This is a genomic window from Vibrio sp. M260112 (genome assembly GCF_036533775.1).
Classification (GTDB): Bacteria; Pseudomonadota; Gammaproteobacteria; order Enterobacterales; family Vibrionaceae; genus Vibrio.
Genome location: NZ_JATABH010000009.1, coordinates 1 through 94301, shown reverse-complemented (window position 1 = coordinate 94301; position 94301 = coordinate 1). Strand labels below are relative to the sequence as shown.

Annotated in this window: 99 protein-coding genes and 9 pseudogenes; 57 read left to right on the top strand and 51 right to left on the bottom strand. The window is 45.9% G+C overall.

Annotated elements, in window-relative coordinates:
* Positions 1 to 61 precede the first annotated feature (61 nt).
* The 6 genes and pseudogenes from tnpA to QTN95_RS06655 all read right to left on the bottom strand — a co-directional run.
* Positions 62 to 334 (bottom strand): annotated as a pseudogene (gene tnpA, locus QTN95_RS06680) (IS200/IS605 family transposase); the annotation flags it as partial.
* A 186-nt stretch (positions 335 to 520) separates the two neighbouring features.
* Positions 521 to 1576 (bottom strand): 3-deoxy-7-phosphoheptulonate synthase AroG, encoded by a 1056-nt coding sequence (aroG, locus tag QTN95_RS06675; RefSeq protein ID WP_331416847.1) that lies wholly within the window; start codon positions 1574 to 1576, stop codon positions 521 to 523.
* A gap of 295 nt (positions 1577 to 1871) precedes the next feature.
* Positions 1872 to 2771 (bottom strand): heme o synthase, encoded by a 900-nt coding sequence (gene cyoE, locus QTN95_RS06670; RefSeq protein WP_331416846.1) that lies wholly within the window; start codon positions 2769 to 2771, stop codon positions 1872 to 1874.
* Positions 2764 to 3804 (bottom strand): COX15/CtaA family protein, encoded by a 1041-nt coding sequence (locus QTN95_RS06665; protein ID WP_331416845.1) that lies wholly within the window; start codon positions 3802 to 3804, stop codon positions 2764 to 2766. The genes cyoE and QTN95_RS06665 overlap by 8 nt, the downstream gene beginning before the upstream one ends.
* A 17-nt stretch (positions 3805 to 3821) precedes the next feature.
* On the bottom strand, positions 3822 to 4370 hold the full coding sequence (locus tag QTN95_RS06660; protein ID WP_006878460.1) for a hypothetical protein: 549 nt from the start codon (positions 4368 to 4370) through the stop codon (positions 3822 to 3824).
* Positions 4363 to 5088, bottom strand: a complete 726-nt coding sequence (locus tag QTN95_RS06655; RefSeq protein ID WP_331416844.1) for an SURF1 family protein — start codon at positions 5086 to 5088, stop codon at positions 4363 to 4365. Before QTN95_RS06655 ends, QTN95_RS06660 begins: the two co-directional genes overlap by 8 nt.
* Positions 5089 to 5101: 13 nt before the next feature.
* On the opposite strand from QTN95_RS06655, the gene QTN95_RS06650 reads away from it, so the two are divergent.
* Positions 5102 to 5347: a DUF2909 family protein gene (locus tag QTN95_RS06650; RefSeq protein ID WP_331416842.1), complete on the top strand. Its 246-nt coding sequence runs from the start codon at positions 5102 to 5104 to the stop codon at positions 5345 to 5347.
* Between the two features lie 18 nt (positions 5348 to 5365).
* On the opposite strand, the gene QTN95_RS06645 is transcribed toward QTN95_RS06650, so the two are convergent.
* From QTN95_RS06645 to coxB, 4 genes are read right to left on the bottom strand one after another with little or no spacing between them, the layout of a single operon-like run.
* Positions 5366 to 6250 (bottom strand): cytochrome c oxidase subunit 3, encoded by an 885-nt coding sequence (locus tag QTN95_RS06645; protein WP_331416841.1) that lies wholly within the window; start codon positions 6248 to 6250, stop codon positions 5366 to 5368.
* The gene (locus QTN95_RS06640) at positions 6247 to 6849 is read right to left on the bottom strand and encodes a cytochrome c oxidase assembly protein (RefSeq protein WP_331416840.1); all 603 of its coding nucleotides are present in this window, start codon (positions 6847 to 6849) and stop codon (positions 6247 to 6249) included. The genes QTN95_RS06645 and QTN95_RS06640 overlap by 4 nt, the downstream gene beginning before the upstream one ends.
* Before the next feature lie 9 nt (positions 6850 to 6858).
* Positions 6859 to 8517, bottom strand: a complete 1659-nt coding sequence (gene ctaD / locus QTN95_RS06635; RefSeq protein ID WP_331416839.1) for a cytochrome c oxidase subunit I — start codon at positions 8515 to 8517, stop codon at positions 6859 to 6861.
* Positions 8514 to 9668: a cytochrome c oxidase subunit II gene (gene coxB / locus QTN95_RS06630; protein WP_331416837.1), complete on the bottom strand. Its 1155-nt coding sequence runs from the start codon at positions 9666 to 9668 to the stop codon at positions 8514 to 8516. Before coxB ends, ctaD begins: the two co-directional genes overlap by 4 nt.
* A gap of 343 nt (positions 9669 to 10011) precedes the next feature.
* Between coxB and QTN95_RS06625 the strand changes: the two genes are divergently transcribed.
* Positions 10012 to 11718, top strand: coding sequence for a phospho-sugar mutase (locus QTN95_RS06625; protein WP_331416835.1), 1707 nt, complete (start codon positions 10012 to 10014; stop codon positions 11716 to 11718).
* 83 nt (positions 11719 to 11801) lie between these two features.
* On the opposite strand, the gene QTN95_RS06620 is transcribed toward QTN95_RS06625, so the two are convergent.
* The 3 genes and pseudogenes from QTN95_RS06620 to QTN95_RS06610 all read right to left on the bottom strand — a co-directional run.
* The gene (locus QTN95_RS06620) at positions 11802 to 12098 is read right to left on the bottom strand and encodes a hypothetical protein (RefSeq protein WP_331416834.1); all 297 of its coding nucleotides are present in this window, start codon (positions 12096 to 12098) and stop codon (positions 11802 to 11804) included.
* Between the two features lie 47 nt (positions 12099 to 12145).
* A complete protein-coding gene (locus QTN95_RS06615; protein ID WP_331416833.1) occupies positions 12146 to 12565 on the bottom strand; it encodes a GNAT family N-acetyltransferase in 420 nt (139 codons plus the stop codon).
* A 69-nt stretch (positions 12566 to 12634) separates the two neighbouring features.
* A pseudogene (locus QTN95_RS06610) lies at positions 12635 to 13015 on the bottom strand (LysE family transporter); the annotation flags it as partial.
* 201 nt (positions 13016 to 13216) lie between these two features.
* Between QTN95_RS06610 and QTN95_RS06605 the strand changes: the two are divergent.
* The gene (locus tag QTN95_RS06605) at positions 13217 to 13936 is read left to right on the top strand and encodes an AzlC family ABC transporter permease (RefSeq protein ID WP_331416832.1); all 720 of its coding nucleotides are present in this window, start codon (positions 13217 to 13219) and stop codon (positions 13934 to 13936) included.
* Positions 13933 to 14241, top strand: coding sequence for an AzlD domain-containing protein (locus tag QTN95_RS06600; protein WP_331416831.1), 309 nt, complete (start codon positions 13933 to 13935; stop codon positions 14239 to 14241). Before QTN95_RS06605 ends, QTN95_RS06600 begins: the two co-directional genes overlap by 4 nt.
* Before the next feature lie 105 nt (positions 14242 to 14346).
* Here QTN95_RS06600 and QTN95_RS06595 read toward each other — a convergent pair whose 3' ends face one another.
* The 4 genes from QTN95_RS06595 to lamB all read right to left on the bottom strand — a co-directional run bounded on the left by QTN95_RS06595 (position 14347) and on the right by lamB (position 18321).
* Complete coding sequence (locus QTN95_RS06595; RefSeq protein ID WP_269375786.1) at positions 14347 to 14961, bottom strand: fumarylacetoacetate hydrolase family protein; 615 nt, start codon at positions 14959 to 14961, stop codon at positions 14347 to 14349.
* A gap of 300 nt (positions 14962 to 15261) precedes the next feature.
* On the bottom strand, positions 15262 to 15642 hold the full coding sequence (locus QTN95_RS06590) for a hypothetical protein (RefSeq protein ID WP_331416830.1): 381 nt from the start codon (positions 15640 to 15642) through the stop codon (positions 15262 to 15264).
* 373 nt (positions 15643 to 16015) lie between these two features.
* Positions 16016 to 16912 carry a MalM family protein gene (locus QTN95_RS06585; protein ID WP_331416829.1) on the bottom strand — a complete coding sequence of 299 codons (897 nt, stop codon included), beginning with the start codon at positions 16910 to 16912 and terminating at the stop codon, positions 16016 to 16018.
* Positions 16913 to 16992: 80 nt separating this feature from the next.
* The gene (gene lamB / locus QTN95_RS06580) at positions 16993 to 18321 is read right to left on the bottom strand and encodes a maltoporin LamB (protein ID WP_331416828.1); all 1329 of its coding nucleotides are present in this window, start codon (positions 18319 to 18321) and stop codon (positions 16993 to 16995) included.
* Positions 18322 to 18764: 443 nt separating this feature from the next.
* Here lamB and glgX point away from each other — a divergent pair, with 443 nt between their 5' ends.
* Together glgX and QTN95_RS06570 are read left to right on the top strand one after the other, a co-directional pair.
* Positions 18765 to 20714 carry a glycogen debranching protein GlgX gene (gene glgX, locus QTN95_RS06575; protein WP_331416851.1) on the top strand — a complete coding sequence of 650 codons (1950 nt, stop codon included), beginning with the start codon at positions 18765 to 18767 and terminating at the stop codon, positions 20712 to 20714.
* A 146-nt stretch (positions 20715 to 20860) separates the two neighbouring features.
* Complete coding sequence (locus QTN95_RS06570; RefSeq protein ID WP_331416827.1) at positions 20861 to 22621, top strand: sensor domain-containing diguanylate cyclase; 1761 nt, start codon at positions 20861 to 20863, stop codon at positions 22619 to 22621.
* A 33-nt stretch (positions 22622 to 22654) separates the two neighbouring features.
* Here the strand turns inward: QTN95_RS06570 and QTN95_RS06565 are convergent, their stop codons facing one another.
* A complete protein-coding gene (locus QTN95_RS06565) occupies positions 22655 to 23047 on the bottom strand; it encodes a winged helix-turn-helix transcriptional regulator (protein ID WP_443088856.1) in 393 nt (130 codons plus the stop codon).
* A gap of 24 nt (positions 23048 to 23071) precedes the next feature.
* On the opposite strand from QTN95_RS06565, the pseudogene QTN95_RS06560 reads away from it, so the two are divergent.
* Positions 23072 to 23272 (top strand): annotated as a pseudogene (locus QTN95_RS06560) (nuclear transport factor 2 family protein); the annotation flags it as partial.
* Between the two features lie 61 nt (positions 23273 to 23333).
* Here the strand turns inward: QTN95_RS06560 and QTN95_RS06555 are convergent.
* Positions 23334 to 23480 (bottom strand): annotated as a pseudogene (locus QTN95_RS06555) (XRE family transcriptional regulator); the annotation flags it as partial.
* A 183-nt stretch (positions 23481 to 23663) separates the two neighbouring features.
* On the opposite strand from QTN95_RS06555, the gene QTN95_RS06550 reads away from it, so the two are divergent.
* The gene (locus tag QTN95_RS06550; protein ID WP_331416825.1) at positions 23664 to 24980 is read left to right on the top strand and encodes a hypothetical protein; all 1317 of its coding nucleotides are present in this window, start codon (positions 23664 to 23666) and stop codon (positions 24978 to 24980) included.
* Positions 24981 to 25027: 47 nt separating this feature from the next.
* Here the strand turns inward: QTN95_RS06550 and QTN95_RS06545 are convergent.
* Positions 25028 to 25566: pseudogene (locus QTN95_RS06545) on the bottom strand (helix-turn-helix domain-containing protein).
* Positions 25567 to 25611: 45 nt separating this feature from the next.
* On the opposite strand from QTN95_RS06545, the pseudogene QTN95_RS06540 reads away from it, so the two are divergent.
* Positions 25612 to 26467, top strand: a pseudogene (locus tag QTN95_RS06540) (benzoate/H(+) symporter BenE family transporter); the annotation flags it as partial.
* A gap of 340 nt (positions 26468 to 26807) precedes the next feature.
* Here the strand turns inward: QTN95_RS06540 and QTN95_RS06535 are convergent.
* From QTN95_RS06535 to QTN95_RS06505, 7 genes and pseudogenes are all read right to left on the bottom strand, one after another.
* A pseudogene (locus tag QTN95_RS06535) lies at positions 26808 to 27161 on the bottom strand (N-acetylneuraminate epimerase); the annotation flags it as partial.
* Between the two features lie 214 nt (positions 27162 to 27375).
* On the bottom strand, positions 27376 to 28212 hold the full coding sequence (locus tag QTN95_RS06530) for a MurR/RpiR family transcriptional regulator (RefSeq protein ID WP_331416824.1): 837 nt from the start codon (positions 28210 to 28212) through the stop codon (positions 27376 to 27378).
* Positions 28213 to 28300: 88 nt separating this feature from the next.
* Positions 28301 to 29170, bottom strand: coding sequence for an N-acetylneuraminate lyase (locus tag QTN95_RS06525; RefSeq protein ID WP_331416823.1), 870 nt, complete (start codon positions 29168 to 29170; stop codon positions 28301 to 28303).
* Positions 29171 to 29225: 55 nt separating this feature from the next.
* Positions 29226 to 30116, bottom strand: a complete 891-nt coding sequence (locus QTN95_RS06520; RefSeq protein WP_331416822.1) for a dihydrodipicolinate synthase family protein — start codon at positions 30114 to 30116, stop codon at positions 29226 to 29228.
* A gap of 27 nt (positions 30117 to 30143) precedes the next feature.
* Entirely contained in the window at positions 30144 to 31427 is a 1284-nt protein-coding gene (gene siaM / locus QTN95_RS06515; protein WP_331416820.1) for a sialic acid TRAP transporter large permease SiaM, read from the bottom strand.
* Positions 31428 to 31436: 9 nt separating this feature from the next.
* Positions 31437 to 31946: a TRAP transporter small permease gene (locus tag QTN95_RS06510; protein WP_443088800.1), complete on the bottom strand. Its 510-nt coding sequence runs from the start codon at positions 31944 to 31946 to the stop codon at positions 31437 to 31439.
* Positions 31947 to 32010: 64 nt separating this feature from the next.
* Positions 32011 to 32976: a sialic acid TRAP transporter substrate-binding protein SiaP gene (locus QTN95_RS06505; protein ID WP_331416818.1), complete on the bottom strand. Its 966-nt coding sequence runs from the start codon at positions 32974 to 32976 to the stop codon at positions 32011 to 32013.
* Between the two features lie 248 nt (positions 32977 to 33224).
* On the opposite strand from QTN95_RS06505, the gene QTN95_RS06500 reads away from it, so the two are divergent.
* The 4 genes from QTN95_RS06500 (at position 33225) to QTN95_RS06485 (ending at position 36959) form a co-directional block, all read left to right on the top strand.
* Entirely contained in the window at positions 33225 to 33935 is a 711-nt protein-coding gene (locus tag QTN95_RS06500; protein WP_443088799.1) for a putative N-acetylmannosamine-6-phosphate 2-epimerase, read from the top strand.
* Complete coding sequence (locus QTN95_RS06495) at positions 33923 to 34786, top strand: N-acetylmannosamine kinase (protein ID WP_331416817.1); 864 nt, start codon at positions 33923 to 33925, stop codon at positions 34784 to 34786. The genes QTN95_RS06500 and QTN95_RS06495 overlap by 13 nt, the downstream gene beginning before the upstream one ends.
* Before the next feature lie 3 nt (positions 34787 to 34789).
* The gene (nagA, locus tag QTN95_RS06490; protein ID WP_331416816.1) at positions 34790 to 35926 is read left to right on the top strand and encodes an N-acetylglucosamine-6-phosphate deacetylase; all 1137 of its coding nucleotides are present in this window, start codon (positions 34790 to 34792) and stop codon (positions 35924 to 35926) included.
* A 166-nt stretch (positions 35927 to 36092) separates the two neighbouring features.
* On the top strand, positions 36093 to 36959 hold the full coding sequence (locus QTN95_RS06485; protein WP_331416815.1) for a glycerol kinase: 867 nt from the start codon (positions 36093 to 36095) through the stop codon (positions 36957 to 36959).
* A 258-nt stretch (positions 36960 to 37217) separates the two neighbouring features.
* Here the strand turns inward: QTN95_RS06485 and QTN95_RS06480 are convergent, their stop codons facing one another.
* The 5 genes from QTN95_RS06480 to QTN95_RS06460 all read right to left on the bottom strand — a co-directional run bounded on the left by QTN95_RS06480 (position 37218) and on the right by QTN95_RS06460 (position 40510).
* Positions 37218 to 37646 carry a YccF domain-containing protein gene (locus QTN95_RS06480; protein ID WP_138972674.1) on the bottom strand — a complete coding sequence of 143 codons (429 nt, stop codon included), beginning with the start codon at positions 37644 to 37646 and terminating at the stop codon, positions 37218 to 37220.
* Between the two features lie 142 nt (positions 37647 to 37788).
* Positions 37789 to 38517 carry a sulfite exporter TauE/SafE family protein gene (locus tag QTN95_RS06475; protein WP_269375809.1) on the bottom strand — a complete coding sequence of 243 codons (729 nt, stop codon included), beginning with the start codon at positions 38515 to 38517 and terminating at the stop codon, positions 37789 to 37791.
* Between the two features lie 78 nt (positions 38518 to 38595).
* A complete protein-coding gene (locus QTN95_RS06470) occupies positions 38596 to 39804 on the bottom strand; it encodes an MFS transporter (protein ID WP_331416814.1) in 1209 nt (402 codons plus the stop codon).
* A 9-nt stretch (positions 39805 to 39813) separates the two neighbouring features.
* The gene (locus tag QTN95_RS06465; protein ID WP_138972671.1) at positions 39814 to 39993 is read right to left on the bottom strand and encodes a hypothetical protein; all 180 of its coding nucleotides are present in this window, start codon (positions 39991 to 39993) and stop codon (positions 39814 to 39816) included.
* Positions 39994 to 40099: 106 nt separating this feature from the next.
* Positions 40100 to 40510, bottom strand: coding sequence for a rhodanese-like domain-containing protein (locus QTN95_RS06460; protein ID WP_331416813.1), 411 nt, complete (start codon positions 40508 to 40510; stop codon positions 40100 to 40102).
* 123 nt (positions 40511 to 40633) lie between these two features.
* On the opposite strand from QTN95_RS06460, the gene QTN95_RS06455 reads away from it, so the two are divergent.
* Positions 40634 to 41572 carry a helix-turn-helix domain-containing protein gene (locus QTN95_RS06455; protein WP_331416811.1) on the top strand — a complete coding sequence of 313 codons (939 nt, stop codon included), beginning with the start codon at positions 40634 to 40636 and terminating at the stop codon, positions 41570 to 41572.
* A 196-nt stretch (positions 41573 to 41768) separates the two neighbouring features.
* Here the strand turns inward: QTN95_RS06455 and QTN95_RS06450 are convergent, their stop codons facing one another.
* The 5 genes from QTN95_RS06450 to QTN95_RS06430 form a co-directional block, all read right to left on the bottom strand.
* Positions 41769 to 42866 (bottom strand): ElyC/SanA/YdcF family protein, encoded by a 1098-nt coding sequence (locus QTN95_RS06450; RefSeq protein ID WP_331416810.1) that lies wholly within the window; start codon positions 42864 to 42866, stop codon positions 41769 to 41771.
* A gap of 211 nt (positions 42867 to 43077) precedes the next feature.
* A complete protein-coding gene (locus tag QTN95_RS06445) occupies positions 43078 to 44076 on the bottom strand; it encodes a succinylglutamate desuccinylase/aspartoacylase family protein (protein WP_138972667.1) in 999 nt (332 codons plus the stop codon).
* Positions 44077 to 44206: 130 nt separating this feature from the next.
* Positions 44207 to 45112: a DMT family transporter gene (locus QTN95_RS06440; RefSeq protein ID WP_331416809.1), complete on the bottom strand. Its 906-nt coding sequence runs from the start codon at positions 45110 to 45112 to the stop codon at positions 44207 to 44209.
* Positions 45057 to 45863, bottom strand: coding sequence for a 2OG-Fe dioxygenase family protein (locus QTN95_RS06435; RefSeq protein WP_331416808.1), 807 nt, complete (start codon positions 45861 to 45863; stop codon positions 45057 to 45059). Before QTN95_RS06435 ends, QTN95_RS06440 begins: the two co-directional genes overlap by 56 nt.
* The gene (locus QTN95_RS06430; RefSeq protein WP_331416807.1) at positions 45853 to 45975 is read right to left on the bottom strand and encodes a hypothetical protein; all 123 of its coding nucleotides are present in this window, start codon (positions 45973 to 45975) and stop codon (positions 45853 to 45855) included. The genes QTN95_RS06435 and QTN95_RS06430 overlap by 11 nt, the downstream gene beginning before the upstream one ends.
* A gap of 99 nt (positions 45976 to 46074) precedes the next feature.
* Here QTN95_RS06430 and QTN95_RS06425 point away from each other — a divergent pair, with 99 nt between their 5' ends.
* Entirely contained in the window at positions 46075 to 46998 is a 924-nt protein-coding gene (locus QTN95_RS06425) for a LysR family transcriptional regulator (RefSeq protein WP_331416806.1), read from the top strand.
* Positions 46999 to 47015: 17 nt separating this feature from the next.
* On the opposite strand, the gene QTN95_RS06420 is transcribed toward QTN95_RS06425, so the two are convergent.
* Positions 47016 to 48194: an MFS transporter gene (locus QTN95_RS06420; RefSeq protein WP_331416805.1), complete on the bottom strand. Its 1179-nt coding sequence runs from the start codon at positions 48192 to 48194 to the stop codon at positions 47016 to 47018.
* Positions 48195 to 48695: 501 nt separating this feature from the next.
* Between QTN95_RS06420 and QTN95_RS06415 the strand changes: the two genes are divergently transcribed.
* Positions 48696 to 49430 carry a flagellar brake protein gene (locus QTN95_RS06415; protein ID WP_331416804.1) on the top strand — a complete coding sequence of 245 codons (735 nt, stop codon included), beginning with the start codon at positions 48696 to 48698 and terminating at the stop codon, positions 49428 to 49430.
* 59 nt (positions 49431 to 49489) lie between these two features.
* Here QTN95_RS06415 and gltS read toward each other — a convergent pair whose 3' ends face one another.
* Positions 49490 to 50716 carry a sodium/glutamate symporter gene (gltS, locus tag QTN95_RS06410; protein WP_331416803.1) on the bottom strand — a complete coding sequence of 409 codons (1227 nt, stop codon included), beginning with the start codon at positions 50714 to 50716 and terminating at the stop codon, positions 49490 to 49492.
* A 645-nt stretch (positions 50717 to 51361) separates the two neighbouring features.
* On the opposite strand from gltS, the gene QTN95_RS06405 reads away from it, so the two are divergent.
* The 3 genes and pseudogenes from QTN95_RS06405 to QTN95_RS06395 all read left to right on the top strand — a co-directional run.
* Complete coding sequence (locus QTN95_RS06405; protein WP_331416801.1) at positions 51362 to 52282, top strand: DUF368 domain-containing protein; 921 nt, start codon at positions 51362 to 51364, stop codon at positions 52280 to 52282.
* Between the two features lie 42 nt (positions 52283 to 52324).
* A pseudogene (locus QTN95_RS06400) lies at positions 52325 to 52429 on the top strand ((2Fe-2S)-binding protein); the annotation flags it as partial.
* 114 nt (positions 52430 to 52543) lie between these two features.
* Positions 52544 to 53092, top strand: a pseudogene (locus QTN95_RS06395) (TonB-dependent receptor domain-containing protein); the annotation flags it as partial.
* Positions 53093 to 53167: 75 nt separating this feature from the next.
* On the opposite strand, the gene add reads toward QTN95_RS06395, so the two are convergent.
* Positions 53168 to 54160 carry an adenosine deaminase gene (gene add / locus QTN95_RS06390; protein ID WP_331416800.1) on the bottom strand — a complete coding sequence of 331 codons (993 nt, stop codon included), beginning with the start codon at positions 54158 to 54160 and terminating at the stop codon, positions 53168 to 53170.
* Positions 54161 to 54372: 212 nt separating this feature from the next.
* On the opposite strand from add, the gene QTN95_RS06385 reads away from it, so the two are divergent.
* A complete protein-coding gene (locus QTN95_RS06385; protein ID WP_331416799.1) occupies positions 54373 to 55038 on the top strand; it encodes a Crp/Fnr family transcriptional regulator in 666 nt (221 codons plus the stop codon).
* A gap of 99 nt (positions 55039 to 55137) precedes the next feature.
* On the opposite strand, the gene QTN95_RS06380 is transcribed toward QTN95_RS06385, so the two are convergent.
* On the bottom strand, positions 55138 to 56115 hold the full coding sequence (locus QTN95_RS06380) for an arginine deiminase-related protein (RefSeq protein ID WP_331416798.1): 978 nt from the start codon (positions 56113 to 56115) through the stop codon (positions 55138 to 55140).
* 314 nt (positions 56116 to 56429) lie between these two features.
* Between QTN95_RS06380 and QTN95_RS06375 the strand changes: the two genes are divergently transcribed.
* Positions 56430 to 58274, top strand: coding sequence for an ABC transporter ATP-binding protein (locus QTN95_RS06375; protein WP_331416797.1), 1845 nt, complete (start codon positions 56430 to 56432; stop codon positions 58272 to 58274).
* Between the two features lie 115 nt (positions 58275 to 58389).
* Here QTN95_RS06375 and QTN95_RS06370 read toward each other — a convergent pair whose 3' ends face one another.
* The 3 genes from QTN95_RS06370 to QTN95_RS06360 form a co-directional block, all read right to left on the bottom strand.
* Positions 58390 to 59418 (bottom strand): phage integrase, encoded by a 1029-nt coding sequence (locus QTN95_RS06370; protein ID WP_331416796.1) that lies wholly within the window; start codon positions 59416 to 59418, stop codon positions 58390 to 58392.
* A gap of 232 nt (positions 59419 to 59650) precedes the next feature.
* Positions 59651 to 62977, bottom strand: coding sequence for a COR domain-containing protein (locus QTN95_RS06365; RefSeq protein WP_331416795.1), 3327 nt, complete (start codon positions 62975 to 62977; stop codon positions 59651 to 59653).
* A gap of 229 nt (positions 62978 to 63206) precedes the next feature.
* Positions 63207 to 63887, bottom strand: a complete 681-nt coding sequence (locus tag QTN95_RS06360) for a S24 family peptidase (protein ID WP_443088855.1) — start codon at positions 63885 to 63887, stop codon at positions 63207 to 63209.
* Between the two features lie 184 nt (positions 63888 to 64071).
* On the opposite strand from QTN95_RS06360, the gene QTN95_RS06355 reads away from it, so the two are divergent.
* From QTN95_RS06355 to QTN95_RS06245, 23 genes are all read left to right on the top strand, one after another.
* Positions 64072 to 64530 (top strand): helix-turn-helix domain-containing protein, encoded by a 459-nt coding sequence (locus tag QTN95_RS06355; RefSeq protein ID WP_331416793.1) that lies wholly within the window; start codon positions 64072 to 64074, stop codon positions 64528 to 64530.
* A gap of 19 nt (positions 64531 to 64549) precedes the next feature.
* A complete protein-coding gene (locus QTN95_RS06350; RefSeq protein WP_239926528.1) occupies positions 64550 to 64765 on the top strand; it encodes a hypothetical protein in 216 nt (71 codons plus the stop codon).
* A 33-nt stretch (positions 64766 to 64798) separates the two neighbouring features.
* The gene (locus tag QTN95_RS06345; protein ID WP_331416792.1) at positions 64799 to 65344 is read left to right on the top strand and encodes a phage regulatory CII family protein; all 546 of its coding nucleotides are present in this window, start codon (positions 64799 to 64801) and stop codon (positions 65342 to 65344) included.
* A 19-nt stretch (positions 65345 to 65363) separates the two neighbouring features.
* A complete protein-coding gene (locus QTN95_RS06340; protein ID WP_331416791.1) occupies positions 65364 to 65777 on the top strand; it encodes a hypothetical protein in 414 nt (137 codons plus the stop codon).
* Positions 65774 to 65989 carry a hypothetical protein gene (locus tag QTN95_RS06335; RefSeq protein WP_331416790.1) on the top strand — a complete coding sequence of 72 codons (216 nt, stop codon included), beginning with the start codon at positions 65774 to 65776 and terminating at the stop codon, positions 65987 to 65989. Before QTN95_RS06340 ends, QTN95_RS06335 begins: the two co-directional genes overlap by 4 nt.
* Complete coding sequence (locus tag QTN95_RS06330; RefSeq protein ID WP_331416789.1) at positions 65986 to 66213, top strand: hypothetical protein; 228 nt, start codon at positions 65986 to 65988, stop codon at positions 66211 to 66213. Before QTN95_RS06335 ends, QTN95_RS06330 begins: the two co-directional genes overlap by 4 nt.
* 4 nt (positions 66214 to 66217) lie before the next feature.
* Entirely contained in the window at positions 66218 to 66445 is a 228-nt protein-coding gene (locus QTN95_RS06325; protein WP_331416788.1) for a hypothetical protein, read from the top strand.
* On the top strand, positions 66442 to 66735 hold the full coding sequence (locus tag QTN95_RS06320) for a hypothetical protein (protein WP_331416787.1): 294 nt from the start codon (positions 66442 to 66444) through the stop codon (positions 66733 to 66735). Before QTN95_RS06325 ends, QTN95_RS06320 begins: the two co-directional genes overlap by 4 nt.
* A gap of 7 nt (positions 66736 to 66742) precedes the next feature.
* Positions 66743 to 67027 (top strand): hypothetical protein, encoded by a 285-nt coding sequence (locus QTN95_RS06315; RefSeq protein ID WP_331416786.1) that lies wholly within the window; start codon positions 66743 to 66745, stop codon positions 67025 to 67027.
* Positions 67028 to 67035: 8 nt separating this feature from the next.
* Complete coding sequence (locus QTN95_RS06310; RefSeq protein WP_331416784.1) at positions 67036 to 68865, top strand: replication endonuclease; 1830 nt, start codon at positions 67036 to 67038, stop codon at positions 68863 to 68865.
* A 33-nt stretch (positions 68866 to 68898) separates the two neighbouring features.
* A complete protein-coding gene (locus QTN95_RS06305; protein ID WP_443088854.1) occupies positions 68899 to 69171 on the top strand; it encodes an ogr/Delta-like zinc finger family protein in 273 nt (90 codons plus the stop codon).
* 152 nt (positions 69172 to 69323) lie between these two features.
* The gene (locus tag QTN95_RS06300) at positions 69324 to 70202 is read left to right on the top strand and encodes a restriction endonuclease (protein WP_331416783.1); all 879 of its coding nucleotides are present in this window, start codon (positions 69324 to 69326) and stop codon (positions 70200 to 70202) included.
* Positions 70203 to 70471: 269 nt separating this feature from the next.
* Complete coding sequence (locus QTN95_RS06295) at positions 70472 to 71662, top strand: DNA circularization N-terminal domain-containing protein (protein WP_331416782.1); 1191 nt, start codon at positions 70472 to 70474, stop codon at positions 71660 to 71662.
* Complete coding sequence (locus QTN95_RS06290) at positions 71659 to 72597, top strand: phage tail protein (protein WP_331416781.1); 939 nt, start codon at positions 71659 to 71661, stop codon at positions 72595 to 72597. The genes QTN95_RS06295 and QTN95_RS06290 overlap by 4 nt, the downstream gene beginning before the upstream one ends.
* Entirely contained in the window at positions 72590 to 73192 is a 603-nt protein-coding gene (locus QTN95_RS06285; RefSeq protein WP_331416780.1) for a phage baseplate assembly protein domain-containing protein, read from the top strand. Before QTN95_RS06290 ends, QTN95_RS06285 begins: the two co-directional genes overlap by 8 nt.
* Entirely contained in the window at positions 73189 to 73590 is a 402-nt protein-coding gene (locus QTN95_RS06280) for a phage GP46 family protein (protein WP_331416779.1), read from the top strand. Before QTN95_RS06285 ends, QTN95_RS06280 begins: the two co-directional genes overlap by 4 nt.
* Positions 73587 to 74630: a baseplate J/gp47 family protein gene (locus QTN95_RS06275; protein WP_331416778.1), complete on the top strand. Its 1044-nt coding sequence runs from the start codon at positions 73587 to 73589 to the stop codon at positions 74628 to 74630. The genes QTN95_RS06280 and QTN95_RS06275 overlap by 4 nt, the downstream gene beginning before the upstream one ends.
* A complete protein-coding gene (locus tag QTN95_RS06270) occupies positions 74612 to 75091 on the top strand; it encodes a hypothetical protein (RefSeq protein WP_331416777.1) in 480 nt (159 codons plus the stop codon). The genes QTN95_RS06275 and QTN95_RS06270 overlap by 19 nt, the downstream gene beginning before the upstream one ends.
* On the top strand, positions 75088 to 76167 hold the full coding sequence (locus QTN95_RS06265) for a phage tail-collar fiber domain-containing protein (RefSeq protein WP_331416776.1): 1080 nt from the start codon (positions 75088 to 75090) through the stop codon (positions 76165 to 76167). The genes QTN95_RS06270 and QTN95_RS06265 overlap by 4 nt, the downstream gene beginning before the upstream one ends.
* On the top strand, positions 76167 to 77099 hold the full coding sequence (locus tag QTN95_RS06260; protein WP_331416774.1) for a hypothetical protein: 933 nt from the start codon (positions 76167 to 76169) through the stop codon (positions 77097 to 77099). Before QTN95_RS06265 ends, QTN95_RS06260 begins: the two co-directional genes overlap by 1 nt.
* 139 nt (positions 77100 to 77238) lie before the next feature.
* The gene (locus tag QTN95_RS06255; RefSeq protein ID WP_331416773.1) at positions 77239 to 77481 is read left to right on the top strand and encodes a hypothetical protein; all 243 of its coding nucleotides are present in this window, start codon (positions 77239 to 77241) and stop codon (positions 77479 to 77481) included.
* Positions 77478 to 78020, top strand: coding sequence for a lysozyme (locus QTN95_RS06250; protein ID WP_331416772.1), 543 nt, complete (start codon positions 77478 to 77480; stop codon positions 78018 to 78020). Before QTN95_RS06255 ends, QTN95_RS06250 begins: the two co-directional genes overlap by 4 nt.
* 2 nt (positions 78021 to 78022) lie before the next feature.
* On the top strand, positions 78023 to 78544 hold the full coding sequence (locus QTN95_RS06245) for a hypothetical protein (RefSeq protein ID WP_331416771.1): 522 nt from the start codon (positions 78023 to 78025) through the stop codon (positions 78542 to 78544).
* Between the two features lie 4 nt (positions 78545 to 78548).
* Here QTN95_RS06245 and QTN95_RS06240 read toward each other — a convergent pair whose 3' ends face one another.
* From QTN95_RS06240 to QTN95_RS06230, 3 genes are all read right to left on the bottom strand, one after another.
* Positions 78549 to 79691, bottom strand: coding sequence for a PDDEXK-like family protein (locus QTN95_RS06240; protein ID WP_331416770.1), 1143 nt, complete (start codon positions 79689 to 79691; stop codon positions 78549 to 78551).
* 106 nt (positions 79692 to 79797) lie between these two features.
* The gene (locus QTN95_RS06235; RefSeq protein ID WP_331416769.1) at positions 79798 to 80766 is read right to left on the bottom strand and encodes a phage portal protein; all 969 of its coding nucleotides are present in this window, start codon (positions 80764 to 80766) and stop codon (positions 79798 to 79800) included.
* A 21-nt stretch (positions 80767 to 80787) separates the two neighbouring features.
* The gene (locus QTN95_RS06230) at positions 80788 to 82539 is read right to left on the bottom strand and encodes a terminase large subunit domain-containing protein (RefSeq protein WP_331416768.1); all 1752 of its coding nucleotides are present in this window, start codon (positions 82537 to 82539) and stop codon (positions 80788 to 80790) included.
* A gap of 132 nt (positions 82540 to 82671) precedes the next feature.
* Between QTN95_RS06230 and QTN95_RS06225 the strand changes: the two genes are divergently transcribed.
* The 12 genes from QTN95_RS06225 to QTN95_RS06170 all read left to right on the top strand — a co-directional run bounded on the left by QTN95_RS06225 (position 82672) and on the right by QTN95_RS06170 (position 90905).
* Entirely contained in the window at positions 82672 to 83532 is an 861-nt protein-coding gene (locus QTN95_RS06225) for an MbeD/MobD family mobilization/exclusion protein (protein WP_331416767.1), read from the top strand.
* Positions 83533 to 83572: 40 nt separating this feature from the next.
* Complete coding sequence (locus QTN95_RS06220) at positions 83573 to 84610, top strand: phage major capsid protein, P2 family (protein ID WP_331416766.1); 1038 nt, start codon at positions 83573 to 83575, stop codon at positions 84608 to 84610.
* A gap of 112 nt (positions 84611 to 84722) precedes the next feature.
* A complete protein-coding gene (locus QTN95_RS06215; protein WP_331416765.1) occupies positions 84723 to 85175 on the top strand; it encodes a head completion/stabilization protein in 453 nt (150 codons plus the stop codon).
* Positions 85175 to 85654 carry a phage tail protein gene (locus QTN95_RS06210; RefSeq protein ID WP_331416764.1) on the top strand — a complete coding sequence of 160 codons (480 nt, stop codon included), beginning with the start codon at positions 85175 to 85177 and terminating at the stop codon, positions 85652 to 85654. The genes QTN95_RS06215 and QTN95_RS06210 overlap by 1 nt, the downstream gene beginning before the upstream one ends.
* On the top strand, positions 85636 to 86175 hold the full coding sequence (locus QTN95_RS06205) for a phage virion morphogenesis protein (protein WP_331416763.1): 540 nt from the start codon (positions 85636 to 85638) through the stop codon (positions 86173 to 86175). The genes QTN95_RS06210 and QTN95_RS06205 overlap by 19 nt, the downstream gene beginning before the upstream one ends.
* Positions 86175 to 86366 (top strand): DUF2635 domain-containing protein, encoded by a 192-nt coding sequence (locus QTN95_RS06200; RefSeq protein ID WP_331416762.1) that lies wholly within the window; start codon positions 86175 to 86177, stop codon positions 86364 to 86366. The genes QTN95_RS06205 and QTN95_RS06200 overlap by 1 nt, the downstream gene beginning before the upstream one ends.
* Entirely contained in the window at positions 86363 to 87508 is a 1146-nt protein-coding gene (locus QTN95_RS06195; protein WP_331416761.1) for a phage tail sheath subtilisin-like domain-containing protein, read from the top strand. The genes QTN95_RS06200 and QTN95_RS06195 overlap by 4 nt, the downstream gene beginning before the upstream one ends.
* Before the next feature lie 3 nt (positions 87509 to 87511).
* Positions 87512 to 87877 (top strand): phage tail tube protein, encoded by a 366-nt coding sequence (locus QTN95_RS06190; protein WP_331416760.1) that lies wholly within the window; start codon positions 87512 to 87514, stop codon positions 87875 to 87877.
* A gap of 9 nt (positions 87878 to 87886) precedes the next feature.
* Positions 87887 to 88573 (top strand): phage terminase small subunit, encoded by a 687-nt coding sequence (gpM, locus tag QTN95_RS06185; RefSeq protein WP_331416759.1) that lies wholly within the window; start codon positions 87887 to 87889, stop codon positions 88571 to 88573.
* A complete protein-coding gene (locus QTN95_RS06180; protein ID WP_331416758.1) occupies positions 88557 to 88844 on the top strand; it encodes a phage tail assembly protein in 288 nt (95 codons plus the stop codon). The genes gpM and QTN95_RS06180 overlap by 17 nt, the downstream gene beginning before the upstream one ends.
* Positions 88841 to 88987: a GpE family phage tail protein gene (locus QTN95_RS06175; RefSeq protein WP_239926469.1), complete on the top strand. Its 147-nt coding sequence runs from the start codon at positions 88841 to 88843 to the stop codon at positions 88985 to 88987. The genes QTN95_RS06180 and QTN95_RS06175 overlap by 4 nt, the downstream gene beginning before the upstream one ends.
* 34 nt (positions 88988 to 89021) lie before the next feature.
* A complete protein-coding gene (locus tag QTN95_RS06170) occupies positions 89022 to 90905 on the top strand; it encodes a hypothetical protein (protein WP_331416757.1) in 1884 nt (627 codons plus the stop codon).
* Between the two features lie 24 nt (positions 90906 to 90929).
* Here the strand turns inward: QTN95_RS06170 and QTN95_RS06165 are convergent, their stop codons facing one another.
* The 3 genes from QTN95_RS06165 to QTN95_RS06155 all read right to left on the bottom strand — a co-directional run bounded on the left by QTN95_RS06165 (position 90930) and on the right by QTN95_RS06155 (position 92892).
* The gene (locus QTN95_RS06165; protein ID WP_331416756.1) at positions 90930 to 92045 is read right to left on the bottom strand and encodes a hypothetical protein; all 1116 of its coding nucleotides are present in this window, start codon (positions 92043 to 92045) and stop codon (positions 90930 to 90932) included.
* 122 nt (positions 92046 to 92167) lie between these two features.
* Positions 92168 to 92716 (bottom strand): GNAT family N-acetyltransferase, encoded by a 549-nt coding sequence (locus QTN95_RS06160; RefSeq protein ID WP_331416755.1) that lies wholly within the window; start codon positions 92714 to 92716, stop codon positions 92168 to 92170.
* Positions 92717 to 92730: 14 nt separating this feature from the next.
* Positions 92731 to 92892, bottom strand: a complete 162-nt coding sequence (locus QTN95_RS06155; protein WP_167489421.1) for a hypothetical protein — start codon at positions 92890 to 92892, stop codon at positions 92731 to 92733.
* A gap of 482 nt (positions 92893 to 93374) precedes the next feature.
* Here QTN95_RS06155 and QTN95_RS06150 point away from each other — a divergent pair, with 482 nt between their 5' ends.
* The gene (locus tag QTN95_RS06150; RefSeq protein ID WP_331416754.1) at positions 93375 to 93977 is read left to right on the top strand and encodes a KilA-N domain-containing protein; all 603 of its coding nucleotides are present in this window, start codon (positions 93375 to 93377) and stop codon (positions 93975 to 93977) included.
* A gap of 34 nt (positions 93978 to 94011) precedes the next feature.
* On the opposite strand, the gene QTN95_RS06145 is transcribed toward QTN95_RS06150, so the two are convergent.
* Positions 94012 to 94301: hypothetical protein (locus tag QTN95_RS06145; protein ID WP_331416753.1), on the bottom strand; the 290-nt coding region annotated here is incomplete at its 5' end.

The window sequence follows — 94301 nt, the reverse complement described above, 5'->3', positions numbered from 1 at the left end:
GTAAATTACCACCTTCTAAAGAAGGTGGCTTTGTGTGAGCCCCCTAAAAGGGGGCCTTTGTTTAATCCAACGCCAACTGGTGCTGCTCTACTCGCTCTTGCTTCTCTTGATGTCTTACATATCGGCGTATGATTTCTTCATTGATTCCAACACTATCGACAAAATAGCCTCTTTGCCAAAAGTGATTACCCCAAAGCCTGTTCTTCCTAAGATGAGGAAACTTACTAAATAGCTTTAAGGCTATTTTGCCTTTCAATACCCCCATCAACTTGGATATCGATAGCTTTGGTGGAATCTTTACTACTAAATGCACGTGGTCAACTTGTATGTTTAGAAGCTTGATTGTATCTACTCATGTTATTTGTCCTCTTTGACTTCTGGAAAAATCAAAGACGCATTTAGCATGAGTAGTTTTACAGGCAAAGCCGAAACGGATGATAACCACCTACTGAAGTAGGTGGTTTAGGGCTGAAAACAAAAAAAGCTCCCACGGGAGCTTTTTCTCACTATACAGTAATGGCTACTTGCTGTTACGGCGCTCTGCGACCGCATCCGCCAATTGACGAAGCACTTTTTCAGTATCTTCCCAACCAATACAAGCATCGGTAATAGACTGGCCGTAGGTTAACTCTTCACCTTCCACCAAATCTTGACGACCTTCAACCAGATGCGACTCGATCATGACGCCAAAGATCGCTTCTTCACCACCAGCAATCTGGTTAGCGACATCTTCTGCCACGACCATCTGACGCTGGTACTGCTTAGAGCTGTTTGCGTGACTGAAATCAATCATCACTTTTTGAGGCAGGCCAGACTGCGCTAGCTCTTGCTTAATTGCACTCACGTGTTCAGCACTGTAGTTCGGTTCTTTACCACCACGAAGGATGATATGACAATCAGGGTTGCCTGCTGTTTCAATGATCGCTGAATGACCATACTTAGTTACAGATAGGAAGTGGTGTGATGCACTTGCTGAACGAATCGCATCAGAAGCGATCTTAATGTTACCGTCTGTACCATTTTTAAAGCCTACCGGACATGAGATACCCGAAGCCAACTCACGGTGAACTTGAGACTCAGTAGTACGTGCCCCAATCGCACCCCAACTGATTAAGTCAGCAACGTATTGCGGTGAAATCATATCAAGGAACTCACTCGCCGTCGGCATGCCCATATCCGTAAGATCAAGCAGTAGCTTACGACCCATACGCAGACCATCATTGATTTTAAAGGTATCATTTAGGTACGGATCGTTAATCAAGCCTTTCCAGCCAACGGTTGTACGTGGCTTTTCAAAGTAAACACGCATCACGACTTCTAGACGATCTCCCAGTTCATCACGAAGAACTTTGAGTCGTTTGCCATATTCGATTGCTGCGTCAGGATCGTGAATTGAACATGGACCGATAATAACCAGCAGGCGATCATCTTCGCCTTTTAGAATATTCGAGATGGCTTCACGCGAGCGAAACGTGGTCGAAGAAGCTGATTCAGTCGCTGGAAACTTCTCTAAAACCGCAACTGGCGGTAATAACTCTTTTACTTTATTAATTCGTACATCATCTGTCTGAAACATTGCTTACTTCTTCCTATTTCTCTTGGTTGAACGCTACACCAAAATTGGCGGTGAAAAAACGTTCAGCTTTTCTTGTTCCTGTTCCCTGTAACTTATCTATCAAAAACCAAGGTTGCAACCACTATTTTAAATAAAAGGCAATATTTTTTGCTTTTTTACATTTTACACAGAGTGTAAATTAATTTTTACGACAATAATAAAGGTTGAGGTAGAGGGTGCGAGAGCAGATGAACAATAGGAGTTAGAAGCGAAACACTGAACTCACCAAGTGAGTCCAGCGTTCCAATGACACACGTTAGCCAACCCAGTAATGATCGAGCAGAAGCACCAAAAACAGGAGCATTAAATGATAAATGGAAAACTTAAATGTCTCGATTGCCGATTTTTCGTGTGGATTGAATTTCAACTTCCATGCATGACCGATGAAGCCGAGACTCAGTATGGTTGAACCTATCCAATACAGACTGCCGCTCATTCCCACCAAAGCGGGTAATAAACAGACTATCGCTAGCAATATCGTATAGAGAAGAATCGAGGTTTTGGTATATTCCACGCCATGCGTCACCGGCAACATTGGAATATCTGCTTTGGCATAGTCCTCTTTACGGTGAATCGCCAGAGCCCAGAAATGTGGTGGCGTCCAGATAAAGATGATCATCACTAGTAACCAACCATTGGCATGCATTTCTCCTGTGACCGCTGCCCATCCCAGCAACGGAGGCATTGCACCAGCAATGCCAGCGATGACAATATTTTGCGGCGTCGCTCGCTTGAGATACATGGTGTACACCACTGCATAACCCAAAAGGCTAGCAAACGTTAGCCCGGCCGTTAAACCATTGACGCCCCAGTATAGGATAACGAAACCAACCAGCCCAATCACCATAGCAAAACTGAATACGTGATGTGATTTCATCTGACCCGATGGTAATGGTCTTTTGTAGGTACGGGCCATAACCGCATCAATTCGCTGATCAATAAGATGATTGAATGCTGCCGCCGAACCTGCCATCAAACCAATACCCAATAGGCCAAGTATACTTTCTTTAATCGGTAACGCTCCCGGGACGGCAAGACACATACCAACTAGAGCAGTTAGCAGCATCAACGCGACCACTTTCGGTTTAGTTAAAGTGAGGTAGTTTCGCCATTGTGCTCTGCTCGCAATATAACTAGCAGAAATAGATTTACTCATGAGCATTCTCCTTACGGTACAGGCGTGCACTAGGTGAAGTGAGCGATTCAGATTGCCAAAGCAGATAGTTAGTCCGTAATACAATGATCAGCAACATTGCCGCACCAAGGTTGTGTGCGACGGCAACCACGAGAGGTAAGCTCAGCACAACGTTGCCAATTCCTAGTGCAATTTGCACCACTAACATAATCAATAATGAGATGGAGACCTTACGAAAATCGGTTACTTGGGTTGCCCATAAGCGATAGGCCAGAGCCGTAACCATTAAGGTAACCAACAGAGCGCCAAAGCGATGGGTGACATGAATCGTCATTCGAGCACCATAATCCAGCGTTCCGAATTCATAACTTTCTTGTTTAGGCTGAATCAACTCAAATGCTCGCGGGACGTCGAGATAAGCGACCCAATCTCCCTGACAAATCGGCAATGTGGTACACATCAACGCAGCATAGTTAGACGATGTCCAGCCACCCAGAGCAATCTGACCGATGACCACCAGCAAGGTCGCACCAGCTAAGAGTCTCAGGCCGTTGTCGTTACTCGCCTGCGAGGGTAAGCGATTCCGATCGTTAGCCTGAAGCTTCCAGTGAGTAATGGCCAATAAGCTAAACAGAGTAAACCCTCCGAGCAGATGGCCCATCACCACAATCGGCATCAGTTTCATAGTGACAGTCCACATACCCAGTAGGGCCTGAAATATCACCACGACGGATATCGAGGAAGCGAGCAGATACGATAGCTGACGACTCTTTATCGCGATAACGCTAATGGCAAATACAACTAGCCCTAGTGTGCCCGCGAAGTAGCGATGGATCATCTCAAGCCAGGCTTTATCCGCTTCAACAGTCAGTGAGGGGTAGAGTGACTGTGCAAGGGCGATTTCATGTTGTTCGTTGGGCACGGTCAGATGTCCATAACAACCGGGCCAATCGGGGCAGCCCAGTCCCGCGTCAGCAAGACGTGTATATGCACCTAACATGACGACAATAAAGGTCAGGATTAAGCTGAATCTAACTAAGTGTATTAACTTCATATCCGCACTCCTTGCGGTTAGCCTACACGAGATAACTTAAGCAATTTGCGTAAATCGGCGAGCAGCCCCTTACTCTGGGACACCAATTCAGATTGTGATTCCACACGTGGATAACGCATCACCAGTTGCCCGAGAGGATCAACAATCACGTATTCAAATGGGTGAACGATCTGCTCGAAGTCCTGATTGACCATAAGTTGCGCGTACTTGCCCTTTTCCACCTCAATAGCGGCACTCTGCCCAGTCACCAACAATACAGGCTGAACACGCTGCTGATACTTACCTAGTGCTAAATGGCTCTGCCCCAGCAGATACACCTGCTGCTGACAAAACTCATCACACTCAGGGGGAATAACATAACCTAGTTGCCATTGACTCTGTTGGTAAGGATTGGCAATACCTAGCGACTCCAGTGTTGCGACAGGCTCAATCAACTCACCTTTGTTTGTCACTCCAGATTGATACCAATGCTGTGAGAGTACAGTCTTAGCGATAATCGCAGGTAAAGCGAACATCACAACTAAACCAATGAAAATAATTCTTCCCCGATAAACTGGATTAATCATGTGTTGCTCCTTTTCTGATGGTACGCAGCAGTAGCAGACCGCTGAGAACAGCTAACGCCGCTGCCATCGCAAACCACTGTACCGCGTAACCTCGATGTTTCTCTGAGTTCATCGACACAGGTTGCCAAGGTTGCGGATACGGCCAACTTTCACTCATCGGCTGAACCACATAAGGCTCTATCTTCACTTTCCAAAACGTTTCCAACTCAGCGAAGTTGAGGTTTTGAATGCGGCTAATTGGGCCAGATTCAATGAGTAATTGATGACTTAGCGGGTTAACTGATTTCCGATATAAACGCCCTTCGATCTTTAGGGGCAACTCCAACCAATCAACCTCAGGCAATTGATCCCGAAAACGAGGCGCGGGAACAAATCCACGCTCAACAATCACCCGCTTTCCTTGTGCACTTTCGACCAGTTGCAATGCTAGATACCCAACCTTGCCTTGATGATGTTGATTGTCCAGCAACAACAACTTGTCCTTCATCGGTTGAGCTTGGAAATGCACTTTCAGCCCTATGGGATCGTTTTGCATCTCATCACTGAGTTGATCCAAGGAAATGGCCGCTAAGTGTTGTCTTTGAGTAACCTGTTGCTCTATTTCCGTTTTTTCGGCAGCTCGAGATAATTGCCAAAAGCCCAAGTTGACCAATATTGAAAAGACAACCACAGTTAATACAAAACCAACGACAAAACGCCCAATTCTGATGTGAGACACAAAGGACCGCCTCATGGTATTTATCTTCAAACTAGTATTGGTATTGCTGCTACTTTTCATCTTAATCAACCTTGGTCGAGCCATGCTTGAGATGGTCAAAGGGCCAGACTCAAATGAAGAGAGCGATAAATCTCCACAAGATGACAAGCCCATGAGTTTCTACCTTGGCCGGCGCGTCTTCCTATCCGCACTTGCAGTTGTCTTACTCATTGCCGCCCTCTTAAGCGGTTTTATCGAACCCAATGTGCGCCCCTACTAACGGGCGCACTATCAAGTGTTAAAGAACGTAAACAAACACAAATAGACACAGCCATACCACATCGACGAAATGCCAGTACCAACTGCCAGCCTGAAAGGCAAAATGTTCCTTTGGCGTAAAGTGATCCTTCGCCACCCTTGCCAGCAATACAATTAAGAATAGGGTGCCGAGCAATACGTGCATGCCATGGAAGCCGGTCAGTAGGAAAAAGGTGTTACCATAAACACCGGACTGCAAAGTCAACCCGAGATCCTGATAGGCGTGAGCATACTCAACGCCTTGGTAGTAGAGGAAGAAGCCAGCCAGAACAATGGTAATTTCCAGCCACACAATCAGCGCCATACGTTTGTTCTGCTCCAGACTGATATGTGCCATGTGCAAAGTCACTGACGATGTGAGCAGCAATATGGTATTGATTAATGGGATACCCTGCCACGACATTGCCGTTGTCGTTGTCCCGTCTGGAGTCGTGGTCAACGGCCATAAGGCTTCAAAGGCAGGCCAAATCACTTCGTGAGTCATGGCATTATTGCCCGCTCCCCCCAGCCAAGGGACTGAAATCATTCGCGCATAAAAGAGCGCGCCAAAAAACGCACCAAAGAACATGATTTCAGAGAAGATAAACCAACTCATCCCCTGTCTGAATGAACGTGATAGCTGAGCAGAATACTGACCACTCATTGATTCCGTGATAACGTTGCTAAACCAGCCAGCAAACATGTAAAGTAAGAACAGAAAACCCGCTAACAGGATTAGCTTGCCAAATACACTGCCATCTCCCCCCTCCGCCATGTTTTGTACCGTCAAACCGGCACCGACGGCAATAAGAAAGAGAGAGACTGCGCCAACAATAGGCCAACTGCTTTGCGCTGGAACATAGTAGGGTTGATGTTTAGAACTCATTGTGTCGCTCCTTGCACTGTCTCATCCACCGCATTTGATGAGACCTTGGCTAACTCTGTTGTCGCTACTTTTTCACTAATGTCATAAAGGGTATAGGACAAAGTCAGGGTATGGATGGTGTCGGGAATATCCGGTTCAATATAAAAAATCAGTGGCATCTCAGCTTGGGCATTTGCCTGTAACGGCTGCTGGTTAAAACAGAAACACTCAATTTTATTGAAATAGGTTGCCCCTAATCCAGGCGATACCGATGGGACCGCCTGGCCAACTATATCTTTTGGCGAAAGATTCTTTGCATGATAGGCAGTCTGAATAACTTGCCCCGGATGCACTTCCATAAACGCCTGCTCGGGAACAAACGACCAGGGAATACCCTGATTATTGTGGGCCATAAATTCGACCCGAATGAGACGTGATGTGTCAGGAACCATACCTTGTGGTTGTAGCGCAGACTCACTGTTGGTTTTTCCATTGATTCCTAACACATCACACATCACGTCATAAAGGGGGACCAGCGCAAAACCAAAACCAAACATTGCAACAACGGCTGCACAAAGCTTGATCACTAATCTTCGGTTTGATTTGGCTTGTCCGTCCATGAGCTTTCCTCAGTCGATTTTTGGTGGCTCAGAAAAGGTGTGATGTGGCGCAGGACTTGGCACCGTCCACTCTAGCCCTTCAGCACGTTCCCATGGTTTCTCAGAAACTTTCTCGCCGCCTTTGATGCACTTAATCACCAGCCAGAGGAAGATCAGTTGCGACAGGCCAAAGGCAAATCCACCAAAGGAAACGATCTGATTCACATCGGCAAACTGAATCGCATAGTCGGGTATTCGTCGTGGCATGCCCGCCAAACCAAGAAAGTGCATAGGGAAGAACAACACATTGACTGAAATTACCGAACACCAGAAGTGCCACAAGCTCAGTTTTTGGTCATACATATGCCCTGTCCATTTCGGTAACCAGTAGTAGGCTGCTGCCATAATGGAGAACACCGCGCCTGAGACCAAAACATAATGGAAGTGCGCCACTACAAAGTAGGTATCGTGATACTGGAAGTCTGCGGGAACAATCGCCAACATCAATCCAGAGAAACCACCAATAGTAAAGAGAATGATAAAGGCGATCGCAAACAACATCGGCGTCTCAAAGGTCATTGCGCCGCGCCACATTGTCGCCACCCAGTTAAACACCTTAACGCCAGTTGGCACCGCTATCAGCATGGTGCAATACATAAAAAACAACTCGGCGAAAACGGGCATACCCGTCGTAAACATATGGTGTGCCCACACAAGGAACGACAGCAATGCAATACTGCACGTCGCGTAAACCATCGAGTGGTAGCCAAACAGTTTCTTTCCACTAAAGGCAGGAATAATCGCTGAGATGATACCGAAGGACGGCAGGATCATGATGTACACTTCAGGGTGGCCGAAGAACCAGAAAATATGCTGGAACATGACCGGGTCACCACCACCCGCGGCATCAAAGAATGAGGTGCCGAAATATTTATCGGTTAACACCATGGTCACGGCTCCAGCCAGCACCGGCATCACAGCGATAAGCAGGAATGCGGTGATTAACCAGGTCCAAACGAACATTGGCATTTTAAACCAGGTCATACCCGGAGCGCGCATATTCACTATGGTTACGATGACGTTAATCGCCCCCATGATCGAACTGATGCCCATGATATGGACCGAGAACACAAACAACGCAGTACTGTCTGGGCCATAAGTGGTCGACAGCGGCGCATAGAAGGTCCAGCCGAAGTCCGGACCGCCTCCTTCGGTGAACAGTGACGCGAGTAGGATCAGGAAGGCAAAAGGTAAGATCCAAAAACTAAGATTGTTCATTCGTGGCAGTGCCATATCCGGAGCGCCAATCATCATTGGGATCATCCAGTTTGCCAGTCCGGTAAATGCTGGCATTACTGCACCAAATACCATCACCAGACCATGAACCGTAGTCATCTGGTTAAAAAACTGTGGCTCAACCAATTGCAAGCCAGGCTGGAATAGCTCGGCGCGAATGATCATCGCCATCGCCCCACCAGTCAGGAACATAATAAAGCTGAACCAGAGATAAAGTGTACCTATATCCTTATGATTGGTTGAGTAGAGCCAACGAGTAATCCCTTTCGGAGCCTCATGATGCTCATGTTCATCAATCGCAATCGTGCTGTTAGCTCGACTGATATCGGCGTCTGCAACAGGCGCTGATTTGGATTTATCTTCTACGATAGAATCAGGTTTGGACGTTTTCATTGTCCCTCCTTAGACGCCTTAAATTGGTTGACATCCGCTGCCTGAACCAAGTCTCCGACACTGTTGCCTAAGCTATTACGTTGATAAGTAACCACGGCGGCAATTTCCTTGTCAGTCAATTGATTGGCAAAAGCCTGCATCGCGGTACCCGCACGGCCATTAGTCACAATATCTATGTGTCCAGTCACATCCCCTGTTGCCACTTTACTTGCAGTAATGGCAGGAAATGCGCCAGGGATCCCCGCACCATTTGCTTGGTGACACACAGCGCATCGATCTAAGTAGATTTTCTCGCCTAGGGTCATTAACTCTTCAAGAGACAGGGAAGCCGTCAGAGAAGCCGCCGCTTCTTGCTTGGCCTGAGCGATTTCCGCTTTCTTGGCAATCAGCCATGCGTTGTACTCTTGTTCCTCCATCGCATGAACGACGATTGGCATAAATCCGTGCGCCCGACCACACAGTTCGGCACACTGACCTCGATAAACCCCTGGCTTATCAATCCGTGTCCATGCTTCATTAATAAAACCAGGAATCGTATCTTTTTTAACGGCAAAGTCCGGTACCCACCACGAGTGAATCACATCATCGGATGTCATCAGGAAACGAACTTTACGATTGATCGGCAAAACAAGCGGATTGTCCACTTCAAGAAGATAGTTCGCGCCTTTCTCCTCGATACCATCTATTGCCTTCTGACTGGTCGCGAGCAGACTAAAGAACTCAACATCCTGATCAAAATAGCTGTAGTGCCACTTCCATTGGGAGCCGGTTATCTTGATGGTGAGATCGGACTGAGACGTATCTTCCATAGCAACCAAGGTTTTGGTCGCGGGTATCGCCATAAGCACAAGGATAACGATAGGAATCACCGTCCAGATAACTTCAACTTTGGTGCTTTCGTGAAAATGGGCGGCAACGGCACCCTTAGACTTGCGGTGGTGATACATGGAGTAAAACATCACACCAAACACGACAATGGCAATCGCACAGCAGATGTAGAATATCAGCATATGCAGGTCATAGACCTGACCACTAATATCCGTGACACCTTGTGTCATGTTATAAGTGCTTTGCTCTGCGTGCGCAGTCGCCGTTAATCCAACCAACGACACATTACTCAGTCGCCACAGTGAAACCTGTAAACTTTTCAAAAGACCTCTCCTTTGCCAGAGTCATCAACCGTGATGCTGGTCACCTTTCGTGCTGAAGTATCTTCATACACAAGAAAGTACCAATCAGCCTTTGGACTTGGAAAATTCCTTATAACCAGTAATTTTTCAGCAAGTTGTTATATTTATGTTAATAAAAGTTAGTTGGCGTTTTTGAAATGTGCAAGAAAGTCCTATCAGATTTGAGTAAGGAAAAAATCTCGTTCTGTTTAGCGATTGCGATCTCGCAAATGATAATCAATATCAACTAAAGTTAAGCGTAATTTGGAACATAACATAGACTTAAGTTATCAATAGGTCTGAGCTAGTAAGAAGGTAAAGCAAGATGATGGAACAAGTAACTCGTTGGTTAGAAAAAGATCCTGATCCACGAACTCGTGAAGAGCTGCAACAATTAATCGACCAGCAGGCTTTAACTGATCTAGAAGATCGCTTTCGCCAACGACTTGAATTTGGTACCGCAGGTTTGCGTGGCAAAGTTGGCTGTGGCCCAAACCGAATGAACCGACTGGTGATTCAAGAGACCGCGAGTGGACTTGGTCAGTACCTTATCCAACAAGTCGAGAGTGCCAAGACTCGTGGTGTCGTGATTGGCTATGATGGTCGAACCGACTCCAAACAATTCGCCCATGATACCGCCAGTGCTTTAACCGCTCTTGGTATCAAAGTGTTGTTAACGCATGACGTCGCCGCGACTCCTATCGTCGCATTTGGCGTGAAACACTTTAATGCAGCTGCCGCCGTCGTGGTTACTGCTAGCCACAACCCACCGGAATACAATGGTTTTAAAGTCTATTGGCAAAACGGTGCTCAAATAATTCCGCCTCATGATTCGGGCATTGCTGCTCAAATCGACCTCGCGGCAACACGTGCAATTCCAATGATGACATTGAGTGACGCCGAGCAAAACGGTTTGTTGGAGTGGCTACAAGATGACTATTACCAAACCTACCGCAAGACGATGAATGCCAATCCTCTGCTAGGCAATCATACCCAACCCGAGAGTATCTCTATTGCCTATACAGCCATGCATGGTGTAGGGGCGGATATGGCAGAAACCCTACTCGCAGATGCCGGCTTCACTAAGGTTTATAGCGTTGCTGCACAGCGAGATCCAGACGGCACTTTCCCTACCGTCAATTTCCCTAACCCAGAAGAAACGGGGGCAATGGATATGGTGGTTGCGCTGGCCAAAGAGCACGGTGCTGAACTCGCTTGCGCCAATGACCCAGACGCTGACCGATTTGCTGTTGCGGTACGTAAACCGGATGGTGACTACCAGATGCTGACAGGCGATCAGGTCGGAACGCTGTTTGGTCATTATCTACTGTCACAATCAGACAGCGCGACACCTCTGGTCGGTAATACTATCGTATCGTCTACCCTGTTGGATAAAGTTGCTCAGGCTCATGGCGCACAGTACTACCAGACTCTGACAGGCTTTAAATGGCTAACCAATGTCGCTATGCAAAAGCAAACCAATGAGCAACCATTTTTGTTCGCCTATGAAGAGGCTCTGGGCTACACCGTGGGCAATAAAGTGTGGGATAAAGATGGTCTGTCGGCACTGGTCGCTTTTGCTCAGCTAACCGCAGAGCTAAAAAGTCAGGGCAAGACAATCTGGGATCAGTTGGAAGCACTTTATCGTCAACATGGTATGTATCTCAATGCTCAACGTAGTATTGCTCTTGATCCAAAATCTCCGCCAGTGGGTGACAAGCTAAGAGCGAATCCACCAACCATGATCGCAGGTAGCAAGGTGGAAGTTACACAAGATCTCAAAACTCAGACCAAACGATTTGCTGATGGAACTGAGCAGCGAATCGACCTACCAGCCAGTGACGTGTTGATCTACCACCTCTCATGCGGCGCTCGTGTGATTGTTCGCCCTTCTGGTACAGAACCTAAACTCAAATGTTACTATGAAGTCATCGAAGCCTTCGCTGAATCGGACACGTTTGAGCAAGTCTTCGATAAAGCATCAGAATCGATGGGAATGTTGATCTCAGAGCATCAGCACAGTCTGCTTTGATATCCATTACCTGAGTGAGCAAAAAGCCCCACACTCAACAGTGTGGGGCTTTATTATTAATAAACCTTAGTCAGCGTTGACGTTTACAGCTGCTCTTTAAGCACTTGCTCAAGCTGCTGATAAGGCACATAACCCGGAATCACCTGCTCAGCTGGCGTCCCTCTCAGACCTAAGCCAGTAAACATTGTGTAGTTATTCTCTAACTGTTTCTCCACTGCATCACTGACATTAAGTTGCTTTGTCGTACCGGTTTTCTGCGCAATCTTCATCAGTGAAGCAGCATTATGAGTACCCGGTTTAGCAATCAGTAATTGATTCACCTGCTCGAACTTATCACGCTGATTATTCCAAACGTTCAGTGCATAAGCGGCAGAGTTCAACTAACAAACCAAACGGCGAACCATGCTAGTGTAATGTTAGAATCGTATTATTGGATTTTCTTCTGTAAGAAAATCTTATCCACTCCAACCGTTGGAAAACCTTTATAGCGTCCCATCTCTTTGAAGCCTAATTTGGTATAGAAGTTTGGAGCCTGAAAACTGTATGTATCTAAGTACATGTCGGTAACACCAAACGCTTTGGCTTCTGACTCAACACGTACCATTAACATTGAACCAATTCCTGAATCTCGGTGCTGGTCATCAACCCAAAGAAACTCGACAAAAATCGTATTGGTGTAGATTTCTCCTGTTAATCCTCCAGCAAAATGGCCTTGGTCATCTTCGACATAACAGGCCAACGTTTGGATATCTTCATCTGGTAAATGGCGCATATTAAAAGATTTCAGACCACTATAGATCACGTCTTTAATGTTTTTAGGCGGATTGAGAACAAACTGCACATTCATATGACTTCCTCATCTCGACAACATTTCTGGCACAAAAAAGGCCAGCTAACTGCTGACCTGTCTGACTACTTAGCTTGCAAATGAGCTTAGCATCCAAATAGCAAGCACGACAAATATCAACCCCATAAACTTGTGCTGATAAGTGCGAAACTTTTCATTTTCTAACAATGGCTTGCCCAGAGTTCCCACGAGTCCAACCAATAATAAATTGAACAGTAAGCCAAGCACATTCAACAGTAATCCAAGTGCCAACATCTGTTCACCAGAGGTTGCGCTGATATTACTAGACACAAATTGAGGCAAAAACATCACAAAGAAGACGAGTGCTTTAGGGTTGAGTAAATTACTCACCAAAGCTCGTTGATAGAAGGTTGTCGCAACTGTACTGCTACCTTCGAGCTGAGGGGCATCGGTGGCGTTAGCACGCAAACAATCCCAGCCCATTTTCAGCTTTGTACAAAAATAACTAACCGCTATAAGCTAGACTGAATCAACGATCTGTTAACAACGTATTTTGCAAGGAAAGCGAATGGCAATGGGCGTGACACCTAAGCAGTTTATTGGCAGTAAATAGAAAGCAATTACGTACAAGCCGCCGATAACTTAACTGTGACTAAATGAATGTCACTATCACCACACGTAGAAAGAAACATGAGTAGCATGACCATAGATATAGACACACAAATCAGTCGCTCCCAATTGTTCTGGCAAGGTACGCTCGCCATGGTGCCACTCAGTATTGCCGTTATCCCCTGGGGCGTGCTAGCTGGCTCCTTTGCATTGGAGTCCGGGCTGACTGTCGTTGAAAGCCAAGCGCTATCCGCCATCTTGTTTGCAGGTTCTGCACAGCTAGTCGCGACAGGCATGTTTAAGGCAGGTGCAACCTTGACCACCATGCTTTTAGCGATCTTTTTTATTACTTCAAGGCACTTTCTCTACAGTGTATCGATGAGAAGCAAAATCAGCCCGCTACCACTCAAGTGGCGACTTGGACTCGGATTCCTGCTCACCGATGAACTGTTTGCTATTTGCGGTCAACAGTCTGAAAAGCAGTTCAATCGCTGGTATGCGCTTGGTGCCGGTCTTAGCTTTTATCTTTGTTGGAACCTCGCCACCTTGGTCGGCATTGTCGCTGGCAGTTACATTCCGGCGATGAATGAACTTGGATTGGAGTTTGCCGTCGCAGCAACCTTTATCGCTTTGGTGGTGCCCAACATTAAATCCTCCCCCGTCTTAGTCGCGGTGGTCGTCTCTTTAACGACCTCCGTTATGTGCAGTTTGTCGGGTATCGAATCGGGGCTAATGATAGCCAGTATTGCAGGTATGCTCGCAGGTTATATTGCCGAGTCAATTAAAGGACGTATCGTATGATTATGTTATCTATTTTGGCAATGACGTCACTGGTATTTTTAAGCCGCTACCTGTTCTTGGAGCCTCGTTTACCACTGAGACTCAACCCACAAGCTCAGCGACTACTGGCCTACTCCAGCCCTACTGTGCTAACCGCGATTTGTGCGCCTATCGTATTTATGCCTGAGCAGGAGCTATGGGTATCGGCAGACAACCCTTACCTGATTGGTGCTCTCGTTGCGGCGGTACTGGCTTGGAAAACCAAAAACGTACTGCTGACGACCATTGTCAGTATGGTGCTGTTTCTATGTCTTAAACTCTTTTAACCGAACAGAGCCGCGAACAGAAACAATACAACGGCCATAAAAAACCTCCAATTGAGTCGTCAATTGGAGGTTGGTCCGTGTCCTAGGGGTAAAGTAACGTGCTTTTTAGTGCGCAACCCACTCTATTTCAATCAAGGTTTTGTCTGCTTCTTTTAATCTTGCCAAAAATACATCGGATGGATGTACCTCACCAACCCCTTGTGGCGTACCGGTCATAATAATGTCGCCATCGCACAACGTGGTAAAAGTAGAGAGCTCATCGACTATCGTTTGTGGAGAGTACATCATCTGCGTCACTGAACCTTTTTGCACTCTTACGCAGTTTATAAATAGCTCAATTTCTAACTGTTCAATTTTTAGTCCTTCAAGAGGAATAAAACGGCTAAACAACGCGGAGCCATCAAACGCTTTCGCCCGTTCCCACGGTAATCCCTTCGACTTGAGTCTCGATTGCAACTCTCGCTTTGTTAGATCAAGACCTACACCAACAGCCGATAATCTGCCCTCTGAAACAAGAAAGCAGATTTCACCTTCGTAATGGAGCGGTTCTTGGTGAAAGGATTGTAGTTGGGTCGTTATCGAGCTTGGCGGCTTGGAAAACACCACCATTTGATCTGGAATGGCGTTATTCAACTCTTGGATATGTTCTAGATAGTTTCGACCAACACACAATATTTTGGTCGGTTGGACCAAAGATTCTCCAAGCTTTACTGAACTCATGTCACCATCCCTGACTGATATTTTTGAGAGAAAGGCTATTCTAGTCTAAGTGGCTAATAAAAAAACGATTTAGGTAAAAATATCAGAACCACTGCCCATTATTAATGACGCTTAGGTCAACAAAAGAGTTTTTACCTAAGCACTTAGTCAACACGCTGCTGGTGAAAGCTTACTTCACACCTACTGTTTTTATGTTCAGAGGTATCGCACTGCGTACTTAAATCCAAGAAAAAATAGATACCTTGACACTGGATTATTATTTGAAGCACAAGAAAGACCGAGGATTATTTAATAACAAAACTATCTTGATATCTGTCGGCTATTTACGAAACTTCCATCAGAAAGCGTAAATATACCGTCATTAAAAAAAATGATATCACTCACAGTTAATATGCTATGTTTTGACTCTGAAAGCAATAGTTCATAGCGTCCTTGAAAATTACCGCTTTCTGAAAAGACATTAACAATAACTGCGTTTTGTGCTGGCACTTGCTCAACAAACCACCCAAAAGCTTTGCCACCCACAAATATTGCAGATGGATAGTCTTCCAATCTAGTTATTCCTAATTCATCAACATATACGGCAGACTGAGTCTGCATATGGTAATTAATTATCGCTACTATAAATAATATAATAGATCCAAGAGTAAGCCCCACCATAATTCTGATAAATTTAGTCATCTTCTACTTCCAAAGTTATACTACCGAGTATATACCCAGGGTAACCGCATGAGTAGATAATTTGTAAACGAAAACCACTCTCTTTGTTAACTTGCTAAGAGTTGAGCAGCGTAAGTCGAGATTTATGCGGTCAAGAAACAAACAGGGATAAAAGAAAAGCACCTTCACACAACCATCTCACGGTTAATGATTTGTGAACTTTAACATTAATTCAACTCATGCGCTCGCCCTGGGGACATATATCAATGAACAACCGAAAGAAAATACTAAGCCATTAATATTACGAACATTAAATATCATATTCATTGAAATCCCAAAAAGCCCCTCAAACATAGTGCTTGAGGGGCTGATTGGCAATTAAGTTAAGCAGTATCTATTTATCGTTAACGGCTTTAATAAAGACTTGCTGAGCACCTTCAACATTGAGAGCCTTTGCTTCTTCGAGTAGCGCAAGTGCTTTGTCTAACATGCCAACTTTCACCGCGTTTTCGATACTAGTCAGATAAAACTGCTGCTGTTCAACCGAAAGCGACAATGAGGCATCACTTGAAGCAACAACCGAGCGAGTCGCCGTGCTCTGTTTCTCTTGAGCAGCTAACTCGCCTTTGAACTTCTGTTGGGCAGTATCCGTGCTGGAAACAGTCAATGGTTCTTCAACAACAACTGCACTGTCAACTTTCGCGACAATACTCAATAGCCCATGCTGAGCATGAGGAGTGATAGGGTTTGGAACGTCTGGTGGGTAGTTGCCACGTGCAATCGCATCAAGCTTAACGGGATGAAGGATTTCCGACTTTCCTTTGGTCAACTCAGGAGTAGTGTAAATTAGTAACTTAACGCGTTGCTGCCCTACTGGCTGGATAGTGATCTCTGTGGTCAGTCTATCGCCTTCTAAACCGTAGGCATGTTTATACTCGAAATCTTCTGTGCTGAATGCTTTTAATACTTGGTTATTTTCATTCAAAAGCAGAGCATTTGGATAGAAAACACTCTTTTTGAAATGGCTAATAATTTCGAGTTCAAGTTCTTTTCCTTGAGTATTAATATCGAAAGCCGCTATTGGACTCATACCCGTAGGAAATTGATAATTCTGGTTCTTTTCATCAATTGAGAAGTTAATTCGCTTGGTTGGCTCAACTTTAACCCATTCTATCTCTGAATAAGATTCAGCGACTTGAGATACATTTTGAGTATCAAATACAACCGTTTCTGTTGCCGTACAGCCTAACAGAGCCATACTAATTGCGCAGCCTAGAACTAAATGCTTCATCTAAACCTCTCCACTGAACGAAAAAAGCCGACTTAAGTAAGCCGGCTATTACTTAGGACTTATAGGACTCGGAAACTATCTTACCACCAAGCTTCCATTTGAATACCAACGCTGAACTCAGAATCGTCAGTCCCTTTTGCAAAGCTGTCTGCTTCATGATCCATGAAGTAAGAACCGTAAACACGGATTTCAGGACGAGCCCAGAAGCTAGAGCCTGCAGACCATGCTTGAGCAACAGTCAACTTAGAACCTGATGCGTCTGTGGTTGTTCCGCTTTTCTTAGTTTCATCAGCGAAGTAACCTGCTTCAAATACAGTTTTCATGTTTTCATCCCATTTGTACACTGGACGAACAACCGCATTGTAAGCTGTGATATCACCATCGTTAGTATCAGATGCTTGAGCGTACATTACTACGTGACCTAGTTCCCATGACTCACCTAGACCTGTTACACCCCAGTTGATGATACGGAAACCATCAGCATCGTTGTTTCCACCTTTGCGGTCATACCAACCACCGCCACCGTACGTAGCCATTTGCTTACCGTATGATGCAGTACCGTACTGAAGAACAGTCTGGTTGAAGCCGTTAGATAAACCTTGACCAATCACCGCAGTTAAAAGAACGCCATCATCAGCTTGAACATTTTGGTTCTTCGCTTCAGAAGCAAAATCGTAAGCAACCGCTAGCTCTAGGTTAGCATTTTCCCACAAGTTGATACCTGCGTAACGAAGGTCCAATGTGTAGCCAGAAACGGTTTCATCTTTCGTCTTAGCAACTGTTTTGTAGTTGTTAGCATCACCCTCAATTGCAAGCTCACAAGCTTTGTCACCTTTACAGTTTGCAAATGCTTTTGAGCCAGCATCAGTAAGTACGCTTTCAAAACCATCATCAACCTTTTGGCTACCATCATCATGCATTACAGCTACAGATAGTTTACCGCCGCCAACTGACAGATTTTCGATACCGCCACCAGCACCACCAGACGTGTCTAGGAAGTAGAAGTCTGTGATATGGATATCTTTACGTTGGTAGTAACGTTGACCAGCCCAAAGTACAGCTTCTTTATCTGATTCGAAAAGGCCTTTAGCTTGAACATTCATAACACGCAGAGCGTTAGAATTGCCTTCCCAGTTATTGTTACCAGCCTGACCGTATGCAACCAATGTTTCTAGGTTGAACGTTACGTCGTCTTTGTTGTACAACTCAGCGTTAAGACCAATTTCTGCATATAGGTCGTCTTCATTGCCTAGACGGCCTACTTTATTCTTTTCATAAGTGACATGAGAACCTTCACCGCTCAGACCTACACCACCACGCGCATAACCATGGAAGTCCACGTCGGCTGCGAATGCGCCAGCAGATAAAGTCGTCGCCACTGCAGCAGCAATTAAACTTACTTTTTTCATTCTTAACTCCATTTAGGGATTATTATTCTTTGGCTCTCTTCTTGGCTCACTCTGTAAAGGCAGAAACAGATTGTTAATAAAAGAGAGGTAAAATGGGAGTCAGGCTAGAGGCCTTGTCCCCGTTTGTTTCAACTGCTGCAAGATTAACGGGGGAGTAGAAATGGCAACTCATCCAGATGAAAAATAGTTAGGGGGGATGAGAAAGGATGAGAAATCATACCGGACAATGTTTTTTAGGCTTCAATCACAAAAATTAGGGTGAGAAATAACTTTCTGACAAAAATATCTCGCGCCAAATGTTAGATAGCTCACTTAACCACGCCAGAGCGTCATAATTATGAAATAAAATTACAATTATTATTTTTGTCAGAGGCGCTTGACCAATTCATTGCAAAACTATTTACTAAAGATCAAACAATAAAATATTTTAATAAGTCATGATGATGCAGTGCTCCCGTCCCTATCCTCTAGGTGCCACCCTTAGCACCGAAGGATGTAATTTCTCTATCTTTGCTCCTGATGCGAAATCTATTCAGCTTGCGCTGTTTGATGAAAAGGATCAGATCACCACCTATCCTTTGGACGGAGAGTACGCGGGCATACGCTTCACCTTTGTTCCGCACATTCGCAAAGGCCAAAAGTATGCGTATGTGGTGCAGCGCAACGGTAAGCCACATCTGATTTCAGATCCGTATGCCAAAGGCTTAGAAAAACCACTGTTTTATCAAGTGCCATTCAACAGCGAACAGAGCTTTGCTCTGGCAAAATGTGTGGTTGTCGATGACAGTTTTGACTGGCAGGGAGTGGAGAGCCCACGCAGACCTCGTGACGAAATGGTCCTGTTTGAAACGCACGTAAAAGGCGTATCAAAGCTGCATCCACAAGTCGAAGAGCGTCACAAAGGGCGCTATCTGGGCTTAGTCAGTGATGCGATGCTCGATTTCTATAAACAACAGAACATCAATACACTCCAGCTACTCCCTGTCGCCGCCTGCATGCACGAGCCACACCTGTTGAACATGGATAAGGTCAATTACTGGGGATATAACCCTTACCTATTCATGGTGCCAGACCCTAGATATGCGGCTCACGATGCTGTCACGGAACTAAAAACGGCTATCCGTGAATTGCATCGAAACGGTATCGAAGTGATTCTTGATGTGGTCTATAACCACACCGCCGAAGGTGGCGCTGATGGCCCAATCTTTAACTTAAAAGCTTTAGACAAGCGATATTACTTCAAACAGGGCGATCACTACGCTAACTATACAGGCTGTGGTAATACACTCGATTTATCCTATCAGGCAAGTTTGAATCTGGTCATGGATACCCTGCGCTATTGGGTTAGCGAATATAAAATCGACGGATTCCGCTTTGATCTAGCCGCCACACTCGGTCGCAACGGTGAACACTTTAGCCCTGAAGCTGCGTTCTTTAAAGCCGTCGCTCAAGACCCGATCCTGAAAGAAGTAAAACTGATCGCAGAGCCTTGGGATATTGGTCCTAACGGTTATCAGGTAGGAAACTTTCCGTTTGGTTGGAATGAATGTAATGACCGTTTGCGCGATATCACGCGCAGCTTTTGGCGCGGTGATCAAGGATTTCTAAAGGAGTTTGCCACTCGAATTATGGGGTCGCGAGATCTCTACAGTGCGGCTAACTGGCCATACAAATTGACGGTTAATTACATTACTTATCACGACGGCTTCTGTATGCAAGATCTTGTCTCATACAAGCACAAGCACAATGAGGCCAATGGGGAGCAGAACCGTGATGGACACGGTGACAACCGTTCGGATAACTATGGTGTTGAAGGTAAGAGCGACAATCCGGTGATCATAGAGAAGCGTGAAAAGCAGAAGCGTAACTTTATGGCCAGCCTACTGTTTGCTTTTGGTATTCCACATATTCTGACCGCCGACGTTCTTTCCCATACTCAAAATGGCAACAACAACGCGTATTGTCAGGATAACGAGTTAAGCTGGATTAACTGGCATACAACCCCAGACAAAGAGAGTTTCAAGTCGTGGTTAGCCGATATGGTAAAAGCTCGCCAGCAATATATGGTGCCATTTATTCGTGCTTTCAGTGGTGCAAAACGCAATAACAACCGTATTTTCTGGCGCAGAATTGATGGCAGTTTCATGGAACACGATGATTGGAATCGCCTCAGTTCAGTCGCCTTGCATCTGGGCATTGGCAAACATGGTGATGAGTTGTTCTACTGTATCAACCAAACCAATGCGCCCGCTCGATTTACGCTTCCAGAGACTAATGGCAAAGAGTGGGTAATGGTGTGCAATACCGACTCACACGAGCTCCATCAAACCATAGATCATAAACAAGCTTTGGTAGCCCCTGCATCTTTAGCCATCTTCCACTTAAAAGCCTGATGATCAATCTAGCGATATAGTGATATGTCGCTAATTTTTAACACTTTTCCTACAAAAAATCTGGACTTGTGTTGATTGATGTGAATATTAAATCAGTTTAAACTATCGGCCATCATCCGTTCCCCTAAAACATCAGTTGGCAATCCATGGCATTACCCAAGTTGGTAATTCGAACCTTAAGACCGTACATCATTCTATTAGTTATAGGTATGGTCTATGCTGCTTTTCAGCAACTTAAACAGTCGGAATACAATGCTTACCAGCAATCATTTGTGAATATAAAAACCGCTTCCGACTTAGTATCTTCACAACTCGAAGCAGCCTCCAGTAAACTGTTTCTCTTAGCGGATTCGTCTAACGAGGAGGATTTTGTCTCTACAGCTCAACGTATTCTCAAATATACCCCAGCTTACAGTGATATCATTTACAGAAATAAGCAGCACACCAAATATCAATCAATACAGCACAAAGCGACTTATTCAGAGCAACACTCGGATATCGTTTGGCAACCGCTGGATGAAATCTCTACAAAATTCACCGTGTCCTCTATCTACCCTAAAGCGTCCAATCAATGGGTATTTGCCGTCAGGTATATACCGGATGAGTACCGCGAAATTTGGATAGAATTTGACCTCAAATCTGCCACACAAAGTTTGCGTGCTCTGCGGACATTAGACAGTGGATATGTGTTTGTCGTTGACGCCGTTAGCGGAAGGCTGGTTTTCCACCCAGATCCAAAGCGACTAGGTACACCATCAATCAGTTACCTTGCTGGCATTAGCGAGTTGATCAGTAGTGGGCTCTATTTCGGCAAGCATGAATATTATTACCAAGGTCAGTATAAGATGTCCGTCTTTAGTGCTGATAATCAACATAACTGGGTATTTATCGCAGGTACCGATCGAGCCAATATCTTAGCCACTTCTTATCAGTTTGCGCTGTCTGCTATTGTTATTGCCTCACTAATGCTGTTAGCAGTCGCGATTAACTATCTCACGTATCAACTTAACAAAAGTCTTGCACAATTGAATAACCGAGAAAATTTGGCGGACTTTAAACGCTATTTAAAAGCCGTGCTGGATCGTTTCTGTCACCACAAAGGAATGCAACTATGTTTTTATGATTCGGACTACGGACACTTCACCACGATAGACTATCATGGCAATACAAAAGTCGTGCTGACTGACTCTACTCTGGCTAAGCGCTTTTCTCCGAGTTCGATGAGTTACACGACAAGGCAATATGTCGATCCACTTGCAAAGAAACTGCACATCACGTCTCGACACTATACGATCCCGTTGTTTGACAAAGACAACTTAATCGCAGTGATGTACATCAATGCCAATATACCAACCTACCGCACGATACTGACCATGATCAGAGATTACTCTGAAATCGCCTTGTCTAACCTAATACTTCACCAACAGCTACGAAATAGTGATGTGATGACACACCTAGACAACAAGTTGGCGCTGACGGAGCACATTGAACAAAACATTGAGCGTCATGGTTTGTACCTTGCGATGATTGATATCGACCATTTTAAAACCATCAATGACAACATCGGTCACTTAGGCGGTGACAAGGTCATTTATCATACCGCCGATTTAATGAGGCGTTGTTTTCCAAAGCCAGGTTCACTCAGCCTGTCTCGATATGGTGGCGAGGAATTCTGTATTTTGTTTCATGCCAATGATGAAAACCACGCCTATGAGCAATGTGAACTGCTACGTCAGATGGTGGAACAGTCACGCGTAGAACTGGATGAGTCTGATATCAGCTATACCATTAGCATTGGTATCACCGACAGCCAAATTAGTTCACACAGTACAATAAGCCGAGCCGATAAAGCCTTGTATCAAGCCAAAGGCTTTGGCCGCAATCAAGTGGTGCTGAATACGTTTTAGTGTTTGTTGACCACCAAACATAAAGCCCAAGGGTTACCCTTGGGAAAATGACTCGTTTTGTTGATCATAAGCTTTGCGTGCCTGATTGATCTCATCTCTATGTTGGTCTGCCCAACAAACTAGCTGGTATAGTGGCTTAACCAGATCTCTCCCTAGCTCGGTTAGCTGATACTCAACTCGAACTGGTACTTCTGGATACACGGTTCGATTGACGTAACCTTCTCGCTCTAAGTCACGTAACGTTTGAGTGAGCATTCGTTGTGAGATCCCTTCTATTCTCGACTTAAGCGCATTAAATCGCTCAGGACCATCGACAAGGGCAAACAGAATTAACATCGACCATTTGTCACCAATCTGCGCAACCACATTGCGTACAGCGCAATCGCTATTGTTGTGAAGCACACGTCTTTTTTGCTTCGTTGTCACTTTCAATACCTCATAAATGTGTCTGTCATCTTCCATTCTCATGCCACATTAGATAAAGAGGATCGAGGGAACGACCAGAAATGGATGAACATCATCGACACGTGGCGTATTCAAGATGGTCGAATCGTCGAGCATTGGGACTCGATTCAAGCGCTTGATTTTTCGATGAGAGTGTACTCGCTCATTAGTGGTGGAGAGATTGCTAACTCAAATGGTGTTTTTTAAGACCAAGACTAATAACTGGATACAGGTTATCCAGTTGCTTCTCATTTTGAGCGCCAATCAACTACTTCGGATAGCAGACAATATTGTGGAATACCATGGATTCCGTTACCGCTTGATACCCGTGGGGTTGATCACTGTAGAAACGGTAACTTTCCCCAGCTTTAAGCGCGTGCCACTGTTGGTCAAAGAAGAACTTGCCATCTCCTTCCGCTTATTGTGTCTGTCCCGCTTATTTCATTTCACATTTCACAAGAAAATCTCAACACAAACCTTGCATAAATAATTGAAATTATCTCAAAGTTTGACCTATTGCATAGATTCTCATTACTAAGACAAATAACATCAAACACCTACAATAAAGGAGAATTATATGTTGTATAGAAAAACGTCGTTGGCATTGTTTTCGTTGATAGTAATGTTATTTATCTCAGGCTGTTCATCTAGCCCGAAAGTAAAACAATTTAACGTACCTCAAGGCGCGCAGTTTGAGGTAAAGGAATTCAATTTAGATTTGGTCCAGCGACTAAATTTCCCTAGATTTCTTGATGATGAGCAAACGACAGAGCTCATGTCGCTGGTGTTCAAATCTGCATTAGAAGCACAAGGTATGTTAGCTACGGAAGGCGATCCTAACGCTATACCACTATACGTCTTCGTCGACTACCGGAGAATATTCGTAGGTGAAGATACCCCCTTCCCAATTGATGAGGTAGCTTCACCAAGAGCCTTTTATCGTATCTATACAAAACAAAATGATGAATTGGTTTCAATATTGTTCACAAGAGAAAGAACAATTAATGGATTCTACTACATCAAACAGTTTTTCAATCAAGACACATATAAAAGAGACGCAGGCTTTTCAGTTAGCATGGCTATCGACGTGGCTAAACAGCTTAAAGAGCGAATCCCACCGTATTCAGGCTATAAGAAACTCGACAAGGAGATCGAATCTTCCTCTCAGCTAATAATTGAAAAAATCAACAAGCTGAGTGAAAGGCCACAAGCAGAGATGGATCGCTCATATATCCCTGACTCAGTCACTGAACCTTTGTTAGCTAAAATAACCAGCCCTAACTTCGATGAAAGAATGGACGGGTACGAAGAAATCCAAGAACAATGGTTAAACCAAGCAGAGCTGTTTGACACTATTAGAAACTCAATTTTAAGTCGCTATAAAAACAATCTATCAGGCGATGATTATAAAGAAATTAAGGAGCAGATTAAGACTATTGCTCTATCAGGACTAATTTCTTACGAAAATACTCTTAAGGAAGTTGCCAAAAATGGTTTTTCTCAAAACCTACGTGATTACGCGCAAGACAACATAAAAGAGTTAAATGTTCGCTACCTCCAAGCATATCAAATTCACCTACCACTTCCCTCTGAGATTAATTTGGACTGGCAGCGTCACCAACTTTACAACATGACTATTGCTAAAGATCTTTGGTTAAACACAAGATCCGTGAAGCGCATTTATCGAGATTATCCACAAGATGAAATCCTGTTAGATGCGTTAAGTAAGCAGCTAGATACTGCTGTTGGTTACGGTTTCCGTCCTAGTCTCTATTCAGATTACCATGCATGGATTTGCCGTGTACTTGGGCTGTCTGGGAATGTTAAATACAAACAACAGCTAGTGATGCTTTCTGTTGAAGCATGGAGTAAGAAAGTTCGTGCATTCGCCGAAGAATACGCGGATGAGCTTTAATTGATCCAACTGACCAATATAGGGACATCATTGATGTCCCTTTTTTATTACTTCGGATAACAGACAATATTGTGGAATACCATGGATTCCGTTACCGCTTGATACCCGTGAGGTTGATCGCTGTAAAAGCGTAAGCTTTCGCCTTCCTTGAGCGAATGCCATTCTTGATCGAAGTAAATCCTCGCTTCACCTTTGATTACATGTACATGCTCAACGACTCCAGCACTGTGTGCATCAGACATCTGTTGATGATGTTGGGACAAAGTAATCTCGAATACTTCAAGACCGGTATCTTCTTTGTATGGGAACAACGTTTTTACCTTCATACGCGGATCTTCAGGAAACACCCTATCCGGTGACTGCAAATTAGGATCGTTGGCAAAAAAGCCGAAAAAGAGGTCTCCAAACCACTCGCAATTTTCCAAAGAGTGGCAATCGTAGGGCTTGATTCTTCCCTTTCTATTTGACCTAGCATTGCCTTAGATACATCAGTCAGCTTGGCCGTTGCATCTAAGCTCAGCTTTTTCTTTTTTCTTTCCGACTTTAAATGATTGGCAATTTGCGACTTAAAAATCGTCTCTTTCATTAATACAACTCCTATTGTGCGTTATGACGCACGGCATAGCTTACCTTAGAGAGTGGAATCACAATGGGAGTAACATCCATCGGTTACTCTTGGTATTACAAAATGCCAATCTTAATGGCTTGGTCGATACCTGAAGCGGCGATATTGGTCAGTTCCGCGTCGCAATATTCGTTACCAGCGCTAGTCGCGACCTTTGCTGTAACCGGACTACTGATATTTGTAACTGGTTTAATTTCGCCCCTTTCCAAAGCACTGCAACGTATTCCTTCTCCACTCGCAACCGCAATGTTGGCGGCAATCTTACTGCCTTTCTGTGTGAAAGCATTTGAGCCTGTCATGACCATGCCTATCATCTTTGGAGCAATGTTTTCGGCTTATATTGTCAGCAAACGTTTTGTGCCTAAGTACACCATGCTCTCACAAAATTTGCCGGGTATCGCCATGATGAGAAGTTGCGCCGGTCAAACCCATACTGCTCGGTACTGGGATAACCAATCTCCTATCGGCTCCATTTGGTGGATTCAGTCTCAATCTCGCGGCTATTTCAGCCGCACTCTGTATGACTGAAGACGTCGATAGAGATAAAAATGTGCGCTATAAAACAGTGTTGTGGGCTGGAGGTTTCTATTTGGTCGCTGGGATACTCGCCTCCTCCGTTGTCGCACTATTCGTCTCACTGCCTTTACAGATTACACATATGCTGGCGGGCTTCGCCCTACTCGGTACATTACTGATGTGTTTGCAAACTGCGTTTCAGAGTGACGATCTACGTGAACCAGCCCTATTAACCTTCTTGGTTACTCTTTCAGGAATGAGTCTACTTGGTATTAGCTCGACACTTTGGGGGCTGTTAGTCGGTGGGTTATATGTGTTTATTATGCGGAAGCGAAAGTCTGACTGACGCTCTGAGCAACATAGTGAGCCATTAACTAACTGATTAATATCAACAAAGCGTGTTGGTATTGAAGAAGGGCAGCCGTACTTTACACCTGCCCTCAATTTTCAATAAAGTCTCACTACTGACAGCTCAACGCATAGCAACGAGTTTGCGCCTCTCCCAACTTACTTTCACCACCTAGGAGATAGAACGTATCACCCGTGGAGACAGAGACACCATAAGCAACACCTTGGGACAAGGCTCTCTCGCTGTGCCAATTGATACCGTCAAAACGCTAGATACTATTGCTGTAGTGCTTCGTTTACCCTTTATGCGTATACCATTGGTGGTTGTTGAAGTTATTCTGGCTACCTACAAAATACGCCCCGTAGGCGATACCTTGAGGAAGACCATTAACTTCTTGCCATAGGCCATCCTTATGGACATACATCTCTGGGTTAAATGCTTTGCCAAAACCGTTATGAGCAAACATATTGCCATTTTCAAACGCTGCTTTTGCCCCGTGGAAGTTGGCTCCGCCAGCCACAATAATCACACCATTACTTCGTCCCGAAAACGCTCCGGCAACCCCCTCCTGAACCTTCCCTGACCTAGGCGCAGGAAGCTCGTGCATACTTTGCCATGGTTGCATTTGGGTAAACTGATACTGCTTCACTTCAGCGGTTCTTAGCCCAGGTTTTATTTCCCCGCTAATCAAAAGAGATGATTTCTAATATTCATTATTGTTATTTCCTTATCGATGGTCGCCGAACTGGCTGCGTCAGCGAGTGACAAATTAGCCAAGCCTCTGGCCAACATTGGTTATATATCGAACACATTATTGATTAATGAAAAATATTTTCACCAAATGAAAAAATAAAAGCCCACAAAATAGTGAGCTTTAAAATTAGTTGTTTAATATCAGAAAGATACTAACTGTTCATCAACGGAAGAACAACTTCAGCCGTTTCCAATACCGACTCAGTATATTCGGGATAGCTATCAATCAAAGTATTAATCAGCGCATCAACCAACAGCAAAGCGCCAACTTTTGAAGCAAACGCCCCTCCAGTGAGTGGGCCTTCTGGTCGTGCTGCTACAAGCAACTCATCAGATATTGCCGACAACGGGCTATGGCTGATATTTGTTAAAGAGACAACAGGAACATTACGACGATGTGCCTGACTGGCGGCATGGATCACTTCTTTGGTTGAACCAGAGCTTGATACCGAGAACCACAAATCGCCCGCACTGCTGCGACCTGCACTCATCGCCGCTAAATGCGTATCTTCATACATGATGGCTTTCTTACCAATACGTACCAATCGATACGCTAGGTAGCGCCCCACTATGCTCGATGCACCCACACCAACACAGCCAATAAACTGAGCCTTATGGACCAGTTCGCAGATACGACTCAATGATTTACGATCAATCAGCTTGGCAGTATCTTGCAAACTATCAACGGCACTTTGAGCCGAAATATCACAGATATCCCCCTCCATTTGAGGCTGATTTTGGCTTGCGGTCTGACTGAGGTCGACAGCAAGCGCCATTCTGAAATCAGAATAGCCCTTATATCCCAAATCACGACACAGACGTACAACCGTCGCTTCGCTTGTTTGGGTATTACGAGCAAGCTCAGTAATGGTCTGAAACTGTACATCATGTGCATTTTCAAGTACGTAATCCGCAACCAGTGTCAATTTTTTACTCAAAGGTTCGATGTTTGAACGTAATCGAACCAGTAGATTTTTAGGCGAATTCACTACGGCCTCTTCAGATTTATTTGGCTAGGATAAAAGTATCAAACTCAGTGCCTCTTGAACACCAAGAATCGTGTTATCTCGCGATAAGCTAATTGAAATCAAACCTTTCAATTGCATCGGTTATTTTTTGTTTGCTGGCCCCATCAAGGGGTAGAAATGGTTCACGGCATACTCCGTAATCAACACCCAGTTCACCCATCGCATATTTTATGCCCTGATAAACACCGACCTCGAGTAAAACTTCCGTCATACGATTGACTCGTCTCTGTACCGCCATCGCCTGTGTGACTTGGCCTGCACACATCGCTTGATAGATCTCGACATACTGTTTCGACATTACGTTGTAGGTGCTACCAATGCCGCCACTGGCTCCCATTTGCAAACCATTCACCAGCATAGTGTCTTCGCCATGAAAGATACAGCTATCTGGTAAGCAATGGCGCAAGCGTTCAATAAAAAACATATCGTTGGTGGTATGTTTAATACCGATAACATTATCAAGCTTCGACAAATCAATCAGTTCTTGGTGGCTGAAGTTAACGCCTGTTGTACCCGGAATATTGTAGAGCAACAAAGGCAGACGGGAATATCCAGCAATGGTGCGATAATAGTGTTCAACCTCTGCCTTACCAAAGCCGTAGTAGAACGGTGGTGTCGCAGAGATCGCATCATATTCACAAGCCACAGCGCGATCAATCAAGGCTTTAACTTCATACAATGCAATCGCCCCAACATGAGCAATCAAAGCCACACGCCCTTGGTTTGCATTGGCAACCGCTTCCAGTACTTGTTGCCGCTCTTGCACGCTCATCATAAAGCACTCAGCCGAACTTCCTCCTATATAGAATCCGTTCACTCCTTGGCGGATATGATGTTCGACCATCGCTGGTATTTTCTCAAGTTGAAGCTCGCCTTGACTAGAAAACGGCGTCATCAAAGGAAGATAGATCCCCTGCATAATAATCTCCAGATGATTAAGACAAAGTAGGGAGGCGAACCTCCCTATTATTTTTTTAGATGAAGTCAGCGTCGCGTAACTTAGAGCTTACGTCTGCTTTTTGGTTGGCAGTTAAAGAGCGGATCGGCTGGCGAGGATCTCCGGCATCGATGCCATGCAGCTGCATCGCGACTTTACCTGCAGCAACGCCGCCGTATTCAACCAAAACACGAATGATGGCGATAACTTTATCCATCAATGCCGCCACTTCGTCATGCTTACCTTGGTTAAATGCTTCAATAATCTTGAGGTAAAGCGGCGCAGCGTAGTTATAGGTGCTGCCCACGGCACCGACTGCACCAACCGCCAAACCCGCAGGCAAGAACTCATCGACACCGAATGGGATGTCAAATTTTCCACCAGAAACACGGACACAACGTTGATACTCGTAAAGGTCGACATTATTAAACTTGGCACCAGATAAATTTGGGATCCTTTGTTCACCTTTAATCAGGAACTGCTCAAGATCCAGATTTACCCCTGACATACCCGAGTGGTAGTAATAAAAGCCCTTTGAAGGTGCCGCCGCCGCTATCTGAGCGCAATAGTCGACCAAATCATCGACGCTACTAGGTTTAAAGAAACAAGGCCCAATCGCCGAGGTCGCCAAAATATCCAGTGTTTCAGCATGCTCTGTTAAGTTAATGGAATCAACGATACTTAAAGCGCCGGTGTGCAGAATCAGGTCAAGTTTGCCATCTGCCGCTTTAACCCAACGTTCTGCGATCGCTTTTCGTTCTTCAACTGAACAGTGTATGCCTTCGCCGGTAGTACCACAAACGTAAGCGCCCTTTACCCCTTGCTCAATTAACAGTTGAGCAATTTGATCAATTGCAGCAAAGTTCACCTTGTTGTCCACGGTAAAAGGAGTGTGTGGAGCAGCAATCAGGCCAGTTAGTTTTTTCATCTTAATTACCTTAACTTCAAATTGTCATCACTGTCCGTAACCAAGCATTAGCTCAGGCAACAGCAGAGTAAATTGTGGGAATACAGCAACAAGCGCCAATACGATAAAGAGAGGAACCAGCAACGGTAGAACACCGCGAGTCAGAACGTGGAATGGGATATCTCCCACGCGGGATACCACGTAAAGTGCCATGCCCATCGGTGGAGTAAGAATGCCGATCATCAGGTTCAGGATTGCCATTACACCAAAGTGAACTGGGTCAATACCAACCGCCGCAGCAACCGGAACAAGGAATGGAACCAAGAGTAGCAACAGCGCCAATGACTCGATAAAGGTACCAAGGAATAGTAGTAGCAAGTTGATCAGTAGCAGCAGCACCAACGGGTTTTCACTGATTGTCAGGAAGTAATCAGCCAACATCTGCGGTAACTGTTCACGGGCAACGATCCAACCAAATACAGTCACACCCATTACCATTAGAGCGACAACTGCAGTCGTGTTTACCGTCTCTTTAAGAATCTCAACAAAACCACCCAGGGTAAGCTGCTTGTAAACAACAGTACCAAGGAAAAGCGCATACAGAGAAGAGACTACCGCGGCTTCCGTCGGAGTGAACTTACCTGAAAAGATACCGCCAATGATGATTACCGGAGTAAGTAGTGATAAGAAAGCTTCTTTGAATGACGTCAGCTGCTCTTTTCGAGTCGCGCGAGGCAACGTCATATAGCCACGCTTCTTACAGATGAAGTAACTCATCGTCATTAGCGCAATACAACATAATAGACCGGGAATAGCACCTGCGAGGAATAAAGCGCCGATGGACGTATTGGATACCACTCCGTATATCACCAAAGGGACAGAAGGGGGAACTAATGGACCAATGATACAAGAAGCCGCCGTAAGACCACCGGCAAAGTCATCGTGATATTTTGCATCACGCATGGATTTTATTTCTAACTGTCCTAGGCCACCAGCATCTGCCAATGCTGACCCTGACATACCTGAGAACAACAAGCTTGCCATGATATTTACGTGACCAAGGCTACCTGTTATATGACCGACCATGGATTTAGCAAAATTGAAAATTCGCTCAGTAATGCCGGCGCTGTTCATTAAGTGCCCCGTCAAAACGAAGAAAGGCACCGCCAACAAAGTGAAATTATCGATACCACCCAGCATCTGCTGAGCCGCGAAGTTGATCCCGGTGCTGTTGGTCAACACCAAAAACACTAAAGCAACAAAAATAAGAGAAAAACCTACTGGCATTCCTGCAAATAGCAGCCCTAGCCAGCCAAAAATTGAACCCGCCATATGGAATCCCTACCTCTGAGCTATTTGCGAATCTGTGGAAGATACTGATTGGCTGCAGTTGAACAATTGCTTACCAATACCAACCATTTTCTCCAGCTGTCTGAACACCATAAACACGCCACCAATTGGCAAGCTGTAGTTCATCCAACTGCTCGACACTCCAAGCGTGATCAACTCAAAGAAAGCTGTGCGCTGAACGTGCTGATAACCCAATACAATAATGGCAAAAATCGACACCAGAACCGCGAGCTCAAGCGATAACACCAAGCACAAGCGAGCTTTCTCTGGCAGTTTGTCTGAAAAGAAAGTGATGTTGACATGAGTGCTGCGTTTAATGGCAATGGCACAACCAATCAGCGACATGTACATAAACAGAACCCGGGCGAGTTCTTCACTCCAAAGGGAAGGATCATTGAGCAACCAGCGTGTACCTATCTGCCATGTCAGAACCACTAGCAAAGCAGCCATCAAAGGTACGGTAATGATCTCTTCAATATTATTAATTATCTTACGTAACATCTTGAGCTCCATGGCTGGCCTTTACGGCCAGCCCGAACAAACGAAAATAGCTAACGCTACTCTCTTACATAGCCGCGAGTTTCTTAACGATAGGCTGACCCACCTTATCTTCAAACTCAGCATAGAGTGGCTGCATCGCTTCACGGAAAGGCGCTAAATCGGGATATGTCACGTTAACCCCTTGCTCTTCAAAGAATGAAACCAATTCCGCTTCTTGCTTCTTAACTGAAGCCGTATGCGCTTCACCAGCTTTCATCACCGCGTCTTCGACAATTTTCTTCTCTTTGTCAGACAGTTTTTGCCAAGTGGATTCCGAGATGATCACCATCTGGTCATTGACAATGTGATTGGTCATGGCAAGGTTGCCCTGAACCTCATAGAACTTCATGGTTTTGATCGTTGGTAATGGGTTTTCCTGACCATCTACCGCATTCGTTTGAAGGGCTAAGTAAACTTCCGAAAATGCCATTGGTGTTGGCGATGCACCAGACAACTTAGCGTAGTTTAGATTTGGCTTAGCATTAGGTACGCGTAATTTCAGACCTTTGAAGTCTTCAATTGAATTAAGAGGACGGTTAGAAGTGGTTTCGCGAGTGCCGTTGTACCAAGTATCGAGAGCGCGCCAGTTGAACTTGGACAGCATCTCTTCACGGATTCCAATACCAAAATCTGAATCGAACATACGGCGTAAATGTTCGAAATCACGGGCAACATAAGGCAGTGTCACGGCTTCAGCACGTGGAATCCAAAGACCCATGCGGCCAAACTCTGCGTAAGTAATGTCCAAATCACCCATGCTTAACTGCTGTAGCATCGCGCGGTCATCACCAAGCTGTGCACTCGGATAAAGAGCGAGTTTCAGTTCGCCTTTACTCATCTCCTCCATGGTGTCCGCCAAGAGTTTAGCTGAAGCGTACTCCACAGAGCCGACTGAGGCTTGCATCCCCATTTTCAGTGTTGTAGCGGCTTGTAGACTAGTGGCACAGCTTAGGGCCAGCAGAGCGAGAGTAATCTTATTGATGGCTTTCATATTGTTCCCTTTTTATACGATTTATACCTGGTTTCACCATTTTCAAAAAAAACTTTTATTTCGTTTGAAAAAAATCTTCGTTATGGATTATTATTGCCATGAAGATTATTTTCAAATCAACTTTTTACAAAATGTGATCGCGGACAAAAATTCGCCAGACATATCAATTGGCACACTGATTGGACGAATTGTGACGGTTTCTTTCTCCTTCACTCCGCACTAGCATTACTCAAGTTACGAGGCCCGTTGTGAACACAAAAAGTATAAGTATCAATGAATTAAAGCAGTCTCTGCTCGGTCAAACCGTAGTATCGATACAACCAGTGGTAGGCAGTCCTTTAGAAAACACCGATTTTATCGTCGCCATGGCGGTTGCAGCTGAACAAGCCGGGGCTAAAGCATTTCGTATCGAGGGTGTAAAAAATGTCAAAGCAGTCTCAGCAGCCGTCAGTGTACCAATTATTGGAATAGTGAAACGTGACTTGCAGGACAGTCCTGTCCGCATCACACCTTTTGCCAGTGACGTTGATGACTTAGCTAACGCTGGGGCAACGATCATCGCATTCGACGCCACTGATCGACCACGTCCTGAAAGCAGAGAACATATCGCTCAAGCCATCAAAAATTCAGGTTGTATCGCAATGGCTGACAGTTCTTGTTTTGAAGATGGTGCTTGGGCTCATCAACAAGGAGTGGAAATAATCGGTTCAACATTATCGGGTTACGTTGGAGAGACTGAACCAACAGAACCAGATTTGCAGTTAGTCAAACAGTTTTCACAAGCTGGATTCTTTACAATGGCAGAAGGACGATACAACACACCTGAGTTAGCGGCTAAAGCCATTGAGTGTGGGGCAACGGCAGTGACGGTCGGTTCTGCTATCACTCGTCTTGAAATCGTCACTCAATGGTTTAACTCAGCCACTCAGGCAGCAGGAGCAAAGGAATGCGCACATTAGCAATCGACATCGGAGGGACAAAAATCGCCTTAGGGCTGGTTGAACAAGGCGTGTTAATTGAGCGTAGACAAATCTCGACACCGCTTGTCAACGATGTCGATCTCTTTGCCCACACTCTACTCACGAGCAGCAGTGATTGGGTAAAAGAGTGCGACAATATCGGGATTTCAACCACAGGTTTAGTGACTGAGCTGGGAATAAGTGCCATTAATCCCGATACCCTCGCCTTTCCCGCTCCCTTTCCTTTAGTTCAGGCTATAGAAAAACACGTCAGACTGCCTGTTCAAATGCTGAATGACGCACAGGCCGCTGCATGGTTCGAATATACTCAGTTGGATGATCAAGTGAAAAACATGGCGTTCATTACTGTATCAACCGGAGTGGGTGGTGGGATTATAATCGATGGGAAATTGCATCAAGGTCAGTCCGGACTCGCTGGACATATAGGACATATGTCAGTATCTCTAACCGGCCCTAAATGTGGCTGTGGTCAAATGGGATGTGTTGAAGCTATCGCTTCCGGAACCGCTATCCAAAGAGCGAGCGAACAACGCTTTTCCTCACCAGTATCAAACATTGAACTGTTCGAACAAGCGCAGACCAATGCCGACGCCGAAGCGATCATTGACCAAAGCGCACGAGCCATTGCACTACTATGCTGTAACTTAAAAGCATGTTTGGATCTCGATGTCATTGTCTTAGGGGGCGGCATCGGGCTGGCAAAGAACTATATTGCTCGTGTCGATCAAGCGATAAAACGTCGTCCAGCGGTATTTCAAGTGCCTGTTGTGGCAGCCAAAGGCGATTATGACGCCTGCTTACTTGGTGCTGCATTTCAGTTTGGAGAGTAAATCATGACGCTTAAAGCGATATCTGCACCACGAATTTTCGATGGAAATCACTACCACTATAATTGCGCCTTAGTCTGGGAGGAAAACCAGATAGCCTCGATACTCCCTATTGGTGAATTGCCTAATGAAATAGAGCATCAACATTTCCCGACGGGTTTAATCGCCCCTGGATTTATCGATATACAAGTTAATGGTGGTGGCGATGTGATGTTCAACAATGACATTACAACACTCGGAATGGCAACCATATGTCAAGCCCATAGAAAACATGGTACTGCCTATTTACTGCCAACACTCATTAGCTCGACACCTGAAAATATTCAACATGCCCTCAACGCCACGCAGCAGGCGATGGAAGAGTCGGTTGCTGGTGTACTGGGTGTTCATTTAGAGGGGCCGTGGTTAAATAAAGAGAAGAAAGGGGCGCACGATGCCAACTTGTTTTACTCACCAACGGTAGAGCAACTCGAATCATTCCAATGGCCTAAACAAGGCAAGGTTCTGGTCACCGCCGCGATAGAAAATATCGACCGCTCCGCACTACTGTGGATGAAAGAGCATCAGGTTATTCTGTCATGTGGTCACAGCAACGCCAAAGCGGCTCAACTGCCAGATGAAAAACGGCTGCTTATCAATGGTTTTACCCATCTGTTTAATGCAATGTCTCCCTTAGAAGGTCGCGAGCCGGGCGTGGTTGGTACAGCACTCTACTCAGATCATAGCTGGTGCTCGATCATTACTGATGGGATCCATGTTCATCCTCAAAACGTAATGCTTGCTCACAAGGCGAAGCCACAAGGGAAACTGCTGATCGTCACAGACGCAATGGCGACAGTGGGTAGCAAAACCAATCAGTTTGTTCTCGATGGAGAAACGATCAAGGTAGTTAACAATAAACTGGTTAACAGTCGAGGCAGTTTGGCGGGAGCCCATATTGGCATGGATCAATCTGTGGCGAATGTCATCCGATGGGGAATTGACGAAGAAGAAGCGTTAAAAATGGCCGCAACCTACCCAGCTCAAGCGCTTCATTGCGACGATCTTGGAATGCTCCAGCCCCATTTCCGTGCGGCCGCAACCATACTGGATGACGACTACCAAAGCCAGGCCGTAATGGTTGACGGGATACTCTATCAATAGTGAGTCAGGAGGGACTCTCCTCCTTGGCTCTGTGCAACTCCCATCAGGCTCTAACCGACACTTTTTAGCGCACTACATTGTCGACAGCAAGTCTATTATTTTCCTATATCTTCTTGATTAAACGGGGCTTTGATTTAACAATAGCATCAATGATAAGGAGAATAGAATGTCAGACAAAATCTCTACCACCGCCTTGGCAAAACAACGTGAAATGGATGCTAAGAAGCTGTTTAGCGACCTTAAAGTTGCAGGGTATATCAATCGCTCAAATGATGGCTGGGTTCTGACAGAGCTTGGGATTAAATTTGGTGGTGAGTACATCGATCATACTAAATTTGGCCAGTTTATTGTTTGGCCAGAAAACCTCCTTATCGATTCCACCGCCACCAGCGGTAAAACCATGAGCGCCACCCAAATTGGTCAACGCTTTTCTCTCAGCGCGAAAAAGGTCAATCAGTTACTACAGGAATTGGGTTGGATCACCAAAGGCGACAATGGCTGGCATGTCACTGCGTCTGGTCTCACTGTAGGCGGTTATCAGCGCGAAGACAAAGAGCGTGAACAACACTTTGTCGTTTGGCATGACTCGATTGTTCGCAACAAACGTTTGAGGCAGTCAGTTATTGAGTTCTCAGGGCAAGATGCCCAAGCGCACGCTACGGACAAGTCGTTGTCGAGTTTCAGGCAAAAGTTCGAAGCTAAGCATCGCACGCTAGACGGGCACTATGTGCGCTCTAAAGCAGAACTGATCATCGATAATTGGCTTTACATGAATGGTGTCGTCCATGCCTATGACCGTCAGCTACCGATTGAACAAGATGTACTGAGTGATTTTTATCTGCCAACCGGAAAAGTCTATCTTCAATATTGGGGTGACGACAACGCGACAACTCCAGAAAAACAGCAGCATAAAATTAGAGCCATCTATGAGGAGCATCATTTTGCACTAATAGAGGTGTTCCCTGATGAGATAGACAAGCTGGACGAAGTGCTGCCAGCTAAACTAAAACCTTTTGGTATCAAGGCGTATTAATCGTCGCTCACTGTACCAGCCAATCAACCTGATGCGTGATGCGTGTACTCTCTTCATGCTTGGGCAGCAACAGATAGTATCCACTGCTCAGATTTGACCATAAAAAAACCTAAGCAATCATTTGCTTAGCTCATCCCCCGCACTAAATGAATAAAGTTTGAGCGGTTTCTGGTTCGACTTTTCGCCTAATAATCGCCAAAAACAGAAAAGATCCCATTAGGGATCTTTTCTTCAATGACGCCATCAACAGGCTAATTGCTACTTAGAGTATCTTGCTAACGCAGCCTGCTCTTTCGGCACCACTGTTTTACCAATTGGCGCGAGAGAAATGTACGCCAACTTTAAGTGTTGGAGCGCGAAAGGAATACCAATGATGGTAATAAAACAGGCCACTGCGGACATGATATGTCCTATCGCCAACCAAATACCGGCGAAAACAAACCAGATGATATTACCCACCAGTCCCAACGGGCTGGTACCTATATCTGTCTCATTAGTCAGCTCATCACGAGCGATAGCTTCTTGCCCAAACGGGAAGAAAGAGAAGTTGCCCATAACGAAACACGCTCGTCCCCAAGGGATGCCAATAATACTGATAAACGCCAGCAATCCAAAAAACCACCACATTAAACCCATGACGATACCACCGCACAGGAACCAAATTATGTTTCCAAGTGTTCTTAACACTGACTCTCTCCTTTGTGAAAAACCTTAGCCACTGAGCAATCATCGTACTTCAGTACTAGGAAGGGTGTATAAAATGAGCTTGAACGTGCCTTCCTTACTAGCGACCAGTATCAGGATCGTTCCTTAACCTAACATGAACAGTTTAAGACAAACCCTGCCAGACTGCGGTTGCGCCGCTGATACTACACAACAATAGCGCACCAAAACGAATTTTCTCTTTTGGCAATGAGTGAGTCGTCAACTGAGCGAGCTTGTAACCGATCCAAGCCGCTGGGATGAGTGGCACGCTGATCCAGAGGTGATGGAGTGTCAAAAACCCTGCCGGCATTTGAATAAGCAATGAGATAAACGAACTAAAGACAAAAAACGCAGAAAGATTGCCTCGTAGTTGATTCGCTTCCTGATGTTGCAGCAATAATGCCATTGGAGGGCCGCCTATCGCTGAACTCGTGCCAAAAAAACCGGAGAAAAAGCCAGCGACGCCCATTCGCATTGGCGTCGGCTCGATACGGAATGGGAGCAGGCTCACCACCACCGCGAACAACACCAATAACCCGAGCCAGAGTGTCATCACATCAGTGGACACCATGACTAACAATACGCCACCAGCAATAGACCCCGGAACTCGCCCTATCAACGCCATTTTTAGACCACCAATCTCGACACTCGCACGATGTTTAAGTGCATTGAGTATTGAAATAAACAGAGCCACCAAACAGATAGGCGCGGGGACATAATCAGGTGAAACTAAAATCAACAGTGGCGCAGCAACAATCGCTAAACCAAATCCTATCGCCGTTTGAACAAACGACCCCAAAAAGATAAGAAAAGCAGCAATCAATGCTTCTGACGAGACCCATTCAGCGAACATATAAATAACAAAGATGAGAATTAGAATGAGTCCATCATAATCGAAGTTTGATTAAAACGGACTCACTATTTTCATTTATTACGCAACGGCATAACGTTGTACTGGCTTATCATTAATTGGCAGATGAATCAGCGCAGCAGCAAAAGCCAATACCACAGTCGACCACCAGATTGGCTCATAGGAGCCGTAGTAATCGTAAATACGGCCACCAGCCCAAGCCCCCAAAAAACTCCCTACTTGGTGAGTAAAAAATACCAAGCCGTACAGGGTGGAGAGATATTTGGCTCCAAAGATCTGGCGCACTAGCCCCGACGTCAAAGGCACGGTTCCCAACCAACAAAAGCCAATTGCCCCACCAAATATAACGGCAGTATGTTCAGTAACAGGCAAGGTTACAAAAGCTCCGATCACCAAGGTACGCATGATGTACAGCGCAGCCATTACATGACGCTTATTAAATCGGTCACCCATTACTCCCCAAAAATAGGAGCCAAAGATGTTAAATATACCCACATACGCCAAAGCCATTGCGGCTGCGGAAGCCGGTAATTGCTTGTCAGCAAGGTAGCTTGGCAGGTGAGTGGCGATAAACATAACGTGAAAACCACAAACAAAGAAGCCAAGGTGGATCAACCAATACCCCTTGTGAGAAAACGCCTCTTGCAATGCTTGTTTCAGCGTCTGATTCTCTTCAACACTGCCGACGGACGTAGCTTGCTTCGGCATACTGCTTTTCATAAACAGTGCAAACGCGATCATAGTGCTACACAAAAGAGCAAAAGCTTGAAGCGCGGCTTGCCAACCAAAATCCGTTAGCAAAGCTTGTGCTCCTGGAATCATGGCAAACATACCAAATGAACCCGCCGCCGTAGTCAGGCCAAACGCTTTAGCGGCATGTTCAGCAGGCACGACTTTAGCGACAGCACCCAAAACAATCACATAACTGGTTGCGCTTAAACCTAAGCCCACCAATACCCCAAGAGAAAGGTAAAGCAAGCTAGGCTCCATAGCGATAGAGGTCAGGTATAAACCTAAGCCATAGGCGATGGCACCAAGGATAATGATGCGCTTAGCACCATATCGATCTGATGCCATGCCAACAACCGGTTGAAACACGCCAAATAATAAGTTTTGCAACGCAATGGCAAAACTAAAAAATTCGCGTCCTGTCTGAAAATGTTCAGAAATTGGCATCATAAAGATACCGAAAGATTGTCTAATCCCTAGACAGATAATCAGAATGGCAACACCTAGCCAAACCATAACGGGAAATCGAAAAATACTCATCGCAGTACCTTAGTGATGATGATCATGAGAATGGCTGGCTTGATCGCCTAATGTCTGGTGGCAACCACTATCAACGGCTTGTTGTGCCAACAGATCCAACAAAGTTGGAGAGTGGTGAACAACAATCAGAGACAATATTAGCAACAAGCTCATTCTCACAAGCTGAGCGAAAAGTGATTGAGAAAACATGATTCAAATTCTCAGCGTGGGTTTAACAAAGAGCGCGAAGTGTAGGGATCGACGCGCAATGACTCAAATGACATTTGGTCAATTCCACTATGCATTGGATGCATGTTTACTGCTGTTCAACCAAGCAGGGAACGAGTTCAAACCCTTCATCTAGCCAACCCGTAACACCACCAATCATTTTCTTGACCGGCCGTCCTAACTTAGCCAATCGTATCGCTGCTTTTTCCGTCCCATTGCAGTGTGGTCCTGCACAATAGACAACAAACAACGTCTCTGATGGAAACTCAGCCAAGCGCTTCTCATTGAGCCTTGGATGCGGAATGCTGATCGCCCCGTCCACATGTCCTTGTTCAAACAGCACTTCCGCTCTGACATCGACTAAGACAAAATCCTGTAATCCATTGGTCAACGCGTGGTGCACATCCCAGCAATCTGTTTCAAACTTTAGTCGTTGCTCAAAATGAGCCAACGCCTCTTGGCTGTTCGCCGCCGCCACTCTTGATACTGCACTCGACATATTACGTACTCCTTGTGTGATTGATGACAATACTATCTTGCCGTCAAATCGTAGCAGGTGACATTGGCGTAAAAGACAGTTATCGTTAATTTTCAGCCAAGCTGGTTATCTCAAGGAATGAAGATGAAAAAAGTCGCGATCCTCGCCCATACACATGTCACTCTGTTCGAAATGTCGTGTGCGATAGAATTGTTTGCTCTACCAAGACCTGAGTTCGAAAACTGGTACCAAACTGACGTTGTCAATTTGCAAGACAGCGACATTCAGACCACTGGAAACTTGCTGTTTCGCGCTCAATACGTTGAGTCTCTGCAATCTTACGACACGCTGATCATTCCTGGATGGCCCACTTGGGATTACCCGATTCCTGATAGAATCAACCGACAGATCACCTTGTTCATACAAGAAGGTAAGCAAGTACTCACACTATGTTCTGGCTCATTTTTACTAGCACGATTAGGTTTGCTTGATGGAAAAACAGCAACCACACATTGGATGTACGAGCAGAAGTTTCGCCAGCAATTCCCTCTCGTTCACTATCAGCCAGATGTGCTTTACGTCTTTGACGACAACATTGGATGTTCTGCGGGAAGCGCGGCAGCACTCGACCTTGGCCTCGCTGTAATTCGTAGCGACTACGGCTATAACATTGCCAATCAAGTGGCAAAGCGACTGGTGATCTCGGCTCACCGTTTAGGTGGACAAGCACAGTTCGTCGAAACCCCTATGTTAGAAGTACCCAATCAGTTTTCAGCCGCAATCGACTGGGCCAATAGTCAGCTTGATAAAAGCATCACGGTTGACACCCTAGCTGACAAAGCCAATATGTCACGACGCACTTTTGACCGTAAGTTTCGCGCCAGCTTCAACCTATCGCCTAAAGAGTGGCTAACTCAACAACGTATCGAGCGCGCAAAAGGACTGTTGGAGGGAGAGGCACATTCAATCGAGCGACTCGCGAACATGTCTGGATTTGAAAATGCGACGACCTTACGCCATCACTTTCGTCGTCTTGTTGGAGTGTCACCACAACAGTATCGAGCACAGTTCAATGGCAAGTAGCAGCCACCAAGTCCTCTGTCGCGTGTTCAATTCAAGTAAATCAACTCAGAGTGAACTGGGTTACCAAGATTGGCGTATTGAAGAGATTCCCCCCAGGCGGCAGAGTTTCTCACTCAGTTCATTATCAAAGGGGGTGGCGTTAAGCGTATGGGCATTAAAAAACCAGCCGAAAGAGGCTCTTTAGCGTCCGTGCGGCTTAACGTGATTCAAGTGGGTATGAACGATAGCTCCACATACCATATGTTCTTAAAGCGTCGCGATAGATTCCAAGGAGTTCACTGTTACTGGCTTGTTCAAGCTCTTTAAGTGGCTTGTCTGGGTAACTGACCGTATCAAAAGTAATGTCTTGTGGACCAGTCTGCCAACTAGCAATCTCAAATAGAGTTTGACCACGGCGAACGTGACTTGCGGAGCTAATAATAGTCGCATGTTGAATATTGTGGCGCGCTAGTGCATAGCTACTAAAGAGCGCATTACCCACCGTGCTGGTCGCGTAATTTTCTTCAATAATTCGTTCTTTCTTGATGCCTTTTTCAATTAACCAGTCAGCCATTAGCTTACCTTCGGTCTTATGATTTTTAGGCACGCCACCGGTCAACACAATTAAAGCGTCTGGGTTGTCCTTCGCCATTTGTAATGTCGTTTCTAGGCGCTCGATAAGTATCTGATGCATAGAGCCATCTGGGTTCAATGCATAACCTAAAGTGACAATAGCACCATGATCACCTAGTTGACCTTTGTTGGCTTGTTTTTTAAGCGGGGTAGCTAACACGCGATCAACGGTTGCAAAGATTCGCTTTATGTCTGATGCTTTGCCTGCATTTAACTTAGCGAGTGTCTCCATGTGCTTCTCTGACTCAGCTTGATTGTTGTTAAAGCGCTGCCAAACCGCAAGGTAAGCGTGCAGGTCGACGTCTTGTGGCGCAACGGATAGCGCTTGTTCAAATAGCTCAATCGCTTTATCTACATTCTTGTTGTAGATCTGCGCATTCGCTGCCGAGATAAGCAAATCAGTACGGTACGGTTCCAGTTGGTAAGCTTCTAGTAAACGGTCGGTGACGGTTTCCATATTGCTTGGCATTTTGGCGGTGAACCCAGCATGAGAAATACGGGCTGGGGATTTAAACGCCTGTACTGCGTCATTGAGTAGTTGGTCTACAACTTGGCGTTTAGTGATAAGTTGGGCGTAGTCACTGTCAGAGACAATTGCTCTATCATTAGCAGCAAAAGTGTGTGGGGCAGAAGCTAAGCAAATGACGCTACCAAGAGCGAGGGCAAGGAGTTTTTTCTTCATAGAGAAATCCTAGTTTTTATTTTGAATAGTAAGACAGGTGATTTTGTAGCTTAAATTCAAACGATTAATAAACTGTGAAAGGACTCTCAACTCAGCTTGGTGATTTTCTACTATTGGTAAACTTCAGAATTAGGATCACGAAAGTGACAGAGTGGAGGCAAAGATGATCTTATCCAGTGAATTGAAGAAAGTCGGCACTATCATCCCCAACTTAGTGGATCAATCGAACGACCAGAGAACCTGGCGCACGCACAGATTCCACGTTATGGCTAATGACCACACCCGCTGTTGGTGAGTAGTAGGTCTGTATTTCATCACCAAAACTGTTGTATTGAGTCGCGAGTTTCTGACCGAGTGTGACCGCTTCCAGCAACTCAACATGGCAAATTACAAATCCCCCTTGTTCTGCTCTGACACTGGTAATCGTATTGCCTTCCACGCACTCACTGTTTGTCTCTGCGACATCACCATCAAGCAATTGGTAACAACGCAAAACATTGAGCACACCTGTCGTGGCACGTTCAACCATCTCCAGATCAGTGTACCGACCCACTCCCACTTCAATGGTAATGGATGGAATATCAGCGCGATTGTAAACCGTTTCCAATATGCCAGGATCGCCCGGATCGTTGAGAATCACATCAGGGTTGATGAGTCGTGCCATTCGAATAGCATCTTCAATACGGTAATCGGCAAAAGCATAAAGAGGATAAGCACTACCACTGGTTTGAGAGTGGAGATCAATAGCGAGATCCGCATTGGGTTTTAGTAAGTTTTCCCACAGGCTATACGCATAACGGCTAGCATCATCACCATGAGGGTTACCGGGAAAAACTCGGTTGAGGTTGGCTGATGAACTGTCTGGCGCAGCGGAATGAAAATCGCGGCTATGGCGAGCAATACCCGATAAATTAACCGCAGGTACAATCGTCACGCACCCCGAAAGTTCTTGTCCCTCCAGTTCGCGAGCTAACTTCTGCGCAGTCAGTATACCGTTTTGTTCATCGCCATGAACGCCTGCTGTGATCATGATACGTTTACCCGGCTTGGTCCCTTTAAAGACCCGAACAGGCAGGGTTTGTGGATGACCAATCGCATCCGTAGCAACCGCAAACCAGAACTTATGCTCTCCTGGTTCAAGCGCATTGACATCCAAAGCCTGAATCGTTGGATACATAGGCACAATACATTCGTTCAGCGGTTTGGTCATTTTCATCCTCAGCGAAGAAAGGCGTACATCCACTGCACGCCTTATGTTTGTTATTGGAGACTACTTTAATATGGAACCATGTAATAGAGTAGTCATCAACGCTGAATTTTTGTTCCTGAATATTAGAGGACTAGCTTTCTTTGGTCGACGTCACGATGACACTGAATAAGATCAGTAACCCACCAGCCACTTGCAAAGTGGTTAAAGACTCTTGCAACCACACCATTGCGAAAATCGCACCAAATAATGGCTCGCTTCCCATCAGTAGCGAGACTCGCGTTGGCGAAGTTCGACGTACAGCATAGTTCTGCACATAAAACGCAAACAGAGTACAGAATAAGACAAGGTATGCCACTGTCATCCAAAATTCAGGACTGGTCGGAATCACAAACTCAGTGGCGGGCAAATACGTCACCGCGCAGACGATAGCCACACAAGCAACAACCAAAGATTGAAGGGAGGTTAAGGTACTGGTGGTGATCTCTTTACCTTCAGTAAAACGCTTAGTCAATGTCACCATCAAGGCACGTAATAGAGCGGCAGCCAGAATAAAGTAATCGCCACTGTTTAGCGATAATTCTATACCTTGATTACTGGTCAATAGCAGTACACCTACAACACTACAGAGTGTCAGTAGCCATAAAGTATTGCTAACTCTTTTCTTATTAATGACCAGCTCCGAAAATGCCGTCAATATCACCGACAAACTGATCAAAAACGCCGCATTGGATGCTGAGGTTTGTGAAACCCCAAACACTTCACAGAAAAAAATCGCCGACAGGATAAGACCGGTGGGGAGGGCGATCTTCCAGTCTTTATTCAACCCTCGGCGAAAGTCTCGAATCACTACAGGTAGCATACATAAAAAAGTGATCGAAAAACGGATAGAAATGAATACCAAAACACTGGTATACACTAGAGCACTTTTCGTCAGACCATAGCTGGTTCCCCAGAATATGGCGACAAGAAGCAACATCAATTCAGTTAACGGTAGCCTGAAAGTTCCTTTTTCCAGTTGATCCGTTGTGGCTGTCATATTTATTCTCCATCTTGGTAAAGGTCACTACGAGTACATCCCGGTACGCGCATCTTTCTCGACATAATGAGGTAATGGGTGACACCTCATGCATGGTATGTCTATCGTCAGCCAACACCATATCTAAGGGATTATCTAAGGCGAGGCACTCCAACAGATTGTGTTTGCTATCGGTAACTGTCGTATCCCCACCGACAACATTGTTTCTTTTTAACAGCATGGACGCGATATAACTTACTCCGTTGCGATGAAGTCCCTCTGGCGTAGATAACCCCTGATTGACTCCTTCAGCCACTATTCGTTGAGGATGTACTCCGATCACCCAATCCGTTGGCTTACTCTCTGCTAAATCAAAAATAACGCTCAGCAATAGTAAGAGTTTGTTTAGGACTGGTGACTGAACAAATGTTTGCGTCAACGGGGCAAAAGTTCGCTCGATCCCTCCGCTGATCGAGTTGAAACACGTAGGCTGGTAGAAGGGTTGATGCGGCAGCAGCGTAAGCTCCTCAAGCGTCGCGCGCTTTGTAAACTGACCGTATCGACGATGACGATACATTGCGCCACCTGAGATATACCTATCCAGCTCTAGATTGTCCCAACATTTCTTAAAACGGATGACCTCAACAACATTCGTTTCCAGCATATGAGTCATTTGACGACCGCTAATGAAAACGTAGTGGTGATGCTCAAGCAATCCGGCAATCGCCATCAAGTGGCGTTCAAACAGATCTGTATCCATCTCACACCCCACCGATTTTATTCTCAGTAGAGGCTTGATGCCCTGACAACCCTAGCCTTACCCGCATCAGGCGATACACAACACCTGAAAAATTGATCACTGAGTAAGTCGTTAACTTGTCCACAATGTCGCTCCATAAGTGGGATTTCATTGTTGACTACACTAGTATCCATAAGTAACTTAAGTGAAACAATATGGCTGTATTGCAAAGGATTTTTGCACCATGGACACAAATAAGCTTATTCCACTGCTCTCGGAAATGGCCATCTTCGTCAACGTAGTGGAGTCTGGCAGCTTTTCTAAAACGGCGAAGAAACTTGGCGTCTCCCCTTCTTCGGTCAGCCGTTCGATTACACGCCTAGAGAACACACTGGAAGAAAAGTTACTGGAGCGGACAACACGTCAGATGCGTCTGAGCGTAACGGGACAAGAAGTGTATAGTCTTTGCGCCGATATGATGTATTCGGCCAAAATGGCCGTGTCTGCGGCGCAAACAGACAAATCAGAAGTCTCTGGCGTACTGAGAATTGCCGCCCCCAAAGCGCTCTCCCGTCAGATTTTGATGCCAATGATTCTCGACTTTATCGAGGCGTATCCCAAGGTCAGTTTACAGCTCAAAGTGGCCGATCACTATATCGACCCCATTGGCGATGAAGTCGATGTCATCATCCATATTACGGATAAACCCAACATAGGCCTGGTAGCACGAACTCTGACTCAGTACCGTCTAGTACTCTGTGCAAGTCCGGCTTATGTGGAAAAAAATGGCATCCCTGAGCATCCAGAAGATATACACGCTCATAACTGTCTGTGCTTAGGGGAGAACCCTCGTGACCGTGTATGGGATTTCACCCAAGGTGAACAAAAGTATTCGATCAACGCTAGAGGCTCGTTCGCGGTTAACCACAGTGAAATTCGTCGCGAGGCAGTATTGAGGGGAATTGGGATCTCGGTGTTTCCCGAATTTGCGATTCAAGAATATCTCGACTCAGGTCAAGTTGTTGAACTGCTCGAAGAGTGGCATATCGGCGGCAATTATCAGGGACAAGTTATCGCACAATATGCCCAATCAAAGTTCATTCCTAAGCAGATCAAAGCGTTTGTAGACTATCTTCAAACGAGATTTAACCAAGAACCATCAAGTTAGATACTTTCCATCGCTGTTTAACTCCAATTCAAAATACGGACTTCGTTGCCCTCTTGCGGCAACTTAGGAATGTTGAGCGACAGTATAAATGAAACGAAAGCCATTACCGCACCAATGTAAAAGACTGCTGCGGGTGACACTAGCCAAATAAAGCCGAAGGTGACTGGAATAAACACAGCGGCGATGTGATTGATGGTGAATGAAACCCCAGCGGTCGATGCCATATCAGCCGGATCGGCGATTTTCTGGAAATAGGTTTTTATTGCGAGTGCCAGGGCAAAGAATAGGTGATCAACCACGTACAAAGCGGCGGCCCACTCTGCGCTTTCCACTAACGCATAACCAACAAACACACAAATCAAGCCCGTGTATTCAAACATCAGTGCTTTACGCTCACCCACTTGACCAATAAATTTACCAATCCGTTTGGCAAACAAGAAGTTAAACAAATAGTTAATCAGGAATAACATGGTTACGTCTGCCGCTGAATAGCCAAACTTCTCTACCATCAAAAAGCCAGCAAACACAGTGAAGATCTGGCGGCGAGCACCGCTCATAAAGGTCAGTGCATAGTAGAGCCAGTATCGCTTACGCAGCACTAGCTTTTTATTTTGCTGGACATGCGTCTCAAACTGAGGGAAAGCGAATGCCATCCACATCACCAGTAAGAAGCCCGCCCCACCAAAAGTGAGATAGACCCATTGAAAGTCCATCACTAAAACTTCTAGACAAATCCATAGCGCGCCGTAAGTCACCAATGAAGCCAGTGCACCGATAGAGATAAATTTACCAAGCATCTCTGGTGCCTCCTCTTTGCTCAGCCATTGCAAAGAGAGGGATTGCTTGAGTGTCTCAAAATAGTGGAAACCCGTAGACATCAGCAACGTGGTCAACAACAGACCAAAAACCGAAGGGAAAAATCCGGTGATCGCGGTACCGATAGTCAAAGCGCCAAGTGACAGCAACATAAAACGTTGCTCTCGAATAAACAGCAACACAAAGACTGCGGTGAAGGCTAGAAAACCTGGGATCTCTCGTACACTCTGTAAAAGGCCAATATCTGAACCGTCAAAATTCGCCCTTTCAATAACAAAGTTGTTCAGCAAGGCCATCCAGCTAGAAAAAGCAATGGGGACAACAATCGAGATAAGTAACAGGAAGTTTTGCGGTGTTTTCCAACTCGCAGATTGATTCATGACGGGTTCCTCAAGTAAACAAGTTGTTACATTAGATCGCTTGCAGAGAACAAACAATCAGATTTGCAAATTTTACTTTAGGGCTCAAAACCCGTCTCTAAGTACTTGTCAGCCTCAATCGTCTGTCAAAAAAAATGTTAAAACAAAGCTTTATCGCGAATCTAAATCCCGTTATGGTGAACTAATCGACACCTACTATATGGCGCGAATTAAAGCGTAAATACAACTTTAGGCTTACCCTTAGGGGTAAGCCTTATCGTGACCAGCCCACTTAATCCATGCAAAAATTGTGAGTTTTATTCATACTACTTGCACTTTTGGCTGAATGAATCTCTCAAAAATGATAGGCACGTCTAATTTATTGTCAGATTTGATGTTTGAACAATTAGCAAACCACACATAGAATTGACTCTATCCGACCGTATAAAATTCACAGGTCAGATGACCAAAAAAAGACCCACACGTAAAAAGAATAATGATTGTGGGAGCAATGGAGGCTAGATGAATAACTCAGCGGTGGCGCATAAGGAGCATACAGTTCGCTCCTCAAACGATAAGAATGTTTCTATTTTAAATAGTACCGATGCGCTAGCCATGATTGAACATGGTGGTGAGTTGACGATCGGGATTTCAACGCCTGTTGGTACAAGCTTTCGTTGTAAAACCTCTTTTATTGGCACGCATTCCAACAACATTGTGTTAGCAGAACTGCCAAAGATTTCTGATGATGACTTAGAGTATTTCTTTCAAGAAGGTTTCTGGGCAACGATACGTGCGATCTCACCTCGCGGTGAAGGGGCTGTCGTGCATTTCCGTGGACAACTGCAACATGTGCTGACGGCTCCAGTGCCAATGGTCGCTTTGTCTGTACCTAAAACGATGCAAGTGACACAGTTACGCAAAGAGCCTCGTTTCGAAGTGAATCTTTCAGCACGTGTCGAAGCTAACACTCACAGGCTAGAGTGCGAAATTCGAGACTTGTCGAAAGGCGGTTGTCGCTTTATCACGGCGCCGTTAAGTCGACCTTTTCAAGTTGGCGAAGAGATTGCTCTTCATGTTCAGCTAAATACTCCCAAAGGCCCACGCTTTGAGCCCCTATTTGGCAAGGTGTGTAACCTCCAACGTTCACTCCATTACGCACGCTATGGTGTCGCATTCACTGATGATGGGAAGAACAATGCCAAGATCCTCCTAGGCCACTTAAAGTTCAATGGCACCAAACTAACCTTGCGCTAATCTCACATATAAAAAAACGCCCTGCTCAATTAGCAGGGCGTTTTTATTTACCGATTTGTTTAACCGATAAACGAGATGTAGCCTTGTAGAATGATTAAGTTCACTATGTCGATAAAGAACGCTCCAACAATTGGAACCACCATAAATGCCTGTGGCGATGGACCGTATTTATTGACCAAAGACCCCATATTCATTACCGCTGTCGGTGTCGCTCCAAGACCAAAGCCACAATGTCCACCAGCCATTACTGCCGCATCATAGTTAGAGCCCATCACTTTAAAGGTCACAAAATAAGAGAAAAGCCCTAGCACCACAGACTGCACAGCGAGAATGACTAAAAATGGAATCGCAAGGTCAAAAATGTTCCATAGTTTCAGACTCATTAGCGCCATTGCTAAAAACAGTGACAGAGAAACCGTACCCAAAATATCAACAGTTTCGGCATCAATCTTATGGGTTTTGCTCACTTCCAATACATTGGTAATAAACACGCCAATAAACAGCGCATAAACAAAGTCAGGTATCATCAGCCAACTAATGTTGAAACTCACGACCCACTGCTCCAAATACTTGGCACCAGTGACACAAATTAGCAGAATAAAAAGAATCTCGATGACCTTTTTTGCCGTCACCTTATCTTCTTCATATTCGTTGTATGTCACGAGTTCCGGAAAGCGTGCGTGAGTCTGTGTGCCTGAACCATACTCTGATTCAAAGCCATTTTTATTGATCAGCTTCTGCGCAACTGGGCTACCAATAATACCGCCAATAATCAAACCAAAAGTGGCAGAAGCCATCGCGATTTCGAGAGTATTAGTCAGGCCGTAGTTATCGGAAAAGGTTTGTGACCAAGCGGCACCAGTGCCATGTCCGCCAGACAGAGTAATCGAGCCAGCAATAAGCCCCATCAAAGGATCTAGGCCTAGCGCGGTCGCCATCGAGACACCAACGCCGTTCTGAATGATGATATAAAACGAAGCGACTGCAAGGAAGATGAATACCTTCGCTCCACCTTTCATCAACTGAGTGTAATTGGCAGCGAGACCAACGGTGCTAAAGAACATTAGCATAAAGACTTTCTGCAACGGCAGAGAGAACTCGAGATTAATGCCATTGAAGTGCATTATTGTGATGATAACTGCGACGATAAGACCACCAACAATCGGCTCAGGGATATTAAACTTCTTCAAGATCGGAAGTTTGGAATTTACAAAGTGCCCTAGGAATAAAACGCTGATTGCGATTAAGAAAGATTCTAGCGGTCCAACTGAAATTATCTGATTCATATAACCTCTTTTTAGTTATTCACTCATCTTCCTTAACGAGTACAGAGCCCTATTTGACTCTGAGGAGCAATTGCTCAATGGTTCAACTTTTCTATTGAAATTTGTCCTTATTCAAACAGCCTCAAGATGCTCGATTCAACAGTTAACCCAACGAAAACGACGCGGGTTTTGAAAATGAAAGCGCACATTATTAATAATATTGCCCCTAATTATTAATAATATTGCCTCTACTTGTCGAGTGCAGACGCAAAATTCACACTTTGTGACTATGTAAACTTAGGTAAAAACTGATAGGCAGGCAAAAAAATAGCCAACCGCAATAGTGCGATTGGCTTATATATAGTGTGAACAAAATCCATTCACTAACAACGTCAGTTGGCTAGGTGACCCTCGGCTTAAGAAGGGTCACTCTGATATATGCACTTAACGTGCCAACTTTAAAAGTACGTTGTTTTTTGTTCTAAAGCACACTTTTTGCCCAAATAACCATTTCAAAATGCAAAATGAAAATTGCATTTTGCAATAATTTGCAAATACATATTAAACTATACTCCTATCAATAATTGGCTCTAGTATGATTTTTCATACTTTTTTCATCTCTTAGCCGATATACTCTCTGCACCAAAATTTAGTTAACCTTCAATAATGAACTATCTAACGACTTTTCTAAAAGGCATCGCGATGGGCGCGGCTGATGTTGTACCTGGAGTCTCGGGCGGTACGATTGCGTTTATCACTGGCATCTACGACACCTTGCTTGAGAGCATTCGACGCATTAACCCATCGGCAATCGGGATTTGGAAGCAAGATGGATTCAAAGCGGCTTTCCAACATATTAACGGTTTGTTTCTTATCTCACTGTTTGGTGGGGTACTGACCAGTATTGCGACATTGGCAAAACTCATTTCTTGGCTGTTGGTGACTCATCCAATCCCTCTGTGGTCATTCTTTTTTGGTCTGATTCTGGTTTCTGTGTTCCATATGCTCAAACAGATCGAACAACGTAGCCTAAGCCGCTTAGTCTTCCTCGCGTTAGGGGTTGCATTCGCCTACAGCATTACGGTGTTAAATCCACTTCAGTTAGAGCCGACCAATATCAACGTCCTTTTCGCAGGCGGCATTGCTATCTGTGCGATGATCCTACCGGGAATTTCTGGCAGCTTTATCCTGCTTCTGATCGGAATGTATACCCCGATACTCGGCGCGGTAAAATCCTTTGATCTGCCAATCCTACTGCTGTTTTTGTCTGGCTGTGTGATTGGCCTTCTGAGCTTTTCTCACGTTCTTTCTTGGCTGCTAAAGCGCTTCCGCGACCTCACATTGGTGTTCTTGACTGGCCTCATGCTCGGTACATTGCCAAAGATCTGGCCATGGAAAGAGACCATCAGCTGGCGTGCTAATTCCAAAGGAGAACAGGTTCCTTTGATTCAGCACAACCTCTCCCCGTCAGATTTTGAAGCTCTCACCTCCCAACCTGCGCAACTGGGTATCGCGATAATTCTAATGCTATGTGCGATCGGACTAGTTCTCGGACTAGAAAAATTCGCCGAGAACCGCGATCTGTAATCGAATTTAAAGCGGCTTTACTCACTTTGATACCTACCGCAATCTCGCGAGCTGAAACTGACCAGAACCAGCTGCTGCCTGGTTTATAAATGTAGTGGACGCCAACTGTGCAGCGACTGCCCTAGGCATCCAGACAACAAACGCTAATACGCTTTTAGCTCTTCAGTCCGTCCAAAGAAGTAGGCAAGGATGCCGATCGCGATAGCGAACATGGCGCAAAGATATATTGGATAATTGGCGGATATCGTTGCACGAAATGCAAGCAACGAAGCGACCGGCGGCTTAGTTCATGTAATCAATGACATCCAAGGCCACTACCAATACATGGACATTGATGTTGCCGATTTTCAAGCTAAACCAAGCTCGACGTTTGTTCCTGGTGGTGCAACCGACTACGCTGAAGGTCTCTTCAACCTTGGCATGATTTATCACTTAGATCCAACATCTCAAGTTTGGGCTAACTTCTCTCAAGGTTTCGATATCCCTCAGTTGTATCGCTACTATAGCAAGAGTGCGACGCAAGATGTCGCGGCATCTAAACTCGAAGGAATCAAAACAGACAGCTACGAAATCGGTTATCGCAATGACCTAGATAATCTGTCACTGCAATCAGCGATTTACTACTCACACTCTAGCGCAACAGTTCAGTACGAAGATGATTTCTCTATCTCTGGGCTAGCCGATCCTAAACGTGTCTACGGTGCAGAAGCTCAAGTCAGCTACTGGGCCACAGACATGCTGCAACTTGGTTTGTCTGGCCACTATGTCGTAACACAAACCAAAACCGATGCAGGATGGGAAGATCACCAAGTGAAGTTCTAATCACCTAAAAGAAAAACCGCCCTGTTTTGGGCGGTTTTCATGTTCATTTTTCAGCCTCAGCGTTTAGATGTACTGCATCAACTTCTGTTTCACTTCTTCACTAGCAAAACACTGCTCAACACTTGCGCGGTAGATTTGCGCATAGTCTTCTGCCGTTAGCTCAAACAGTTCCATCACTTTTTCAACTTCTTGAGTCATGGTGGTATTAGAAACCGTACGGTTATCAGTATTGATCGTTACTGGTAAGCCGTCTTTGTGGAAATCTTTCAGCGGATGAAGCTTAAGCTCAGAGATCGCTTTCGTTTGCACATTACTGCTTGGACACGCTTCCAGACCCACTGCATCTTGCTTAACGCGTTGGTAAGCTTCCGCATGGTCTTTAATGGCAACACCGTGACCAATACGTTCAGCGCCTAGCAATTCAATGGCATCATAAACGTTCTGACCGCAGCCCTGCTCGCCCGCGTGAATAGTAATGCGGTAGCCTTTGTCACGAGCATATTGAGTGTAAGTCACATAATCGTGGGCGAAGTTGTCCAACTCACTGCCAGCCAAGTCAAACGCCACAACACCATCACCTAGGAACTTTTCACCTGCATCCAATACTGGAGGGATTGTGTCTGAAGGTAAGAACTTAACCGCAGACAAAATGTAGTTACCTTTGATGTCATACAGCGCTTCCGCACGCTTCATACCTTTTACTGCACTTTCAATAATCTGCTCATGGCTAAGACCATTTTGAATGTGAAGGTGTGGCGCAAAACGCACTTCTAAGTATTTTACATTCTCTTTTGCGGCATCTTCGAACAGTTCAAACGAAATACGCTCAATGCCTTCGGCTGTTTGCATCACTTTAATTGGCAGTGCAAAACGATCTAAGTACTCTTGCAGGTTGGGACAAGTCTCTGGAGCAACCATCATCTCTTTGATGACATCCGCATCGGTACTTGGCAGCTCGATGTTCTGCTCGGCAGCTAAATCAATTACCGTTTGTGGGCGAAGGCTACCATCAAGGTGGCAATGGAGATCAATTTTCGGGAGATCAAAATAGTTCATCGGGTTCAGTCCTAACTTTCACTGCTTATACGGTAAAGAGGTAAAACAACACGCTATTGCAACTATAGCAATAATCGTGATTCACACACTTTATCCTTTGTTTTTGATTACAATAAAATTCATGTTATATGATTATCTAACATAAGTAACACGACAATTGTCCGGTCAGAGGCTAAATCATTCAACACTTTGTTGAATAACGAAAATTCACTATGGATAAGAACAAGATTTTAAGTGATGGACTGAACAAAATCCGTCAGTTAGTGAAAGATGAACAATACCGAACTATTCAAGTGCAAAAAGGCGACCACATCATACGTCAGCATAGCGAAGTCAATGATGTCTATTGGTCAGAGGCGGCACAATTTTCTGTTCTGCACACCGCTGAAAATGGCAAAACACTCAGTTTGGGTGACTATTACATAGAAGATAATTTTTTTGGTGAGATGGAATTTTTCTCCGATGCCCCCAGCCCATTCAGCGTCATCGCCACCACAGATGCACAACTGATCGTGATCCCACTGGATAAGTTTGCTGAACTGCTGATTTCTGACGGCAGTGTCGCATTTTGGATGACACATAGAATGTCCAACATCTATCTCAATACTATGCATATTGCGATAGAGCGTTCGCTGTATCCGCTTAAATTTAACATCATCAAAGATCTCGTCAGTCGATACAGTAACAGCGCCCGTTCATCCGGCCATACCTATATGTATCAGGAAGCACAACGCTTTGGCTGCACCGAAAGAGCGTATACACGTATTATCCATGAACTGATCAGCGAAGGATTAGTGGCTAAAGGGCCTGATAAAGGCGGGATTGTCCCCGTCGATATTGACGTATTGCGCGACTATCTTGAAAAATACTACCAGTAGTACGAACACTCAGTATCCGAAGCACATTCGTCCGCCAGAAAACAAAAAATCGACGCCCTAAAAGCGTCGATTTTGTCTGTTTCATTTGCGGTTCCCAGTTTAAAGCTGATGGGTACGGCTTGGTAAAAACACTTCACCCAACATACAGCGAACGCTACCACCACCAATGTTTTCAATCGTCTTTACGTTGAATGGTAACAGCTTACCATGGCTCGATAACTGGGCACGTTGCGCTGGCGAAAATGCATCGTATGCAGACTGAGACATCGCAATCACTTTTTCACCGTTGACCGTTTCTAGCTGAAGAATATTGCCACAGAACTGGTTCATCTGATCAATCGAGATTGAAATCACCTGCTTATCTTTCGCCAGCGACTTAATCACAAAACGACGCTCAAATTCAGGGATCACTTCATCACAAACGACACAGAAGCTCTCACCAATCGCCATCATCACATTGGTATGATAAATAGGCTTACCTGACGGCAGCGCGGTTTGGAAAGAGACCACACGGTCATAACCGATACGTTGTGCGTAGTCTTCAAGAACTTCGCGATCACAACGTTGAGATAGCGCCGCGTAGACAGTTTTATTAACATGATCTTTCACCATAACACCTGTGCTCTCTAAATGAGCATCATGAGCTAGGTAAGAAGTCAGGCTATCCTGACCTAAAACAGGGCGACCCGCGAACTCTAACGCTTCAACCAAAGCATCGGTCTTAACTTCTTGCTGACGGTTTTTACAAGCCATCGGAAACGTGTAAAGCGTTCCATCTGCGGTGGTACTAAACCAATTGTTTGGGAACACCGCATCAGGTGTTTCGACACCACCGAGCGGATAATCAAATACCACAACCTGAACACCCGCTTTGCGCAACGTATCGACCATAGTCTCGAACTCTTGCATTGCTTTTTCACGAACTTGACTGGTCGAATCCGACACTTGATGCTGGAATTCATTGTCTTTTGCCGTTTCAGCATTAAACGCAAATTCTTTAGGTGGAACCATGACCACGCAGTTAGCGTTCTGTACTGAAGATGGTTTAGTTTTTAGTATGGCTTGCTGTTTCAACATTGTGACAAACTCAATTAATCTCACTCACTAACGCCAATTGTAGACATATTGTTAAACGAAAGATTACTGAACTGACCTGTTATTATGCATTCATTTCAGCAAGTTTAACTGAGTCAGCTACGTATAACAGTTAAAGTCACTGTCAGAACAAAACTCATCCAGAGGTCGATGAATATTATGCAAGGGAAAGAATAATAAACTGGTTACATTTCATAGAACGAGGGTATACCATAACCGAACCCTGCCTATTTATGGACGAACGCTCGTGCCTTACGGCATCTCTTCTGCTTTATTTGCGTGTTTAGGAAATACATATGTTTAAGAAGTTCGAAGGCTTTACTCAGCCTTTCCCACAACAGGAGCCAGATCAGCCGCCAACAGGCATCTTTGCCTTTTGCCGTCACTATACTCGAGGGTTTGAAATCCCGCTGATTATCATGTCGATCATGTCAACCATTGTTGCGATCGTCGAAGTATCCCTGTTTGGCGCGATGGGCAATCTGGTTGACTGGCTGTCAAACAGTAACCCAGAGACGTTTTGGCAAGACAACCAGAGCGCGCTCATTTTCTACGGAATGTTGCTTCTGGTAGTGATGCCTATTCTTGTTGTCTGTTACTCACTTTTGGTACACCAGACGTTACTGGGTAACTACCCAATGTCGATTCGTTGGCTCACACACCGTTATCTGCTCAAACAGAGTCTCAACTTTTATCAAGATGACTTTGCTGGTCGTGTGGCAACGAAAGTCATGCAGACCTCTCTTGCGGTGCGGGAAACAGTAATGAAGTCGATGGATGTGTTCGTCTACGTTTCGGTCTACTTTACCTCTATCGTCGTCTTACTTGCTCAAGCTGACTGGCGTCTGATGATCCCAATGGTGATCTGGCTAGCTTGCTATATTTGCATCCAAATTTATTTTGTACCAAAGCTAAAGCAAGTCGCGTCGGAGCAAGCAGACGCCCGTTCAACTATGACAGGGCGTATCGTAGATAGTTACACCAACATCGCTACTGTTAAACTGTTTTCACACAGCAAAAGGGAAACTGAATATGCTGAAAAAGGCATGACGGGTTTCCTTGACACTGTTTATCGCCAAATGAGACTGGTCACTGGCTTTGATGTCGCGGTTGAAATTACCAACTACATCTTAGTCTTCTCAATTGGTGCCCTATCGATCTATCTATGGATGGACAACTCAATCAGTATCGGCGCTATCGCGATTGCGATCGCCCTCGCTCTGCGTATCAACGGTATGTCGATGTGGATCATGTGGGAAGTCGGTGCGCTGTTCGAAAACATGGGTACGGTAGTGGACGGCATGAAAACCATGGCGAAACCAATTGATATCCAAGATAAGCCAAACGCTCTGCCGTTGGAAGTTAAGCAAGGCGGTATTGAATTTGAGGACGTCAGTTTTCATTACGGCGATAAAAAGAAAGGGGTCATTAACCACTTAAATCTCAATATCAAGCCGGGTGAAAAAGTGGGCCTAGTGGGTCGCTCGGGCGCGGGCAAATCCACCTTAGTCAACTTGCTATTGCGCTTCCACGATGTTGAAAGCGGCAAGATTAAAATTGATGGTCAGGTGATCTCAGACGTCACTCAAGATTCCCTACGTAGCAAGATTGGTATGGTGACGCAAGATACGTCCCTGCTACACCGCTCGATTCGCGATAACATCTTGTATGGCAACCCTGACGCGTCAGAAGAAGACCTTCTAAAAGCGACTAAACAAGCCCATGCTGATGAATTTATTCAAGCGCTCAGTGACCCGTTTGGTAACACGGGCTACGATGCTCAAGTAGGTGAACGAGGCGTGAAACTTTCGGGTGGCCAACGCCAGCGTATCGCAATCTCTCGCGTGCTACTCAAAGATGCGCCGCTGCTTATCCTTGATGAAGCCACCTCTGCTCTCGACTCGGAAGTAGAAGCAGCAATCCAAGAGAGTCTTAACGAGCTTATGCAAGGCAAAACTGTAATTGCGATTGCTCACCGACTATCGACCATCGCTGCAATGGATCGCTTAATCGTGTTAGATAAAGGCGAAATCGTTGAACAAGGCACCCACCAAGAGCTAGTTGAAAGTGGCGGTATCTACGCCCAGCTATGGGCTCATCAGACGGGTGGTTTTATCGCAGATGAGACTGAGGTAGCGTAACTAGTTGATTTAACTACAAACCAGCTTAACTAAATAGTGGCGATTTACTGACAATAACCGACAAAAACCGAGGTTAACTGACAGTTGTCGCCACTTTGTCGCCACTTTTTCATTGCTAGTTTTCGAGAGGATTTAGCTGAACAGCCTGCATAAGATGGTCTGGTGAGAAGTGCGCATAAGCCATGGTTTGTTCGATTTTGCTATGGCCCAGAATACGCTGCAGTACCAGTATATCCCCCCCATTCATCATAAAGTAGCTTGCAAAAGTGTGCCTTAAAACGTGGGTAGCTTGTCCACTAGGGACATGATCAGGTAGAGCGCGTTTCACGCACTCCCACGCCGCATAATAACGAACGTCAAACAAAGTATGCTCACTAACTCCTACATTCAATACTTCATGATACAAAGAAGCAGAAATTGGTACCGAACGATTCTTCTTACCTTTCGTATCCGTGAACAGCAATTTATTGCCGCTAACCTGAGAACGCTTCAACCCTAACGCCTCCCCAATACGTGCTCCAGTCGCTAAGCAGATTTTACATGCAACATATATTTGTTTCGCTGAAGGGCTATTGTCGTTACGTACACGCTCTAAAAATGGGGCGATCTGCTCTTTAGTCAAAAAGGCTAACTCGCGCTCACTATCTTTCACTAGTTCAATATTTGCTACAGGATTAGGCTGCTCCCAATAACCATACTTGGTAAGCTTGTTAAACATAGCTCGGAAGGTTTTAAGCTCTATATTATGAGTGGTGGCAGATATCACGAGGTCCGGCCTTGTAGGGTGGTGGCTTACCCTATTTGCTCTGTATTTTAAATAGTCATTAGCAGTAAACAAACTGGCAATAGGGTTACCCAACATTTGGACGGTTTTTGCCAATACAACATAGGTTTTTTCGCCCGTTTTAACGGTATGCCCATGAACTTGCCACCAAGTATCAAGTAAATCTTGTAAGCGGCGGTGATCGGTTTTCTTTCCAAGCCATGGTTTATCATTCACCTCTCTCATCGTGAATAATTCAAATGATTTGGCCTCCCCCTTGGTAGCAAATTTTTTTCGGACCCGCTTGCCACCTCGACCTTGTGGGTAACATTCACATAGCCATGGCTTCTTAGAGCCGTCTTTTAGGTTTCGAATAGACATAAAACAACCCGAGATACTGTATTTACATACAGTATTATTTTGTTGTTAACTTATCAATGTTCCAATGTAAGAAGCACGCACAACAATTACCATTGTGGCTTCAAAGTCAACACCTAGTTCCACCATTTCTAAGCTCTATATGCCAAGCTATGATATCGAATACTTACCATGTTTCAGGATCTAAAAAGGGAAGCAAGATTGCTTCCCTTAGGTGATTAGTGTGTAGCTTCAACTATGACAGTAATAGTTCTGGTATAACAGGAAGGCCAAAAAAACTTGCCACTTTATTATATGTTTTCGCCAAATCACGAACTTTACTGATACTACTACCTAAAGCAGCTACAGATTCGCCTATTGGACCTACATTATCTAAAGCGTTATTCAAAAAGTCATGAACTCGCATAAAGTGCCCAACTTTTTCATCAGCTTCTTCTGGGGTCTCGACTTGCTCTATTTCAGAAAGAGCTCCTTTTACGCGATCACATTCTCGCACAAAACGCTCCCTATCTACTTCATTCGAGATTTCGTACTCTGCATCAGATTTTAAATCATCAATTACATAGCCACCTGTACCTTTCAATCTCTTAAGCTCAACTTTAATATCAACTTTCTGAGATTGCTTCACCGTTTGAGATTGTTCCGATGTAACGGTGGTATTGGTAATCTGATCACCAGTCTTGATGTTAATATCACCTTGCTTTACTTCAACAGTCACATTTATATCCTCACCGCGTTGACGGGCAACAGAGCTTTCAGTCTCTTCCCTAGATTCAATACCACTCAAAAGCCGAGATACAGAGAAGTCTTCCTTAAGTTTACCACTAGTATAAGTAGCTTTTCCCATGACTTCTAGGCCAATAAGCTCCTCGTAATCGACATATTCGACAAATCGACCATTCAAAGGGACAAGCTCACGAACTCCAAGAGCCTTTGTGTTAGGTTCATTCAAGTTACGAATTTCATGACGAATAACAGAGAAAAAATCGCGGACTTGAGTACCTGATACTACGATTTTTAACTCACGTTCGACGCTGTCCTCTTCAACGATTGCTTGAACACCTAAGCTAGTATCGGTCAATATAGCACCTGTACGCCACCTCTTATCATCCGATATCTGTTTACTCATCCTGACTAAAAAGCTTGGAATTATCGAAGGCGGTAGTAAGTTATCATACTTGAAGAGAAACTTAATTGTATTCTCTCCATATGTTATTTTTTTTGATCTAATCTCATTAGGTAACAGGTTCGGCACAAGATAAGTGCCACTTCTGGTACTACCGACAGGGTGGCAAAGTTCAAATTGCATCATAGACTCAACAATAAACCGTGCTTTATTGGAATATGTTCCAGGATGAACTTTATCTAGTTCAGCTTGAACATCAGGCAACTTAATATAACCCTTCTTTTTTTCTAAAACTTCTGAATTAATAAGAGTATAAATCCCATCTGTGATCCAATGTGGATTCAATATCCCCATATCGAAGCCATCAAGCTCTTCAAATGCGATGATCACACTTAAATCATGTAGTAAATCTCTTAAGGTTTTTTGAGCCTCAAAGTCAGTAACACCATTAATATTACAAATATCAGAAAACCGAGATAATGGTAGATGGTCATATTCAAACGAAAGAGCTTTAATTTCTTCTTTTATCTTAATCCAGTTTTTTGCGAGCCTAACTTTACGCATCGGTAACTGACGGACCTGTTCATTGATAAGGTTCCTAACTCTCTCTAAATTGTGCCCTGTCTTACATGAAACAGGTTCTATAGCAACAAGGTTAGGGTATTTTTCTTTTAGCCTTCCCTCTGGTACGTTATTCAAAGAAAACATATCTGATTTATTACGTATAATAATTACTTTTGAATTGCCACCAAATGTCTGGACCTGTTGTAACCAATAATTTATTTTTTGTTCCTGTTGCAAATCATCTTTACGATCATTTATAACTAATACGTAAACACAACGCCGAGATAAAAATAGTTGATGTGTTGCATGCATTATCTGTTGACCACCAAAATCCCAAATAGATGCATCAACTGAACATTGCTCATTAATTGGAACAGAATATTTCTTGATATTTATCCCATGAGTTGTCTCTTCTTCAGCGTCAAAACACTCCCCACTAAGAGCCTTCATTAGCGATGTTTTACCAACTTCACCATTCCCAAGAAATACTATTTTAGCCTCATTTAACTCTTCAGTCTCACCGACCATTGATTCAAAGTAAGGCTTTATAGCATTAGATCCACGCTCGACTATCTCTATTGGGGGAGATATCAACGGGTTCCCCGTGATATTTATAGTCGAATGGTTAGCGGATTTTTTTATACCTACCCTCTCCGTTGAAAGTAAATATTTGTCCGACACTTCTTTTGGAATGTCTATTATTTGATTATATGATAGGTTAATATAATTAACAGAATCCCAATCCTTCAAAACCTCTATATTGCTTATTTTATTGCCCGTCAAAATAGCACTTGACAATTTAGGGAAATACCTCACAAAATCAATACTATCCAAACCGCAACTAATAGCAGAAATTGATTCTAAATTAAAGTGAACCCAATCATTATAAATATCAAAGTCAATTTTATTCCCACGTAACACTAAGCGTCTTAAATTAGGCATAAAACTAAGAATAGATATCTTAAAATTATTATTCTCATAATATACAGTGTTATTCCTTTCTGTAAGCCCATCAACAGTTGGTATTGTTTTACTTATAGATAAATTAACCTTACCATAATAAGATATCTCTTTTAGCCTATCTGTTTTAATATTATCCAAATTACATACATCTGAACCACCAGCATGAACATTTAGAGATACTAAAGACGGTCCTAATTTTTGAGATATATTTGTATCAATTTTCGACCTTAAATAAGAGATATTAGGACAACCTGAAAGATCATCTAGTGTAACAACCTGATTTGTAGATAAAACTCTTAGCTCTGACAATAGCAACTTAGTAAAATCAACTTTAGTTTCGTTATTTAGCATTAATAAATTTAAACTTATAAATTCATTTAATAGCTTAGTCGACACTTTAATTTGGCTAGAGCCCTCTATTTCTAAGCTCTGGATATTTTTTACTGCTAATCCCAAGAAACTAACTATTTCTTTTGATAGTGAATCTATCGTTAAGTCTGTTAGATTTGGGAATTCTCCTGGCTCACTATGGCCATAACCATCCCAAAGTTGAACGGAAACCAAGTTATACAATGGGTAAAGTAAAGACCAATCATTAAATATCTTAGATATCCCAATTACATGAGCTTCAATTTTATTTAAACATAACCAATCAATAAGTTCTTTAATTTTATCATTGTCAAGATAACTAGGGTCTTCTATCGATATTAGGCAATTATTTATTATTTTTAATGTATGAGAACCTACGTATTTAATTTCAATGTATCTAGATAAATTTTGAAAATCACTATCTTCGATATTTATATATTCAAACTCGAACTCATAACCACTGAATGAATGTAGGAATTTATGCAATTCTTCTATCTGCAAATCAGTTAGTTCGGGCAAACCAAATAGTTCCTCAAACATTAATGTTCTCCAATATATCAAATTCATTCGCCTTATTAACACCACTATCATTAATGGCATAAAAAAAGCGCCAGATTGGCGCTTTGAACGTTAAAAGACTAGTAAGAGTAAAAACAATAGTAATTTTCCGCCTGATAGACACTTTTATCCAAGCGACTATCACAGTTCTATTTGTATGGAACAGATCATTCCACATCAATGAGAAAAGATATCCACACCTTCTCATGGTTTAAAAAATCTTCTTAAACAACGGCGCTAGCGCCTTGCCGATAACCTTAAAGGTGCGGCCGTTCTTGTGGTTTATCTCGAAGGATTCGTGTTCTGGGTTGTCTGAGACAACGTTGTAGATCCCTTTTGGAATGTTCCACTTTAAGCGCTTTACGTACACTGCATCATCGATACGAATCACGTACACGCCATCGGTTACAGGGTGTTGGAGCTCGCGAGTGTCGACCAGGAGGCGGTCTTTGTGGCTAAGGGTTGGCTCCATCGAGTTACCATCAACATAGATGATGGCAGCATCTTTGGGAGATAAGCCAAACTCTGCTAATAGACTGGTTGGAATGATAAGCTGATCAATCTGGTATTCACTTTCTACCAGTGAGCCAGCCCCAGCTGCGGCATGCACGTCAAAAACTGGTAGTTCACACCAGTCTCTCACTTCCGTCATGGGTTTTATTTTAGAAACATTACTTGGTTCTTGGGCAGCATCTTCTGTCGGCCCTTCAAGTGCCAAGAGTAACTTAGCCTCACTTGGGTCTGTGACATACTTCTCAATAAGCTGCTTTTTTATATCTGGATGAAAATTAGATATATGCAGCTCCATAGCATTCTTAGAACGCGCAGACTTTCTACGTAACCAATTGTTTCTTTTAGCTCTTTGGCTAACTCCTGTCACTGAATTAGCCATTCCTTCTAAGCCCACAAGCTCAGAGCTTAAATACCATTCCCGCATACATAAACACGCATAGTTATTGACACATAATGATAAACGATCATAAAGTGCAACAAAGATTATCAAACACAACTGTTTATCATTAGGTCACCAAACATAGTAATAAACAGTTATGCACAAACATGTATGGAAAGATACCATGACGCCACCTATTAAACTAGATGCGCCGTACCTACCTTTCGAAGAGTATGCGCGCCGTCAACATCTTGATTTGGTTGATGCTGAGCGACTCATCGAGTCAGGAAAGCTCCCGATGAAAGCGGCTACACGCTGCGAGAAAAAGCACTTCGTCAATATGGTCACCCTTTCACGCATTCGTTTGTGTAAAGAGTTCAAACACCAACCAGACCTATTGGAGAAGCTAGCGATGCAAATTTCTATTCAACCTGATTGTGCTTACCTCCCTACCAACGAACTGGCTAGTCGCTGGAACGTTTCTGAAAACTCTATTCGCAACATGATCCGCGACGGCAAGCTTCCGGTGATTGAACGCCAAGGTAGCAAGGGCAAGCACTACATCAACATGGCTGCGATGTGGCAACACGCCGTCGAGGACTCGGTGAGACCAGAGAACCAGCATTTCTTTGCTGCGTTCTAAGCGTATTGGGGTGAACACTATGAACCAACCACTCATGACCACCATCGCTTGTCCGTATGTCACGGTAGCGCACTACTGCACTTTAACTGGCCTGGCAGAAGGCACCGTAAAGCAGTTTATTGATGAAGGTCGCATCATCATCAAGCCCAAGACCAAACCCAGAGAAAAGACGCTGATCAATATGGTGGCGATGACGGAAATGGCCGCCCGAGAAGCGATGGAACAGCTCGACTAACTCAACCCTTACGCGTTGTAGAGAGTATCTGATATGGAAACAAACCAAACAATGTGCGTCTTTTTGGCGGATGTACAACATGAGTACAACGAGGCATGCAGCTTGTTTCGCCAACGTCACCGCAATGAGCTAACAGAGATAGCCAACACCTGTGGCCTGCGAGCAAACATGCTGCGCAATAAGCTCAACACCGAGCAGCCGCACGTTCTTTCCTTACCAGAGATGATGGCAATTTCTAAAGCGACGAACGATTACGTGATTTTAGAAGTTGTGCTACGCAAGCTTGACCTCGTTACCGCTCACATTGCCCAAGGTAGCGAGGCGGAAAGCTTCATTAAACGCGCCCTGAACAACTCCATTCTCGCAGGGGAGATTTCGCAGCTGGCGATAGACAATGCCGGAAACCGAACGCTTCCTCGCACAACAAGAAACTCAATCATCAAAACGGCACAGGCTGGGATTAGCAACCTGATGCTACTTATCAACGATCTAGAAAGCCGCACCGGTAGCGCTCAACCATTTTTTGCAATGGGGGTAGACCTTATTGCCAATGGCGCAGCTATGCCAGGTCTTTCTTAACTTCTACAGGGGTGTAGATATGGATAACTTTCAAGAACAACTGATCAAAGGCTCATTCGAGCAAATCGTTACTCGCTTTGATGCAAGTAGTGAGGAACAGCAGTTCGACATTCTGGTGCAGCTTGATGCGATTGCCAAAAAGCTACCACCCATTGAGGTGTATCGACCTCTCGTTGAGGTATTGGCTGATATTCAAAACGCCATGCAAGGCGATCGTGCTCGAGTGTTCTTCTCACACTCTTTCATCAGCTGGTATCGCTCATCTCCCAATAAGCAAGCCACGCCTCAATTGCACCATTGGTCGCAACTCGATATGAACAATCGCCGCTTGTATCTAGAAATGCTCGCTCTGCGCGACTTAGGCCGTTGGGATGACGAAGCGCTATTTCAGTTCGAACAATATTGCTTGGCAATCATTGGAGGTAAGGCATGAGTCAGCGTCCAATCTTCATAGAAATCAGTACCATCGACGAAGCCCTGCACCTACAAAATGTCGCAGCAATTAATATAGGTAAGTACCAGCAGAACGTAGTCGAAGGGCAGGAACAGCAACAAAGTAACTTGATTCGCTTGTGGCGAGATGTTCACAAGCAAGCTGGTCAGGCGCTAGATAGGTTTCAATCAGAGATGGAGGAACGAGCATGAAGCAACTGATCACTAAGGTTACTTCAGGCTGTGACACGGTTTTGATCTACAACGCTGGATTCGTTGGAGACACGAAAGCCGCCACCGCCTACTTCGCTGGCAATGATGGTTGGGGCATCACAATGACCATGCCCCTCTGTGAGGTTACTCGTTTCGTTGGTAGCACTCTTCAGGTACGTGCGTTTATTCAGTTCGCTAAGAGCAAACTCGGATTAGAGGAGTAAGAAGATGAAGTATTTCGCCCTTCGTTTATTTGGTGATGGCGCCCTCAAGCGCCACAACCAGACCTTTGAACCTGAAGTCACACCGCTCGGTGAGTTTGACTCGTTAGAGTCGGCAGTTGAACAGGCTTGCGCCCAGCTCGACTGCAATCATCTGCTGCGTGGCGTGCTTAGCCAGGGAGAAGGCGCTGGCGGTTACATTGTAATGGATGCACAGGAGCTTGCAGCGGTATGAAAGTTTCAAAAATACATTCCAGCGAGCGAGGCTTGGTGGCCAAGGATTTCTGCGCTGTTGCTCGCGCATTAGACAGTGTGGTTCATCACCCTCCCTGCGTGTTCATTAAATCTGATACCAAGGGCGCCTTCTTAGGCTGGGCGATTTCGGTGTTTAGCCAGGCACACCGTGAAGCCATCTATCTGGTATCTCAAGGTAAGGAGTTAGCGCTTTTCCCTAGCCTGCAAGAAGCCATGATGTTCTTGAAAGAGGAGCGTATTTTCACATTCAACGTGAGTTCTGCAAGCTGAGGTAGTTATGAGTGAAGATATTGAGTACAGCCCGAGCCAGTCCATCTATGCAGATAATGGTCAGTACGCAATGACTGCGACTTCACCCTGCCATAAACCCTGCGCGGATATGGCAGGTATGGTCAATCCCGATCCTTCTAAGACAGAGCGGGCTCGTTTTCTACTTGCGGAACTGCGCAAGAAGCACGGGATTAAGAAGCGATCTAAGCGTGATCACAAGCCGATGACCTATACCTGCACGGCCCAGGGCTGCATTGAGCACTGGGGTTGTATCAATAACGCCAAGCCATAGAGGCGACCATGAATCAAGTTGAAGCAGATGAAGCGCTCAATAGACTAGAGGAACTGGGACGAGCGGCAAGTATCGCCAGATACTCATCTTTTACTCGTCGCTTTTTCCCACGGCTTCCTCAGTTAGTGAGAAATGACATCAAGCGTAAAATTGTTCAGCGTATGGGGCGTAAGAATCCTACTCGCGAGAACCTGGTTAGGGCGGCAGAAGATGCGGTCAATTTCGGGCTAAAACAATCTCACTTCCTCGAAGATAAGTTCCCGTTCGTTGACGCCAGAAAGGGCGCGAAATCTCGACCTCTCACTCACTCCATTCTGATGAGAGATGATGCAGTCAAAGAGCTAGCCAAAGAGTACGCCGACAAACTCACTGCGCTTATCTCTGATCCTGAACTTGGTGAGCAATTCGCTAGCTTTGGCGAAGCGTTAGAGCACGTTTATCACCAGCAAGCGGATAATCTACAAGAGATATTCGTCTCTGCACCACAGATTAACTTCTCCAAACGTGAGAAGAAGGCTGAAGAACTAGAGCAGGATCTGCAAATCGCGATTTTGAAGATGCAGAACGAGGATTGGATTGTTGGTAGGCTAACTCATCTTCGCGCCCAGTATATCGAGTATGCGCAAATCGCTTTAGATCGTGTTGGCGACTCTAAGTATCAAAAGCCCTATATCAGTGCCATTTCATTCTCGAACTGGATGCAGAAGCAAAGAGAAGCCAAGCGATTTGTTGAGTCGATGGCGGTGATGAATAACGAGACTGGTGAAGCCTATAACCTTGAAGAGGTGGTCAAGCGCACCACAGCAAACCCAGAGAATCGACGCATCGAGATGATGGTACGTTCACGCGGATTCGAGGAGCTAGCGCAAGACTTAGGTTATGTCGCCTTGTTCCTGACCTGGACACTGCCAAGTAAGTACCATCGCAACTCGCCCAAGTGGGATGGTGCGACGGTGAAAGAAGGTCATCGAGCCTTAATGAAGAAGTGGGCGATTGGCCGCGCTGAATTAGCGAAATTAGACATTCATTACTTTGGCTTTCGGGTTGCGGAGCCACATCAAGACGCGACCAGTCACGCGCACTACTTTCTATTCTGCGCCCCTGAAGATACGGACAAGGTAACGTCGATTCTCAGAGAACGTGCCATCAGTGAGGATAGAGAAGAGCTAGGTTCTAAGACCCAAATTCGTTTTGATGTAAAGGTTGAGGACCCGACCAAGGGCACAGCGACCGCCTACATCGCCAAGTATGTTTCTAAGAATATTAACGGTAAGCACATGCCAGAAAATGAAGCCGAAGAATGGGCCTATCGTGCCAGAGCTTGGGCTTCTACTCATCGCATTCGGCAGTTTCAGCAGTTCGGTGGCGAGCCTGTTTCATTATGGCGTAACCTGCGCCGCACTCTACCCAATCAAACCTCGATTGATCCCAAGCTCGAAGAGCTAAGGCAAGCCGCAGATTCATCAAAATGGTCTTTGTTCTGCCAGTTAGCTATCGGCGCAAAACTCGAATATGAAGCCAAGCTAAATCAGTACGGAGAAACGACCAAAAAGGTCATTGGATTTTCGTGGTTCGGTCAGTTAATCGAAACCTGCAGCGAGAGCTACACCTTAGTTAAGAAGAAAGATGTGAAGCGACTTCAAGAAGCGCGGAGCGGTTCCCCTTGGAGCACTGAAAATAACTGTAACTCGGCACTCCTAGAGCAGCTTCGGCGCATGACAGGATGGAGTTCCCAGGGAGTGAAATGCCTGGTTAAACCTCTGCGGCTCGGCGCAAAGGTTCCGATAGACAAATATATGTCCGTTCAGCTACGAAACGGACGGTTAGTGACGACCTAGACTTGATACACGTTCACTACTTAGGGGTGGGTATTGAACAAATCCGTCAGCCAGAGGAGAGAATTGATGTTAATGCCCTGCCCTAAATGCGGATGCAAAACCCGCATCGTCACCTCTCAAGAGATGACGAACGAAACGCGCAAAGCTTATTGGCAATGCCTGAACTTTAACTGTGGTGTGCGGTTTCACACACTGACGTCAGTTGAAGGGATTATTGATACCGTGGGCCAGCCACCAGACCCAGACCTGCAGCCGGAGTTGTGTAAGGAAAAGGGGGATGTGAAGCAGATGGATATGTTTAAGTGAAACAATTAGAAATTCATACCAACCTTTTACTACTGACCACCTTAAAATCATTGAAAAATCTTATAACAATCAATATGTAAAATAAGTGGTAACGCAATTGTTGTTTCCTGATACTCTATGTTGGGCGTTACAACATAGGTGGATTTTTAGACATGACGATTTTAGATTTCAATGAAATTCAACGGGCAAATATCAAAAGCAACAAATCAGATGAGTTTGAGAACTTTGCTAGTGAGTTTTTTCAATTATTGGGGCTTAAAATCGAACATCATCCTGGGATAGGACCCGATGGTGGAAAAGATATGATTGTCAAAGAAATACTTGACGGTCAAATAACTAAGTCAAGGAAACGCTGGCTAATTAGCTGCAAGCATAAGTCACATAGCGGTACAGCCGTTGGAAGTAGTGATGAGATAGATATCATTACTAGGGTAAAAAGATTTCAATGTACTGGATTCATTGGCTTTTATTCGACATCACCGAGCCAAACCTTAGTAGATACGTTTAAAGATATAAACCGTGAAATAGAATGTATTTTTTACAACTATTCAATGATTGAGAGAGAACTCGCGAAAACAGATGCAGGGAGAGACTTGGCGCATAGATATTTTCCGCAATCCAGCAAACTACTAAACACATATCGACCGACAACTGCCCCATCAAATATAGTCCAGCTCAAGTGCGAGCTTTGCGATAAAAATATATTCGATAATCTATCAACCGCATCAGTTAATGCATGGGGGTTCGACACCAATACAGGGTCTTCTACTACAACGTACTTCTCTTTCCACTGTTCCAAACGCTGCGAAGAGCAAGGAAATATAGACGTTTACGAGGCAGCTTTTGACGAAGAATGGGGGTATATTGAGTATGATCTTCAAGAACTGGTTGCTTATAATGGCTGGCTTGATTTTACAAACGCATTCTCTGAACACGGTTCACTTGGCAAGTGCTCGACTATATTAACTCGAAACAAAATTGACACTTTTATCGACTCACTAAACAAGTACATCTTTAATTCACGATTATAGGTACTGAAGTTGCCCCCGAAACGAACAAATACGATCCTAGACGATCTCTAAATCCCCAATCTAAAACAGCCCTCGATGTAGATATATCAAGGGCTGTGCTCTACTAACCCTACCAAAACACGATCATTTATAGGATCGCAAAATTGCAGTGTGGAATTTTAGTGTGGAGGGAGGGGTGAGTCCGAACGAGCGCTGAGCGCTCTATCCCGTCCTGATAATTTCCTGCCGCTGCCAATTTCATTTTCACTCTTCGATTGGTAGGTTTTCTGATGTGGGAACGACAATACGAGTACGCACGCTGGAATGGGCTGAAGCTCAATATCCTCTCGACCTCCTTTGATGGTGGTCAGCGCCTGCAGGTGAGTGAGATCCCCTACGCTGACCTGCCTCATATCAAAGTGATGGGCGCGAAAGCCCGAGCCTTTACCATTGAAGCGGTATTCGTCGGTGCCAGCTCGCTGGCCGATGCCAATGCATTTATCGATAACCTCGAAGCCGAGCCAAAGGGAGAGTTAGAGCATCCCTGGCTTGGAGAGCTGTCGCTTGTGTTTGAAGAACACTCGGTCAGCATCAGCACTAAGAAAGGATTGGTCACCTTAAGCCTCAAGTTTGTCCGTGCTGGAGACAGCCCCTCCATCACGGCATCGACAACGGTGCGCACCAAAGCCCAAGCTAACATCGTCGAAGACCTTTCTAAGCAGTCATTCATTGAGCAGGTCAAAGCGCTCGATGTCTCCCAGCTTAACCAGGTACAAAGTGATACCACCCGAGTACTCAACGTGCTGGTTGATATCACCAACCGCCTAAACCTCGCTGACGATTCGATAAAGAGCATCAACCTGACCATCAATGAAGCCTTCTCGGCGGTAAGCAGTTTGAGCACCAACCCAGCTGAGTTCGCGGACAGGTTGTCGCAGGCAATTGATAGCGTCGCGCAGGGTGTTCAATCCGAACCAGATTCAGAAAGCGAAGCGGTCGATAACTCGCGCAGTGCCCAGCGCTTGATGCTTGGCGAAGTGAAATCAGACAGCCCGACCAAACACCACAACGTGCAGCTGGTCACCGGCGCGGTGAAGATGAGTAAGGACATTACCAAGTTAGAAGCTAACGACCGCTTTGATATCACCCTCGCGCAAAAGCAACCTGTGATTATGCAAAGCGACCTGTCGACGTTAGCGGTCAGCATCGATGAGCGCATCAAAGAGACGACTCAGGTTTCGACCAAGGAGAGCATCGAACTCTATGACGCCCTGACCCTGCTAAAAAGTAACGTGCGAACTCAGCAAGATAAAGTCACGCAGGGCACTAAGGCCGACCGAACCGTGCAGTCACCACATTTCAAATCTGCGCTCACCATCGCCCACGATGAATACACCAATGAGCACATCATTACCAAAATGAATGCTCTACAGCATCCACTGTTTATCCGCGGCGATATCGCGGTAAGGGATGTGCGATGAACCAGCTCACCATGCACATCGATGGCAAGCCGCATATCTTCTATCAGGCAAACCTCAACTACTCGACGGAGCAGTTAGCCCATACCTTTAACTGCGACATTGAGCCGATGACGATGACTCGCCCGATGTCGGTTGAGTTCTTTCTCAATGACAAATCTATCTTGGTTGGCCAAATCGATGAGGTGGAGTCAGACACCAGCGCGACCGCACTCTCGATGCCCATCGTCGGACGCTCCAAAAGCGCCAACATGATTGACTCGCGTATCACTATGGATGCGCTGTATAACCTCAACGTTGAAGAGCTACTGAGAAAGCTGACCAAGCCTTTCGGCTTAGGCGTGCAGAGCCTGGTCAAAGGCATGCCTAAGATAGAAGAGTTTCAGATAAATGCCGAGTCACCGGTCGAGAACATCGCCCAGTTGATTCGCGAACAGGGCTACATGCTGATTGAGCGTAACGGGGTACTGACGATAGAAAACACCGCGCACGCGACCATCAATAATATTGGCCTTGAGACCGGCAACAACGTCAGCAGCCTGAACATCAAACGAGCTTTCAATAAACAGTTCCACACCATTGAAGTACAGGGCCAGTGGGATGATGCCAGCGCTAAAGTCACCAACCCAAGCATCGACCGTTCACGCAGCTTAGTGATCACGTCTGACCAACTGCAAACCAGTGAAGCGTGTTTATCGCGCGCCAAGTATGAGCATAACCTTGCTATCGCTGAGAGCCTGACCGCTTCAACTTCCATTGCCGATATATTTCCGCAGCTGGCGATTGATGGTTTGAACCGGGTGATACGCGTGATCGACAAGCAGCAAAACTTCAGTGAAATGTTGGTGATTAAGTCACTTGGCCTATCGGTGTCCGAAAGCTCGGCAACCACGTCCGTTGAGTTAGCAAGGCCGTTCAAGGAGCAAAGCCATGTCTAGTGCTCGCCTTCAACAGCAACGCCTAATGGCACGGATTAAAAACCTGATTGGTACCGGCACAGTTACGGGCGCCACCACAGGCATGCTGCAAATTAAGACCGCGACGGGGCGAACCAATGACCGCATTAAACGCGTCCACAATTACGGCTTTATGAGTCGGCCATTGCCAGAAGCAAAAGCCTACAACCTGTTTATCGGTGGCGTGATGGCGCGTGGTATCACCGTCAACGTTGAAGACGAACGCTATCAAATAGACCTGCAGCCTGGCGAAGTCGCGATGCTGGATGACAAAGGCAACCTCATCCACCAAACCGAGCAAGGCATCAAGATCTACGCAGCGCAAGGCAAAGTCGAAATCATCGCCGCGAGCGAGGTCTCTGTCACCGCGCCCGAGGTCAATGTTGTCGCAGACAGCTCTACTTTCTCCGGTGATGTCGATATTGCGGGCAACCTTAATGTTGGCCAAGACGCCGTAGTCGCCGGCAGTGTCGGTGGCGCCTCGGGTACGTTCGGTGGGGTCAAAGTAGAGAAGCATGACCACGATTATGAAGACGACGATGCAACCAAAACAACCCAAGGACCGAACGCCGCATGAACCATTTTCAACTCAGTGCTCTGACCGAGCCAATTAACTCCAGAGAAGGCATGGCCCATGCAGTGCGGCAAAGCATCTACAACTACGCTGAGTCGACTCAAAACGACCGCGCCAGGATGGAAAGCAATCAGCGTGGCGGCAGCTGGAGCAATGAGCTTATCGAGATTGTCGGCTCACGTGACTGGACACTGAAAAGAGCCAAGTTAACCGATGAGACCTTACGACTGGCTAAACGCTTCTATCAAGAGGCGCTCGCCTGGCTCGTTGAACAAGGCCACGCCAAAGCCATCGAGGTTAACGTCTGGAGAGAGAAACCCAATCAAATGGGTCGCAATGTGATGATCACGTTGACCGATGGTTCAACCTTTGAAGTCCCACTAACACAGGTAAACAAATGAGTACCCAAGTCAGCCTCGAGAGCTTAATTGCTCGGGCAGAAGCCAACCTGGTCAACGCAACAGGCCAGAACAACCCAGCCATCAAAGCGATTGCCTCTGCCATCGCTGGCGTAAGCTACGGTCAATATGGCTATCAAGACTTGCTCTTCAGGCAGCTACACCCTGAAACCTGTTCAGAAGCCTGGCTGTATCTGCATGCCAATCGTCATGATACCCCTCGACTTCTACCGACCTTTGCTAAAGGTTTCGTCCAGTTTAGCGAACTCGATGGCACCGTAGTGATCGCTAAAGGCACGCGTCTGACTCATGGTGATAAAGAGTACGAAACCACCCAAGAGCAATACAGTAATGTGCCGGTCGAGGTCATTGCACTTGAATCAGGTATCGCAAGTAATCTGGCCAATGGTGCCACGCTGACTTTAAGCGAAGGCTTGAGCGGTATTGACCCTAATACTGTGCTCTCACTAGGCATTGAAGGCGGCGCCAATATCGAAGAGCTCGAACACTGGCGAGCTCGAGTCATCATCGCATTCGAAAAGAATGAGCTCATCGGTAAAGCCGAAGACTATCAAGTGTGGTCGGTATCGGCGCACGCCGATGTCGATTTTGCCTGGGCGCTCGATAACACTCCCGAGCGCGGTATGGTTCAGGTCTATATCGGAGCCAGGGAAAACGACCCGACCCTGAGTGATGAAGTAGTCAACCTAGTGCAAGCGACTTTCGAAGCCAATCGTCTGGCAGGCTGTCACCCGTTCGCGCGCCTGCCTGAGCAAGTACCACTCGATATTGAGGTGCAAGGGATTGAAGACCAGATAGTCCGTGATGATGTCACCACCGCACTGGAAAACTTCGTAAAAGGGAAAATGGGCAAGATAGACCCAGCGACCCGCAATCCTGAGTCCATCACCAACACCGAAATCGTGTTAGTAATTTCAGCGGTAACCAACAACTTTATCGTCACCGCACCGGTCGGTGAAGTTGCAATCAATAACAATCAAATTCACGTATTGGGAGACGTCACATGGACACCTCCGACTTAATCATTCGGTACAGTGAAGGCGATTTTGCACACGCATACCGAGGACTGCTGCCTCAGGGCGAGTATTGGCAAGAAACCGAGAACCCAGAGCTCACCAACACCATCAGGGGTATCGCCAAAGATTTCAAACAGACCCATGACGACATTGAGCTGTCACTCCTGACCAACTTTGAGCAGCAGGGATTCGGCTGGAAGATATCCGACTATCAGCAGCTCTTAAACACCACCGCAGGCCATCAAAGCGGCCTAGTGTTTGATGATGTCAGTACGCCGAATCTCATCTACGGCTCCCTACATGATGCGTTTCGTCATTTCAGTGTTCAGGCGTGGCTTGCCTTCGAACAAAAACGACTTCCTCACACTGAGATTGCCTGGATTTACCGCTCCACTGTCGATGTTCACCACCAAATGTCGAATGGCCGACACATCAGAAACCAGCACAAATACGAGGTAACACAATGAGCTTATTGATTACTGATGCCGGTATCGCGGCCTCCGTTCAGGCGGGCGAGCTGGGCATCAGTTATAAGATTACTGAAATCAGTATTGGCACCGAGGGATACACACCAACGGCAGACCAAACCGAGCTGAAAAACGAAGTTCAGCGCAAGGCCATCACCCGAGGGGAAGTCATCGGCTTATCGCAACTGCACTTCGAGACTGTCTGGGATGGTGAAGAAGAGTTTGAAGGCAAAGAGCTCGGTTATTGGCTGGAGAATGGCACCTTATTTGCGGTCGATAGCCGTGACGGAGAAGTCATCACCTATAAACGAAGGGATACGGTGGTCACTGAAGCGTGCGAACTGAACCTTGCGGCCTCAACGATTGATAACATTACTGTCGAGCTGATTGGCACGCCCACCGCCACAGAGCAGCGCGCCGGCATTGCTCCCATTGCCACCGAGGCGAAAGTGGATGAAGGAGAAGACGATTACGCCTTCTTAACCGTCAAGAAGCTAGTTCATTCCTTAGGGGTCACCCATGTCATCGATAAGCTGGTCAGCAACTTATGGTTAAAGCTCGCGGCGAAGATATTCCCGGTCGGCGCGGCAATTCCCTGGTTCACGGATGTTGCACCTGAAGGCTTCGCGATGATGAAGAACCAAGCGTTCGATACCGAGCTTTATCCTCATCTGGCGCAGATATGGCCGGATGGCGTGATCCCAGATATGCGCGGCTGCGGCGTGATCGGTAAAGAGGACGATGAAACCATCGGCGTTTGGGAAGAAGGCCAGGTCAAACAGCACGGTCACCCCAACTCAACAGCGAGCTCAACAGACCTTGGCTCAAAGAGCACCAATACTACAGGTAACCACTCGCATGGTATTCCTTACGGTACCTCCAATGGTCCAAACGGTCGCTATTTGGATTCCGCCCATTCCTCTTATGGATATCGATACAATACCGCTGGTTCTGGTAACCACGCTCACTCTGTCTCCATTGGCGCCCATGCTCACTCTCTCACCATTGCTCTGTTTGGCGCCGCGAAGAACACCATCAACCACCGCAAGGTAAACTGGATTGTAAGGATGGCCTAATGACTCAATTCTTTAACCGCTCTCAAACCGTTAACGTCTCTCGCATCACACCCGATGGATGGTGGCTGGAAAATACCCAGGAGCATGTCACCAAGGGCACCGCGCTCGGCAATGACTTTACCCAAAATATCTACACGCCATCAAGTGCAGGCATGATCGCTCGCTATGACCGCGAAAGCGACACCTGGTCAGATGAAATTGAAGATATGACAGGTAAGCCCTATTGGAACCACTCAGGTCAGCAGTTCGTTATTGGCTTACCGGATGGCGACTACCCCGAGTGGGCCATTCAACAGGCGCCGCCAGAGCATGACCCACAGCTTCATACTGTGCTGCATAACGAGCAAACTGGCTGGAAGGTCTACGACATCTTAATTGGCACCCCTTTCTACGATAAATGGGGCGTCAAGTTTATCGTCTCTGACTACAACTTCGCACTGCCTCAAGCGTGCTCATGGGAAGCGCCGCCAAAGCCAGATGAAGGCTACGCGGTTAAGCTTGTCGAGGGAAAGTGGCAGCAGCTTGTCGATAAACGAGGGGAAATCGCCTACGCCAAAGACAGAAGCGAACATAACGATTATCAGATTGAACAGCTGGGCGAACTACCGAACACGCATACCTTATTAGAGCCAGAACAGTTCGATTCCTGGCAGGGCGATGAACTTGGCTGGGCTTACGATATTGAACGTCACCGACCAGTAAAAACCCAACAGGAGAAGCAGTGGCGCAATGCCGCACTGATGGACGTCATCAACCGCATTGACCAATACGAAAGAGACCAAAAGTATCCTGCCGAGCTGCGTACCTCGCCAATCCAAAATGAACAGCAACTGATGCAGCTGCTCCAAGACCGCAAACAGCTCAGCGATTACCCAGATACGCCCGATTTTCCTTTTGGTGAAAGGCCAATCTTATCCGGCCAGACCAACTAACTCAGACCCAGCCATCACGCTGGGTTTTCTTTTATCAGGCTTCTATATCCCTTGCTTAGAAAGGCCATCGATACCCTTTAAAATTCGGCTCGATAGACTGGTTTTGTGGGGCCGAATCACCAACTACGAGAGAACATCGATGAACCTAACCGAGGTAAAAACGTTGCTAGCATCTTTGCTGGACGTGACTGGCCTAAAGAAAACTCTAACCTCCATCAGCGCCACCATCATCAGCTTTGGCGTCAATGATATCGCTCAGCTAATTGCCATCAGCGTGGGTATCATTTCCGGCATCATGGCCATTCGCCACTACGCAGTTGCAACCAGGCTAAACCAAGCCAAGTTAGATAAGCTAACCTCACCGGAGGATGAAAACGCATGAGCCTCAAGACCAAAGCAATCCAAGCGGCGGTGTGCTCAGTAGCCTCCGTTCTTGCCATTGTCTTCACCCTCGACTCAGAGCTTACCGTCAGTGAAAACGGCCTGCGCCATATCGCTAACGAAGAAGGTTGCCGCCTCAAACCCTACCAATGCAGCGCCAATGTCTGGACCGTCGGTTTAGGCCATACCCAAGGCGTAACTCAAAAGACCAGGCTAACCGAACAACAAGCCGCGGAGTATTTCGTCAAAGACATCGCCGCGGCAGAACAAGTGGTGAACAAACACCTTAGCCAAACACCAACTCAAGGCGAATACGACATGATGGTCAGCTTCGTCTACAACCTGGGCGCGGGCAATTTTGCGCGCTCGACCCTACTGAAGAAGTTTAACCAGGGCGACCGTGTTGGCGCCTGCAACGAGTATCCTCGTTGGGTATTCGTCAATGGCAAAGACTGCCGACTCAAGCAAAGCAATTGTGCCGGTATTGCTAAACGCAGAAGCATCGAGCGAGACGTGTGCCTTAACGGCTGGGGAGAGTAGTCATGTTTGGCAACTACCTAAAGCTACTTAAACCGATTGGCCTTGTTGTTGTTTTTGGCTGCGTTGCCTACTTCTCCTACGACTACGGCGTCACCAGCACCCAGGCCAAAGCGTTAAAACAGCAAAACGTCCTGTGGGACAAAGTCGAACAGAAACAAGACGAGGCGTTTAAGTTGGCAGTAAAGCTCGCCAACCAAAAGCCCGATATCCGCATCAAATTCCGAGAGATAGAGAAAGAGGTGATCAAGTATGCTCAAGCAAACAATGATAAGCAGTGCGTGGTTACTGATCCTGACTGGCTGCGCATCCGCGCCCAATCCGTGCGAGCGCATAATCGAGCAATCGGTATTCAGCAACCCACCGCCATCTCTGATGGTACCACCACAACCGCTCCAGGTTACCAGCGAGACGCCGAGGTCTTAGCGGAAGATGTGGCGAATCTGGAAACCTGTGCGGAGAATGCGCGCAGACTGTCCGCACTACAAAAATGGATTGCAGCGCAGACACAAGTCATTCCCAAGTGATTGGTTACGATGCCTCCATTATCAATTGATGCATCTTAACGAGCTCATCAACAATTTGCTGAGTAAACTCATTAAGTGATTGAGGATTTGAAAGGAACTTAACGTCATCTGCACTAAGGTTGCGAAAGTTAATATTTCGTTTGGGATACGCATAGAATGTATCGTCTTCTTCTCGCGCATAGTCATGCTTTAGTTTAGGAAGCTTAGTTTTCTTTGCGTGTTTGGACTTGTTATCTTGATATACACCAAAATACAAATGGTGGTCTTGTTCTACATACAAATAGAACGAGGGGTAATCACGTAATTCAAACTCTTGAATGATCCATCTAGAATTACGTCTAGCTTGAACATATTTTCTGACTGCTTCCCTTGGGTCATGTTCGAGAGCAATTGAATCGTTTGAGAGCTCACCCAACTGTTCCGTCATTTTCTTTCCAAGCATTTCCCACATTGACAACTGGGCATCAACAACGATTTCTTCATACGCTTGATTTAATTCGGAGACAGACTCTAAGTTGTCGTCTTCTAGCAACAGTTTCTTTAATCTTTCGATGTGTTCCATATTCTCAACGCGATTAGTTAAATGGTTTATAAGGTCTAGGTATTGAATGAAAGCTTCACGTAGTGGCGCATTACGAGCGGAGAGTTCAGTGCAACGTTCTATCCAGTCATGTATGTCCGAGCGATAGTCTATCTTGGTTATCTTCTTGTCCAGATTACCAACGCTCTCTGGGCTAGGTTCTTTGCCATCTAACGTAAGATAAAAAAGATGGATATCTTTGTACCCTTCGTCACGCATGGTTTGGTAGTAACGCTGGAGTTGCTTATCCTGATCGGCAGCATAAATTTTATTTTCTATGATGACGGCTGTCTTTTCGGAGCGTATCAAAATATCAATGTTCTTATACTCGCAAAGAACTTCAATGTTTCCTGAAACCTCTAGCCCCTGACGCTTAAGAAAATTATTGAGGAAGAGTGCGCCCTGATTATGGCTACCACTCGGACTCAGAACATCGACTAAAAACCGAGAGTGGAGCCTAACTTCATCTGACTCCGATCTAAGGACACTGAAAAGGTTGTATTGTGGTGGTTCTTCGTACTTGTCTCTCAACAGCTTTAGGTAGCTGAAGAACTGTTTGTTAATCATAAAAGCCTCATATGCAATTAAGATTGCATGATAAGCCTAGTTTATTTATAACAACATGATTCAGTTTGATTTTTGTTACTTGAAACGCCGATAGTTCCCCCAGTTTTTAGACCTCATCCAACCTCCGATACTCCTTAGCCATAATCACCTCCTGCCCGACAAAGTCATTCAGCTCCTGCATCATATCAATCAGTGGTAACAGCTCGTTCTTGTGGAATAGCCAGTCGACCTTGCTCAGATCGAGTGAAGTAATACTCTCTCTGCGGATGCTCATTAGCTCAATGGGTACGCGGTGCAGAGCGAGTACATCTGTCATGGTCTGGTTCTTCACATCCTTAAACGCGTCTTTTGCTTCCACCTGACCAATCGCTTTGAGTTCAGGTGCCTTGGTATCTTTACCCTTGGCATTTACAAACAGGTTTTTGAACGCCATCCCTTCCTGAGCTTGCAGCTGTTTCTTGATTTCCTCTTCCTGCTTGGCAGTCATGGTCGGCTCATTCATATACAACAAATAACCTGCGTGGTTGCCATTGCGAAAGTACTGACGGCGAAACAGAGTCGCGTCTTCATTCAGCCAGATAGACGTTAGGCCGCTAACGTGGCTTGGCAATCCATACAGCTCTTGAGCGATATCGTAATCGCCCAGGTGGAAGACTTGGCCCTTTTTAAAATTAATCCGGCCATCGTCGTCATAGGCACGTGGTTTGTAGGTCCAACCAAGATCTTCCCGTCGACGCATATACAGCGCTGGCAAATGCTTGAGCATCACCACCTCCCCCAAGCCACGGAAGTTACGCACCACTTGAAGGTAGCCATTACCAAAGGTCAGATAGTCCTGGATAAAACGCTTGGCGTCCTGGCGCGGTAAAAGCTCACTTAACGAAATCGCCAGCACCAAAGTATTGCGCTTAAACTCAATCGCACTGGCATGCATCGGATTGACCCGCAGCGCCTTGGCTAAGGTATCAAGCGGAATAGGCGGCTCGTAGATGCCATCGATTAGCGCCACTTCTAAATAGCTCAGGATATCGCTATTCATCACACTGACGGGTTTAGAAAATTCAATCTCAATCACTTGCTCTCTCCGGCTATTTGATTAAAAGAAGGCGACGCTGGTATCGCTGTCTGCGTTGATATCTATTGGCTCCCAGCACATCACGTGCATGGCTGCCCAGGCTAGGTCAGCATGCGAGCCAATCTTGCTCCGGTTGGAAATGAAGGTGACCTGGTTAGTGCGCTCCGTAGTTTGCTGGCGAATCATCAAAAACGAATGCACCAGATCATCCCAGTCTTCATCAAACAGGAATCGACCGTTGTTAATAATCTCGCGCGCCTTGTAGGCCATCATCCGTTTCACTTCCGGTGAGTAGTTGAGCTCAAGCAGCGATGGATAGAACTTACGCACCAGCTCCGCTACCGCAGAGCCAACACCACCAGTATCGATGGCAAGGTGAACCACATTGTATTTCTCGGTAATGGCACGAATGGTTTCTGCTTGCTGCTCATAGCTCGAGCCCTTCAAGCGCAGTTTCTCAATCGCGCGGAACACACCGCCTTTGGTCTTAGGCTTGAGTGACACTACTAAGCCGGCATCATCAGAGCCTTCACCGCTGCCGCCACCTCGTGGGTCATAACCGACCAACACCTCGGCATTGCCAACTGGCTTTGCTTTGCTGTGGTCGACATCAAGCCAGTTCTCGGTATCGGTCTTACACGCCAGCAAGGACTTGAGCGAGAAGAACGAGGCGCTATCGTCCAGAAACTTACAGCGCAGCAGGTTGTCGAACACCTCTTTGATTGGGTACTTACGCTTGAGTTTCTCCATGTTGAACAGCTTGTCGCCACCTTTGGCGATGGCATCATCAACCGTGATCATCTGACGGAAGATATAATCAGGCCCAAGCGCGCCATCTTTCAGCGCCTTATGGCTGATATCAATATTCTGCTCTTTCTTGCCCGACCATTTCGGATAGGCTTCATGCGCCATGGTCGAAGGCGTGGAGATATAGGTGGTCCGATACTGCGCCTGAATCGACATACCCCCGGCATAATCGTCCAGATCACCAAAGCGAGGGATCCAGAACACCTCATCCCAATACATATGACCGTTAAAGCCCTGAGAGGTCGCGACATTGGTTGACGCAAAAATAAGGTTGGCGCCATTACTCAGTTCAATATCGTCTTTGCCTTTCAGGTCTACACCTGCCAGCTCCAAAGCGAAGCGGCGAATATAGTTTTTGAAGATATAGGCTTGCTTCTTCGAGGCAGATATAAACACCTGGTTGTCGCCATTAAGCACTGCATCTTCGAACGCTTCCCAGGCAAAGTAGAACGACAAACCAATCTGGCGCGATTTGAGATAAAAGCGGATCTCATTGATGTCGTCGTCTTGCTTGTGCTGATGAATCTCTTTCTGATAAGCGAAAAAGGTCTTGTCTCGATACTCATCCAGCATCTCTTTAGTGATGCCAGAGATATCGTTCTTAACCTTGTTCGACTTACGGCCACGCTTTTTGTCGCCATCGTGATAGCCAGCTGGTCGGGAACGCTGCTCTGATTTCTGATTCTTGTAGTGCTGTTCAAGCAGCATCTTCAGCTCACGTTCCTGACACTCCAGCTTTTGATCAACCCACATCAAATAAGCGATGCGTTGTCTGAGCATCAGTTCAACCGGCGCGTCATCCCGTAACGTTTTCCAGTCAAACTGGCTGATCCATTTCTGAATGGTACGCGTCGCCACACCCACTTGTTCGGCGATTTCAGGCGGCTTTCGTTGACGCAGGAATAGTCCCAACGCTTTGGTTTGGTCGGCGGTGTATAACGCGTCGCTAATTGCATTCGTATCCATGCCAGCATAGTGCTATAGCCCCCGTCATTACTCAGCCTTCGCGCTTTCTATATCTCCTATATAGAACCAGCACAAATACAAAAAGACCAAGCCATTGGTTAGATTGAGAGCATCAAGTTTAGGAGACAAACGATGTTCAAGTCTGAGCCAATTTGTATTTTGACCGCAGGTCCCACGGTTGACGGTCGCGACATTGCACAGAAAGTGATTGATGATATTGCAGAGACTTATAACCCGAAAAAATATGCAGCTCGCATCAATGACAATCACTCAGATTGGAGCTGGAAAGGCGGTACGGTTCTGTCCGTTGAAAAGCGAGGTAGTGAACTGTGGGCAGAGATAAAACCCAATTCCCACCTACTGCGAAATATTGAGAGTGGTCAGCTTCTCCACACCTCATGTGAGTACCTAGAAGATTTCGCCAACTCTGGCAAAGCGTATCTCACAGGGTTGGCATTCACAGATAAACCAGCCTCGCTAGGCACCACTCAAGTTCATCTCTCTGCCCAGCGAAGCGCAGAAAAAGCCATTCATGTCTCCTCTGGGCAAGTGCTCAATTTTTATGAGCAACCGTCGGAACTGACTGAAAGCTCAGAGGAACAATCCCTATTACAAAAACTATTCAACCTGCTCAAAAGCGCCCCTGATGCCAACGACGAGCAGCTTGCCAACCAAGAGGAATCGGAAGAAATGTCTAAGAAAACCGAAGAGCTGCTCGAGCAAAGCATTGAACAAAACAAGGAGCTAACTGACCAGCTCAGCCAACTGGTGACGTGCTTGTCGGCAAACAGCAAGCAAGACGAAGGCAGCGATGAAACTGACGACTCAGGCAACCAAGAAAGCAAAGATGTCACCGCGTTAAAAGGCCAAGTAACTGAGCTTTCAAGTCAGGTCGAAACCCTCTCGGGTCAGCTAGAAAAACTCAGCAAACTGACCGACGAACAAGACCGTGAACTGGCTGGCGCAGACGGCGAAGAAGAACCTTACCTCTAAGGCTTAGGTCTCTCGATAACGATTTGAATTAGGTAACAACATGCAAAAACAGACCAAAATTAAGCTCAACTCCTATGTGAAAGCCGTCGCGACACAAAACGACGTCGATGATGCGACCGAGAAGTTCAATGTCACCCCTAACGGTACGCAGAAAATCATCGCCGCGATCCGTGAAAGTAACTGGTTCCTGGGCAAAATCAACATCGTCGCGGTTAAGAACCAGAAAGGTGAATCCATCGGCCTTGGCGTCACCGGTATGATTGCCAGCCGCACCGACACATCAGGCGATGGCAAACGTAAGCCAAAAGATTACTCAAGCATGGGCGCGATGCCGTACATGTGTGAGCAAACCAACTTCGATACCGCGATTCGCTACGCCAAGCTCGATGCCTGGGCGCACCATAAAAACTTCAACACCCTAATCAGTAAGAGCAACCGCGAGCAGATTGACGCCAACAAAATCACCATTGGTTGGTACGGTGAACGTGTCGAGAAGGACACCGATGCCGAGGCGAACCCAAATGGCGAAGACGTCAACAAAGGCTGGTTCCAGGCAATGCGTGAACACAATGCCGAGCGTCTTATCACTGAAGTGGTCGAGGGCTCTGGTGAAGTGCGAATTGGTGAAGGCGGTGACTACATCAACCTTGACCTTGCAGTGCTCGATACCAAAAACCTGCTCCATCCAGCGTGTGAAAATGATGCCAACCTGATTGCGATTATCGGCTCGGACTTGCTGGCTTATGACAAAGCCAAGTTCTACGAAGCGCACGGCAATACGCCAAGCGAAAAAGGCAAGATCCAAGAGCTGCAGGTGATTGGTACCTACGGCGGCTTACCTGCTGTGAAAGTACCTGGCTTCCCGTCTGCCGGTATTCTGGTCACCAGTTACGACAACCTCTCTATCTACATTCAGGAAGGGTCGATTCGTCGCTCAGTGGCGAAGAAAAACGACGAGAAAGACCAGATAGAAAACTTCGAGTCGATGAACATGGCTTACGTCATTGAAGAAGTCGGCAAAGCGGCGGCGATCGAGTTTAAGAACGTCAAAGTCAAAATTGGTAACGCTTGGGTATAACGCCTGACGAACACCCCACCAATGCAGGCTCTATCGCTGCTTCACGTGTGCTACTGCACTGAGTGAAAACCGCGATTGCGGCCTGCATTCCCTTAACCCGTTGAGGTGCAACATGGCTGAGTTTGTCGGCAACAAAAACCAAACCTACCACGCCGAGCTGCCAGCGATGGGCAAGTACCCGGCATTAAAGATTTCAGAGTTTCAGTCTCTGTTTCATTTCCAAACCAATGAGACAGAGGCGGGGATTCTGCACCAGGCAAAGGTATCGAGCATCAAGGTTCATTCCGAGCTCAAAGAGGCGCTGGCTCCTTTTGCTGACTTAGCAGAGCTGTCACTGGCAAGATTTGACGACCAAGAGTCCGGCGCAACACTCTACCAACAAGCGGTGTTTGCCCTGACGGCCGCGCAGCTTATCAGCGTGCAAATGAGTGGCGATGCCACCAAAGAAGCCGCTGACAGACAGCAGGCCCTGAGCGAGAAAAAACAGCAGTGTGAGGTCCAGTATCGTCAGGCCATCGACCTATTGATCCACGGCGAAGAAACCTACCGATTCGAGAGGGTGTAATGAAAGCACTACAAAGCTTAACCGACCTATTTAAGCAGCATGTCGTCGATGCCAAAAGCTTCGATGCCTGGGCGGAAGATGGCGCAATTTTCTCTGCTCAGGGCGATGAGATAGATGGCTTTGAAGTGGAGTACACCGCGATCCTCTTTATCCAAAATGCCCAGCTCAATCCGGACAACCTGTTTATGCACGTGGTCAGCTGGCTCAACAAATACGATCCACACCGCAGCGAAAAAGGGCTAACCATGCCGACCTTCGCTATCGAGCCACTCGATAAAGGCCGCTACGACCTCAAACTCAAGCTCGATATTCGCGAAGAGTTCAACCTGATCGAAGATGAGCAAGGAGACTGGCAGCAAGCAGACCAACGCTACCGTTGTAATAACCAGTTCGAAGCGGTCGTGGATGAAGATGAGTTAGACGAACTGGTTCACTTTGTCGGACATCTGGATGACTTGCCATGTCAGAACTCGCACTAACAACACCAGAACAACTGACCCAAGTGGTAGAAAGCTTAGTCCTCACTGCCTCTGATAAGTTCGACCTCAACAAGCGCATGGCCAATCGGGCAAGGCAGTTCTTCAGACAGCAAATCCGCGCCCAGCGTGACATTGATAACAACCCTTATCAGAGCCGCACTAGCAGAAACAAAGTGCGCCTCAATAAGGGCGCAGCTGGCCGAATCACCGCCAACAACAAAAACATGCTGCTTGGGTTTTCCAAAGCATTGCGCACCCAAGTCAGTGAGCAAAGCTTTGAAGTCGGCTTAGCCGGTGTTGCGGGTTTGATTGGCCGTGAACATAACCAGGGTTCGCAAGTTTCCTTCACTACGCGCGTCAATGGTTTCTTTGACAGCAAAACGGGGCGCTGGACAGGCGGCACACTGACCAAACGCAACTACACCATGCCCAAGCGAACCTTTATTGGTTGGACGCCAGCGCTAGAGCGCGAGCTGCTGGCAATGGCAGCCGAACACTTTGCATTACAGGAAGCAGCCTAATGGAAAAAAACAAAGTACCAACATTCAAGATTAAGCCCAAACAAGGCGTCACGGTCAAAGACCCAAAAACCTTCAAACCACTAAAACCTGAAGGTGAAGACAAACCGCGCAATACCTATTGGCTGCGCCGAGTTCAGGACGGTGACTGCACCGTCGTTCAACCTACCGCCAGCAAGGAGCCTAAACAATGAGTATCAGCTTTAACGAGGTACCCAAAAGCATTCGTGTCCCAGGTTGTTTTATCGAGATCGACAACAGCCTGGCCAACAGTGCCGAAGAGCTGCAAGTCATCTTAGCCATTGGTAACGCGGTTGAAGGTGCGGCCGTTGGTCCAAACATCGTCAAATTGTGTATGGACAAAGACACAGCCGCCAAGCATTTTGGCAAACAAGGCGCCACCTCAGAGATTGTCGAAATGGTCGAATACTTCCGTAAGCAAGATGAAGTGATGCCGATTTTCGCCGTCACTGTTGCCGGTGGTGATATCACCAGTGCCCTGGCTGCGCTCGGTGATGTGCAGTACAACCACATCATGTGCTCACTGAACGACGAAACCACCATTCGAGAGCTGGGTGAGTTACTTGAAGAACGTTACGACGCAATGCATCAGATCCCCGGCTTAGCTTACATTCCGAAAAAAGGCACTCACGCCGAGCTCATCACATTTGCACCAGTGAGTAACTGCCCGTTGATCAGCTTTATGCCTATCCATCAGTTCTGTGATTCAGCTAATCAAGACCTGAGTAACGCCGCTGCCATTGGTGCCTGGGTTGGGCAGATTGCCCCCTCACTCGCCACTGATCCATGTAGGCCGCTACAAACCTTGAAGCTCTCTGGTGTTTACTCCAAAGCAACCAGCGAATGGACCTTTGCCGAGCGCAACATGCTGCTTTATGAAGGCATCAGTACCTTCACTGTCAGCTCGGCCAAAGAGGTGATGGTTGAGCGCCCAATTACCGCCTACACAGAGAACGCAGCAGGCATTGCCGATAACAGCTATCTCGATGTGATGACGCCAGCGACTGCGATGTATTTCCGCCAGAAACAACGCTCGCGCATCCTGAGCAAATACGCGCGCCATAAACTGGCCAAAGACGGCACTAAGTTCGCGCGCGGCCAGGCTATCGTCACCCCAAGCATGCTCAAGACCGAACTGATCGCTCTCTATCGCGAGCTCGAGTACAACGGCATCGTTCAGGACTTCGACGGCTACAAGAAGTCGCTCATCGTTGAGCTCGACGATACCAACAAGCAACGGGCGAACTACCAAGATTCACCGCAGTTCGTTAATGGCCTCATCATTACCGCAGGTAAGGTTCAATTTAGGAAGTAACTTATGGCAACGAAAATCACTAGCCGCGCTGTCCTCATTGCTGGCTCGTTAGGCAGGCTGCCACTCAAAGAGGGCGCCGAAGTCGGCTTTGGCAACCTCAAACGTGAAGCCGTGTTGGGCGATGATGGCGTCCTTGGCTATACCGAAGAGCACTCGGATGCGCCCTTTATCAAGGCGACCATCATCCACGCTAAAGACACTGACGAAGAAGCAATTGCCAACTTCGTCGGTGAGAACGTCACCTTAGAAACCAACAGTGGCAAAACCTACACGCTCAAAGAAGCCTGGGCGGTCGACCCACTGTCGCTCAACGTTAAAGATGGTCAGCTCGAAATCCTGCTCAACGGCGAAGAGCTCATCCCGCAGTAAGGAGTCACCATGCTATCTATCCTGATGAAGCGACAACAGCAGTTAAAAACCGTTCAGGTCAAGCAAACCAATGAGAGCACCAACACTCGCACTGCGTTTGCCGATAAGCCCTGGCAAGAGACGCAAGCAATCTTAAAGCAGGACTTGAGCTTTTTAAAAAGCCTTGCCGGTTCGAAAGAAAAAGAACCCTACAAACAACAGCTGGTTGATAAATACCGCCCCTTAGTTGAGAAGCTGCTCGCCACTCACCAGGGCAACTACGCCAACCTTGAGGTGATGTGGTGGTTCTACTTGTGGCAAGTCGACCTCGGTCAGTTTGAATCGGTTTATGCGGATTTTCGCTTAGCCATCGACAGTGGTTTAGAGCCGCCAACTACCTGGCGCACCAACGGCCATACCGCCTTCTGTGATCTTGTCTTTAGCTACTCACACCAAGCGGTACAGAACAACAAGCCGTTCACCAAGGACTACCTGATTCAGACGGTTAATGACCTCCAGTCTGGTCACCTTGCCACCAACGCACCACTCAAAGTGAAAATGTATCGCCTGGTCGGTGACTGGTACTTCGAAGACGGCGAGAAGAAACTCGCCCATGACTTGTTTGAACAGGTAATGAGACTCGACCCAAGCAAAGGCGGTCGCAAGACCAAACTCAAAGAACTGAAGGAAGAACTCGGTTATGACAGCCCCAATTAAAAATCAGGCAACCCTGCGCAGCGTTGACCTGCCTGTGCCGATAGAAAAGGATGGCAACCAAATCACTAGCCTCGATATCCAAAAACCCAACTCTGGCAACCTTCGTGGCCTGAGCCTGATTGATGTGTGCGAGATGCGCTTTGAAGCTGGCGAAGTGCTACTGCCGCGCATCACTAGCCTTGATGAACGTGACGCGATGAACATGCCGATCGAGAACTGGGCGCCGATCCTGACCACCATCGCCTCTTTTTTCGTCAATGTGGAACAGTGATAGACCATGTTGAGGACTATTACGCCGACCTTGCTGCCGTGTTCCATTGGCCACCAAGCGAAATAGACCAGCTCAGCTACGAAGACCTAATCCTGTTCCGCGACAAAGCGCGCCAACGAACTGAACAACAAGAGAGCGACTAATCGCTCTTTTGTGCCTTAGACAAGGACCAAGCCAATGAAGATGAGCCTTTCCATCGTTATGGGAATGAAGGATAAAACCAAGCCCATTCTTAAAGGCATGAGCAGCGAATCCGACCGCTACGCCAAACAGATCAAAAAGGTCCAGAAGGCACAGGCCGATGACGCCAGCGCGATGGCGATGATTGCTCGTTTCAACGACATCAAGAAAGCCAAACAGAAAAACATCCTCTCCCTGAAAGCCGAGCAAGAGCAGCTCGATAAACTGAAGAAAAAAGCCAAACAACTTCAAGCACCGAGCGCGGCACTGACGGCCAAAATCGCCAAGCAGCAAGAGAAGCTAACCAAACTCAACAGCGAGCAAAAACAATATCAGACCGGCTTAATGGGCCTGCGTAAAAGCCTCAAAAAATCCGGCGTCTCTGTTTACAAACTCGATAGCGAATACGACCGCCTCAACAAACGCTATCAGAAGCACGGCAAAGAGATCACCACTCTGCAGAAACGCTACGCTAAGCTGCAAGGTATTATGAAGCCGATGCAAAAGCTCAATGGCAAAATCAAACTGCCTAAGATTGGTGGCGCGATAGCTGGCAAAGGCGCAGCACTGCTCGGTGGTCTAAGCATTGCCAGCCTGGTCAGTGAAGTGAACCAGGCCGCCAGTGAAATGGATGCGCTGGCTAAGAAGTCGGCAACGCTGAAAATATCGATTGGCGAACTGCAGGCGCTGCGTAAACAAGCCTCCCATGCTGGCGTCGATGACGAAGCCATGTCATCGGCACTAACGCGCTTCACCAAACGACTCGGCGTATTACAAACCACCGGTAGTGGCATTCTCGGCTCTTACCTGAAAAAGAGTGGTAACAGCGCCTTCCGTGACCTGAAAGGCGCCAAAGATACCCAGCAAGCCTACGAGCAACTGCTCAACGCCTTCTCTAAACTCGAAACCGCTCAAGAGCAGATGGCCTTTGCCGATGCTGCGTTTGGTCAGGATGGCCGTAAAATGCTCCTGCTACTGCGTGAAGGTACCGATGGATTAGTCAAATCCCGTAAAGAGCTGGCCGAACTTGGCGGTGGCGCCAAAGCAGAAGACGCCGCCAAGGCAGAAGCCTACAACGACGCCCTGCAGCGTATTCAAGAAAGCATCAAATCAATCAAGTATGCAGCCCTCGCTCCTATCATGGAAAAGGCCACCCAAGCCTTTGGCGAGTTCACCACGAAATTCAAAAATGCCAAGTGGCGCGATGACACCATCACCAAAGTGACCCAAGCGGTGAAAGGGCTCTACAACGGCCTCACCTTACTCGGCAAAGGCATCATATTCGTATCGCAGCACTTCAGAGAAATCGTCGCAGCGGTCGCGTTATTCAAAGCCGCATTGATCGCCCTGAACGCCGTGATTCTGAGTAACCCCCTTGGCCTTATCGTCGCTGGTGTTATGGCGGCGATTGTCGCCATCACTTATCTGGTTGACAAATTCTACGGCCTGGACAAAGTGATCAAGGCAATCGGGGAAGGCGTCAGCTGGTTGTGGAATGAGTTTAAAAAGCTAATCAACATGCTGCCCGACTCACTCATCCCCGATAACTGGAAGCTACAAACCGAACAGGCAGGCGAACAAGTCGACCACCTGGCAAACAAGCTCAATAAGATTAAAGACAAGAACGCCAAACTGGGCATCACCACCACCGAAGCCCATAATCGCACCGAGCGTCAAGGATACAGCGGCTACGCAACCGGAAACCTAGCCACGCAAAGCCAGTACCGCCCCTATCAACCACTGGCCCCTCAGACAATGAAAAGCAAATCCGAAGTCGAACTGCGCATCAAGTCAGATAAGCCAGTGACAGTAGACAAAGCCAAGAGCGAGAAAGGCACCGAGCTAAGCCTGGATGTTGGGAGTTTGGGGTGGAGTTATTAGTGGCCAAAGGAAACCGAAGGTTATTTATTTTCGCCTTAAGTCCAGTAAGTCTGAATGTATCTGAACGAAATTAGCATTGGGCCTAGGAGCAGTTACCATATAATCAGAAATAGCATAAGTTAGCTGTACGACCAGTTTATTAATCTCTTCTTTGGAACTAAAAAGCTCAATTAATTTATGTGCATCACTTATTAAGTTGGATATTCGTATGTAGACCTCAACCATCTTCTTTTCATCACCATTATGGTTCCAACCTGGTCTATCAAACTCTTGGTGAGCTCTGAGTAGTATAGACAGCACTGCTTTGTGTTCATCAAAGTCTGTTCGAAACCGGTTCTTACCGTTTGGTGAAAGCATGAATTTATAAAATGGTATTAACGACCTTGCTTGCAATGGTTCTGTCGACACAATTGGCATTGGAACATAGCAGAATGAACTAATTCTTTTGATAACGACCTCTAAGACGAGCACAAATTCAGATGGAGTGAAGATATTGCACATCAATTGCGGAGTACCGTGATTCCAGTATATATTTCCCACACTCTGCGTTTCTTGGAACTGAATTTTTAAAGTTCGAGTCAAACCGGCGACTTTGATGAAAAAATCGACAAGTAACTGTTCATCATACTTACCATCCTTACAGCTATTGATTTCTTTAATATGTTCCCAGATTCCGTGATAGCGTTCGACAATAGCATTTAGAAATTCTGTGTCCGCATGGTCTGTGGTGCAATTTTCAAAGCTATTCCGAGGAAATAGCGACTCATATAAAGCTTCCTTATCGAAAAACTTTATCTGTAAGTTACTCTCCTGCAGTTCTAGCACTGAATGAAAAGCAGCTTTATGCCTTTGAAACTTTTCAAAGATCAACATTTCTTGTTGTTGGCACCACATTTCTTGCTGCCTGTGTTCGTGCTCTTCTCTATCAAGCCTTTCCTGTTTTTGCTCTTCACGCAATATACGGTTTTGTCTAATAGCAAAACCTAGTGTTAAAACTGTACCTACAGCAGCAACCCAAGTAGCAACGTCACCAACGACACTTTCAAGTGCGGTAAAAGCCGTTAAGCCCACACCCAAAATAAAAAAGAACAGTGAACAAACGATAACAACGATAAGGGAAAAAGAATCAAATTTGCGCACAACAAATACTCTGGCTTTACGATGTATGTATCATACACCATATGCAACCCAACTAAACAACTGATACAAGTACAAAATGCGAGCACAAATAGACAGATGTAATGTTTTTAGATTACGGGTGGTTATGCTTCTAAGGTTTTAAGATCGATAAACATCGCGGGGTGTTCGGTTGCATGGTTCTCAGGTGTATCTAGAAAGCTGAAACCATTCTTGTAATAGAAATCGACCGCTTCTGTCTTCACATCTGCAGTCAAAAAACGACAACCTATCGCTGGAGCAATTTCATCCAAAGCAATCGCGATCGCCATATCGACCAATACAGAACCAAGGCCGCTTCCGCGCTGGTTGGCATCGACCGCTAAACGCGTGATTTTTAGCGCGGGTAGAGTGGCATATCGGTTAGCCTTTGGGCAATCATCTACAGCATACGCATCGCCAAGATCTATCTCACTGCTTGTCAGCGTCATATAGGCTAATACTTTACCTGTTTCTTCATCGCTTTCATTGCGCTCAATGCAGACATAACTAATGCCAATCATTGACTCTTGAAAGTTACAAGCTTGTTTTTGTAGGAAGGTCTTTAAAGGAGCGAAGGCTTGGTCGCCAGAACGAAACTTTTTAGAGTTATCACAAGGGGAAAGTTTTCGAATCGAATAGTTAGTAGTTCCCATATGGCCGAGAACTACTATGCTTGCGCGGCGCGCATTTTGGCTAAGGCTTCACGACCACGTGCTAGCGCTTTCTTGGCATGTGGGTTAACTTTTGCTTCGCGAACTTGCTTTGCAAATTGCTTAGCATCTTCACCTGAAAGCTCTAGTCGCCCAAATGTACTACTCTTTATTGCCATTATCGATGCCCTTTCGGTTAAAATTGTAACTCTCATGTCTGTTTGATCTAACTTCATATCAGTGAGTCATACAGACGCCTTAATTTTCTTTGATCCTGACGAAGCTGTCAACTTTACTGGCTATTTATTGAACTGACTACGACCGACATAAGCCGACTATAACCAATTGACACCTCTCAACAACCTACGCTAACCTACCACTGCACTGGCAAAATCCAGTGCCGGGCGTAGGAACCCGTTTTGTTTACTCTCGGCGCATAGACGCCAGCTTTTTGCTGGTTTTTTTATGTGCAGCTTTGGCACACCTGTATATGGTGAATTTGTCTAATTTGCAGACAATAAACTGAATTATGGTGGGCTGGGCAGGGCAGCTTCGGCTGGCCGTGTTCCGAGAGAGCGGTATTCCTACCCCTGTTCAGTTCACCACCCAAAGCGTAGGAACTCTGAGTGGTGATTTAACCAAATTGCTCTCGGAGGCCATCATGCCTAATCTAACCATTCTATCTAAAGACGTTCGCACACTTGATCATCTGTACTCACTCAATGACCTACACAAAGCCAGTGGGAACCAAGATAAACACCGCCCTATTCGCTTCATTCGTTTAGAGCAAACCAAACAACTCATCAAAGAAATAGACCAAAGACCAGATCTGGTCTTTGCTACCTATCAAGGCGGCAAAAATCAGGGAACTTGGGTCTGCAAAGAACTGGTCTACTCATACGCAATGTGGATTAGCGCCAAATTCCACCTGCAGGTGATTCGCGCCTTTGATGCCATGATGACTCCCCCACTCCAGGGCGTAACCCTCAGCGAGAAGCAAGCGCGATTCGTCCAATGCACCTTCAACCAAATGGACAAACTCCAGGCTCGCTACCAGCTCACCAGACAACAACACCGAGCCATGATGGAACAAGTCGCCACAATGCGCACTTTCTGCGACCAGATGGAACAAAACCTCAAACAATTCCAATCCCACCTCGATGGTGACTTTGATATCGTCAATCACATCCATCTCTACAAAAGCATGGCGTTAGATTATCAAGGTGCGAGAGAGCTAAAGGACTTTATGGAGCGTGATCATTAGTATAAAAATGGCCAAGCTCTTTCGAGCTTGGCCGTTACACATAGTGCAAAATACAAAACAGGTTGAACCTCTGTATTAGTACACGACACCATGGCCAAGTCCAATCCACTTGAACAAACTGGAAGTAAAAATGCTCAAAAATGTAATTGAGTTGTTTGCCACCGAATGAGTCTAAATCGGCGTTGTTGCCTAAATCAGTTGAACCTTTTTCGAGTCTTGCGATCTGACCCTTTATGATGGTTAGAGCGGTGGTGGCATGGGTAAGGCAAAAAAGAAGATAACTAACTGGGCGGAGTACAATAAGGCTCTGTGTAAACGGGGCTC

Coding starts and splice junctions, on each gene's coding strand:
- QTN95_RS06315 (WP_331416786.1), top strand. CDS start 66,743: ATGAGTGAAGATATTGAGTACAGCCCGAGCCAGTCCATCTATGCAGAT.
- QTN95_RS06415 (WP_331416804.1), top strand. CDS start 48,696: ATGAATAACTCAGCGGTGGCGCATAAGGAGCATACAGTTCGCTCCTCA.
- gpM (WP_331416759.1), top strand. CDS start 87,887: ATGCTATCTATCCTGATGAAGCGACAACAGCAGTTAAAAACCGTTCAG.
- QTN95_RS06285 (WP_331416780.1), top strand. CDS start 72,590: ATGTCTAGTGCTCGCCTTCAACAGCAACGCCTAATGGCACGGATTAAA.
- QTN95_RS06155 (WP_167489421.1), bottom strand. CDS start 92,892: ATGGCAATAAAGAGTAGTACATTTGGGCGACTAGAGCTTTCAGGTGAA.
- QTN95_RS06440 (WP_331416809.1), bottom strand. CDS start 45,112: ATGACAGCCACAACGGATCAACTGGAAAAAGGAACTTTCAGGCTACCG.
- QTN95_RS06650 (WP_331416842.1), top strand. CDS start 5,102: ATGGTATTTATCTTCAAACTAGTATTGGTATTGCTGCTACTTTTCATC.
- QTN95_RS06350 (WP_239926528.1), top strand. CDS start 64,550: ATGAACCAACCACTCATGACCACCATCGCTTGTCCGTATGTCACGGTA.
- aroG (WP_331416847.1), bottom strand. CDS start 1,576: ATGTTTCAGACAGATGATGTACGAATTAATAAAGTAAAAGAGTTATTA.
- QTN95_RS06645 (WP_331416841.1), bottom strand. CDS start 6,250: ATGAGTTCTAAACATCAACCCTACTATGTTCCAGCGCAAAGCAGTTGG.
- QTN95_RS06295 (WP_331416782.1), top strand. CDS start 70,472: ATGTGGGAACGACAATACGAGTACGCACGCTGGAATGGGCTGAAGCTC.
- QTN95_RS06340 (WP_331416791.1), top strand. CDS start 65,364: ATGGATAACTTTCAAGAACAACTGATCAAAGGCTCATTCGAGCAAATC.
- cyoE (WP_331416846.1), bottom strand. CDS start 2,771: ATGAGTAAATCTATTTCTGCTAGTTATATTGCGAGCAGAGCACAATGG.
- siaM (WP_331416820.1), bottom strand. CDS start 31,427: ATGGCGGGTTCAATTTTTGGCTGGCTAGGGCTGCTATTTGCAGGAATG.
- QTN95_RS06190 (WP_331416760.1), top strand. CDS start 87,512: ATGGCAACGAAAATCACTAGCCGCGCTGTCCTCATTGCTGGCTCGTTA.
- QTN95_RS06450 (WP_331416810.1), bottom strand. CDS start 42,866: ATGAAGAAAAAACTCCTTGCCCTCGCTCTTGGTAGCGTCATTTGCTTA.
- QTN95_RS06405 (WP_331416801.1), top strand. CDS start 51,362: ATGAACTATCTAACGACTTTTCTAAAAGGCATCGCGATGGGCGCGGCT.
- QTN95_RS06320 (WP_331416787.1), top strand. CDS start 66,442: ATGAAAGTTTCAAAAATACATTCCAGCGAGCGAGGCTTGGTGGCCAAG.
- QTN95_RS06375 (WP_331416797.1), top strand. CDS start 56,430: ATGTTTAAGAAGTTCGAAGGCTTTACTCAGCCTTTCCCACAACAGGAG.
- QTN95_RS06345 (WP_331416792.1), top strand. CDS start 64,799: ATGGAAACAAACCAAACAATGTGCGTCTTTTTGGCGGATGTACAACAT.
- QTN95_RS06290 (WP_331416781.1), top strand. CDS start 71,659: ATGAACCAGCTCACCATGCACATCGATGGCAAGCCGCATATCTTCTAT.
- QTN95_RS06255 (WP_331416773.1), top strand. CDS start 77,239: ATGAACCTAACCGAGGTAAAAACGTTGCTAGCATCTTTGCTGGACGTG.
- QTN95_RS06465 (WP_138972671.1), bottom strand. CDS start 39,993: ATGTTTTCTCAATCACTTTTCGCTCAGCTTGTGAGAATGAGCTTGTTG.
- QTN95_RS06360 (WP_443088855.1), bottom strand. CDS start 63,887: ATGGCTAATTCAGTGACAGGAGTTAGCCAAAGAGCTAAAAGAAACAAT.
- QTN95_RS06150 (WP_331416754.1), top strand. CDS start 93,375: ATGCCTAATCTAACCATTCTATCTAAAGACGTTCGCACACTTGATCAT.
- QTN95_RS06660 (WP_006878460.1), bottom strand. CDS start 4,370: ATGATTAATCCAGTTTATCGGGGAAGAATTATTTTCATTGGTTTAGTT.
- QTN95_RS06385 (WP_331416799.1), top strand. CDS start 54,373: ATGGATAAGAACAAGATTTTAAGTGATGGACTGAACAAAATCCGTCAG.
- QTN95_RS06510 (WP_443088800.1), bottom strand. CDS start 31,946: ATGTTACGTAAGATAATTAATAATATTGAAGAGATCATTACCGTACCT.
- QTN95_RS06495 (WP_331416817.1), top strand. CDS start 33,923: ATGCGCACATTAGCAATCGACATCGGAGGGACAAAAATCGCCTTAGGG.
- QTN95_RS06330 (WP_331416789.1), top strand. CDS start 65,986: ATGAAGCAACTGATCACTAAGGTTACTTCAGGCTGTGACACGGTTTTG.
- lamB (WP_331416828.1), bottom strand. CDS start 18,321: ATGAAAAAAGTAAGTTTAATTGCTGCTGCAGTGGCGACGACTTTATCT.
- QTN95_RS06455 (WP_331416811.1), top strand. CDS start 40,634: ATGAAAAAAGTCGCGATCCTCGCCCATACACATGTCACTCTGTTCGAA.
- QTN95_RS06380 (WP_331416798.1), bottom strand. CDS start 56,115: ATGTTGAAACAGCAAGCCATACTAAAAACTAAACCATCTTCAGTACAG.
- gltS (WP_331416803.1), bottom strand. CDS start 50,716: ATGAATCAGATAATTTCAGTTGGACCGCTAGAATCTTTCTTAATCGCA.
- QTN95_RS06240 (WP_331416770.1), bottom strand. CDS start 79,691: ATGATTAACAAACAGTTCTTCAGCTACCTAAAGCTGTTGAGAGACAAG.
- QTN95_RS06445 (WP_138972667.1), bottom strand. CDS start 44,076: ATGACCAAACCGCTGAACGAATGTATTGTGCCTATGTATCCAACGATT.
- QTN95_RS06570 (WP_331416827.1), top strand. CDS start 20,861: ATGGCATTACCCAAGTTGGTAATTCGAACCTTAAGACCGTACATCATT.
- QTN95_RS06280 (WP_331416779.1), top strand. CDS start 73,189: ATGAACCATTTTCAACTCAGTGCTCTGACCGAGCCAATTAACTCCAGA.
- glgX (WP_331416851.1), top strand. CDS start 18,765: ATGCAGTGCTCCCGTCCCTATCCTCTAGGTGCCACCCTTAGCACCGAA.
- QTN95_RS06600 (WP_331416831.1), top strand. CDS start 13,933: ATGATTATGTTATCTATTTTGGCAATGACGTCACTGGTATTTTTAAGC.
- QTN95_RS06525 (WP_331416823.1), bottom strand. CDS start 29,170: ATGCAGGGGATCTATCTTCCTTTGATGACGCCGTTTTCTAGTCAAGGC.
- QTN95_RS06270 (WP_331416777.1), top strand. CDS start 74,612: ATGGACACCTCCGACTTAATCATTCGGTACAGTGAAGGCGATTTTGCA.
- QTN95_RS06420 (WP_331416805.1), bottom strand. CDS start 48,194: ATGAATCAATCTGCGAGTTGGAAAACACCGCAAAACTTCCTGTTACTT.
- QTN95_RS06335 (WP_331416790.1), top strand. CDS start 65,774: ATGAGTCAGCGTCCAATCTTCATAGAAATCAGTACCATCGACGAAGCC.
- QTN95_RS06520 (WP_331416822.1), bottom strand. CDS start 30,116: ATGAAAAAACTAACTGGCCTGATTGCTGCTCCACACACTCCTTTTACC.
- QTN95_RS06160 (WP_331416755.1), bottom strand. CDS start 92,716: ATGGGAACTACTAACTATTCGATTCGAAAACTTTCCCCTTGTGATAAC.
- QTN95_RS06215 (WP_331416765.1), top strand. CDS start 84,723: ATGGCTGAGTTTGTCGGCAACAAAAACCAAACCTACCACGCCGAGCTG.
- QTN95_RS06605 (WP_331416832.1), top strand. CDS start 13,217: ATGAGTAGCATGACCATAGATATAGACACACAAATCAGTCGCTCCCAA.
- QTN95_RS06170 (WP_331416757.1), top strand. CDS start 89,022: ATGAAGATGAGCCTTTCCATCGTTATGGGAATGAAGGATAAAACCAAG.
- QTN95_RS06590 (WP_331416830.1), bottom strand. CDS start 15,642: ATGACTAAATTTATCAGAATTATGGTGGGGCTTACTCTTGGATCTATT.
- QTN95_RS06365 (WP_331416795.1), bottom strand. CDS start 62,977: ATGTTTGAGGAACTATTTGGTTTGCCCGAACTAACTGATTTGCAGATA.
- QTN95_RS06640 (WP_331416840.1), bottom strand. CDS start 6,849: ATGGACGGACAAGCCAAATCAAACCGAAGATTAGTGATCAAGCTTTGT.
- QTN95_RS06195 (WP_331416761.1), top strand. CDS start 86,363: ATGAGTATCAGCTTTAACGAGGTACCCAAAAGCATTCGTGTCCCAGGT.
- QTN95_RS06200 (WP_331416762.1), top strand. CDS start 86,175: ATGGAAAAAAACAAAGTACCAACATTCAAGATTAAGCCCAAACAAGGC.
- QTN95_RS06250 (WP_331416772.1), top strand. CDS start 77,478: ATGAGCCTCAAGACCAAAGCAATCCAAGCGGCGGTGTGCTCAGTAGCC.
- QTN95_RS06275 (WP_331416778.1), top strand. CDS start 73,587: ATGAGTACCCAAGTCAGCCTCGAGAGCTTAATTGCTCGGGCAGAAGCC.
- add (WP_331416800.1), bottom strand. CDS start 54,160: ATGAACTATTTTGATCTCCCGAAAATTGATCTCCATTGCCACCTTGAT.
- QTN95_RS06325 (WP_331416788.1), top strand. CDS start 66,218: ATGAAGTATTTCGCCCTTCGTTTATTTGGTGATGGCGCCCTCAAGCGC.
- QTN95_RS06265 (WP_331416776.1), top strand. CDS start 75,088: ATGAGCTTATTGATTACTGATGCCGGTATCGCGGCCTCCGTTCAGGCG.
- QTN95_RS06370 (WP_331416796.1), bottom strand. CDS start 59,418: ATGTCTATTCGAAACCTAAAAGACGGCTCTAAGAAGCCATGGCTATGT.
- QTN95_RS06505 (WP_331416818.1), bottom strand. CDS start 32,976: ATGAAAGCCATCAATAAGATTACTCTCGCTCTGCTGGCCCTAAGCTGT.
- QTN95_RS06485 (WP_331416815.1), top strand. CDS start 36,093: ATGTCAGACAAAATCTCTACCACCGCCTTGGCAAAACAACGTGAAATG.
- QTN95_RS06205 (WP_331416763.1), top strand. CDS start 85,636: ATGTCAGAACTCGCACTAACAACACCAGAACAACTGACCCAAGTGGTA.
- QTN95_RS06355 (WP_331416793.1), top strand. CDS start 64,072: ATGACGCCACCTATTAAACTAGATGCGCCGTACCTACCTTTCGAAGAG.
- QTN95_RS06260 (WP_331416774.1), top strand. CDS start 76,167: ATGACTCAATTCTTTAACCGCTCTCAAACCGTTAACGTCTCTCGCATC.
- nagA (WP_331416816.1), top strand. CDS start 34,790: ATGACGCTTAAAGCGATATCTGCACCACGAATTTTCGATGGAAATCAC.
- QTN95_RS06230 (WP_331416768.1), bottom strand. CDS start 82,539: ATGGATACGAATGCAATTAGCGACGCGTTATACACCGCCGACCAAACC.
- QTN95_RS06615 (WP_331416833.1), bottom strand. CDS start 12,565: ATGAATGTGCAGTTTGTTCTCAATCCGCCTAAAAACATTAAAGACGTG.
- QTN95_RS06245 (WP_331416771.1), top strand. CDS start 78,023: ATGTTTGGCAACTACCTAAAGCTACTTAAACCGATTGGCCTTGTTGTT.
- QTN95_RS06225 (WP_331416767.1), top strand. CDS start 82,672: ATGTTCAAGTCTGAGCCAATTTGTATTTTGACCGCAGGTCCCACGGTT.
- QTN95_RS06210 (WP_331416764.1), top strand. CDS start 85,175: ATGAAAGCACTACAAAGCTTAACCGACCTATTTAAGCAGCATGTCGTC.
- QTN95_RS06665 (WP_331416845.1), bottom strand. CDS start 3,804: ATGAAGTTAATACACTTAGTTAGATTCAGCTTAATCCTGACCTTTATT.
- QTN95_RS06475 (WP_269375809.1), bottom strand. CDS start 38,517: ATGTTCGCTGAATGGGTCTCGTCAGAAGCATTGATTGCTGCTTTTCTT.
- QTN95_RS06595 (WP_269375786.1), bottom strand. CDS start 14,961: ATGAGTTCAGTAAAGCTTGGAGAATCTTTGGTCCAACCGACCAAAATA.
- QTN95_RS06300 (WP_331416783.1), top strand. CDS start 69,324: ATGACGATTTTAGATTTCAATGAAATTCAACGGGCAAATATCAAAAGC.
- QTN95_RS06470 (WP_331416814.1), bottom strand. CDS start 39,804: ATGAGTATTTTTCGATTTCCCGTTATGGTTTGGCTAGGTGTTGCCATT.
- QTN95_RS06310 (WP_331416784.1), top strand. CDS start 67,036: ATGAATCAAGTTGAAGCAGATGAAGCGCTCAATAGACTAGAGGAACTG.
- QTN95_RS06220 (WP_331416766.1), top strand. CDS start 83,573: ATGCAAAAACAGACCAAAATTAAGCTCAACTCCTATGTGAAAGCCGTC.
- QTN95_RS06625 (WP_331416835.1), top strand. CDS start 10,012: ATGATGGAACAAGTAACTCGTTGGTTAGAAAAAGATCCTGATCCACGA.
- QTN95_RS06460 (WP_331416813.1), bottom strand. CDS start 40,510: ATGTCGAGTGCAGTATCAAGAGTGGCGGCGGCGAACAGCCAAGAGGCG.
- QTN95_RS06425 (WP_331416806.1), top strand. CDS start 46,075: ATGGACACAAATAAGCTTATTCCACTGCTCTCGGAAATGGCCATCTTC.
- QTN95_RS06585 (WP_331416829.1), bottom strand. CDS start 16,912: ATGAAGCATTTAGTTCTAGGCTGCGCAATTAGTATGGCTCTGTTAGGC.
- QTN95_RS06180 (WP_331416758.1), top strand. CDS start 88,557: ATGACAGCCCCAATTAAAAATCAGGCAACCCTGCGCAGCGTTGACCTG.
- ctaD (WP_331416839.1), bottom strand. CDS start 8,517: ATGAAAACGTCCAAACCTGATTCTATCGTAGAAGATAAATCCAAATCA.